This is a genomic window from Thermopolyspora sp. NPDC052614, assembly GCF_040678635.1.
Taxonomy (GTDB): Bacteria; Actinomycetota; Actinomycetes; order Streptosporangiales; family Streptosporangiaceae; genus Thermopolyspora.
Window position 1 is genome coordinate 240337 of sequence record NZ_JBFATZ010000009.1, and the last position, 110788, is coordinate 351124.

General features: G+C 70.7%; 97 protein-coding genes, 3 tRNA genes and 1 pseudogene (1 of these 101 cut by a window edge). 48 read left to right on the forward strand and 53 right to left on the reverse strand.

Annotated features, from left to right (window positions below):
* From AB0K60_RS21120 to AB0K60_RS21145, 6 genes are all read right to left on the reverse strand, one after another.
* On the reverse strand, positions 1–611 hold the 5' portion of the coding sequence (locus tag AB0K60_RS21120; RefSeq protein WP_364057351.1) for a mycofactocin-coupled SDR family oxidoreductase. Its footprint begins 250 nt before the window's first position; 611 of the gene's 861 nt are visible here — the first part of the coding sequence; its start codon is at positions 609–611; the stop codon falls past the left edge of the window.
* Positions 604–3300 (reverse strand): ATP-binding cassette domain-containing protein, encoded by a 2697-nt coding sequence (locus AB0K60_RS21125; protein WP_364057354.1) that lies wholly within the window; start codon positions 3298–3300, stop codon positions 604–606. The genes AB0K60_RS21120 and AB0K60_RS21125 overlap by 8 nt, the downstream gene beginning before the upstream one ends.
* Positions 3301–3346: 46 nt before the next feature.
* A complete protein-coding gene (locus AB0K60_RS21130; protein ID WP_364057357.1) occupies positions 3347–4672 on the reverse strand; it encodes a substrate-binding domain-containing protein in 1326 nt (441 codons plus the stop codon).
* A 95-nt stretch (positions 4673–4767) separates the two neighbouring features.
* Complete coding sequence (locus tag AB0K60_RS21135) at positions 4768–5808, reverse strand: ABC transporter permease (RefSeq protein ID WP_364057360.1); 1041 nt, start codon at positions 5806–5808, stop codon at positions 4768–4770.
* An 81-nt stretch (positions 5809–5889) separates the two neighbouring features.
* Entirely contained in the window at positions 5890–6843 is a 954-nt protein-coding gene (locus tag AB0K60_RS21140) for an alpha/beta hydrolase (protein ID WP_364057363.1), read from the reverse strand.
* A 187-nt stretch (positions 6844–7030) separates the two neighbouring features.
* The gene (locus tag AB0K60_RS21145; RefSeq protein ID WP_364057366.1) at positions 7031–7615 is read right to left on the reverse strand and encodes a TetR/AcrR family transcriptional regulator; all 585 of its coding nucleotides are present in this window, start codon (positions 7613–7615) and stop codon (positions 7031–7033) included.
* 113 nt (positions 7616–7728) lie between these two features.
* On the opposite strand from AB0K60_RS21145, the gene AB0K60_RS21150 reads away from it, so the two are divergent.
* The 3 genes from AB0K60_RS21150 to AB0K60_RS21160 are packed head-to-tail and all read left to right on the forward strand — an operon-like array spanning position 7729 to position 10813.
* Positions 7729–8913, forward strand: coding sequence for an acyl-CoA dehydrogenase family protein (locus tag AB0K60_RS21150; RefSeq protein ID WP_364057368.1), 1185 nt, complete (start codon positions 7729–7731; stop codon positions 8911–8913).
* A complete protein-coding gene (locus tag AB0K60_RS21155; protein ID WP_364057371.1) occupies positions 8910–9974 on the forward strand; it encodes a phosphotransferase family protein in 1065 nt (354 codons plus the stop codon). The genes AB0K60_RS21150 and AB0K60_RS21155 overlap by 4 nt, the downstream gene beginning before the upstream one ends.
* A 38-nt stretch (positions 9975–10012) precedes the next feature.
* Complete coding sequence (locus AB0K60_RS21160) at positions 10013–10813, forward strand: SDR family oxidoreductase (protein ID WP_364057374.1); 801 nt, start codon at positions 10013–10015, stop codon at positions 10811–10813.
* Positions 10814–10842: 29 nt separating this feature from the next.
* Here AB0K60_RS21160 and AB0K60_RS21165 read toward each other — a convergent pair whose 3' ends face one another.
* On the reverse strand, positions 10843–11667 hold the full coding sequence (locus AB0K60_RS21165) for an SDR family oxidoreductase (protein ID WP_364057377.1): 825 nt from the start codon (positions 11665–11667) through the stop codon (positions 10843–10845).
* 183 nt (positions 11668–11850) lie between these two features.
* On the opposite strand from AB0K60_RS21165, the gene AB0K60_RS21170 reads away from it, so the two are divergent.
* The 10 genes from AB0K60_RS21170 to AB0K60_RS21215 all read left to right on the forward strand — a co-directional run bounded on the left by AB0K60_RS21170 (position 11851) and on the right by AB0K60_RS21215 (position 22954).
* Positions 11851–12384: a hypothetical protein gene (locus tag AB0K60_RS21170; protein ID WP_364057380.1), complete on the forward strand. Its 534-nt coding sequence runs from the start codon at positions 11851–11853 to the stop codon at positions 12382–12384.
* A gap of 354 nt (positions 12385–12738) precedes the next feature.
* Positions 12739–13593, forward strand: coding sequence for a CmcJ/NvfI family oxidoreductase (locus AB0K60_RS21175; RefSeq protein WP_364057383.1), 855 nt, complete (start codon positions 12739–12741; stop codon positions 13591–13593).
* Positions 13594–13777: 184 nt separating this feature from the next.
* The gene (locus tag AB0K60_RS21180; protein WP_364057386.1) at positions 13778–14188 is read left to right on the forward strand and encodes a PPOX class F420-dependent oxidoreductase; all 411 of its coding nucleotides are present in this window, start codon (positions 13778–13780) and stop codon (positions 14186–14188) included.
* 665 nt (positions 14189–14853) lie between these two features.
* Positions 14854–16053 carry a helix-turn-helix transcriptional regulator gene (locus tag AB0K60_RS21185; protein WP_364057633.1) on the forward strand — a complete coding sequence of 400 codons (1200 nt, stop codon included), beginning with the start codon at positions 14854–14856 and terminating at the stop codon, positions 16051–16053.
* 169 nt (positions 16054–16222) lie between these two features.
* On the forward strand, positions 16223–17884 hold the full coding sequence (fxlM, locus tag AB0K60_RS21190; RefSeq protein ID WP_364057389.1) for a methyltransferase, FxLD system: 1662 nt from the start codon (positions 16223–16225) through the stop codon (positions 17882–17884).
* A 342-nt stretch (positions 17885–18226) separates the two neighbouring features.
* Positions 18227–20014 carry an ATP-binding protein gene (locus tag AB0K60_RS21195; protein WP_364057392.1) on the forward strand — a complete coding sequence of 596 codons (1788 nt, stop codon included), beginning with the start codon at positions 18227–18229 and terminating at the stop codon, positions 20012–20014.
* A gap of 238 nt (positions 20015–20252) precedes the next feature.
* Entirely contained in the window at positions 20253–20702 is a 450-nt protein-coding gene (locus AB0K60_RS21200) for a roadblock/LC7 domain-containing protein (RefSeq protein WP_364057395.1), read from the forward strand.
* Positions 20699–21055: a DUF742 domain-containing protein gene (locus tag AB0K60_RS21205; protein ID WP_364057398.1), complete on the forward strand. Its 357-nt coding sequence runs from the start codon at positions 20699–20701 to the stop codon at positions 21053–21055. The genes AB0K60_RS21200 and AB0K60_RS21205 overlap by 4 nt, the downstream gene beginning before the upstream one ends.
* Positions 21036–21650: an ATP/GTP-binding protein gene (locus tag AB0K60_RS21210; RefSeq protein WP_364057401.1), complete on the forward strand. Its 615-nt coding sequence runs from the start codon at positions 21036–21038 to the stop codon at positions 21648–21650. Before AB0K60_RS21205 ends, AB0K60_RS21210 begins: the two co-directional genes overlap by 20 nt.
* Positions 21647–22954, forward strand: a complete 1308-nt coding sequence (locus AB0K60_RS21215; protein WP_364057404.1) for a cytochrome P450 — start codon at positions 21647–21649, stop codon at positions 22952–22954. Before AB0K60_RS21210 ends, AB0K60_RS21215 begins: the two co-directional genes overlap by 4 nt.
* A gap of 124 nt (positions 22955–23078) precedes the next feature.
* Here the strand turns inward: AB0K60_RS21215 and AB0K60_RS21220 are convergent, their stop codons facing one another.
* Positions 23079–24176 (reverse strand): hypothetical protein, encoded by a 1098-nt coding sequence (locus tag AB0K60_RS21220; protein WP_364057407.1) that lies wholly within the window; start codon positions 24174–24176, stop codon positions 23079–23081.
* Between the two features lie 38 nt (positions 24177–24214).
* Positions 24215–24754 carry a UGSC family (seleno)protein gene (locus tag AB0K60_RS21225; protein ID WP_364050472.1) on the reverse strand — a complete coding sequence of 180 codons (540 nt, stop codon included), beginning with the start codon at positions 24752–24754 and terminating at the stop codon, positions 24215–24217.
* A gap of 574 nt (positions 24755–25328) precedes the next feature.
* Between AB0K60_RS21225 and AB0K60_RS21230 the strand changes: the two genes are divergently transcribed.
* The 4 genes from AB0K60_RS21230 to AB0K60_RS21245 all read left to right on the forward strand — a co-directional run bounded on the left by AB0K60_RS21230 (position 25329) and on the right by AB0K60_RS21245 (position 28538).
* Positions 25329–26114 carry an IclR family transcriptional regulator gene (locus tag AB0K60_RS21230; RefSeq protein ID WP_364057410.1) on the forward strand — a complete coding sequence of 262 codons (786 nt, stop codon included), beginning with the start codon at positions 25329–25331 and terminating at the stop codon, positions 26112–26114.
* A 126-nt stretch (positions 26115–26240) separates the two neighbouring features.
* Entirely contained in the window at positions 26241–27104 is an 864-nt protein-coding gene (locus tag AB0K60_RS21235; protein WP_364057413.1) for an ABC transporter ATP-binding protein, read from the forward strand.
* Between the two features lie 5 nt (positions 27105–27109).
* The gene (locus AB0K60_RS21240) at positions 27110–27907 is read left to right on the forward strand and encodes an ABC transporter permease (RefSeq protein ID WP_364057416.1); all 798 of its coding nucleotides are present in this window, start codon (positions 27110–27112) and stop codon (positions 27905–27907) included.
* A gap of 214 nt (positions 27908–28121) precedes the next feature.
* A complete protein-coding gene (locus tag AB0K60_RS21245; protein ID WP_364057420.1) occupies positions 28122–28538 on the forward strand; it encodes a PspC domain-containing protein in 417 nt (138 codons plus the stop codon).
* A gap of 93 nt (positions 28539–28631) precedes the next feature.
* Here the strand turns inward: AB0K60_RS21245 and AB0K60_RS21250 are convergent, their stop codons facing one another.
* Together AB0K60_RS21250 and AB0K60_RS21255 are read right to left on the reverse strand one after the other, a co-directional pair.
* Complete coding sequence (locus tag AB0K60_RS21250; RefSeq protein ID WP_364057423.1) at positions 28632–29936, reverse strand: MFS transporter; 1305 nt, start codon at positions 29934–29936, stop codon at positions 28632–28634.
* Positions 29937–30377: 441 nt separating this feature from the next.
* Entirely contained in the window at positions 30378–30719 is a 342-nt protein-coding gene (locus AB0K60_RS21255) for a metallopeptidase family protein (protein WP_364057426.1), read from the reverse strand.
* A 112-nt stretch (positions 30720–30831) separates the two neighbouring features.
* Between AB0K60_RS21255 and AB0K60_RS21260 the strand changes: the two genes are divergently transcribed.
* Together AB0K60_RS21260 and AB0K60_RS21265 are read left to right on the forward strand one after the other, a co-directional pair.
* Complete coding sequence (locus AB0K60_RS21260; RefSeq protein WP_364057429.1) at positions 30832–32391, forward strand: metallophosphoesterase; 1560 nt, start codon at positions 30832–30834, stop codon at positions 32389–32391.
* An 85-nt stretch (positions 32392–32476) separates the two neighbouring features.
* Positions 32477–32549 (forward strand) — tRNA-Glu (locus AB0K60_RS21265).
* A gap of 141 nt (positions 32550–32690) precedes the next feature.
* Here the strand turns inward: AB0K60_RS21265 and AB0K60_RS21270 are convergent.
* The gene (locus AB0K60_RS21270) at positions 32691–33107 is read right to left on the reverse strand and encodes a MarR family transcriptional regulator (protein ID WP_364057432.1); all 417 of its coding nucleotides are present in this window, start codon (positions 33105–33107) and stop codon (positions 32691–32693) included.
* 63 nt (positions 33108–33170) lie between these two features.
* On the opposite strand from AB0K60_RS21270, the gene AB0K60_RS21275 reads away from it, so the two are divergent.
* From AB0K60_RS21275 to AB0K60_RS21285, 3 genes are all read left to right on the forward strand, one after another.
* The gene (locus tag AB0K60_RS21275) at positions 33171–33944 is read left to right on the forward strand and encodes an alpha/beta hydrolase (RefSeq protein ID WP_364057435.1); all 774 of its coding nucleotides are present in this window, start codon (positions 33171–33173) and stop codon (positions 33942–33944) included.
* A 213-nt stretch (positions 33945–34157) separates the two neighbouring features.
* Positions 34158–34232, forward strand: a tRNA-Asp gene (locus AB0K60_RS21280).
* Between the two features lie 21 nt (positions 34233–34253).
* Positions 34254–34327: transfer RNA gene (locus AB0K60_RS21285), tRNA-Phe, on the forward strand.
* A gap of 6 nt (positions 34328–34333) precedes the next feature.
* Here AB0K60_RS21285 and AB0K60_RS21290 read toward each other — a convergent pair.
* The 4 genes from AB0K60_RS21290 to AB0K60_RS21305 all read right to left on the reverse strand — a co-directional run bounded on the left by AB0K60_RS21290 (position 34334) and on the right by AB0K60_RS21305 (position 38278).
* Complete coding sequence (locus AB0K60_RS21290) at positions 34334–34804, reverse strand: hypothetical protein (RefSeq protein WP_364057438.1); 471 nt, start codon at positions 34802–34804, stop codon at positions 34334–34336.
* A gap of 30 nt (positions 34805–34834) precedes the next feature.
* On the reverse strand, positions 34835–34954 hold the full coding sequence (locus AB0K60_RS21295; protein WP_364057441.1) for a helix-turn-helix domain-containing protein: 120 nt from the start codon (positions 34952–34954) through the stop codon (positions 34835–34837).
* Positions 34951–35259, reverse strand: a complete 309-nt coding sequence (locus AB0K60_RS21300; RefSeq protein WP_364057444.1) for an antibiotic biosynthesis monooxygenase — start codon at positions 35257–35259, stop codon at positions 34951–34953. The genes AB0K60_RS21295 and AB0K60_RS21300 overlap by 4 nt, the downstream gene beginning before the upstream one ends.
* 286 nt (positions 35260–35545) lie before the next feature.
* On the reverse strand, positions 35546–38278 hold the full coding sequence (locus AB0K60_RS21305) for an AAA family ATPase (RefSeq protein ID WP_364057447.1): 2733 nt from the start codon (positions 38276–38278) through the stop codon (positions 35546–35548).
* Positions 38279–38409: 131 nt separating this feature from the next.
* Here AB0K60_RS21305 and AB0K60_RS21310 point away from each other — a divergent pair, with 131 nt between their 5' ends.
* The 3 genes from AB0K60_RS21310 (at position 38410) to AB0K60_RS21320 (ending at position 39244) form a co-directional block, all read left to right on the forward strand.
* Positions 38410–38808 (forward strand): hypothetical protein, encoded by a 399-nt coding sequence (locus tag AB0K60_RS21310; protein WP_364057450.1) that lies wholly within the window; start codon positions 38410–38412, stop codon positions 38806–38808.
* Between the two features lie 66 nt (positions 38809–38874).
* Positions 38875–39027 carry a hypothetical protein gene (locus AB0K60_RS21315; protein WP_364057453.1) on the forward strand — a complete coding sequence of 51 codons (153 nt, stop codon included), beginning with the start codon at positions 38875–38877 and terminating at the stop codon, positions 39025–39027.
* Positions 39028–39079: 52 nt separating this feature from the next.
* A complete protein-coding gene (locus AB0K60_RS21320; protein WP_364057635.1) occupies positions 39080–39244 on the forward strand; it encodes a hypothetical protein in 165 nt (54 codons plus the stop codon).
* A gap of 52 nt (positions 39245–39296) precedes the next feature.
* Here AB0K60_RS21320 and AB0K60_RS21325 read toward each other — a convergent pair whose 3' ends face one another.
* On the reverse strand, positions 39297–39902 hold the full coding sequence (locus AB0K60_RS21325) for a TetR family transcriptional regulator (protein WP_364057456.1): 606 nt from the start codon (positions 39900–39902) through the stop codon (positions 39297–39299).
* An 80-nt stretch (positions 39903–39982) separates the two neighbouring features.
* Here AB0K60_RS21325 and AB0K60_RS21330 point away from each other — a divergent pair, with 80 nt between their 5' ends.
* Entirely contained in the window at positions 39983–41131 is a 1149-nt protein-coding gene (locus tag AB0K60_RS21330) for an FAD-dependent monooxygenase (protein ID WP_364057459.1), read from the forward strand.
* Positions 41132–41309: 178 nt separating this feature from the next.
* Here the strand turns inward: AB0K60_RS21330 and AB0K60_RS21335 are convergent, their stop codons facing one another.
* Both AB0K60_RS21335 and AB0K60_RS21340 read right to left on the reverse strand, forming a co-directional pair.
* The gene (locus AB0K60_RS21335) at positions 41310–42059 is read right to left on the reverse strand and encodes a hypothetical protein (protein WP_364057462.1); all 750 of its coding nucleotides are present in this window, start codon (positions 42057–42059) and stop codon (positions 41310–41312) included.
* 189 nt (positions 42060–42248) lie between these two features.
* Complete coding sequence (locus AB0K60_RS21340) at positions 42249–42986, reverse strand: NAD(P)-binding domain-containing protein (RefSeq protein WP_364057465.1); 738 nt, start codon at positions 42984–42986, stop codon at positions 42249–42251.
* Positions 42987–43138: 152 nt separating this feature from the next.
* Between AB0K60_RS21340 and AB0K60_RS21345 the strand changes: the two genes are divergently transcribed.
* Positions 43139–43987, forward strand: a complete 849-nt coding sequence (locus tag AB0K60_RS21345; RefSeq protein ID WP_364057468.1) for a LysR family transcriptional regulator — start codon at positions 43139–43141, stop codon at positions 43985–43987.
* A 215-nt stretch (positions 43988–44202) separates the two neighbouring features.
* Here the strand turns inward: AB0K60_RS21345 and AB0K60_RS21350 are convergent, their stop codons facing one another.
* Positions 44203–44637, reverse strand: coding sequence for a hypothetical protein (locus tag AB0K60_RS21350; RefSeq protein ID WP_364057471.1), 435 nt, complete (start codon positions 44635–44637; stop codon positions 44203–44205).
* Positions 44638–45236: 599 nt separating this feature from the next.
* Here AB0K60_RS21350 and AB0K60_RS21355 point away from each other — a divergent pair.
* Together AB0K60_RS21355 and AB0K60_RS21360 are read left to right on the forward strand one after the other, a co-directional pair.
* The gene (locus tag AB0K60_RS21355) at positions 45237–45587 is read left to right on the forward strand and encodes a winged helix-turn-helix domain-containing protein (RefSeq protein ID WP_364057474.1); all 351 of its coding nucleotides are present in this window, start codon (positions 45237–45239) and stop codon (positions 45585–45587) included.
* Positions 45584–45871 (forward strand): hypothetical protein, encoded by a 288-nt coding sequence (locus AB0K60_RS21360; RefSeq protein ID WP_364057477.1) that lies wholly within the window; start codon positions 45584–45586, stop codon positions 45869–45871. Before AB0K60_RS21355 ends, AB0K60_RS21360 begins: the two co-directional genes overlap by 4 nt.
* 23 nt (positions 45872–45894) lie before the next feature.
* Here the strand turns inward: AB0K60_RS21360 and AB0K60_RS21365 are convergent, their stop codons facing one another.
* From AB0K60_RS21365 to AB0K60_RS21385, 5 genes are all read right to left on the reverse strand, one after another.
* A complete protein-coding gene (locus AB0K60_RS21365; RefSeq protein WP_364057481.1) occupies positions 45895–46614 on the reverse strand; it encodes a phosphotransferase in 720 nt (239 codons plus the stop codon).
* Between the two features lie 294 nt (positions 46615–46908).
* Positions 46909–47439 (reverse strand): nucleoside-triphosphatase, encoded by a 531-nt coding sequence (locus AB0K60_RS21370; protein ID WP_364057484.1) that lies wholly within the window; start codon positions 47437–47439, stop codon positions 46909–46911.
* A gap of 340 nt (positions 47440–47779) precedes the next feature.
* Complete coding sequence (locus tag AB0K60_RS21375; RefSeq protein WP_364057487.1) at positions 47780–48847, reverse strand: 2Fe-2S iron-sulfur cluster binding domain-containing protein; 1068 nt, start codon at positions 48845–48847, stop codon at positions 47780–47782.
* On the reverse strand, positions 48844–50505 hold the full coding sequence (gene hcp / locus AB0K60_RS21380; RefSeq protein ID WP_364057490.1) for a hydroxylamine reductase: 1662 nt from the start codon (positions 50503–50505) through the stop codon (positions 48844–48846). The genes AB0K60_RS21375 and hcp overlap by 4 nt, the downstream gene beginning before the upstream one ends.
* A gap of 76 nt (positions 50506–50581) precedes the next feature.
* Positions 50582–51244, reverse strand: a complete 663-nt coding sequence (locus AB0K60_RS21385; RefSeq protein WP_364057493.1) for a Crp/Fnr family transcriptional regulator — start codon at positions 51242–51244, stop codon at positions 50582–50584.
* Positions 51245–52035: 791 nt separating this feature from the next.
* Here AB0K60_RS21385 and AB0K60_RS21390 point away from each other — a divergent pair.
* Positions 52036–52293 (forward strand): hypothetical protein, encoded by a 258-nt coding sequence (locus AB0K60_RS21390; protein WP_364057496.1) that lies wholly within the window; start codon positions 52036–52038, stop codon positions 52291–52293.
* Between the two features lie 271 nt (positions 52294–52564).
* Here the strand turns inward: AB0K60_RS21390 and secD are convergent, their stop codons facing one another.
* Positions 52565–54808: a protein translocase subunit SecD gene (secD, locus tag AB0K60_RS21395; RefSeq protein ID WP_364057499.1), complete on the reverse strand. Its 2244-nt coding sequence runs from the start codon at positions 54806–54808 to the stop codon at positions 52565–52567.
* Positions 54809–54847: 39 nt separating this feature from the next.
* Positions 54848–55186 carry a hypothetical protein gene (locus tag AB0K60_RS21400; protein WP_364057502.1) on the reverse strand — a complete coding sequence of 113 codons (339 nt, stop codon included), beginning with the start codon at positions 55184–55186 and terminating at the stop codon, positions 54848–54850.
* Between the two features lie 218 nt (positions 55187–55404).
* Here AB0K60_RS21400 and AB0K60_RS21405 point away from each other — a divergent pair, with 218 nt between their 5' ends.
* Complete coding sequence (locus AB0K60_RS21405; RefSeq protein ID WP_364057505.1) at positions 55405–55695, forward strand: hypothetical protein; 291 nt, start codon at positions 55405–55407, stop codon at positions 55693–55695.
* Positions 55696–55725: 30 nt separating this feature from the next.
* Here AB0K60_RS21405 and AB0K60_RS21410 read toward each other — a convergent pair whose 3' ends face one another.
* From AB0K60_RS21410 to AB0K60_RS21425, 4 genes are all read right to left on the reverse strand, one after another.
* The gene (locus tag AB0K60_RS21410; RefSeq protein ID WP_364057508.1) at positions 55726–56907 is read right to left on the reverse strand and encodes an epoxide hydrolase family protein; all 1182 of its coding nucleotides are present in this window, start codon (positions 56905–56907) and stop codon (positions 55726–55728) included.
* Between the two features lie 108 nt (positions 56908–57015).
* Positions 57016–58395 (reverse strand): FAD-binding oxidoreductase, encoded by a 1380-nt coding sequence (locus AB0K60_RS21415; RefSeq protein WP_364057511.1) that lies wholly within the window; start codon positions 58393–58395, stop codon positions 57016–57018.
* Between the two features lie 359 nt (positions 58396–58754).
* Positions 58755–59747, reverse strand: coding sequence for a TAXI family TRAP transporter solute-binding subunit (locus AB0K60_RS21420; RefSeq protein WP_364057514.1), 993 nt, complete (start codon positions 59745–59747; stop codon positions 58755–58757).
* Entirely contained in the window at positions 59744–61744 is a 2001-nt protein-coding gene (locus tag AB0K60_RS21425; protein ID WP_364057517.1) for a TRAP transporter fused permease subunit, read from the reverse strand. The genes AB0K60_RS21420 and AB0K60_RS21425 overlap by 4 nt, the downstream gene beginning before the upstream one ends.
* Positions 61745–61974: 230 nt before the next feature.
* Between AB0K60_RS21425 and AB0K60_RS21430 the strand changes: the two genes are divergently transcribed.
* The 3 genes from AB0K60_RS21430 (at position 61975) to AB0K60_RS21440 (ending at position 64397) form a co-directional block, all read left to right on the forward strand.
* Positions 61975–62799, forward strand: a complete 825-nt coding sequence (locus AB0K60_RS21430; protein WP_364057520.1) for a GAF and ANTAR domain-containing protein — start codon at positions 61975–61977, stop codon at positions 62797–62799.
* Positions 62796–63224, forward strand: coding sequence for an STAS domain-containing protein (locus AB0K60_RS21435; protein ID WP_364057523.1), 429 nt, complete (start codon positions 62796–62798; stop codon positions 63222–63224). The genes AB0K60_RS21430 and AB0K60_RS21435 overlap by 4 nt, the downstream gene beginning before the upstream one ends.
* A gap of 84 nt (positions 63225–63308) precedes the next feature.
* The gene (locus AB0K60_RS21440) at positions 63309–64397 is read left to right on the forward strand and encodes a quinone-dependent dihydroorotate dehydrogenase (protein WP_364057526.1); all 1089 of its coding nucleotides are present in this window, start codon (positions 63309–63311) and stop codon (positions 64395–64397) included.
* An 8-nt stretch (positions 64398–64405) separates the two neighbouring features.
* On the opposite strand, the gene AB0K60_RS21445 is transcribed toward AB0K60_RS21440, so the two are convergent.
* From AB0K60_RS21445 to AB0K60_RS21460, 4 genes are all read right to left on the reverse strand, one after another.
* Entirely contained in the window at positions 64406–66091 is a 1686-nt protein-coding gene (locus tag AB0K60_RS21445; protein ID WP_364057529.1) for a beta-N-acetylhexosaminidase, read from the reverse strand.
* A 95-nt stretch (positions 66092–66186) separates the two neighbouring features.
* Complete coding sequence (locus AB0K60_RS21450) at positions 66187–67068, reverse strand: N-acetylmuramoyl-L-alanine amidase (RefSeq protein WP_364057532.1); 882 nt, start codon at positions 67066–67068, stop codon at positions 66187–66189.
* A gap of 230 nt (positions 67069–67298) precedes the next feature.
* Positions 67299–67562: a hypothetical protein gene (locus AB0K60_RS21455; protein WP_364057535.1), complete on the reverse strand. Its 264-nt coding sequence runs from the start codon at positions 67560–67562 to the stop codon at positions 67299–67301.
* A 366-nt stretch (positions 67563–67928) separates the two neighbouring features.
* On the reverse strand, positions 67929–69029 hold the full coding sequence (locus AB0K60_RS21460) for a LacI family DNA-binding transcriptional regulator (protein ID WP_364057538.1): 1101 nt from the start codon (positions 69027–69029) through the stop codon (positions 67929–67931).
* A gap of 569 nt (positions 69030–69598) precedes the next feature.
* On the opposite strand from AB0K60_RS21460, the gene AB0K60_RS21465 reads away from it, so the two are divergent.
* Positions 69599–70333: a TetR/AcrR family transcriptional regulator gene (locus AB0K60_RS21465; protein ID WP_364057541.1), complete on the forward strand. Its 735-nt coding sequence runs from the start codon at positions 69599–69601 to the stop codon at positions 70331–70333.
* Positions 70334–70457: 124 nt separating this feature from the next.
* Here AB0K60_RS21465 and bldC read toward each other — a convergent pair whose 3' ends face one another.
* Both bldC and AB0K60_RS21475 read right to left on the reverse strand, forming a co-directional pair.
* Entirely contained in the window at positions 70458–70661 is a 204-nt protein-coding gene (gene bldC, locus AB0K60_RS21470; protein ID WP_013133571.1) for a developmental transcriptional regulator BldC, read from the reverse strand.
* A gap of 322 nt (positions 70662–70983) precedes the next feature.
* Positions 70984–71865, reverse strand: a complete 882-nt coding sequence (locus AB0K60_RS21475) for a hypothetical protein (RefSeq protein WP_364057544.1) — start codon at positions 71863–71865, stop codon at positions 70984–70986.
* A gap of 240 nt (positions 71866–72105) precedes the next feature.
* Between AB0K60_RS21475 and AB0K60_RS21480 the strand changes: the two genes are divergently transcribed.
* Positions 72106–73212, forward strand: coding sequence for a Glu/Leu/Phe/Val dehydrogenase (locus tag AB0K60_RS21480; RefSeq protein WP_364057547.1), 1107 nt, complete (start codon positions 72106–72108; stop codon positions 73210–73212).
* 152 nt (positions 73213–73364) lie between these two features.
* Entirely contained in the window at positions 73365–73601 is a 237-nt protein-coding gene (locus AB0K60_RS21485; protein WP_364057550.1) for a DUF3073 domain-containing protein, read from the forward strand.
* A 648-nt stretch (positions 73602–74249) separates the two neighbouring features.
* Here AB0K60_RS21485 and purM read toward each other — a convergent pair.
* Positions 74250–75290 (reverse strand): phosphoribosylformylglycinamidine cyclo-ligase, encoded by a 1041-nt coding sequence (gene purM / locus AB0K60_RS21490; RefSeq protein WP_364057553.1) that lies wholly within the window; start codon positions 75288–75290, stop codon positions 74250–74252.
* 41 nt (positions 75291–75331) lie between these two features.
* Entirely contained in the window at positions 75332–76771 is a 1440-nt protein-coding gene (gene purF, locus AB0K60_RS21495; RefSeq protein WP_364057556.1) for an amidophosphoribosyltransferase, read from the reverse strand.
* Positions 76772–77001: 230 nt separating this feature from the next.
* Here purF and AB0K60_RS21500 point away from each other — a divergent pair, with 230 nt between their 5' ends.
* Positions 77002–77976 (forward strand): hypothetical protein, encoded by a 975-nt coding sequence (locus AB0K60_RS21500; protein ID WP_364057559.1) that lies wholly within the window; start codon positions 77002–77004, stop codon positions 77974–77976.
* On the opposite strand, the gene AB0K60_RS21505 is transcribed toward AB0K60_RS21500, so the two are convergent.
* Complete coding sequence (locus AB0K60_RS21505; RefSeq protein ID WP_364057562.1) at positions 77969–78430, reverse strand: sterol carrier family protein; 462 nt, start codon at positions 78428–78430, stop codon at positions 77969–77971. The two genes, AB0K60_RS21500 and AB0K60_RS21505, sit on opposite strands and share 8 nt — an antisense overlap.
* A 219-nt stretch (positions 78431–78649) precedes the next feature.
* Here AB0K60_RS21505 and AB0K60_RS21510 point away from each other — a divergent pair, with 219 nt between their 5' ends.
* Together AB0K60_RS21510 and AB0K60_RS21515 are read left to right on the forward strand one after the other, a co-directional pair.
* The gene (locus AB0K60_RS21510) at positions 78650–80734 is read left to right on the forward strand and encodes a PhoX family phosphatase (RefSeq protein ID WP_364057565.1); all 2085 of its coding nucleotides are present in this window, start codon (positions 78650–78652) and stop codon (positions 80732–80734) included.
* A 501-nt stretch (positions 80735–81235) separates the two neighbouring features.
* Positions 81236–81667, forward strand: a pseudogene (locus AB0K60_RS21515) (ATP-binding protein); the annotation flags it as partial.
* 39 nt (positions 81668–81706) lie between these two features.
* Here AB0K60_RS21515 and AB0K60_RS21520 read toward each other — a convergent pair.
* The 3 genes from AB0K60_RS21520 to AB0K60_RS21530 form a co-directional block, all read right to left on the reverse strand.
* Positions 81707–83170 (reverse strand): MFS transporter, encoded by a 1464-nt coding sequence (locus tag AB0K60_RS21520; protein WP_364057568.1) that lies wholly within the window; start codon positions 83168–83170, stop codon positions 81707–81709.
* Positions 83171–83237: 67 nt separating this feature from the next.
* Positions 83238–83912 (reverse strand): Crp/Fnr family transcriptional regulator, encoded by a 675-nt coding sequence (locus tag AB0K60_RS21525; protein WP_364057571.1) that lies wholly within the window; start codon positions 83910–83912, stop codon positions 83238–83240.
* A gap of 153 nt (positions 83913–84065) precedes the next feature.
* Positions 84066–86327: an adenylate/guanylate cyclase domain-containing protein gene (locus tag AB0K60_RS21530; RefSeq protein ID WP_364057574.1), complete on the reverse strand. Its 2262-nt coding sequence runs from the start codon at positions 86325–86327 to the stop codon at positions 84066–84068.
* 322 nt (positions 86328–86649) lie between these two features.
* Between AB0K60_RS21530 and AB0K60_RS21535 the strand changes: the two genes are divergently transcribed.
* On the forward strand, positions 86650–87519 hold the full coding sequence (locus tag AB0K60_RS21535) for a hypothetical protein (RefSeq protein ID WP_364057577.1): 870 nt from the start codon (positions 86650–86652) through the stop codon (positions 87517–87519).
* A gap of 57 nt (positions 87520–87576) precedes the next feature.
* Here AB0K60_RS21535 and purL read toward each other — a convergent pair whose 3' ends face one another.
* The 4 genes from purL to purS form a co-directional block, all read right to left on the reverse strand.
* A complete protein-coding gene (purL, locus tag AB0K60_RS21540) occupies positions 87577–89865 on the reverse strand; it encodes a phosphoribosylformylglycinamidine synthase subunit PurL (RefSeq protein WP_364057637.1) in 2289 nt (762 codons plus the stop codon).
* 74 nt (positions 89866–89939) lie between these two features.
* Positions 89940–90620 carry a phosphoribosylformylglycinamidine synthase subunit PurQ gene (gene purQ / locus AB0K60_RS21545; RefSeq protein ID WP_364057580.1) on the reverse strand — a complete coding sequence of 227 codons (681 nt, stop codon included), beginning with the start codon at positions 90618–90620 and terminating at the stop codon, positions 89940–89942.
* Positions 90621–90731: 111 nt separating this feature from the next.
* Positions 90732–91172: an ATP-binding protein gene (locus AB0K60_RS21550; RefSeq protein WP_364057582.1), complete on the reverse strand. Its 441-nt coding sequence runs from the start codon at positions 91170–91172 to the stop codon at positions 90732–90734.
* 222 nt (positions 91173–91394) lie between these two features.
* Entirely contained in the window at positions 91395–91640 is a 246-nt protein-coding gene (gene purS, locus AB0K60_RS21555; protein WP_364057585.1) for a phosphoribosylformylglycinamidine synthase subunit PurS, read from the reverse strand.
* A 443-nt stretch (positions 91641–92083) separates the two neighbouring features.
* Here purS and pdhA point away from each other — a divergent pair, with 443 nt between their 5' ends.
* The 3 genes from pdhA to AB0K60_RS21570 all read left to right on the forward strand — a co-directional run bounded on the left by pdhA (position 92084) and on the right by AB0K60_RS21570 (position 95822).
* Positions 92084–93181, forward strand: coding sequence for a pyruvate dehydrogenase (acetyl-transferring) E1 component subunit alpha (gene pdhA, locus AB0K60_RS21560; RefSeq protein WP_364057588.1), 1098 nt, complete (start codon positions 92084–92086; stop codon positions 93179–93181).
* A 77-nt stretch (positions 93182–93258) separates the two neighbouring features.
* Complete coding sequence (locus AB0K60_RS21565) at positions 93259–94281, forward strand: alpha-ketoacid dehydrogenase subunit beta (RefSeq protein ID WP_364057591.1); 1023 nt, start codon at positions 93259–93261, stop codon at positions 94279–94281.
* Positions 94282–94295: 14 nt separating this feature from the next.
* A complete protein-coding gene (locus AB0K60_RS21570; protein ID WP_364057594.1) occupies positions 94296–95822 on the forward strand; it encodes a 2-oxo acid dehydrogenase subunit E2 in 1527 nt (508 codons plus the stop codon).
* Between the two features lie 475 nt (positions 95823–96297).
* On the opposite strand, the gene AB0K60_RS21575 is transcribed toward AB0K60_RS21570, so the two are convergent.
* Positions 96298–98121, reverse strand: a complete 1824-nt coding sequence (locus AB0K60_RS21575) for an acyl-CoA dehydrogenase (RefSeq protein WP_364057597.1) — start codon at positions 98119–98121, stop codon at positions 96298–96300.
* A gap of 172 nt (positions 98122–98293) precedes the next feature.
* Here AB0K60_RS21575 and AB0K60_RS21580 point away from each other — a divergent pair, with 172 nt between their 5' ends.
* Entirely contained in the window at positions 98294–99097 is an 804-nt protein-coding gene (locus AB0K60_RS21580; RefSeq protein WP_364057600.1) for a class I SAM-dependent methyltransferase, read from the forward strand.
* A gap of 174 nt (positions 99098–99271) precedes the next feature.
* Here AB0K60_RS21580 and AB0K60_RS21585 read toward each other — a convergent pair whose 3' ends face one another.
* Together AB0K60_RS21585 and AB0K60_RS21590 are read right to left on the reverse strand one after the other, a co-directional pair.
* Positions 99272–99721: a hypothetical protein gene (locus AB0K60_RS21585; RefSeq protein WP_364057603.1), complete on the reverse strand. Its 450-nt coding sequence runs from the start codon at positions 99719–99721 to the stop codon at positions 99272–99274.
* Between the two features lie 65 nt (positions 99722–99786).
* Positions 99787–100746 (reverse strand): AraC family transcriptional regulator, encoded by a 960-nt coding sequence (locus AB0K60_RS21590; protein WP_364057605.1) that lies wholly within the window; start codon positions 100744–100746, stop codon positions 99787–99789.
* Positions 100747–100912: 166 nt separating this feature from the next.
* On the opposite strand from AB0K60_RS21590, the gene AB0K60_RS21595 reads away from it, so the two are divergent.
* Together AB0K60_RS21595 and AB0K60_RS21600 are read left to right on the forward strand one after the other, a co-directional pair.
* Entirely contained in the window at positions 100913–101053 is a 141-nt protein-coding gene (locus AB0K60_RS21595; protein ID WP_364057607.1) for a hypothetical protein, read from the forward strand.
* Entirely contained in the window at positions 101053–101541 is a 489-nt protein-coding gene (locus tag AB0K60_RS21600) for an anthrone oxygenase family protein (protein ID WP_364057609.1), read from the forward strand. The genes AB0K60_RS21595 and AB0K60_RS21600 overlap by 1 nt, the downstream gene beginning before the upstream one ends.
* 62 nt (positions 101542–101603) lie before the next feature.
* Here AB0K60_RS21600 and AB0K60_RS21605 read toward each other — a convergent pair whose 3' ends face one another.
* Both AB0K60_RS21605 and AB0K60_RS21610 read right to left on the reverse strand, forming a co-directional pair.
* On the reverse strand, positions 101604–103664 hold the full coding sequence (locus tag AB0K60_RS21605; RefSeq protein WP_364057611.1) for a molybdopterin oxidoreductase family protein: 2061 nt from the start codon (positions 103662–103664) through the stop codon (positions 101604–101606).
* A 250-nt stretch (positions 103665–103914) separates the two neighbouring features.
* The gene (locus AB0K60_RS21610) at positions 103915–104355 is read right to left on the reverse strand and encodes an RpiB/LacA/LacB family sugar-phosphate isomerase (protein ID WP_364057613.1); all 441 of its coding nucleotides are present in this window, start codon (positions 104353–104355) and stop codon (positions 103915–103917) included.
* Between the two features lie 571 nt (positions 104356–104926).
* Between AB0K60_RS21610 and AB0K60_RS21615 the strand changes: the two genes are divergently transcribed.
* Positions 104927–107347 carry a lysylphosphatidylglycerol synthase transmembrane domain-containing protein gene (locus tag AB0K60_RS21615; RefSeq protein WP_364057615.1) on the forward strand — a complete coding sequence of 807 codons (2421 nt, stop codon included), beginning with the start codon at positions 104927–104929 and terminating at the stop codon, positions 107345–107347.
* Between the two features lie 561 nt (positions 107348–107908).
* Here the strand turns inward: AB0K60_RS21615 and AB0K60_RS21620 are convergent.
* Positions 107909–110104 (reverse strand): S9 family peptidase, encoded by a 2196-nt coding sequence (locus AB0K60_RS21620; protein ID WP_364057617.1) that lies wholly within the window; start codon positions 110102–110104, stop codon positions 107909–107911.
* Positions 110105–110788: the final 684 nt, after the last annotated feature.

Here is a 110788-nt window from a genome sequence, read left to right on the forward strand (position 1 = left end):
ATCTTCGTGTCGACGATGCCGGGGCAGACGGCGTTGCAGCGGATGTTGTACGGCCCGAGCTCGATGGCCGCGTTGCGCATCAGCCCGAGCACGCCGTGCTTGGCCGCGACGTAGTGGGTCATGCCCGCGCCGGCCTCGAAGCCGTTCACCGACGAGGTCAGCACGATCGAGCCGCGCTTCTGCTCGATCATGGTCGGGACGACGGCCTTCACCGTGCGCCACACGCCGGTCAGGTTGATGTCGAGCATCTCCTGCCACTGCTCTTCGGTGATCTCCCAGAGCCGGCCGAGCGCCCAGATCCCGGCGTTCGCCACCAGGATGTCGATGTGGCCGAACTCGGCCACGCCCCGGCTCACCACCTCGGCCAGGCCCGCACTGTCGCGTACGTCGCACTCGGCCGCGATCACCCGGCGGCCGAGGCTCTCCACCTCCTTGACGACGGCGTCGAGCTCGGCCCGGGTCGCCAGCGGGTACGGGGCGGTGGCGACGTCCCGGCACAGATCGACCGCGATGATGTCCGCCCCGGCCTCGGCCAGCGCGAGGGCGTGCGAACGGCCCTGGCCGCGCGCCGCGCCGGTGATGAGGGCAACATGTCCGGTGAGATCAGGCATTGTTCCTACTCTCCTTCGTGATCAGCCGGCTGAGGCTTCCGATGGCCGCCGACGGCCGGACGGTGCTGATGATCAAAGCGACGATGGTGAGCACTCCGACGGCGATCAGGTAGCCGCCCGTCGGCACGTCGACGAACGGGATGAAGTCCTGGACCTCGGCGACGAAGAGCGCGGCGAGCACGCAGCCGATCGCCGAGCCGCGTCCGCCGGCGAGCAGCGCGCCGCCGATCACCGGCACGGCGATCGACAGCAGCGTGTACCCGCTCCCCGAGCCCGGGTCGCCGACCCCGGTCTGCGCCGCGAGCGCCACCGCGCCGAGACCGGCGAGCGCCCCCGCGACGACGAACATCGCGGCGCGGAAGCGCGCGGTGCGCACGCCGAGCTGCGCCGCCCGGACCGCCGAGTACCCGACCGCGCGGGAGCGCAGCCCGGCCCGTGTGCGGTTTACCCAGAAATCGAGGAGAATCGCCAGGACGAGGACGACGAGGAAGAGCCCGGGGATGTGCGCCACCCCTTGGCCGAGCAGCACGGCGAGCTCGTTGTTGATGAGACCGGACGGCTCCGGGCGCAGGATGCGCCCCACGCCGAGGAAGATCCCGAGCGTGGCGATCGTGGCGATCACGGCGGTGACCCGGAGGCGTACGACCAGCAGCGCGTTCACCGCCCCGAGCAGCACCCCGGCGGCGATCGCCAGCCCGATCAGCAGCGGCGGCGACGTCGCCGGGAAGAACGACAGCAGGACGACGATCAGGCCCATCATCGAGCCGATCGACGCGTCGATCTCGGCGACGAGCAGCACCGGGAGCTGGGCCAGCGCGGCGAGCGCCAGCGGGAGGCTGAGCTGCAGGATCGCGCCGAGGTTGCCGACCGTGCCGAAGTTCGGATCCCGGTACGTGCCGTAGATCCACAGCACCGCGAGCAGGACGGCGAGCAGGCCGAACGTGGCCGGGGTCAGCGTCGAGCGCCGACCGGGCCGCCGAATGGGCTGCTGACCGGGCTGCGGTCTGGGCTGCTGACCGGGCCGCCGCGTGGGACGTTCGGCGTGGCGCGGGGCCCGATCGCGCCGGTCGCCCGGCTCGGGCTCCGCCCGGTGCTCCCGCTCCTCCTGCCGCTCCTTCGCGGTGGTGAACGCGTGGACGATCGCCTCCTCCGTCACCTCTTCGCCGTGCAGCTCGGCCACGCTGCGGCCCCTGGCGAGCACGACGACCCGGTCCGCGAGCAGCCGCAGCTCCCCGGCGTCGCTGGAGGTGAAGACCACGGCCGTGCCCTGCTCGGCGACCGCGACGAGCGAGCGGTAGATGTCGAACCGCGACCGCACGTCGACGCCCTCGGTCGGCTCCTCGATCAGCAGCACCTTCGGCTCCCGGGCCACCGCCCGCCCGACGGCCACCTTCTGCTGGTTGCCGCCGGACAGCGTGGCCACCGGCTGCTCGATCGAGCCGCGCGCCAGGTCGTAGGCGTCGGCCAGCTCCGTCGCCCGGGCGACCTCGCGGCGGCGGCGCAGCCAGCGCCACCACCGCCCGGCCGACGCCTCCAGCGCGAGCGTGTAGTTCTCGCGGATCGACAGCAGGGAGGACAGCGACTCCGCGCGGCGGTCGGAGCTGACGAAGACCGCCCCGGCGTCGGCGGCGTCCTCGGCCCGGCGCAGCGGGACGCCGCCGACGGTGACCTCGCCCCCGTCGAGGCCGTCGCCGGCGAGCGCCCGGATCAGCTCGGCCTGGCCGTTGCCCGCCGCGCCGCCGATGCCGACGATCTCGCCGCGCCGTACGGCGAGATCGATCGGGCCGCAGGACGCCGCCCGCAGCCCGGCGCTGCGCAGGGCCACCGGCGTGCCCGCGTCGCGGACGGCGGCCCGCCGGGTGAACGCCGTCACCTCCCGGCCCGCCATGTGGCGGACCAGCTCCTCGGTGCTCGCCCCGGCGGTCGGCAGCTCGGCCACGAGCACGCCGTCGCGCAGGATCGCGATGTGCGAGGTGACCGCGAGGACCTCGTGCAGCCGGTGGGTCACGAAGATGACGCACGCGCCGCGCGCCGCCGCGGCGCGCATGCTCTCCAGGACCCAGGCGACGCCGGTCTCGTCCAGCGTGGACGTCGACTCGTCGAAGAGGATCACGTCGGGCCGCCGGGCCAGCACCGCCGCGATCTCCACCAGGCGCTGCTCGTTGCCGGGCAGGTCGCCGGTCCGGCTGTCGAGGCCGACGTCGCCGAGCCCGGCCGCGTCGAGGACCGCCCGCTGCCAGGGCTCGCCTCCGGTCTCCGGGCGGAACTCGGGCTCGACGATGAGGTCGAGGTTCTGCGCGACGGTGAGCTCGTCGATGAGCGAGCCGTCCTGATAGACGCAGGCGATCCGTGCGGCGTTTTCGGGACCCCCGGCGTTATCGGGACTCCCGGCGGCCCCGGCGGAATCGGCGCCCGCCGAGCCGGTCAGCGGCACCCCGTCGAACCCGACCAGCCCGGCGTCGGCGCGGTGGATCCCGGCGACGATCTTCACGAACGTCGACTTGCCGGAGCCGTTCTCGCCGATCAGGCCGTGCACGACGCCGCGGCCGAACGTCGCCGACATCCCGTTCAGAGCGACGGTGGATCCGAAGGTCTTGGTGACCGCCTCGGCGACCAGGCCGCCGCCGGACGGGCCGGTCGCGTCGAGCGCGGCCGCGCCCGGATCGGTTTCGCGTCCGATCGACCTCATCCTTGCTCCTTCAGTGGTGTGCCGCAGGGGTGCCGGGGACGTCCGCTCAGCCGGCGGCGAGCAGCGTCGTGAGCAGGGAGTCCGGCATCAACGTCGGGCCGGGGGCGTTCGCCGGCTGGTCGGGCAGGTAGTCGCCCTTCTTCGCCGGCACGAACGGCAGCGGGAACGTCAGCGTCGGCGAGACCTTCTTGCCCGCCAGGTGGCTCATCAGCGCCGCGAGCGCGATGCCCCCCTCGAAGTTGATGCTGCTGGAGTACGCGAGCTGCCACTCGTTCGGCGTGCCGAGGTCCTTCTCCCAGATCTCCAGCAGCGAGTTGTCCGAGGTCCAGGTGACCTGCGCCGGAACCTTGAGCTTCGCCTTCTTGTAGGTCTGGACGATGTTCACCGTCTGCTTGGCGTAGTCGTACAGCACCGCGTCGATCTTCTGGCCGGTCGAGATCAGGGCGCTGGTGGCGGACACCGCGCCGCCCTCGGTCCAGTTGGTGTTGGACCGGTTGGCGACCTTGATGCCGGGGGCGTTCTTCTTGAACCACTCCTCCGCGCACTTCTGCCATCCGGCGCCCTGCGGGTTGCCCGGCGTACCGGTGAAGAACGCGACGTTTCCGGTGTTGTTCAGCATCTTCGCGGTCGTCTGCGCCATCTGGTTGCCGTCGTCGCAGAAGTCGGAGGCGACCTGCGACACAACCGCCCCGGCCGCGTCCGGGCCCGGGACGCCGCCGTACGCGACGACCGGGATGCCCGCGTTGGTGGCCTGCTGGAACGCGGCGGTCATGGCCGGGCCGAAGTCGTCGTACGTGACGATCCCGGTGACCTTGCGGGCGATCAGCGTCTTCAGGTTGGCCTGCATCGTCTGCTGGTTGCCGTCGGCCTGCAGGTAGATCACCGTGCCGATGTTGGGGTACGAGGTGGCCTGCAGGGTGATCTGCGCCCGGGTGATGCGCCGCCACAGGTCCGACCCGGCGCCGTCGAGGATCGCCAGGGTCAGCGGCCCCTCACCGATCTTGCAGGTCGGCTGGCTCATGCAGCCCGCCGCGGTCGTGACCTGCTGGTCGGTGTAGTCCCGCCCGGCCTCGTACAGGCCCTGCACGATGGTCGGGTCGAGCCGGTCGGCCGTGATGGCGTCGGTGAGGAACGCCTTCTTCAGGATGTCCGCCTTCTGCTCGTCCGTCAGGTTGAACGGCGTGGGCTCGTACAGCGAGGCGTCCCCGCCGGGCGAGGCCCCGGCCCCGGTGGCCCCGGTCGTGCCCGTGGTGCCGGTGGAGCCGGTGGATGAGGTGCAGCCGGACAGCGCGGTCGCGGCGACGAGCGCCCCGGCGGCGAGGAGGGCGGGGAAGCGTGGCGTGCGCGTGCGTGGGGGTCGTTCCGTGAACACGGCATCCTCTTCTCTGGGTCGTGACGGGTGACGGGATGCGAGACGGTGACGGGAGGGTGATGTAGGGGGGTGATCAGGCCGTTCTGCTGCCGTGGTCAGGCGACTGCCGCGTCGGCCGTGCCGCCGGTACGCCGGCGGCGGAGCAGGCGTGCCGTGCTGAGCCCGGTGGTGAGCCCGGTGGCCAGCATGGCGAGGACGAGGACGGCGCCCTGGATCACGCCCTGCGTGCCGGGCGCGACGCCGGTCGCGGCGACGTCCTGGTTGATGAAGGTGAGGAAGACCGCCCCGGCCAGGGTCGCGGCCGGGTGCAGTCGGCCGCCGCTGAGGGCCGCGCCGCCGAGCACGACGACCACGATCGTGGAGAGCTGGTAGGCGTCGCCGAGCGACAGCGTCGGCGTGCCGATGCTGCCGACCAGCAGCACGCCCCCGACGCTGTACAGCAGCGCCGCCACGACATAGGTCGCGACCCGGTACCGCCGTACGGCGATGCCCTGATACCGGGCGGCCCGCGGGCCGGTGCTCGCGGCGGTGAGCCGGCGGCCCACGGCCGTGTACCCGAGCACGACGCTGGTCAGCGCCACCAGCACGACGGACGCGACGAGGATGGGGCTGATCCCGCCGCCGAGCGTGGCCCCGGTGAACGCGCTCCACTCGGCCGGCACGTTCAGCCGGTTGACCCCCGAGCTGTACCAGATGTGCGCCAGACCGGCCATGACCTGGCCCGTCGCCAGGGTGGCGACCAGCGGGCTGAGGCCGACGCGCTCGACGAGCACCCCGTTGGCGACGCCGCAGAGCAGGCCCGCCCCGACGGCGTACCCGATGGCCACCGGAAGGGACGCGCCGTCGCCCGCGCTCTTCATCACGAAGACGACGCCGGCGACGGTGACGACCGACGACACGCTGAGGTCGATGCCGCCGGTGCCGATCACCAGCGACTGCCCGAGCGAGGCGACGATCAGCACGCCGAGCAGCGGGGTCATCGTCGCCAGGCCGCCGAAGCTGATGCTGCTCGGGAAGATCGCCACACTGACGACGAGCATCAGCAGGGCGACCGCCCAGGGCAGCGCGACCGGAGCGCCCCGCCACCGCAGGTCCACCCACCGGCGGGCCGGGCGACCGGCCGTCTGCTGGGCCATGGCGCTCCCTCCTTTCCTCGTTGGTGCTGGGTTGGTGCTGGGTTGGTGCTGGGTGGTGGTGCTGGTGCCGCCGGCGGCGGCTCAGGCGTACCGGACGATCTGGTTGGCCACCGTCGGCAGTTCCCTCAGGTGCCGGTCGAACCAGGACCCGGCCGCGCGGGCGGCGTAGTCGAGGGCGGTGACGTTGCTGTAGAGCGTCATGTGGTCGGTGGCGGGCAGGACCACGAGCTCCTTGCGGGAGCTCGGGATCGCGTCGTACGCCGCGATCTCCTGGTCCCACATGGTGATGTCGTCCCGATCGGCGACGATCATCATGACCGGCTTGTCGAGCAGCCTCGGCGCGTACGGCGCGGCGTTGTACTCCATCAGCCGCTCCAGCGAGGCGATCGTGTTGCGATGCTCGTGCCGCGGCGCCTGCGTCGCCTTGAGCTCGTTGAAGACCTCGAGCACGTCGTCGTCGGGCCACACGGAGAAGTCGTCGTCGGGCCCCTTGGGCACCCCCGACATCGCCATGTAGCCGTACTCGCCGGTCTGGGTGCGCTTGACGCGGTCCGCGGCGACGAACTCCTTCAGCTTGCGGAACCGGTCGGTGCCGTGCATCCGCCACATGGTCTCGTAGCCGTCGATCACTGGGACGTTGGAGACCACGGCCTTCACCCGCGGGTCCACGGCCCCGACGATCAGCACGTGCCCGCCGCTGTAGGAGATGCCCCAGACGCCGATGCGGTCGGCGTCGAGCTCCGGCTGCGCGGCGGCGAACGTGATCGCGTTCTTGTAGTCCTCGATCTGGTCCCACGGGTCGATGTGCTGGCGCGGCAGGCCGTCGCTCGCGCCGAGCCGCCGGTAGTCGAAGATCAGGGCGGCGAAGCCGCGCCGGACGAACTCGGCGGCGTACTGCGGCTGCCGCAGCTCCTTGACGTAACACCAGCCCCCCGCCATCACGACGACGGGGAACGGGCCCTCCCCGTCGGGCAGGAGCAGGTCGCCGCGGACCGTCTCCCCGCCGCTGACGAACTCGACCTCGCGTTGGGTCATCGCGCCCTCCCGAATGTGTCGGCTGCGTTGCGTTGGTGCCGAGGAACGTAACCCAGGTCACATTGGGTGTCAACTATTAATTCACACCCGGAAGCGTCGATGTACGCGGATGTCGGCAAGATCAAGAATCAGCACGTGATCGCATGTGTAGTGCTGGTACACATGTTGAGCTGGTGTTTCGTGCAGGTTACGACGCGCCGAGCATGCGGATGGCGAGATCGGCGTGGGCGTACGCCACCTGGTTCACGCTGTACGGCCCGTCGGCGCGGAACCAGACGGCGACGCCGATGCCCATGTCGAGGATCGCGTAGGAGGCCAGCCGCGGCTCGGCGACCGTGAAGCGCCCGAGCGCGCGGCCGCGCTCGATGGCCTCGCGCAGGGTGTGCTCGTAGCGCGAGCGCAGCGCCAGGACCTCGGCCCGCGCGCCGGGTTCGAGATTGCCGATCTCGCGGTTGCCGACGAAGGCCTCCTCGCGGTGCCCGGCGTGGAACCGCACGTGCGCCTCCACCATCCGGCGCACCTGGACGACCACGTCGCCGGAGGACTCCAGCGCGGCCCGCTGCTCGGCGATGAGCACGCGCATCGTGCCGAGCATGATGTCGCGGAGCAGCGCGTGCTTCGACTCCACGTGCCGATACAGGCTGGGCCCGCGAATGCCGAGCGCGGCGCCGATGTCGGCCATGCCGGTGGCGCGGTAGCCCCGCTCGGCGAAGAGCGAGAGCGCCGCGGCACGGATCGCCGAAACGTCGATGCTTCCCCGTGGTGCCGCCACTCCGCGAGTCTAGCGATTGCTATCGATTGTTGGCCATCATCGCTCCTCGCCTTGACGAACCCCTGTTCACGTGCACATCATTTGGCTAACGGTCATTAGCGAACGGAGTGGCGATGGCCTTCGACCTGTCCCTGAGCCCACGGGTGGCGGAGTGGCGCGAGCGCATCGCCCGGTTCGTCGCCGAGGTGGTGATCCCCCGCGAGCAGGCGGCGTTCGCGCACGGCGTCGACGACGAGCTGCGGCGGGAGCTGCAGTCCGCCGCCCGCGCGGCGGGCGTCTGGGCCCCGCAGGCCCCCGCCGAGCTCGGCGGCGGCGGATTCCGCTTCGACGAGGCCGCCGTGCTGCTGGAGGAGGCCGGCACCAGCCTGCTCGGCCCGCTCGCGCTGAACTGCGCCGCGCCGGACGAGGGCAACATCCACCTGCTCAACGAGATCGCGACCCCGGCGCAGCGCGCCCGCTACCTGGCACCCCTGGTCGCCGGCGCGGCGCGGTCCTGCTTCGCGATGACCGAGCCCCCGCCGGGCGCGGGCTCCGATCCGCAGGCGCTGCGCACCACGGTGCGGCGGCACGCCGGCGGCTGGCTCATCTCCGGCGAGAAACACCTGATCACCGGCGCGCAGGGGGCCGACTTCGCGATCGTGATGGCGCGCGGCGGCCTGCCCGACGGCGGCGGCGCGACGATGTTCCTGGTCGACGCCGGCAATCCCGGCTGGCAGGTCACCGGCCACGCCCGCACGCTCGACACGACCATGGTCGGCGGCCACTGCCACGTGCTGCTCAAGGACGTCGAGGTCGGCGACGAGGCCGTGCTCGGCGAGCCCGGCCTCGGCTTCCGGTACGCGCAGGTCCGCCTCGCCCCGGCCCGGCTCACCCACTGCATGCGCTGGCTCGGCGCGGCCCGGCGGGCGCACGAGATCGCGCTCGGCCGGGCCGTACGCCGGGAGCTGTTCGGGTCCCCCCTCGCCGAGCTCGGCATGGCCCAGCAGCTCATCGCGGACAACGAGATCGACCTGGCCGCCGCGCGGGCCCTGCTCTGGCACACCTGCTGGCAGCTCGCGACCGGGAGCAAGGGCACCGAGGAGTCCTCGCGCGCCAAGGTGTTCGTGAGCGAGGCGGCAGGGCGGGTGGTGGACCGCGCCGTGCAGCTCGCGGGCGGCATGGGCACCACCGAGGATCTGGTCATCGGCCGCATCTACGCCGACATCCGGGCCTTCCGGATCTATGACGGCGCGTCCGAGACCCACCGGATGTCGATCGCCAAGCGCGCCGCCCGCCGGGCCCGCGCGGAGTCGCCGTGACGTCCCCGCCCGATCTTCCCGATCTCCCCGGGCTCCCTGCGGCGGCGGTGGACGCGTGGCTGCGCGAGACGCTGCCGGACATCGTCGGCGACCGCCCGTGGACCGCGGAGCTCATCTCCGGCGGCCTGTCCAACATCACCTACCGCCTGCGTACGGCAGGCGGCGGCCTGGTGCTGCGCCGCCCCCCGCTGACCGGGGCCCTGCCGAGCGCGCACGACATGGGCCGCGAGTTCCGCGTCCTGACGGCGTTGCGCGGCGGCCCGGTCCCGGTGCCGGAGACGCTGGCGCAGTGCACCGGCACCGACGTCATCGGGGCGCCGTTCTACGTGATGCGCGAGGCGCCGGGCGTCGTGCTGCGCACCCCCGAGGGCACCGCCGCGCTGACCCCCACGCAACGCGAGGCGATCGGCGAATTGCTGATCGACACCCTCGCCGCGCTGCACGGCATCGACCCCGGCGAGGTCGGCCTGTCCGATTTCGGCCGTCCCGAGGGATATCTCGCCCGCCAGCTCAGGCGGTGGGGCGAGCAGTGGCGGCGGTCGCGCACCCGGTCCCTGCCCGACGTGGACACCCTGCTGGGCCGGCTCGCCGACCGGCTGCCGCCCGAGGGCCGGTCCGCGATCGTGCACGGGGACTTCCGGCTGGACAACACCCTCGTCGACGTCACCGGGCCGGTCCCGGCGATCACGGCGGTGCTCGACTGGGAGCTGTCCACGCTGGGCGACCCGCTCGCCGATCTCGGCCTGGCGCTCGTCTACTGGCACGACCCCGGCGACGACGAGCGATCGACGATCCCGGTCGCCGCCGGGCTCACCGCCCACCCCGGCTTCCCCACCGCCGCGCGGCTCGCCGAGAGGTACGCCAAGCGGACCGGCGCCGAGCTGGGCGCGCTGCCGTACTACACGGCGTTCGGCTGCCTCAAGCTGGCCATCATCCTGGAGGGCGTACACGCGCGGTATCTGAGCGGCCGGACCGTGGGGGAGGGGTACGCCGGGGTGGACGCCGCCGTACCGCTGCTGGCCGCCCGTGGCCTGCGCGAACTGAGCCGACGGGCGAACTGAGCCGATGGGCGAACTGAGCGGATGGGCGAACTGAGCTGATGGAGGAGCACAAGGTGCCGGAGAAGCGCGCGCTGGAGGATCCCACCCGGTGGTTCCGGCTGGACGGCAAGGTGGTGCTGATCACCGGGGCGAGCTCGGGCCTGGGCCTCGGCTTCGCCTGGGCGCTCGCCGGCGCGGGCGCGTCGGTGATGCTGGGCGCACGCCGCGTCGATCGGCTGAAGACGGCCGCGGACGAACTCGCCGCGGCGGGGGCGCGGGTGGACTTCGAGCCCGTCGACGTCGCCCTCCCGGACGACTGCGACCGGCTGGTGGCGGCGACGGTCGAGCGGCTCGGCCGCGTCGACGTGCTGATCAACAACGCGGGCGTGGGCACGGCCGTCCCCGCGGTGCGCGAGAAGCCGGAGGAGTTCCGCCGGGTGCTCGAGGTGAACCTGGAAGGCGCGTACTGGATGGCGCAGGCCTGCGGCCGGGTCATGGAGCCCGGCTCCAGCATCGTGAACGTCGCCAGCATGTTCGGCCTGATCCCGTCCTGGGCGCCGCAGGCGGCCTACAGCGCGAGCAAGGCCGGCCTGATCGGCCTCACCCGCGACCTGGCCCAGCAGTGGTCCGGCCGCAGAGGCATCCGGGTCAACGCGATCGCCCCCGGCTACTTCGCCTCGGAGATGTCGGCGACGATCCCGGAGGACCGCCTGCTGGAGTACGTGCGCTCGGCGGGGCCGCTCGGCCGCCTCGGCGAGCAGCGGGAACTGGACGCCGCCGTGCTGTTCCTGGCGAGCGACGCCTCCTCCTACATCACCGGCACCACGCTGAGCGTGGACGGCGGCACGACCATGCGCTGAGCCGTCGCCCGGGTTCGTAGCGGGCGCGGTCAGGACATGACGATGAGCTGGCCGGTGATGTAACGGGCCTGGTGCGAGGCGAGGAAGACGATCACTTCGGCGACCTCCTCGGGGCGGCCGACGTGGCGCAGCGGGCTGGTGGCGACGACCGCCTCCTCAACCGCCGGGGTGACCCAGCCGGTGTCGGTGGCGGGCGGGCGGACCATGTTCGCGGTGATGCCGTAGCGGCCGAGCTCGGCGGCGGCCGACATCGTGTAGTTCTCCTGGGCGGCCTTGGCGGCGCCGTACGAGACCTCCTCGGGAAAGCCGTGCGGCCCGCCGGAGGTGAGGCCGACGATCCGGCCCCAGGTGGCCCCGCGCCGTACGTGACGGCGGGCGAACTCGGCGATCAGCAGCGCGGGGGCGCGCACGTCCACGGCGAACTGCCGCTCGTACGAGCCGGCGTCGACCGGGCGCAGGGCCCGCCCGAACCGGTCCCGTGCCTCGGGCAGAAACGTGTCGGCGAGCCAGCCGCTGGCGTTGTTCACCAGGATCTCCACCGGCCCGAACGCCTCCTCCGCCCGGTCGAACAGCATCGCGGGCGCGGCCGGATCGGCGAGGTCGGCCTCCACCGCCTCGGCCCGCCCGCCGCCCCGCCGAATCGCGGCCACCACGCCCGAGGCGTCCCGCGCCCGTGACTCGCCGTAGCCGGCGGGAAAGGCGGGATCATCGGCGTGCTCGGCCGGATCGAGCCGCTTGTACGCGACCAGGACCGCGACGCCGCACGCGCCCAGCGCGACCGCGGTGGCCGCGCCGATGCCCTGATTCGCCCCGGTGACCAGCGCGACCCGGCCCGCCAGACGAGGATCGATCACCGCCGCAGTCTCGCACCGCCCGCCCGGCCCGGTCATCTCCTTTTCCGGCCGCCCCTTTGTGTCCCGGTACGTCCTGTGCAGTTGTACACATACGTACTGTGCACAACGGCGCGGAGCGATCGCGGGGTTCTCGGATCTACTTCTCTTAACGAAGTCACCCAGATTTTTCAATAAGGAGAAGTCATGCGCGCCATAGTCAAGAGCCTGGCCGTCGGCAGCCTCGTCGCCGCTCCGTTGCTGTTCCTCGCGAGCCCCGCGCACGCGTTCACGAACGTGTCGGTGAGCGGTGGGACGTTGACGATCACCTCGGGCAACGCGGCCGACAACATCACGGTCAGCCGTAGCGGGAGCTTTATCACGATCTCCAACCCGGCTGACGCGCCGCTGCCCAGCGGGTCCTGCACGCGCTCCGGCAGCCTTGTACGCTGCCCGGCCGGCAGCGTCGTCCGGCTGGTGATCAACACCGGTAACGGCAGCGACCGGGTGAGCAACACCACCAACCTGCCCACGACCGCGTCCCTCGGCGTCGGCTTCGACACCTACAACGGTGGTTCGGGCCGGGACAACGTGTTCGGCGGCGCTGGTCAGGACACGCTGAACGGCAACGGCGGCGACGACACCCTGGACGGCGGCGCCGACGGCGGCGACCGGGCGAACGGCGGCGCCGGCAGCGACCTCTGCCGGGCCGAGAGCGAGACGGCCTGCGAGCGCAACTGATCGCGGGTCGTCGTACGGAGCCGGCCACTCCGCACGCCCGTACGGGCGGACGCGAGCAGGGCGTGCGCGTGGAGCGGACACCGTTGCGATGCACCGTTGAGATGCCGGAAGGGCGGTCCTTGCGAGGGCCGCCCTTCTTCGTCGGTGGACGGGAGCGGCCGAGGTCGTGGCCTCGCTGCCGCTGATTCGCCGGGATTCGCCGGAAGATTCCCTTTCGCCTGGGCGAAAAGAAGGGGCCTGACGACACCGCGAAGACGGAGGCTAGCCATGCAGGGAACTCACCGCGGTGCGTCCTGAACGGAGAATCACGCACGGATCAGGCCGGGTCGCGGGTCCTGAACAGGAGAGGCAGTGATGACGGTCGCCGACGACACGCAGATCCGTACGGTCCAGGGCGAGCTCAGCTATCTCGCCCCCGAGTCCACCGTGCTTCGCCGCTTCACCGCGCCGGGGGCGAGCGTCAACACCGGCATCTACCGGCCGTACCTGATGCCGATCCACGACGGCCGCCCGATCAGCGACCGGTTCACCCTCGACCGCAACGGCTTCGCGCTCTTCGAACACCGCTCGACGGTGCGGGACTTCACCGACCGGGACGAGGTCGACCGCGTCTACCCCGGCGAGGTGGCCGAGTTCATCAAGGCGCACACCGGCGCCGACCGGGTGGCGACGCTCGGCTGGACGCTGCGCCGCGCCGCCAGCCCCGCCGCGAACGCCTCCCAGCCGCAGGCCGCGCTGGTGCACAACGACTTCTCGATCGAGGGCGCGCACGAGCGGGCCTCGTCGGCGTACTCCTCCTTCTTCCCCGACGGGCCCGGCTACCGGAGGGCGATCATCACCAGCCTGTGGCGCGTGTTCAGCCCGCCGCCGCAGGACTGGCCGCTCGCCATCTGCGACTACACGAGCGTGCGGCCCGGCGAGGGGCTGCCCAACCGCATGTACTTCGTCGACCGCATCCCCGACGACCTGTACGCCGAGATGCCCGCGGACCACCCCGGCGCGAAGGGTTTCGAGTTCCACCACAAGCCGTACCACCAGTGGTGGTACTTCCCGGACATGACCCGCGACGAGATCCTGCTGATCAAGCTCAACGACAGCGACCGCTCGGTGGCCTGGATGGTTCCGCACTCCGCGTTCCACGACCGGACCGCCGCGGCGACCCACCCCCGGCACAGCATCGAGTTCCGCAGCATCGCCTACTTCGAATGATCGCCTCCACACGGCCGGATCGCCGTACCGGGCGTGGATTCCGAGGTCGGACAAGGGGGCGCAGGTTCTTCGCCGAAATGGTGGGCGCCCCCTCTCACCTGCGAGGACGTGCCCCCGGGCAGACCGATTTCCGGAGGGCGGAAGCGCCGGAGGGCGACGCGGGTCCGCGCGGTAAGGTCGGCGCATGGTAGACACCCCTGAGATCCCCGAAGGTTTCAAGGACCTGCTTGAGGCGGGTACGGCGATCCTCGCCACCAACGGCGCCAGCGGCCGGCCCCAGGTGACGGCCGTCGCATTCCTCTATGACGCCGAGGACGGGTTGCTGAAAATCTCCCTCAACGACACCCGGCAGAAGACGAAGAACCTGCGGCGTGACCCCAAGGCCACGCTGTTCATCGTGGACCCGCAGACCCCCTACCGGACCCTGGAGATCCGCGGCGACGCCGAGATCTTGCCCGACCCCGACTTCTCCGCGTGCGCGCGCGTCAGCGCCAAGTACAACGCGGACTTCCACGTGCACGACAAGCCGGGCGAGACGCGCTCGCTGGTCATCCTGCACCCCGCGCGCGTCGTGGGCACCGACATGAGGCGCTGAGTTTTTCTTCGCACCGGCGAGGACGGGCTCCCGCGGCCGATGGTCGCCCGCAGCCGGAACCCTCGACGTCACGTCCGAGCGGCCTCGCTCTCGCCGGTGCCGTCCGTATGGTCAGCCGCCGTGGCAGGGGCGGGGACCTCCGTGATCCTTATCCTGCCGTCGTTCTTGGGCGTTGTTCTCCGGCCGTTCTCGCGCCGTACTTGGGCCGCTCTTGGGCATCATTCTTGGGCGCGGCCGCCCGAGGCGTTCGTGCGCGTCATCCCACGACCGCCGTTCTCCGAACGCCATTCGCATCGTCATCGCGCGGGCCGGGCCTCGCATCGCCCTTCCACAAGCCGAACCGGCGGGCCGTACGCGGATGAAAGCGTTTCCTCGTTAGCCTGCGGCGCGAATAGGGTCGAACAATCTGCCGGGATTCGGACATGACAATACTCGCCGGTATTTCGGTGTGGGAACAGTGCGGCCGACATCGGCAGGCGGCCCGCCGCGGACAGGTATAAGGGCATTTGACGTGGACAAGAGGCCGAGGCCGCTCGGCTGATGCCGATGCCGCCGGTGTGGAAATCCGCCGAGTCTTCACGTTTGCCGTCCAAACGGCAGACAAGCGCCTAACTAGGCGTATCCTTTTACTCACAAAAAATATCGTTATCGAAGGATGGCCGTTGGTGAAGAGCGGCGGGGATGAGTACGGCGAGGACGCCGGTCGGCGTATCGCACATTGGCGGAAGGTCCGCGGGCTCACCCAGTCGGGGCTCGCGCGGCAGGCCCATGTCTCCCGAAGCCTGATCGCGCAGGTGGAGGCCGGGCACAAGCCGGCGACGCCCTCACTGGTGGCGGCGGTGGCCACCGCGCTGGAGGTGGATCCGGCGCAGATCTTCGGCAGGCCGTATCGCAGGGAGGGCGTCCGGAGCGATGGCGTGCACGGCGCTATCTCCGGGATCCGCAAGGCGCTGACGTACGGGCATCTGGCCCCCGACACGGTGCCGCCGCGATCCCTGGACGCCCTCGACGACGAGCTGGCGGTGTCGCAGCAGTTGCAGGGGGCGGCCCAGCACGTGCGGCTGGGAGCCCGGCTCCCCGCCATCATCGAGGAACTGACCGTGCACGCGATGGAGACGGACCTGCCCCGGGCGTGGCGGCTGCTCAACCACGCCGACGCCATCGCGGCCTCGCTCGCGCGCCGGATGGGCTACCTCGATCTGGCCCAGGTGGCGGTCGAGCGGGCGGCCATCGCCGCGCAGCGGGCCGAGGATCCGCTGTTGCCGCAGCTCGTGGTCCTGACGCGGGCGCTGCTGCTGCTCAGTTTCGGACTGCAGGAGACGGCGCTGGCGATGGTCGAGAAGGCGGTGGACGAGGTCGACCCGGACGACGGGGACGGGCTGGCCGTGTTCGGCGCCCTGCACCTGCGGGCGTCCGTCGCCGCCGCGCGGGCCGGGCGCGCGCAGTCCGCCTGGGAGCACCACGGCGTGGCCGAGGATGTGGCCAGGGAGGTGACCAGGCGCGACGGCGACCAGCACGACCCGTACGGCCTGCAGGTGACGGCCGGCAACGTCGCGATGCACGGCTGCGCGATCGCCATCGAGCTGGGCGACTACGATCGCGCGTTCCGCATGGACGAGCGCATCAACCTGTCCCCGAGGCTGTGGGCCGAGCGCCGCGCGCATCACGAGATCGACATGGCCCGCGCCCTGTTGTGGGTGGGCCGCTACAAGAGCGCGCTCGACCGCATCCTGAAAGCCGAAAAGATTGCCCCGCAAATGGCTCGTCACCACCCAACGTCCCGGGAAACGGTCATGCAGCTTGACCGGGTGTACCGCACTCTTCCCGAATCGTTGCGCGCCCTGGAGCACCGCATGGGGTTCTGAGAATCGGCGTTGTCAAGACGGCCGGTGTTCACATCTTGTGAACACCGGCCGTCGTGCTTATTCCTAGGGTCGTGGGGTGACTCCCGCGATTCCTGGGAGCAGGCGGAGAAAATTGTCGGCGAGATGACGAATGTGGTTCGCTCCCCGGCGTCAACATAGGGAGAAGTGAATGCCCGGGCCGAGGCCTGCCGATGTCAACGACGGCTCCACCGCCGTGCGGTTGCGCGCGGCCATGGTCGAAGGGCTGCGCGAGCTGGGCGACATCCGCGATCCGCGGGTCGCCGCCGCCCTCTCCCGCGTGCCCCGGCACCTGTTCGCGCCGGACGAGCCGCTGGAGGCCGCGTACGCGCTGGACCGGCTGGTCACCCGGCGCGACGCGCACGGCATGGCGGTCGGGTCCATCTCCGCGCCCCAGGTGCAGGCGATGATGCTGGAGCAGGCCGGGATCGAGCGCGGCATGCGCTGCCTGGAGATCGGGTCGGGCGGATACAACGCCGCGCTCATGGCCGAGCTGGTCGGCGACGGCGGCGAGGTCACCACCCTCGACATCGACCCCGGCGTGATCGACCGGGCCGGCCGGTCCCTCGCCGCGGCCGGGTATCCCCGCGTCAACCTCGTGCTCGGGGACGGCGAGGAGGGCGCGCCCGAGCACGCCCCGTTCGATCGGGTGATCGTCACGGCGGGCGCCTGGGACATCCCGCCGGCCTGGATCGACCAGCTCGCCGAGGACGGCGCGATCGTCGTTCCGCTGCGCGTCCGCGGCCTGACCCGCTCGGTCGTGCTGGAGCGGGAGGACGACCACCTGGTGGTGCGGTCCGCGAAGGTGTGCGGTTTCGTGCCCATGCGCGGGGCGGGGGCGCACGCCGAGCACGTGCTGCTGCTGCGCGGCCGGGAGATCGGTCTGCGCTTCGACGAGGAGTGGCCGGGCGACGCGAACCTGCTCGACGGCGCGCTCGACACGCCGCGCGCCGAGGCGTGGTCCGGGGTGCGGATCGGCCTGACCAAGCCCTTCGACCTGCTCGAACTGTGGCTGGCGACCGTGCTGGACGGCTTCTGCCTGCTGTCGGTCGACCCCGACCTCGACACCGGCCTGGTCGCCCCGGCCAACCGCGTGGCCTGCCCGGCGATGGCCTCCTCGGGAAGCTTCGCCTACCTGGCCATGCGCCGAGGACATCACACGGCCGAGTTCGGCGCGCACGCCTACGGCCCCGACGCGGCCCGGCTCGCCGAGGAACTCGCCGAGCAGGTACGTGTCTGGGACCGCGACCACCGCGGCGGCCCCGGGCCCCGCATCACCATCCACCCGATCACCGCCCGCCTCACCCGGCCGACCGGCCCGCGCGCCGGTTTCTACGCCGCCCCGCACGGCGACCCCGCGACCGGCCCTATGACCGGCCCCATGACCGGCCCAGGGATCGGCCCGGCGACCGGCTCAGGGACCGGCCCAGGGACCGGCTCCGCCGGTGGCGCCCACGCGGCCTCCGCGACCGGCCCCGGCGTCGCGGGCCGCCTGCACACCGCCCCTCATGACGCCCCCCTGGGCGGCCCGGCCGTGGGCTTCGCCGACGGCCCGCACGCCACCTCACACGCCGCCCCCCACGCCGCCGCGCACGGCGACTCCGTGCCCGGCCCCGTCGCCGGCTTCACGGGCGGCCCGCACGCAGGATCCGGTCCCGGCCACCGCACGGGCCATTTCCCCGTCGGGTCGGCCGTCCGGCTCGCCACCGGCCGCCTCATCACCAAGCGGCACGTGCACGTCGCCGTCTCCTGGCCCACGCCGACGCTTCCCGCGATAGGCCCGCGCATTCTGCGTGACCCGGTCGGCAATTGACGCCTGATGTGCTGGTCGGCCCCCCTTTCGCGGGCCGTACCCGGAACGTCCGCACCGCGCCGGAGGCGGTTTAGCGGGGCCGCTCGCAATGGCTACTCCAATACGAATGTCCCATGTGGGGGATCTTGGAGTCATTCGAGCTTAACGAGGTTGTTACTCCAGGCTACGCCTGGTTCGTGGGTGGCTGTCTGTTCTTTTCGGTCCGCCTGATGCTACGGTTTGGGCCTGCTCTCTTCGCGCTCAGTTGTGGAACGGACACTCCACAGCGTCGGGCACGCGCGAGAGAACTCATATGAAAACGCGGCCGGTTCCACCGAGCCGCCTCCGCTGCGAGGACCGCCGATGTCAGCAGACGCATCTCACCGGACACAGCGAAGGCTCGCGGCCAGGGAGCGGGCGGTCCTGGCCACGCTCGGCATGCTGCTGGTGGTGTCCTGCGCCTGGCTGTGGGCCACATTGGCCAGCCCGGCCGAAGTACGGGGGATGATGGCGCTCGTGGGGGGCGTCAGCGCCCTGCTGCTCACCGCCGCCGTCGTCATCGTCCAGCACTACGCCGCCACCACGCGCGTGGCGCTCGAACGGGCGCGCCGCGCGGTCGCCCGCACCGACCTGATGGAGCGGGAGGCGATGCGCATCGCCGACGAGACGGTGCCCACGCTCGGCCGCCAGGTGCGCGCCGGAATCCCGGTCGCCGACGCGCTCCCGCATCTTCCCTACCCTTCGGAAGGACCGTTCCAACACCTGCTCAAGGTGCTGGGACACGAGCTCGACGTGCTCGAACGCGAGCGCGCCGCCGCCCGCGCGGCCCGCGTCGCGATGGAGGACGAGGTCGCAAGGATCGCCGAGGAGACCCTGCCGGACCTGGTCAGGCGCGTGCACACGCAGCGGATGCCGGTGGACGCCGCGCTGGCCGAGGTGCGCCGCCCGGTGTTCGCCCCGCTGCGCACCCTGCTCGGCGAGGTGGGCCGGCAGCTCGGCGAGGGCGAGCGCAGGGGAGCGGCGGCGATGGCGGCCTGCGCGGGCGCGGCGGCCCGGGTGCAGGCCCAGGCGACCAGCCTGCTCGCCCGGCTGCGGGAGCTGGAGGACGTGTACGGCGACCGCGAGGACGTGTTCGCCGACCTGCTCGACCTGGACCACCGGGTGTCCCAGATGAGCCGCCTGGCGGACAACATCGCCCTGCTCAGCGGCGGCCGGTCCGGGCGGCGGTGGACCAGGCCGATCGTCATGGAGAGCATCCTGCGCGGCGCGATGGGCCGGATCGCCGCCTATCGGCGCATCCGGCTGCACAACGCCAGCACGGTCGCCGTCGCCGGGTACGCGGCCGAGGGCGTGATGCACGCGCTCGCCGAGCTGATGGACAACGCCACCACGTTCTCCGCGCACGGCAACGAGGTCCACGTGTACGTGGACGAGGAGGACGCGGGCGTCGTGGTCACCATCGAGGACAGCGGCCTCGGCATGCGCCCCCGGGAGCGCGACCACGCCGCCCGGCTGGTCTCCGAGCCGCTGGACCTGCGGACGTTGTCCGGCACCCGCCTCGGCCTCGCCGTGGTGGGACGGCTGGCCGACAAGTACGGCCTGACGGTCAGCTTCCGCCCGTCGGCTCGCGGCGGGACCGGCGTGGTGCTGCTCATCCCACGGCTGCTGATCACGCAGCCCCGGCCCGCCGAGCCGTCCCCCCTCGAATCGGCGCAGCGGTCGGCGCTGCCCGCCGTACCGAATCCGGCCGTCTCGCCCGAGGACGCGCCCGCCGCGCAGACGGCGGCGGCCCGGGATCGCGGGGCGGAGGCCGCCGAGGACGAAGGGTCGCTGCCCCGGCGGCGGCGTGGACAGACGCTGGCCGAGGCGAACAGGACGCGCAAGCCGCAGCCCGCCAAACCCGCCCGATCGGCGGCCGAGGCGGCGGCGCGGCTCGCCGCGTTCCGCGACGCCGGCGGACGCGGGCGCACCCCGGGCCCCTCGCGGGCCGCGCAGCCGTCTTCGGACTCACCCGCGTCGGCCCTGGCCTCCGTGCCCGCGTCGGCTCCGGCACCCGCGTCGGCTCCGGTCTCCGTACCAACATCGGAGCCGGAACCGGCGCCGACGTCAGCACCGGCACCGGCCCCCGCGTCGGTCTCGGACGGCTCCTGACCGGGCCGCCGCCACCGGTCCTCAGCACAGATAGGAGGCAGGGGCGACGGCCCCGGCCCGCGCGCCGGACGGACGCCCCGTCGTTGCAGTGACTCCTCCACCACCTGCAGGAAGCGGCTCGCCGCTTTCCTCCGTCGAGGTAGGCGACGGCCAAGCCCTGCCCGTACCAGACACAAAAACCACATCAGGGAAGCGATTCCCCCGCCGGGTGAGCCCGGCGGTCCCCTCGCCAGAACCGATGGACACCGCAATGGACGCCGCCATGGACGTTGCCCGCACCGCAGACCGCGACCTCGACTGGTTGCTGGAGAACCTCAGGGAGAAGACCCCGGGCATCCGGCATGTGCTCGTGCTCACCCGGGACGGGCTGAAGATGTGCTACACCGCCGACCTGGACCAGGATGGGGCCGACCAGCTCTCGGCGCTCGCCGCCGGCATCCAGAGCCTGTCGCTGGCCGCGTCCGGCGAGTTCGGCGACGGCCTCGGCGCGGGTCAGGCGATGGTGGAGTTCGCCGGCGGGATGCTGCTCATCGTCCCGGCCGGGGACGGCGCGCACCTGGCCGTGGTGGCCGAGGAGGACGCCGAGGTGGGGCTTGTGGCGCACAACATGAACGAGCTCGTGGAGCAGATCGGGGTGTACCTCACCGCCGCGCCCAGATACGAGCGGGACGGCGGCGACCGCCCGTGATCCGGCGTTCCGTCGACCGGGAGGACCCGGACCGGCTCTACACGGTCACCGGGGGACGTACGCGCGCCGACGAGACGGCCTTCGACTCGGTCTCGCTGATCGTGAGCGAGTGCGAGCCCACCCCCGGCATGCAGTCCGAGCACGCCCGGATCCTGCGGATGACCCGCCGCCCGATGGCGGTGGTGGAGATCTCCGCGGAGCTGCGGCTGCCGGTGAGCGTGGTGAAGATCCTGCTGCGCGACCTGTTGGACACCGGCCGCATCACCGTACGGCATCCGTCGACCATGACCCAGCCCGGACGGGTCGGCCCCGACACACTGAAGCAGGTGCTCGTTGCACTCCACAACCTCTGAGCGGCCGGTGGACGGCGGCGCACCGCTGCGCCCCACGGCCGTGGACGCCCTCAAAATCGTGATCGTCGGCGGCTTCGGCGTGGGCAAGACGACGATGGTGGGCGCGGTGAGCGAGATCCGTCCGCTCAGCACCGAGGAGATCATGACCGAGGCGAGCGTCGGCGTCGACGACCTCGACCGGGTGCGGAGCAAGACCACCACCACGGTCGCCTTCGACTTCGGGCGGATCACGCTGGGCCCCGACAAGGTGCTGTACCTGTTCGGCGCGCCCGGCCAGCAGCGTTTCTGGTTCATCTGGGACCAGCTCTTCGGCGGCAGCCTGGGCGCGGTCGTGCTGGTGGACACCCGCCGTCTGGAGGACTCCTTCTACTCCATCGACCGGCTGGAGCACCACCGGATGCCGTTCGTCGTCGCCGTGAACCGCTTCGTCGCCGGACCCGGGCTCCCGGCGGTGCGCGACGCGCTCGCGCTCGCGCCCGAGGTGCCGATCGTCGACTGCGACGCGCGGCGGCGCGAGTCCTGCAAGCAGGTGCTGATCACGCTCGTGGAGCACCTCGCCCACCTGAACACGCCCACCCGAGAGAGCCTCTCATGACAAATCCGGATTCGTCATCGTCGCCGCGTCCGTTCGGCCTGCTGGAGGGCTACCCCGACCACGCCGCGGCCGTCCGCCTGTACGGCCCGCTGCGCTACGACGACCCCGCCGCCATGTACGAGGAGATGCGCGCCAAACACGGCCCCGTCGTCCCGGTCCTGCTGGAGGACGACGTGCCCGCCTGGCTCGTGATCGGCTACCGCGAGATGCGCCTGGTCACCGGGCAGACGCGCGTGTTCGGCCGCGACCCCCGCCGCTGGAACCTGCTGGACCGCATCCACCCGACCTGGCCGGCGATCGCGTACGTGACCTGGCAGCCCTCCTCGGCGTACTCCGAGGGGGCGGAACGGCAGCGGCGCGGCGCCGCCGTCAGCGACGCGCTGGACGCGGTGGACCGCATCGAGCTGGCCGCGCTCTGCGAGCGGGTCGCCGACCGCCTGATCGACGGGTTCTCGGGCACCGGCGAGGCCGACCTGATCAAGCAGTACGCGGACCAGATCCCGGGCGAGGTCATCGTCCGCCTGTTCGGCCTGCCGGAATTCGAGGTGGCGAGCACGATCGAGGACACCGGCAACGTGGTGGACGGCAACGAGGAGGCCATGGCCTCCTACGGCCGGCTGCTGCTGCGCATCCGCCGCCTCGTGTCCGCCAAGCGGATCCAGCCGGGGGACGACATCACCTCGCGGCTGATCAGGCACGAGGCCGGGCTCACCGACCAGGAGATCGACGTCGACCTGCTCGGCCTGGTGATCTCCTCGCACGGCGTCAACGCCCACTGGATCGGCAACACGCTGCGGCTGATGCTCGTGGACGACCACTTCTCCATGACCTTGCAGGGCGGCCGCAGCAGCGTCGCCGCCGCGCTGAACGAGGTGCTGTGGAAGGACCCGCCGCTGCAGAACCTGCCGTCGCGCTTCGCCGTACAGGACTGCGAGCTGGGCGGGCGGCGCATCCGCAAGGGCGACATGATCGTGCTCGGCTTCGCCGCGGCCAACGCCGACCCCCGCGTCCGGCCCCCGGACCACGAGACCGGCCCGCACGCCACCACCGCCAACCGGGCGCACATGTCGTTCAGCCACGGCGAGTACGGCTGCCCGTTCCCCGGGCCCGAGCTCGCCGAGGTCATCGCCAAGACGGCCGTGGAGGTGCTGCTGGACCGGCTGCCCGACGTCGAGCTCGCCGTGGCCCCGCAGGAGCTGCGCTGGCGGCCCTCGATCTGGACCCGCAGCCTTCAGTCGCTGCCGGTCCACTTCAGCCCCGTGACGCCGATCGGCGCCACGTCCGGCGCCTGGTTCTCCCGGTAGCCGCCCCGAGACGGCGAACCCCACCCGATCCGTACCGGTGGCTGCCGTGGGGGCATGGGTCCGATCGGGTGGGGGGCGCGTCGCGGCCTTCAGCGGGCCTGGTCGGCGGTGGAGGGCGTCCCGCTCAGGGCAGATCCCGCACCGGGACGATGGAGGGCGCGCCGCCGCGCGGGCCGAAGGTCTCGACGATGGTGGACACCCCGGCGTTGTTCGCCCCGGCGACCGCGATCAGGATCGCCTCGGGGGAGTTCAGCGCCGGGACCAGGTCCGGGGTGTCGGTGCCCGCGGCGGTGTCGGGGATGGCGTCGGGGTGGTCGGAGGGCAGGCGCCAGCGGCTGCGCCGGGAGATCGCGTCCTTGCCGTGGGCCTTCAGCAGGGCGCGCGAGTTCACGGCCTTCTCGTAGACGTACCGGCGCACGTCCTGCTTGCCCCAGCCGGCCGAGGCGAACATCTGCGCGTGCTCGGGGCCGAGCACCAGCAGCACGCTGGTGGTCTCGTGCAGCAGCGCGCCGGTACGGCGGACGCTGTCGGCCAGGTCGAGGCCGAGTTGCTCGGGCACGCTGGTGTGCCGGGCCTCGATGTGCATGCACGACCGGATGGTCAGGCCGGTGACGGCGCTGTCGGCGGCGTCCAGGCCGTGCTCGACGTGGAAGGGCTCCCAGGGGCTCTCCTCCTCGTTCTCGGCGATGCACGCCGAGTACTTGCCGAGCGTGGCCTGGGTGGCCTGGTCGAGCTGGTGCGGCCGCAGCCCGAACACGTTGATCGCGGTGAGCCGGATCGCCCGGCCGATCGTGGCGTTGGCGCGGAACCCCGAGCCGAACACGTTGCCCTTGCCGTTGAGCCCGATCCGCTCCCGGACCGGGCCGTTGACCAGCAGCATCGGGGCGGTGCCTGTGGTGGACTGCCAGATGCCCTTGCGCGGGTACGGCTCCTCGCTCAACGCGTCCCAGGCGGCCAGCACGACCGGGAGGTACGTCGGCAGGCAGCCGGCCATGGCGGCGTTGATGGCGGCCAGGCGTACCGTCACGGACCGGTTGAGATGCGGCATCGTGAACAGGACCTCGTCGGGGTCCCGGGAGGTGGTGGCGAGGAACTCGGCCAGGTAGGACTCGGTGACCGGGACGACCGGCAGGCCGTCGGTCCAGCCCTGCCCGGCGTAGAACTCCATGGCCGCGCGGATCTCGCCGGCGTCGGCCTGCGGAGTGTCGACCGTGATGCTCATGATTGCGTGTCAGCCCCTTGCTGTGTGCGATGCGCCGGTCAGGATTCGATGCCCAGGATGCGCTGGATGTCGGGGAGCACGTCGTCGACGCGCTCGCGGAGGCGGGCCTCGTCGAGGCTGGCGACCGGGTGGTGCACGGCCACGAACTCGTACCCGGCGAAGCCCTGGACCTGGGCCATGGCGCGGCCGGAGACCAGGAAGGAGTCCGAGACGATGGCGACGGCCGGGATGCCGGCGCGCTCGAACATGATGCCGTCGGCGACGGTGGCGGCGCTGCACGAGCCGCAGTCGCCGACGGCGGTGACGGCCACGTCGCATTCGTCGGCGATCCGCTTGAGGATGTCCTCGGTCATGGGGGTGCCGAAGTAGCTTTTGGCGTAGAGCCGGGCCTCGCCGGCGCCGTGGCGTTCGCGCAGCCGGTCGGCGACCTGGCGCAGCAGCACGGCCGCGTTGGGCTTGGTGTTGTCCAGCAGGCCGATGGTCAGCCCGCGCAGGCTGCCGGGTCGCGGAGCCAGGGTCGTGTCGGCGGCCTTCGCGTCAAAGCCGGTGGGATCGAGAAGTCTCTCGCGTACTGCCATGTCCCCGACGCCTCCAGATCGCTGCGGTCAAGGGGTCTTTCGTGCTCAGCTAAGCACGACGTGCGATGTGATGACAAGATTGTGAACAATATTGCTCAACAACATTGTCTGGAGAAGGTGATCGCAGCCGAGGGGGTGTTGGCCTCATTGTGTCATTAAGGATGACTTAGGGTGATCTTCAAGGTTCGCGTGGCTACGGTTCGCGCAGAGCGAATCGCCATCGCGAAGGGCTGTGACGCCGTGAGGCCGGGGTGCCCGTATCCCCGAGGGGGGCCGGTCGTTCGGCGTACGGGCCGCGCGCCGGTGCGGCGGCGTGCGCAGGTGACGGTGGGTGAGGCGGCGCTCGGCCCCGTTCCTGATCGGCGAGCGAGAGCGTAGTTATCGTTTACAAGATTGTCCATAATCGGATGCACCCGACTGTGCCCTCGGTGGGGTTGGCCGTAGAGCAGGACAAATGTCTCCTCACCAAGGCGGGTAGCCTGTGGCAGGCTCCAACCTGCCCGGACCTCTAGCAACGCTCCGGTTCTTCGCGTGCTGCGGGCGGACGTGGCGGACGGAAGGAGCGAGTGGGAACATGACGAACGAGCGGCGCTCCGTCCTTCGCCGCGCGCTGCGCATCCTGGAGACGATCAAGGACGGCGGAGAGGGCCTCAGCCTCTCCGAGATCAGCCGCCGCTCCGGGGTGCCGCTCAGCACCACCCATCGGATCGTGGGCGAGCTGCACGACTGGGGCGCGCTCGAACGCACCGACGCGGGCGAGTACCGGATCGGCCTGCGGCTGTGGGAGGTGGCGTCGGTCACGCCGCGTTCGGTCGGGCTGCAACGCGTGGCCCTGCCGTACATGCAGGACCTGTTCGAGACCACCCACCGCGGCGTGCACCTGGCCATCCGGGAGAAGGAGCAGGTGGTGTTCGTCGAGCGCTTCCTCAGCCCCGAGACGGCCACCGACCGGGCGCGGGTGGGGGGCAGGTACGAGCTGCACGCCACCGCGATCGGGCTGGTCCTGCTCGCGCACGCCCCCGCCGAGCTGCAGGAGGAGGTGGTCACCGGGCCGCTGACCGTGCCGAACTGGCATCCGCCGATCACCGAGCGGGAGCTGCGGCAGAAGCTCGCGGACATCCGGCGTGCCGGTTACGCCACCACGCCGGTCCGCAAAGAGTACATATCCGTCGCGGCACCTATTTACGGACACAATGGCACGGTGATCGCAGCGCTCTCGCTGATCCTGCCGAATACCGAGTCGTATGGGCCGAGCCTGGCTCATCTTCTCGCCACGGCGCGGGGCATCTCACGCGCCCTCGGCGCGCCCGCGGGGCGAACACGATCTGCCATGCCTTCCGATATCTGGAAAGGTGGGTAGTCAATAACTGCTTTGTGGCGCAAGTCTCATCTCGGTCGGCTGTGGCTGTGAAGCCGGCTGCTGCCCGTTACCGAGGTCCTGAGCTCTTCCGGACTTACGACGGCAAGGATCGACGAAAGGAGCCGGATGTCCGCGGACAGTGCCGAGGCGGTCTACCAGACCACCGGCGCCCGGCATACGACGCCCCCGGGGAAGCGTTCCGGGGCGACCAAGCTTGAGCTGATCGGTGTCGGAAAGGAGTTCCGCACCAAGCGCGCCCACACTCAGGCCCTCGAGGGCATCGACCTCACCATCCAGGATGGCGAGTTCGTCTCGGTGATCGGAAGGTCGGGCTGCGGCAAGACCACCCTGCTGCGCATGCTCGCCGGGCTGCTCAGCCCCACCACCGGCCAGATCCTGGTGGAGGGCAAGTCGCTGTGGAACGGCAGCAAGGCCGACACCTCCGTCGTCTCGCAGCTCGGCGTCGTGTTCCAGGAGGCGAACCTCTTCCCCTGGTACTCGGTCGCCGAGAACATCGCGCTGCCGCTGCAACTGCGCGGCGACGACAAGGCGTCGCGCCTCGCCCGCGCCCAGGAGCTCGCCGACCTCGTCGGGCTCGGCGGGTTCGAGCGCTCCTACCCCCGTGAGCTGTCCGGCGGCATGCGCCAGCGGGTCGCGATCGCCAGGGCGCTGAGCATCCGTCCCAAGCTGCTGCTGATGGACGAGCCGTTCGGCGCCCTCGACGCGCTCACCCGGGAACGCATGAACCTGGAACTGCAGCGCATCGCCCTGGCCACCAACGCCACCGTGGTCTTCATCACCCACGACATCACCGAGGCGGTCTTCCTCGGCGACCGGGTCGTCCACCTGACGCCCCGGCCCGGCCGCATCGCCCAGATCAAGACCATCGGGTTCCAGAAGCCGCGCAGCATCGACGTGGAGACCGAGCCGGAGTTCGGCGCCATCGCGCGGGACCTGCGCCACGCGCTCGACGAGGACGAGAAGAGGTAGGGCGGGTGTCCAGAAACCGAACGCGCAAGCTGCTGCCCTGGATCAGCACGCCGCTCATCCTCGTGGCGGCCTTCGTCATCTGGGACGTCTTCGTCCGCCTCAGCGGAGTGCCCAACGTGGTGCTGCCGCCCCCGGGCGACGTCATGGCGAGCCTGACCTCGGTGCTCGCGGCGGAGGACACCTGGTACCACGCCTACGTCACGACCACCGAGACCGTCGGCGGATTCCTGATCGCCCTGGTGGTCGGGGTCACCGCCGGCGTCGTCCTCGGCAAGGTGGCGTGGCTGGAGCTCAGCCTCCGCCCGCTGGTCGTGGCCTCCCAGGTGCTGCCGAAGGTGGCGCTGATCCCGCTGTTCGTCGTGTGGTTCGGCTTCGGCATGACCTCGAAGGTCGTCATCTCGGCGATGCTGGCCTTCTTCCCCATCATGCTGAACGTGCAGCTCGGCGTACGCTCGGTGGAGAGCGGGCAGCGCGAGGTGATGCGCAGCCTCAACGCCACCCGCTGGCAGACCTTCCGGCACCTGGAGCTGAAGAGCACCATGCCGTACGTCTTCGCCGGCATGGAGGTCGGCATCGTCCTGGCGATCATCGGGGCGATCGTCGGCGAGTACCTCGGCGGCAGCGAGGGTCTTGGCTACATGCTGGTGTCCACGCTCAACAACCTCGACGCGCCCGCGATGTTCGCCACCACCGTGCTGCTGTCGGCCCTCGGCCTGCTGCTGTACTTCCTGGTCAACGGGCTCAAGCGGTTCGTCATCCCGTGGCATGAGTCCGTGTACATCCAGCAGGACGTGAACGCCTAGGTCACCCCGCGACCTCGCCGAATCGGCCTGGCCGGGTGGGCGTCGCCTTCCCGGCGGCGACCATGAGGGGGATGGGCCAGGCCGGTTCGCCTCGCCGTACGGGCAGGGCAGGGGCCGAAGGTCGCGGCGGGCCCGTCCGCGTCAGGGCCGAACCAGGGTGATGCCGGGGGTAATCCCGATGTGCGGGAGCGTCCGCCAGGGGCAGTGTGGAGGCATGAACGAAATGCAGACACACCCCGTCAAACAGCTCCGACGCACCCGGAACGGCCGCATCATCGCGGGCGTCTGCTCGGGCCTCAGCGAGTACACCGGCATCGACGCGAACATCCTGCGCATCGTGCTCGTCGTCGCCTCCTTCTTCGGCGGCCTCGGCCTCGGCGTCTACGGCGTGGCCTGGCTGCTCATGCCCGAGGAGGGCAAGGCGACCTCGATCGTGCAGGACATCGTCGACAAGCAGAAGGCCAAGCGCGGCCTGAACGACTGGCAGCGGCTCGACGAGGGCTGGCAGCGGCCGTCGGCGACGCCGTACGCCTCCACCGGCGCTGCCGACGAGAGGCCGTTCGACGAACCCGCGCCGGCCTCCGCCGCCCCCCGCACCGCCGGCGATGAGCAGCCCAGGACGGATGCGTAGGCCGTTCGGCTCTCCCACCGGGATACCGCCCGTGGCGGGCGTAACCGGGGCAAACCCGCCGGTGGGAGAGCCGGAGTCCGCCCGGGGGTGGGCTCACGCCGCCCGGGCGCGCACCTCGGCGATGACGTCCTCCCGCGACCGCGTCCAGGCCGGGGAGAGCAGGACGGCACAGACCGTCCCCGCCGCCCCGGCCAGCGCGATCACCGCCTCGGGGCCGAGGCGCTCGGCCGCGGCCCCGCCGACCAGGATCCCCACCCCCTGGACGGTCAGCAGCCCCGACTGCACCAGCCCGAACGCCCGCCCCCGCAGCTCCGGCGGCACACACTGGACGAACGCGGCGTTGGCCGCGAGCTGGTAGGCCCCGCCGATCCCGGCGGCCACCCACAGCACGAGCACGGCGAACAACGGCGGCCGCAGCGCGCACAGCGCCAGCGGCGCGCAGCTCAGCATCGCCATCCACCCCATCACGCGCAGCCGCCGGTCCGGCCCGACGTACCGGGTGAACAGCACCGCCCCGATCACGGTCCCCATCGGCAGCGCCGCCATGAGCAGCCCGCTCACCACCGGCAGCAGCCCCGGATCGCCGGTGAGCGTCGCCGCGTACGGCACGGCGATCCCCTCGGTCATGATGTAGAAGCCGCACAGCCAGGCGAACAGCACCAGCGTGCGCAGCCGCGGGTCGCCGAAGACCAGCCTGGCGCCGCCGAGCGCCATCCGCCACGCCGACGGCGGCGACCCGTTGTCCCGGGGCGGGGCGGGGCGGGGCCGTACCGCCACCACGAGGATGAGCGCGGAGGCGAGGAAGGTCGCCGCGTCCAGCGCCAGCCCGCGGTGCGGCCCGAGGTTGAGGATCGCGACACCGCCCAGCGCGAAACCGAGCATCTGCACGGCCTGGTTGGTCATGTTCTGCAGGGCCGAGCCGACGACGTACCGGTCGCCGGTGAGGATGTCGGCCAGCAGCGCGGCCCGCGCGGCGGAGAACGGGGCGCTGATCGTCACCACCCCGAACAGCAGCGCGCACAGCACGGCGAGCGGCATGCCGGGGATCGCCATCAACGCGACCAGCACCGCCCGTGCCATGTCGCACACGATCATGATCGTGCGCCGCGCGTAGCGGTCGGCGAGCCCGGCCAGCAGCGGGCCGCCGAGGATGGGCGGCAGGTAGGTCAGGGCGTAGACGGCGGCGGTGGCCAGCGGCGACTCGGTCCGCTGATAGACCAGCACGCCGAGGGCCACCTGGGCGAACTGGTCGCCGAGCAGGGACAGGCCCTGGGCGAACCACAACGCGCGGAATTCGCGCAGGGCGATGACCTCGCGGTAGGACGCCGGGCCGTCGTGCGGACGGCGATGCCGTCCGGACCGTCGCCCCGGCAGTCGGCCGGAATCCGTGGCCGTCATCGTGAGCCTCCGTGGGTACTCCGGCCTTCGGGCCGCCAGAGGGATCGGACCCCTGCGCAGCCGGGCAGAGACCGGCGTGGCGGCGTCCGGCAGAGGGGCGCCGGGGCGTGTCGTCGCCACCGGGTCACCTCCTCCTCCGGTGCTGCGGCGGGTCCGGTCGATCGGGCCTGTTCCTGACCGGGGCGGGGCCGACCCCGGCCGTCAGGCCGCGACGAGCGACACGTCTCCGCCCGTGCGCAGCCGTCGCCACTGACGTTTTGTGTTCGTGACGTAACCTACGGTGCCTGCCGGGATGAGACTTTGCAACCGGTTGGAGTCAGGCCGGTCCAAACTGTGACCGGTTTTCGCCGTGACCCCCGATCGAGAGTGACGGGAGGGAGAGGGCGAGGTTGGAGTGACCGGTGAGGCGTATGGGTGATAAATCAGGAAAGGGCAGGGGTTTTACCAGCCCAGCTCGTGGAGTCGTTCGTCGCTGATGCCGAAATGGTGGGCGATCTCGTGGACGACGGTGATCTGCACCTCGTCCACTACGTCCTCTTCGGTGTCGCAGATCTCTAATGTCGGGTTTCGATAAATTTCTATGCGATCGGGCAGCATGCCGGAGTACCACCCGCCGCGCTCGGTGAGCGGCACCCCGGTGTAGAGGCCCAGCAGCCCCGGCTCCGGCGGGTCGTCGACCACCACGACGACCACGTTGTCCATCATCCGCGCCAGCTCCGGCGGGATGGTGTCCAGGGCCTCCGCGACGAGCTCCTCGAACTTCTCCCGCGAAACATCAATCACGCCGTCAATCGTTTCATCTCACACCGCCGACGCGCGATGCCGTACGGGGGAGAGGGAGCCGCCGCCCGCCGCGGTGCGCGTGGATCCCCGATATGGGGTAAGCAGGAAATGGATGAATGTCACACGTCTGGTTAACCACGTCCATAAAGGGACCGAGCTGCGGATCGTACGGCGTGGCGCCTCGATCCTGGCGGTCGTGGCCGTGGCCCTCGGGGGGGCCTGGCTGGGCATCGTGCTGGGCGCGCACATCCAGACCCCCGTCGGCCCCGCCGACATCGGCATGAGCCTGCGCCCGTCCATGAGCGGCGAGACCGTCGTCGACGTGCGCCCGCTCGGCACGCTCGGCTTCGACACGCACAACAGCCCGCTCCGGCTCGATCTGACCTTCGACGGCGTGCACCCCGAGGTGGCCCAGCAGATCCTGGACAACCCCCGCTGGGCCGACCGGCTGCCGCAGGCCATCGAGACCGACCTCCAGGACGGCCTGCGCCGCCTCGTCATCCAGTCCGTGGCGTTCGCCGTGCTCGGCGCCGCCCTGGCCGGCCTGGTCGTCTTCCGCGGGCTGCGCAAGGCGGCCTGGGCGGGTCTGACCGGTCTGCTGGCGGTCGCCCTGATCGCCGGGCTGTCGGCGGCGACGTTCAACGCCAAGTCCATCTCCGAGCCCCGCTACACCGGCCTGCTGACCGGCGTACCGTCCCTGATCGGCGACGCCGAGTCGATCGTCACCCGCTTCTCGGAGTACCGCGGCCAGCTCGCCAAGCTGGTCACCAACGTGTCCCAGCTCTACCAGGCGGGCAGTACGCTGCCGCTGTTCAAGCCCGACCCGGACACGATCAGGGTCCTGCACGTCTCGGACATCCACCTCAACCCGGTCGCCTGGAACATCATCCGCTCCCTGCGCGGCCAGTTCAAGATCAACCTGATCATCGACACCGGCGACATCAGCGACCACGGCACCAAGGCCGAGAACAAGTTCATGGAGGAGATCGGCGATCTCCGCGTGCCGTACGTGTTCGTCCGCGGCAACCACGACTCCAAGACCACCGAACGCGCCGTGGCCCGCCAGAAGAACGCCATCGTCCTCAACGGCACCTCCGCCACCGTCGCCGGCCTGCGCATCTACGGCATCGGCGACCCCCGCTTCACCCCCGACAAGGCCACCGAGCCCATCTCGAACGAGAAGCTCGCCGAGATCGGCGCCACGCACGCCTCCCGCGTCGTCCCGCCCGAGTGGCCCCGCCCGCCGTCCACCTCGGCCCCCGACCGGATCCCGGCCGACATCGTCGCCGTCCACGACCCCACCATGGGCCGCCCGTTCTCCGGCAAGGTCGCGCTCATCCTCAGCGGCCACGTCCACGACCGCTCCACCGAACTGCTGCCCACCGGCACCCGCCTGATGATCCAGGGCTCCACCGGCGGCGCCGGCCTGCGCGGCCTCGAACACGAGGAACCCACCCCGTTCATGGCCTCGGTCCTCTATTTCCGCAAGTCCGACGGCAGACTCCAGGCGTGGGACGACATCACCCTCGGCGGCCTTGGCCAGCAGTCCGTACAGATCGAACGTCACCTGGAGACCGACCCGGCGCGTACAATCAATCCAGAGTCACCGGCCAGCTCGCCGCCAACGGGCGCCGGGGGCCGCACACCGACGCCATCCACGCTCGCGGGCTGAAATCGCTTTGGCATGGAGGACCATCGTCCCCTATGCTGCTGAACGTCCCCGACGGAAGACGTCCTGGATAAGGGCGCGAGCCCTAGCCCCCATCGTCTAGCGGCCTAGGACACCGCCCTTTCAAGGCGGCGGCACGGGTTCGAATCCCGTTGGGGGCACCGCGGTCGCCGATCCCTCCGGATCGGCGATTTTTGTTGTGCCTGCGCCGTGGCCGCGTACACCCGCCCTCCCCGCGTCGCCGAAGGCCCACCTCCGCCCGACGGCCGAAACCGAGATCGCCCGCCTGGCGAATGCGCGTGTCACGCCTCGGCCCCGATGAGACGCCGCAACAGGCCGAGCAGGACCGCCCGCTCCTCCTGCGAAAGAGGCGCGTAGCAGTCGGCCAGCACCTCGTCGGCGATCCGGTTCGCGGCCGCGAGGACCTGCTCCCCGTCCGGGGTCAGGTGATGCTCGATGCGCCGCCCGCGGCCCGCCCTGCGCTCGATCAGATTCCGGGCCACCAGACGATTGGCGAGCGTCCCGAACGCCTGCTCACTCTGAAACGTCGCCTCGGCCAGCGCGCGGGCCGACGCCCCCGGGGTACGGCCGATCGCGCGCAACGCGTCCCACTGCGCCAGGGTCGTCCCGACGGCGGCGAGCCGCCCGTCCAGCGCCCGGTGCTGCCGATACTGGGCCTGCTTCAGCGCCCTTCCGAGAACCTGCAGCTCACCAAGCATGCACAAAGTGTATCGCTCTTACTCAACTAGCTTATATCAACATATTTAGTTAGAGTTACCGTCATGACCACACACCACACCATCGCGCTCTACCCGGACCTGCCCATCACGCTCGCCGAGTCCGGCACGGGCCGCCCCATCCTCCTCCTCCACGGCGGAGGCGGCCCCGCCACCGTCGCCAACCTCGCCGCCCACCTCGCACACACCGGCCACGTCATCGCCCCCACCCACCCCGGCTGGGACGGCACCCCCCGCCCCGACTGGTTCACCGGCATCGACGACCTCGCCCTCGCCTACCTGCACCTCCTCCACGACCGCCGCCTCCGCGACGTACTGGTCATCGGCTCCTCCCTCGGCGGCTGGACCGCCGCCGAACTGGCCGTACGCGACACCGCCGGCCTCATCACCGGCCTCGTCCTCATCGACGCCGTCGGCATCCACGTCCCCGACGAACCGATCAAAAACATCTTCGCCCTCGACCCCCGCACCCTCGCCGACCACTCCTGGCACGCCCCGGACCGCTTCCACATCGACCCCGCCACCATCCCCGCCGAGCAACTGGCCGCCCGCCAGGCCAACCTGGCCACCATCCGCGTCCTCGCCGGCGACCCCTACATGCACGACCCCAAGCTGCTGCGCCGCCTCACCCGAGTCCACGTGCCCACACTGCTCCTGTGGGGCGAAAGCGACCGCATCGTCACCCCCGCGTACGGCGCGGCCTACGCCTCAGCCCTCCCCGAGGGCCGCCTCGAACTCATCCCCGAGGCCGGCCACCTCCCGCACATCGAACAGCCCCAGGCCACGTTCGCCCTGATAGACGCCCACCTGAAGGCGTGAGACGACGCAGGAACGAGGCCCCCGAACCCGGCGGCGAGCCCACCGCGCCCAAGGATTATTGGCGCGAGCACGCCGCCGGCCGGTGCTATAGTTACGGTGTTCTCAAGTCCGGCTCCCCCCGACGGGAGCCGCGACAGGCAGGCCAAAGCCCACCAGATAGCTGGTAGGCTAGGCAAGCCGAACAAAACGGAAGCGCAATCTTCCGTACCACAAGGTCCTGTAGAGCAGTTTGGAGTGCTCGCCACCCTGTCAAGGTGGAGGTCGCGGGTTCAAGTCCCGTCAGGACCGCTCCCGGTGGGCAACCACCGAGGTCAGGTAGCTCAGTTGGTACGAGCGTCCGCCTGAAAAGCGGAAGGTCGGCAGTTCGACCCTGCCCCTGACCACCGCCTCTAACCACTAGAAATGCCCCGAGCGGATCGTCGTTCGGGGCTTTTTGTGCACCTACAACAGCGACCCGCCCTGGCAAGCGTGCCATGCCCGTCATAACCACTTCCCGACGACATCGCGGACGACCTGGGCTGGACGCCGAGGCCGTCAGACATGCACAGTGACATCGAGGCGCCAACTAGGGCGCTGACCGCATCCGGTCCTGGGCGGCTCTCCCGCGCCACGGCGCGTTGCAGGGTCAGGCCACCCCACAACGACATCCACGCCCGCTCCACCCCCGACCGCAGTTGGTCGGTGGGCGGCACCGGAGCCGAGTGCAGCATCGCCTGAAGGGAATGCGCACCCGACAGCACCAGCCGCAGCCCCGCCGTCTGCGGCATCTCCTCTGCGGAGGCGGCGACCACCGGCGCCTCGGCGGCCAGCTCCGACAACGGCACATCGAGGGTCTCGGCGAGCTTCTCCAGCACCGACATCCGGTCGATCTTTCGGACGCCGCGTTCGACCTAGAAGATCCAGGCCACCGAACGGTCCACCAGGCGGGCCAGCTCCACTTGGGACAGCCCGCGTCTTTTGCGTTCCTGGGCGATGCGCCGGCCCAGGGCGCGCTGGTATTCGGTGCTCACTGTGTGGTGCCTTTCCCGGTCTGCAGGTGCAGCCAGTCGACCTCGACCGAGGCCAGCAGGTCGTCGCGGGCGGCCAGGAAGCGGCGGGTGTGCTCGGTCTGCTCGTGGGCGTCGAAGGCGGCCCGGTCGGCGTACAGCTCGTAGAAGATCCGCTGGAGCGGCCGGCCATCCACTCGGTGGGAGGCGTAGACGATCGTCCCGGGCTCATGCCTGCGGATCTGTTCGATGGTCTGGTCGACGAGGCGATCGAACGCCTCGGCGCTGGCTTCGTCTTTGCAGGTGAATCGGACCATGAGTCCGAACATGTACGCCCTCCTCGGTCGCCCAGCCACGCGCTAGGTCACTCTCGGATACTGATCAGCACTTACTGTGCGACACAAGTACCCCAAGCCGCTCCACCTTGCCCGTGGTGGTGGGGGGATCGCGCCGCGCGTCGGGCGGTCGCCGACCGCGGTTAGCACGGCCCACTCCAATTGCCATTGAAGTGAACGCTCCACTCGTGTCCCTCCTGCAGGAGATGCTTGTGTGTGTCGCTGGACGATGACTATGCGGTTGCATAATCGGCGACGTACACGGGTCCGCCTTCATGTGTCAGTCGAAGTTATTTCGCTGGCGCACGAGATTCGCGATCGCGAGAATTTTTGGGCGACCAGCGGCCTTGAAGGACAAACCATGGCGGAATATCTCTGGGATCCAATACTGATCTTCCTCGCGAAAGACAACGCCATTGGCGGCCAGGATCTCCAGATCTTCGTTTGACAGTCCCACCGATTCAGAGCTGAATGGGATTCGCTTCTGATCTGTGCCCAGGCTGTCTAGACGCTTGAGGAGCTCTCCAACCCGTGGGCTTTCAGCGCTGATGGCTTCAACCTTCTCTCGGCTGCATTGGACGAGCGCGTTTCTCATCGCTGCGGGCGTGAGTAGGCGGTCAGTCCAACGAGTGTCCGTCAACGATTGAGCCGCCGATTCTTTGAGGAAGGTGACAATATCCCGAGCTTGGATTTGTCCATTGAAGTCTGAAAGTGCAGCAAGGAACCACCCATCCGACCGGGCTTCACGGGAACGAAGTGATCCCATCTTCTCTCCCCATACCGGAAGCAGTCGCTTGCTGAGGTCTTGATCTCTTGCCGATACGACTTCTTTCGAGGACAGCCCAGGTAGTGCACCAGATCGTTGAGCGACCCAAAGGGCGAGTCGCATGGCTTCAGATGGATTCCACCTCAGCTCATACTCGCTATACTTGGCGAAGAACTGCCCATAGTTCTGCCGGATGGCCGCCTGTACGAGGTCTCGCCGCACGAAGATAACGAGGCCAAGTGGTCGACCTCGGAGGCTGCGCAACCACTCGAGGCAGTCGACCAAAAGGACACGTAGTGCCTGCCGTTGGGCCAGGTCCTGGGAGAAATCCTGGAGTAGATCCTCCAACCCATCGATGAGGAAAATTCTGCTGCCGGCCTGGCCGAAGTCGGCCAACTTCTGCTCGACATCTTCCGTGGTAGCGTCGATTCCAACAGCCTGAGCCATGCATCTCAGCCAGATCCGCCGCCACTGTAGGTCGGTCAGCTTCGAACGCAGCGCCTCGTCGATCAGATCCCGCATTTTAAGTTGGCTTGCGGGCTCCGCCTCTGCAGTGGCGGAGGCGCCACGTTGTATCTCGCTAACGCGGTCGAGGGTGGCGTTGTTGAGATTCTTTGATACGAATACAGGCACGAGTGGTGCGTCTAGAGAAACGCCTTCAACCCCAACGTCCCGCGCATAAGTCGCCCAGGTTCTGCGGAAACACATCTGGATCTGTGTGAAGGTTTTCCCTGAACCTTTGGCACCCACCACCACGCAAAGTGGTGGTTCTGTCCTATGCGAGATCAGCAGATTTCGGAGCGATTCTGTCGGAAGGAAAGCCGTGTCGTCCGCTGTCTCGGCGTAAACCAGTCGCCGAGCGAAGTCGCTAAGAGTCTCCCGGAGAGAAGTGATGTCACTTTTCGCTGTAATCCGAAGTGATTCGTCAGCGTATGCTTCGTCGGTGAGCGTCAGTTCGGTCGGAGGGATGAGCCCTTCTGCAAGCGGTGAAAGTACTTCGGTGAGTTGGTGGCGTCGAGTTAGCTCAACTACTTCTTCCCATGAGCTAGGAAGTGCTAGGAGTCGTTCCTGGAAGACACTGAAGACCGGCTCCAAGATGAGGTCACTATCGACCGTCCGGTCCTCCCCTGTCTGTGGGCGAGGTTCGAGAGTTTTGGAGATCTTGTCGCGGAGCAAGGCCGCAGCCCTAGTTGCCAGATCTCCATGCCCATGCTCTCGAAACTGCGTTATGACCGCTACGCTTGCCGGGTCATCGTCCCGGCTGGGTGCGCGCCGGCCGAGCTCCTCGATGGTACGAAGGGTGCCGAGAAGCGACTGACTGCTGATAGTAGTGACAAAAATGCGTTGCACTCGTGGGTCTAACAGGACAGGAGCCGCGAGTTCGCTGCTGCCTGCGCGTAGATCAATTAGGACCGTCTGCGCCTCCAACCGGCAAGCAAGCTCGGCGAAAGACTCGGTCAAGTAATACATCGACCGGTCAGGAGTCAGGAGATCGGTAGGTTCGAGTCGTGGCGGTGCGATATCCAAGCGGGAACGCCGCGTAGGCATGACGATGACATTGTCTAGAGCCTGGTTCGGGAGGTAGGCCGCGCCTAGAGTAATCGCGTCGTTGGGACGGCCGTCCTCGGAGGAGTGCAGAAGTGCCAGGAAGTCCTCGAAGCTGAAGTCAACCCGCCTGCCTTGCGAGGTGAACATCCAGGTGATGCCGGGAGCTTCCAGGTCGGCGTCTACGAGGAGTACTCGATGTCCTCGCTGAGCGATCGCATCGGCAAGAGCCACACCGTGCAGGGTGCGTCCTACTCCACCTTTGAAGGAGTGGAGAGCAGCGATTCGTACACTGCCCGGGAACGGGCTTTGTGGGGAAGGCAAAGGCTGGCCAAGGGCGCGCACGATTCGTCGCTCCCGCCATCTGGGCTCCCTCCTCGGGGTATCGCTCTCTCGCTGGGAGATGGTGATCGGAAGCAATCTCGTGGAGGGATGTCCAGGTACGTCGTCCAGTCGGAGGGCGTTACCCCCCTGATACTGGGTGATCGAGCCCACGCCGAACTTCTCGCTCAGCCAGGACAAGGCCTCCTCCGGAGGCGTCTGCGGATCGATCGTTACCTCGAGTCCGTCCCAGAAGGCATCGCACTCATGGAGCCACAGCGGCCACTGGTTTCGCTCCGCGAGAGTCGCCAAGTGGGCGTCCACGTCCACCCAGGTGTAGAGGCGCTCCGGGACCGCAGTCTCCTGATCCGGCATGATCATGCCCTCAATTCTCGTCGACACCACTCCAGCAGGTCACGCAGCGCAATGAGAGCTTGTTCCTCGTGTTCCTTTCGGAGGGCGTGGCCATAGCGCCAAGCCTGATGTAGATCGCGGAACTCTACCTGCGCCGCTTGCTGATGATGGCTCGCACAGCGTTGCATCCGAGCACACAGATTTGGGGGCAAACGCAGTTCCTTAGCGAGCCGCTGCAGGTCGTGGCTCCTCAGGTGCTCGGCAAGCTGCCCTGTAGATCTCAGCCTGAGGCGGTCGAGCAGCGCCGCCTTCAGGCCACACTCAACACCGTAGAAGAGCAGCAGAGCTGCTGGAGGACTCTCAATGATGGAGTCAGCGGCCTGCTTGTGAGCGAGAAGACTTGCGCGGAGCTGATTTTTGCCGACGTCTACGGGCACAGCGAGGGATTTTACGAGACTGCTCGCCGTGGCGGACCGCTAACGGAACATAACCATGGCGATGGCCTCGTCGGCTGTGGCCACGGCGGTCAGAGCATTGATCGAAATTTGTGCATCTGACGAGAAAATGCGTACATTCCCGAATCATTTGATCATAGTGTCCGAGATAAGTCCAACTCGGCAGGCATGTCCGCGCCGGTAATCACCCGGCTCACCGAGCAGTGGAAGACCGAGCAGCGTGCTTTAGCCGCCCGCGACCTGTCGGAGGTGGACTACGTATACCTGTGGGCCGAAGGCGTGCCCATTCGGGGTACGACGAACTCGACGATCTCGTTGTAGACCAACTCGACGATCTGCTCCATCAGCTCGGCCTTGTCGGCGAAGCGGTAAGATCAACGGTCGTGGGCATAAGGTGCTGCGGCACCCTGACGTCGGCCTGATCACCGTGCAGTTCGAGATGCTCATGCCCCTGCAGGATCCCGACCAGCGGTTGATGATCTGCCGCGCCGCGGACGAGGAGAGCCAGTCGGCGCTGGACCGGTTGTGCGCACGGTGATCTCTCACCGCACCCCGCCGGTACGGCCGGGCCGCCGGTCGCGGGAAAAGTCCTAGCCCTCGGCGGGCGTCAACGTCCCCCGCACGATGGCCTGGGCGATGCCATGCACGGTCTGCTCGGTGATGTGACCGGGCGGGGCGGTCACCAGCGTGAACAGTGCGCCGCCGTAGAGGGTGATCAGGGTGGGGATCTTCTCCGGTGGGATCGGCAGGTTGAGGTCGGCGTGGTGACCGGCGGTCAGGCTGATCGAGGTGTCCTGCAGGGCCGCGAGGGCTGAGGCGAGCGCCGGTCGTCGTACGGCCTCCAGTCGTAGTTCGAAGATGGCGAGGTAGCGGGTGCGAAGGGTGGTCGCCGCTTCGAGCAAGGAGGTGGCGAGCAGGCCCGCGATGTGCTCGGTGATGTCCGGCGGAGGGCCCGCCGTGTCCGTGTGCCGTCGGCCGATCCTGTCCATGTCGGCGTGGTGCAGCTCGACGATGCGCTCCGCGGCGGCCACCAGGAGTGCCTCCCGGCTGCGGAAGTAATTCGACGCCGTTCCCTGGGGGAGGCCGGCGGCCTTCTCGACCGCGCGATGGGTCAGCCCGTGTACGCCGGAGGCCGCCAGCAGTTCGATCGCGGCGTCCATCAGCGCTCGGCGGCGGCCTGGGTTCGTGGGTGGCACCCGACCATGGTATGACGGTAGTCGTACTAGGACGATCGTAGTGGATCGTCGAGGGCGGTCGGACAAGGTGGTTGACGCGCATGCGGGTCGCGGTGGTGGGTGCGGGGCTGGGCGGGGTGGCGGCAGCGGTGGGGCTGCATCGGCAGGGGCACGAGGTGTCGCTGTACGAGCGCGGGGCGGAGCTTCGGGAGGCGGGGACCGCCGTCGTCGTCATGCCGAACGGCATCCGGGCGCTGGATGAGCTCGGGCTGGGCGACTACGTCCGCGGTCAGGCCGTGAGCGCCGGCAGCGGCGGATTGCGGGACCGGCGCGGGCGGCCGTTGCTGGTCACCGACGCGGTCCAGGCGCAGCGGACGATCGGGCCGACCGCCTGCGTGAGCCGGGCCGAGCTGCACCGGGCGCTGCGTGCGGCGCTGCCCGCCGACCTGGTGCGTACGGCGACGCCGATCCAGCGGCTGGAGCCTCACGACGCCGGAGTGACCGTGATCAGCGACGACCGGCCCGTGGCCACCGCCGACGCGGTGATCGCGGCCGACGGCATCGGCAGCACCCTGCGCGGCCTGCTGTTCCCCGAACACCCCGGACTGCGGCGGGTGGGCCGGGTGGACCTGCGCGGCATGCTGCCCAGGCCGGCGCACCTGGACGTGACCGACCTGCTGACCGCCATCGTGGTCGACCGGCGCACCGGCGCCATGTTCGGCCTGTTCCCGGTCGGCGAGAACGACCTGTACTGGTTCACCGATTCCGCACTCCACGGCCCACCACCCGAGCCCGCCGTGGCCCGCCACCAGATGCTGGACCTGATGGCCGACTGGCACCCGGCCATCCCGGCCCTTATCGAGGCCACCCCGCCCGCCGACATCTACGTCGACGCGATCGCCCGCCTGGCCGAGCCACTGCCCGCCTTCGCGATCGGCGCGACCGCCCTGCTCGGCGACGCCGCCCACGCCATGACCCCCGACCTCGGCCAGGGCGCCAGCCAGGCCTTCGAGGACGCGGCGGCGCTGACCCGGCATCTGACCGGCGCCACCCCGGCCGACGTCGCCGAGCGGCTGCTCCGCTACGACGCCGAACGCCGCCCCCGCACCAGCCGCCTGATGACGGCGTCGTCCCGCCAGTCGTGGCTGATGTCGCGAACCGGCGCCATCGCCTGGCTACGCGACACCGCGCTCCGCGCGACACCGCGCCGCCTCGCCACCCGGCGGCTCGCCGCCATGTGGCGGGCCTAGCGCACCGTAATCCGACCGGCCTCAACCGATTCGGCTATGGGGTGCGCCGCAGAGCATGCCAGCGCATCCCGTCCGCTTTGGCGTAGCGCTCTGCCAAGGAGAGCCACTGGGCGTACATTTCGCGCGCTCCAGGCTGCAGGCGCGGAGAGCCGGTTCCCGGCCCGCCGCGCGCAGGACGCTAGGCGACCTTACCCGAGGGGGCCTTCCAGGTGTTGCACGCGCCAGGGCGGCCCTTGGCGTACCCCTGGGTGAACCAGTAGAGGCGGTTGGCGGGCTTGCCGTGCCAGCGGAACCGCTTGAGTTCCTTGGGGGATTCGGCGGTGAGCAGGGGCTTCCAGTTCTTGGCGGAGCGGCCCAGGCTCTTCATGGAGACCGCGCCGAGGCAGTCGGCCTGGAGGTAGAAGCGGTGGGTCTGCTCCTGTAGTTCGTCGCCCTTCTGGTTGTGCGGCAGTTCGTCGAAGGCTTTGCTGATGCCCTTCTGAGCCTGCATGAACCCGGCGTACGCCCTGGTGATCTCGACGAGGATGGCGGTGTCGCTCTTCGCCTTGATCCAGTCGGACTTGAGCTGCACCTGGAGGCCGCGCAGGCACACGGTGGCGAAGGACTCGGCGATTTTCATGCCGGTCAGGCAATATCCGCCCTCGCCGGCGGAGTCCGTAATCTCCACGTCGGCGGGCGTGAAATCCTTCGTCGTCTTGCCCCAGGCGGTGTTCAGGCAGTCGACCACTTTGGTGATGTATTTCTTCGTCGAGGCCTTGGTCCTGCCCTTGGCCGCCTTGCAGGCGATTTTCGGCAGCTTGGCCTGCTTGTAGAGCTCGTTGTGCGTCAGTTCGGGAGCGCCCTTGACCGGGTAGGCGCCAGCTGCGGGCGCGAACGCCAACAACGAGGCGCCGACTCCGGCAGCGGTAACGAATGCGCGGATTTTCATGGTTCGTGATCATATGGGAGACCCGGCTAATACTTGGCCAACATTCCCGTAACATCGATCCGGGCCGAAGCGTACCCTGATGAGTATGTCTGTGGGTTCGGGTCCTATTCGTCGGGTTTTGGGGCTCGGGCAGGCCACCCGATCCTACAGACGAAACAATAGGCGAATGCGCGATCCTCGATATGTCCGCTACATCCGGAAACCGGCGGGCCCGCGCACCGCGGCGGCGGCCAGCTCCTTGACCCGGGCGGCGGATACCGGCACGCCGGGCGCCGCCTGGACCCAGGCCACCAGTTCGTGCACGGTGAGGCCGGACGGCGGCTGTCCCACGTACGGGAAGGCGTACAGCGGGGTGTTGGGCTCGCTGCGCCAGCTCTCCGCCAGCGTGCCGAGGTCCACCGCGTCGAAGCCCAGGGCGTCCAGCAGGTCGGCCACCTCTTCCTTGGCGGCCGGGTCGTCGCCGGACAGCGGCAGAGCGGTGCGGTCGGGTGCGCCGGCCGGGCGGTGCAGGTCCAGCAACTGCTTCGGGCCGATGGAATGCAGCGTCTTCACCACACGGGCGCCGGCGAGGTGGCGCTGCACCAGTTCGCTGGAGGTCAGCTCGTTGCCGTCGAGCTCCGGGACGCTCCACGTGGACGTCGGGGCGTAGTTCATCGGGTCGATCACGGTCTTGCCGGCGAGTTCCGAACGGGGCAGCCGCTCGTGCGCGGCCAACGGCACGGCCGCGAGGACCAGGTCGGCGGCTCGCGCCGCCTCGGCCGGGGTGGCCGCGCGGGCCCGCGGGCCGAGTTCGGCGACGAGGTCGGCCAGGGACTGCGGGCCGCGCGAGTTGCTCAGGATGACGTCGAGACCGGCGTCGACGGCGCGGCGGGCGACCCCGGCGCCGACCATTCCGGAGCCGATGACGCCGAGGGTTGAGGTGCTCACTTCTGCTCTCCATTCGGGTGTTCCACGCGTGGCGGCAACCGGCACGCGGGCCCGCGGCGGCGGGTCCGTGACCCATCACAGCCGCAGCGACCTGCGGAAACAACGATCAGAATCGACTGGCAGCGATCACATCATGTGATAGATCAGAAGGCATGGAACTGAGGGCGCTGCATTACTTCGTGACCGTCGCCGAGGAACTGCACTTCGGCCGCGCGGCGCAACGGCTGCGCATCGTGCAGCCGGCGGTGAGCCAGCAGATCGCCCGGCTCGAACGCGAGCTCGGCGTGCGCCTGCTCCACCGCACGTCACGGACGGTACGGCTGACGCCCGCCGGTGAACGGGTACTCGCCGCGGCCCGAGAGACCCTGGCCGCGGCGGCCCGCGTCCGGGTGGTGGCCGGAGAGCCGGCGACCACCCTGCGGATCGGGGTGGCCTCCTGCGTCACCCCGCGCCTCGACCGAGCGCTGGCCCGCCTGCGCGACGGCGAACGCCCCGCCGAGCCCGAACTGGTCAACCTGCCGGTGACCGCGCGCCTCGACGCCGTCCGCGACGGCGAACTGGACCTGGCGCTGGTCCGCGGCGTGATCACGTCCACGGAGACGACCGTGGTGCGCGCCTGGTCCGAGCCGCTGCACGCGGTGGTGTCCGGCGAACACGCCGCCGCCGGCAAACCCGCGATCAGCCTGCGCGACCTCGACCCGCACGGCCTGCGGCTGCCCGCCCGCCACACCGACCCCCCGCTGCACGACGCGATTCTCGCCGCCCTCCCCGTGGCACCGCCGCGACCGCCCGCCGGGGACCTGCTCAACGTGCTGTACGAGGTGGGCCGGGACCCCGAGGGCTGGACGCTGCTACCGGCCGAACAACTCGCCGGAACCCGCTCCGAACGGGTGCTTCAGGTCCCGCTCGACCCGCCGGTGACCATCGACGGCCACGTCGTGACGTCACTCGCCACGCCGACATCGTGCGTGGCGTCGTACGTGGCCGCCTTCGCGGAATGACCGTCCTGGACGGCCGAGCCGGACCACTGCCGGCACGCCGCAGGGACGGACGGCCTCAGGCGGCCGCCGGACCACGTGCATACGCGCCATCGCCCTCGGACAGCTCGGGTCGCCGACGGTGAGCACGGGTCGCGCTTGGCGTCGTCGCGGGGGGAGGCCATCGCGTGCCGGTACGCCATGACGGCGTCGTCGTTCCGCCCCTGCGGTGACGGAGATCAGTTGACGGGGGCGAAGCGTACGGTCGCCTTCGAGCGACTGATCGAGACGATGCGGATGGAGATGCCGTTCAGGACGCTGACGCCGCCCTTGGTTATCGAAGCGCCACCGGAGACGCCGGGGCCTTTGGCCTTCACCCGCACCGATAGGCCGTGACGCGAGACGGTCAGCCTGGTGAAGCCGAAGCGCTCGGAGATTCTGAAGCTCACCGGCTTCCTCACGGTGATCGTGCAGCGCCCGTCGAAACACTCGCGGAACTTCGGTGCCTGTGCGCCTTCAACGGCCGCCGCGATGGTGCGAGGTTGTGCCTGCTGAGCGGCATGGGCGGGAGCCCCGACAGCCAGGAACGCCAGGAGCGCCAGAAGAGTGGTGGCCTTTCGGCGCATGAAGCCCCCTAGTGCCGTGTGTCTCGCGGTTGAGTCCACCATCAGCATGTGCGCATGGCGGCGGTGGAGCAAGCGCGTTCCCGGTTGTTCGTTTGGGCTTCGGAAATAGCGGCAGCAGAAAACTGCGCGGTCATGCGGCCGCCGGTCGCGTAACGCCTGTGCGTTCGGGTCGGTGGTGGGGCGTCCGCGACATCTGTTCGACCCGGATGGTGAAGTGTCGCGGCTGGGCCGCGGCGATGGACGGTTTGCCCGAACGGCTGCGAGGTCGTGCTCAGAGCGGTCCTGGTCAACCAGGCCGACCACGAAACCGACAGCCTCGCGGCTCACGCCGAGATAATGCTCTCCCTCCTGGCGCGGACGCCGAACGCCCCCTCACTCCCGGCGAACGCGGTATCTTCCTCGAACTGCTGACCCGGCTCACCAAGAGCTGACCACCGCCGCTCACCTGACGACCGGCCAGAAGGCCCCGCCAGGAACCGAACCGGCCCCACGCGCTCGGCCGGGGGCCGGGCCGTCACCGCCCGCGACGACGAACAACCTCTCCGGCGACGACCGGCGCGAGCGGGTTTTCGGTTGCCGAGCCCCATGAGTGACTGATAACTTACACATGAAATATTTTGGTTACACGCAATCCCGAGGGGCGCGTCATGACCGGATCGCACCCGACCGGCGACGACCTCGTGGAGATGCTCGCGGCCCTGGCCAACCCCCTCCGCGTGCTCATCATCGCGAAACTGGCCAACGGCCGCGACTACGTGAGCCACCTAGCACGCGAAATCGGCGTGAGCCGCCCGCTGCTCCACATGCACCTGCGACGGCTGGAGGCCGCCGGCCTGATCGTCGGCACCCTGGAGCTGTCCGAGGACGGCAAGGCGATGAAGTACTACGAGGTCGCCGACTTCAACCTCCACCTCACCGCCTCGACCCTGGCCGAGGCCGCCACAACCCTCACCCGGCCGGACCCGGAGAAGGGTCCCGGACCCAAGGAGCCCTCATGACCCCCTACCTCGCGGTGTGGCCCTCCACCTGGCCCGAAACCGTCTTCCTCCTCGGCGTTCTCCTCTTAGCCACCTTCCTGATCAGCCTCGTCATCGTGGCCGTCTTCGAACACCGCAAGACCCGCCTCGCCGCCTCCCAGGCCGAAGACCTCCGCCAACTCGTCCGCCGCTTCGAGCAACTCGCCGAAAACACCCTCGACGCCCAGCAACGCGCCGCCGCCGACCTCGCCGAACTCCGCTCCCGCACCACCGCCATCGAACAGATCCTCCGCACCGTCGAGTGACACCCGCCCGATGGGCACCGGAGTCAGGACAGCAGGGCCGCCTCCCACAGATGTTCGCGCTCCCGCGTGTATTCGGCGTCGTCGTACCAGATCTTGCCGTGGCCTTCGTGCCACAGGGTGGTCCAGGGCCGGGTGCCCTGCGCCGCCTGGTCACGGAGGAAGTCGTGCATGGAGCGGGTACGGCGGGCCAGCAGCGGAACGAGTTCGCGCCGCTGGGCCTCGCTGAGGCCGTACGCGTCGGCGAAGACGCGGACGCGGTCGGCCGCGTCGGGGCGTTGCCAGGTGGGATGGGCGGAGAGCGGGACGAAGCCGTGGATGGCGTAGGCGAGGTCCCACAGGCGGGTGCCGGGGGCGGCGCAGTCCCAGTCGATGAACATCCAACTCGTCTCGCCGTCGACGACCAGGTTCCAGGGGGCCAGATCGTGGTGGGCGATGATCTCGGCGCCGTCCGCCGGAATGAGCACCTGCCACTGAGCGTCAGGCGGCGGTACGAAGCCCTCCACGGCGTCATGAAAGTCCCTGATCAGCCCCGCGACCCGAGCCAACCGGGGGAGAGGGTCAAGCAGGGCGAAACGATCGGGCCACACGACCTCGCCGGGCGCGAAGCTGAGCACCTCGCGGCCCCGCTCGTCGATGCCGAGCGGACGAGGAGCGCCAGGGAAACCCACCTGCCATAGATGCGTGAGCAGCGCGTGCACGGCCGGAGTCCACGGCCCGCTGGGTCGGCGCACCGTGTCGCCCACACGCACCACACCGTCGCTGACGTTTCCGCCATGAAGAGGCTGCTCGTGCTGCACATATCCAGTGTGCTGCCCGCCCGACGCCTTCATCGCCCGATCTTTGCGATCAACTGAAGGGCGAGTGGCAAGCCGACCTATCCGGGGCGACGAGCGGGCTAACCAGACATCGCCACGCCACGCAGATCGAAGGCCGCCCAGACGACTTTGCCATAAGCCAGACCCAGCTCAGCCGGATCGAGTCGGGGCGACCGGTGCAGGATCTCATCCCTTTGATTCGAAGCACGATGCCGCCGGATTTCAAGCGAGGAGTCGCCTGCTGAGTTCTTCGGGGAGCCTGTCGCGGTTCGCCTTGGTCACCGTCACTGTTTCGACGTACGGCAGGGCCTTGAGCGCGTCGGTTACCGGGTGTGGCCGCTCATGGACGGTGGCGACGAGTGGGATGTCGGCGGTGAAGAGTACGTTGAGCCGGGCGACGAAAGGCTGTGAAAGCAACTCCATCATGCCGATCTCGTCGAGGATGACGATGGCGTCGGGGGTGGAAAGCGCGTGCTCGATCGCAGGCAGGGCGATGCGCTCGAAGGCCGCGATGTCCACCCGGTAACGACCGACGCGAGGGCCCGAGTTTCGGTCGATGTGGGCCAGGACGGCCCCGGGACCGCCGATTTCAGTGACCATGAAGCCGAGGCGAGCGCCCTCTTCGCGTATCTCATCGGTGAGAAAGCCGCGTACCGGCGCCTCGGCCTCGCGGAGCGTCTCGGCCAGTCGGCGGACCAATGTGGTCTTGCCGGTTCGGGGAGGCGCGGTGAGCAGGATGTGGATACGGCGCATATCGGTACGACCTTCATGAGGTGGCGGCATGCCTCGGCGCTTGTGCGCCTCGCTCCAGATTGAGCATTGCCGTCGGGCACCGAATCGAACGGGTTGGGGCGGCGATTGCCGAGATGCGGGTTCGATCCCCGCTGGGCGTAGCCCCTGGGGGGCGCTCCTTTTCGGGCGCTGATCACCCGATCCGATGCGTCCGGCCCGCGAGTCCGGCCCGGTTCGCCCGGTACGCGCGTCGGCCGGGCTCATCTCTGCCGCGTTCGCGTCCGTGGTCGGCACGGTTCTGGGAGGTCCAGGAGGGGGCGGCCGTACGCGCGATGCCAGGCGTACGGCCGCTGCGCCCCAGTCAGGTGGCGAGGAACCGTTCGTGGAAGACGTGCTCCTCGGGCACGATCCCGGCGACGGCGCGCGTCACCGCGTCCACCATTGGCGGCGGGCCGCAGATGTATATATCTGGAATATCTCCCAGCTCGCTGAGGGCCGCCGCCACCGCGTCCGCCGGTGTGCCCGAGCGCCCCGACCACGACTCGCCCGGCCGCCAGACGCACACCTCGTACTCGAATCCCGGCAACTCGTCCGCCACCGCGTCGAGCTCAGCCAGCCCGAATACGTCCGGCTCCTCGTTCACGCCGAGGAACAGCCGTGCCGGATGCGGCTCCTGCCATTCGGCCATGTGGCGCACCATGGACAGCAGCGGTGCCAGCCCGGTGCCCCCGGCCACGAACCAGCGGGGCCGCAGGCCGGTCTCCCGCAGCCCGAACGCTCCCTGCGGGCCGTGCACGATCAGCCGTGCCCCGGCCTGGGCACGCTCCCGCAGATACCCGGAGAACGCACCGTCGGGCCGCAACCGGATGTAGAACTCCAGCAGGCCTTCCCAGTTGCCGGTGTTGGCGAGCGAGTAGGCCCGCTTCACCTCTTCCCCGGGCACCTCCAGCTCGACGAACTGACCGGGCTCGAACTGGCAGTCAAGACCGGCCTCGCCGTCCTCCTCCAGCCGCAGTTCCAGCCGCACCGTCTCCCGCGCCACCTCCTCCAGCGCGGTGATCACGCCCTCGCGCACCGGGATGCCGCCGTACAGGATCCTCGACGACTCGTACGGCAGCGCCACCGACAGCGGCCCGCACGGCACCGTACGGCACAGCAGCACCTCGCCGCGCACCCGACGCTCCTCGGGCAGCGCCGCCGCCGCGTACGACTCCAGCTCGTACCCGCCGTCGAGGACGGACGCGTGGCAGGACCCGCAGGTGCCGCTTCGGCATGAGGACGGCAACGCCGCCCCGGCCTCCCGCGCCGCCTCAAGCACGTTCTGCCCGGGCGCGCACGCGATCTCCAGGCGCTCCCCGTCGCTGGTGGTGAGCGTCACCGCATGCCCTTGTGCGGCGGCGGCCACCCCCGCCTCGGCGATCGACGTCATGCCCGCTCCAAGGCGTTCGCGAGATCCTTCTCCACGTCTCCGACCTTTCGCAGCCCGAACCGCTCGACGAGCTCGTCCACGAGTGCCGGGGTGAGGAACGCGGGCAGTTCCGGCCCGATGTGGATCCCTCGCAACCCGAGCGCCAGCAGCGTGAGCAGCACGGCGATCGCCTTCTGCTCGGTCCACGCGAGCGCGAGCGTCAGCGGCAGCTCGTTGATGTCGCACTCGAACGCGTCCGCCAGGGCTGTGGCGATCTTGATGGCCGAGTAGGAGTCGTTGCACTGTCCGACGTCGAGCAGTCGCGGAATGCCGCCGATCTCTCCGAAGTCGTGCCAGTTGAATCGGTACTTGGCGCATCCCAGGGTCAGGATGACGGTGTCCTGCGGCGCCGCGAGCGCCAGGTCGCCGTAGTAGTCCCGTCCCGGCGTGGGACCGTCGCAGCCGCCGATGAGGAAGAAGTGGCGGATCGCGCCCTTTCGCACCGCCTCCACCACCTGGTCGGATACGGCGAGCACGCTGTCGCGCCCGAACCCGACGGTGATGTACTGCTCCTCGCCGTCCTCCGCGAACCCCGGCAGCGCCTGTGCGGCCCGGATCAGCGGCGCGAAGTCGTGGTCGGCGATGTGCCGCACCCCCGGCCATCCCACCGGTCCGGCGGTGAAGATTCGCCGCCGGTAGCTCGCGTGCGGCTCGATGATGCAGTTCGACGTCATCAGAATCGGCCCGGGGAACGCCGCGAACTCCCGCTGCTGGTCGTGCCAGGCCCCGCCGTAGTTGCCCACCAGGTGCGGGTACGCCTTCAGCAGCGGATAGGCGTGCGCGGGCAGCATCTCGCCGTGCGTGTAGACGTTGATCCCGGTGTCCTTGGTCTGCTCAAGCAGGGCGGCCAGGTCGCGCAGGTCGTGTCCGCTGACCAGGATCGCCTTGCCCGCCACCGGCGTGATCCGTACGGCGGTGGGCTGCTGTGCCCCGAACGTCCCGGTGTTCGCCGCGTCGAGCGTCTCGATGACCTTGAGGTTGAGCCGCCCGAGCCCGAGCGCCCCTTCCAGCAGCGCGCCCGCGTCCGTCGGCTCCTCCGCCAGGTACGCCAGCGCGTCCTCGATGCCGGCGAACACGTCGGCCCGCCGATGGCCGAGCACGTTCGCGTGGTAGGCGTACGCGCAAATGCCCTTCAACGCGTACAGGTGCAGCGCCCGCAGCCCGACGATGTCCGGCCCGACGATCTCGATGCCCTTGCGCACGCCCTCGGCCGCCGCCTGCCGCCCCAGCCCGTCCTGGTCGGCCGCGGGCTCCCAGGCGGCGGGCCCGGTCAGGGTCTCCGGCTCCAGGCCGTGCGCCCGCGCGGCCTCCTCGTACCGGCGGCGGACCCGGTCCCGTACGGCCGCCGCCTCCCGCAGCAGCCCGCCGAACCGGGTCGGGTTGAAGTTGACGTTGGTGAGCGTGGTGAAGACCGCGTAGAGGATGAACTCGGTCGCCTCGTCGTCGGGCGCGCCCAGGGCGCGGGCCCTGGAGGCGTACTGCGCGATGCCCTTGACCGCGTGCAGCAGCAGATCCTGCAGGTCGGACGTGATCGCGTCCTTGCCGCAGTTGCCGACCGGGCCGCCGCACCCGGCGATCGTGCCGGTGCGATCGGTCTGCTCGCATTGGTAACAGAACACGCCGTTCTCCCGTGAGTAGTAGTCGCCTTGCGAGCGAGATACTTCAGCGGAGACGGCCCGTTTTCCTTGACGCGGGTCAACCGGCGGCGTCGAGGGGCGGCATTGTGGCCGAACTCACGGCCAGCTCCAGCCGACCTTCCAGCTTCGGCACGTCGTGCAGCGTGATCCGGCGCCCCTCCACGCTGATCAGCCCTTCGTCGGACAGGTCGCGCAGCACCCGGGACAGCGTCTCGGGCGCGATGTTCAGCCGCGAGGCGAGCACGTGCTTGCGGGTCGGCAGCGTGACGACCCGCTCGTCCGCGGTGCCGCCGACGAGCGCCGCCTCGGCGAGCAGGAAGCCCACGACCCGCTGGATGGCCGAGCGCAGCGAGTACGCCTCGACGTCGCGGATGAGGCGGCGCAGCCGTACCGCCATGTTGGCCAGCAGCCGCCGCGCGAACGACGGATCCCGGTCGAGCAGGTCGAGCACGGCCTTGCTGGACACCGCGAGCAGCGTCGTGCCGACGAGCGCCGTCGCCGTGACCGGGTACCGCAGCCCGTCGAAGACCACGGCCTCGCCGAAACTCTCCCGCACGGTGACGATCTCCACGACCTTCTCGGCTCCGTCCGCCGTGGAGACGGACAGCTGCATCTGGCCGCGCAGCACGAAGAAGAAGCCGCGGACCGGGTCCCCCTGGTGGAACAGGATCTCGCCCCTGTGCAGCTCGGTGATGTGGGAACCGGCAGTGACGATCTCCATTTGCTCCGGCGTGAGCCCCGAGAAAAGCGGCAACCGAGCCAAAAGATCGATCAGCCCCACTTCGCTCCTTCCCACGTCTTCGAGGCTATCGCGCCCTACCTTCGGCACCTCCATCGGTCGGTACGGCGCCGCCCGCGTACGGCGGGGCGGAGCATGGCGTCCGTCGTGCGTCCGCCGAGGTGGCGGCGGAGACGAGAGCGGCCCGACGGAAATCGCCCGATGAAATGATTTGGGCGATCCCGCGACATGTGGCGGTCGATCGGCCATGGAATGTCGTGCCCGGCCTGAACCGCGTCAAATGGATCCGGAGGACGGTCGGCCCGATACATATCGGGGATTAGTGCTTGGGAGAGGGGGGAGGTCTGCCCCGACGTGTGCGCCCGGGATTGATCTCGGGCGCTTTTACGGAAACGTTTGCGATGCCCTTGATTCGCGCGTTTACGGCTCGACCGGATAGGTTCAACCGGTTCAATTCTGGGTTACATACCAGCAGGTCACGCCCATGTGGGCCATCCATGGTACCCGATTCGAACGGCATGCGACTAGCTGGCTCTACGCTCTCGCGCTGCTTTCCGTGACCGTTGGGCGACTGAGGTGGCTTGTGGAGCGGGCTAAATTAATTTAATTCTGCATCGAATGGGACCGAACGAAGGTTGGCACCGCAAACCATCTGGGGCGGATCGAGAATCTGACCAATTGCATGACATCCGTTGTCATGAATCGCCAATTGTGGTTTGTCAGGACGGTCGGATATCACTTGGGTGTCAGTCACAACCGGAGGAGGTAACACCATGTCCCGTAAGTACTGGGCGGGGGCGGCGATCGTCGCGGCGACCCTGACCGTGTTCGCGCAGCCGGCTCTCGCGTCGGCGGAGTCCTGTTGCCGGGCTCCGAAGGGAGCGGTCTCCGAGGTCGAGGCCTCCACCAACCTGCACCCCAAGGCCGTCGTCACCGGCTTGCAGCCCAAGGGGGTGATCTCCGCGATGGCGGCCTCCGCGGCCGTCGCTCCGGCGGGCGACGGATGCTTCTGGGGATGCAAGATCAACTGATCGAGTGAAAGCCGGAGCCATGACAATGGCCTGGACCGAATGCGCGGCCGGAACCGGGCGGGGGCGGAGCCTGCCGAGTGATCACGTGTGCGGTCCGGTCGTCCGGCGATGAATGACCCGATGGCGTGGGCAAACGGAGGAGGCCCACGCCATCGGGGTCGGTCGCGTACGCCCGTCCGCCGCACCGGCTCCCGGAACCCGATGCGGCGGACTCGGCGCGGCACCGCCGAACCCGGCCGTGACTCCCCGGAGTCCGCGGCTGGAGGCGGGGTCAGAGCACCGCCCCCGAGCCGTCCCGCGGTCGCGGCGCCCGGCGCTTGGGCGGCCCCGGCGGCGGCTGCTTGCTGACCCGCTCCAGCTCGATCGCCGCCGGCCCGGCCACGAACGACGACGACGCCGTGCCGACCACGATGCCGATGATCAGCGCGATCGCGAAGTCCCGCAGCGACGACCCGCCGAAGATCGCCAGAGCGATCAGGATGAACAGCGCGCCGAGACCGGTGTTGACGGTGCGCGGCACGGTCTGCAGGATCGCCCGGTTGACCAGCGTGCCGAACGCCGTGCGCCGTTCAAGACCCCACATCTCCCGGACCCGGTCGAACACCACCACCTTGTCGTTCACCGAGTACCCGATGATGGTGAGCATCGCGGCGAGGAAGATGCCGTCGATCGGCTTGCCCAGCCAGGCGAACGTGCCCACGACCGCCGCCACGTCCACCACCAGGGCGAGCACCGCCGCCGTGCCGAACGTCCAGCGGAACCGGGCCGCGAGGTACAGCAGTTGCGCCGCGAGCGCCACCAGCAGCGCGATGAGCGCGTTGCGCCGCAGCTCCTCGCCGAGGCTCGGCCCGATCAGCTCGTCGCGCACCTTGCTCACGTCGCCCACCCGCGCGTCGAGCGCCCGCTCGATCGCGACCACCTCGTCGGAGCCGATCTGCCCGGTCCGTACGGAGATGGCGTCGCCGGACGCCTGCACGACCGCGTTCGGATACCCGGCGTCGCTGAGCACCCGCCGCGCCTGCGCGGTGTCGACGGCGTGGCTCGTGGTGAACTCGACGATCCGCCCGCCGGTGAACTCGATGCCGAAGTTCAGCCCCCGCAGGACGATCCCGGCGACGGCGGCCACGATGATCAGCCCGCCGATCGCGAGCCACAGCCGTCCCCGGCGCATGAGGTTGGGGTTGCGACCGGTCACCCAGGTCCGCACCCGCCCCACGCTGCCGAGCCCGGACGTCCCGGGCCGCAGCCGCCCGATCATCGGCTGGGCGAGCGCCCGGGTGATGAGCATCGCCGAGACCAGCGAGGCGAGCACGCCGATGGCGAGCGTGACGCCGAAGCCGCGCACCGGCCCGGAGGCGAGCCAGAACAGCAGCGCCGCGGCGAGCAGGGTGGTGATGTTGGAGTCGGCGATGGCGCTCCAGGCGTTTTTGAACCCCCGGTCCAGGGCCCACCCCAGGCCGCGTTTGGGGTTCTCGCCGTACTCCTCCCTGGCCCGCTCGAACACCAGCACGTTGGCGTCGACGGCCATGCCGATGGCGAGCACGAAACCGGCGAGTCCCGGCAGGGTGAGCGTCGCCCCGAAGGCCACCAGCGCCGCGTACGAGATCAGCCCGTAGCAGGCGAGCGCGACCGCCGCCGCGAGCCCGACCAGGCGGTAGACCAGGATGATGAACAGCGCCGTCACGATCACGCCGGCGACGCCGGCCTCGGCGCTGGCCTCGATCGCCTCCGCGCCGAGCGTCGGCCCGAGGGTGCGCTGCTCGATCAGCTTCAGCGGCACCGGCAGCGCGCCGCCCTTGATCAGCACGGCGAGGTCCTGCGCCTCCTGTTGAGTGAAATTGCCGGTGATCTGCGTGCCTCCGCCGGTGATGCCGACCTTGCAGGGCACCGACTCGTTCACCTGCGGCGAGGAGATGATCTCCTTGTCGAGCACGATGGCGACCCGGCGCCTGGGGTCGCCCGGGCCGACGCAGGCGGCCGTGCCGGTGAGCTGCTGCCAGGCCCGCGCGTCGCGGAACTCGACGGAGACGAAGTTGCCGATGCCCTGCCGTACGTCGGTCCCGGCGGCGGCGTCGGTGACTCCGTCGCCGGTGATCACGGCGGGGCCGAGCTTGAGCCGCTGCCCCTTCTCGTCGGGGAGCGCGTCCTTGTCGCCGGGCTCGGCGAGGCCCTCGACGGCGTGGAAGGTGAGCTGCGCGGTCCGGCCGATGACCTGGGCGGCCTGGCGCGGGTCGAGCACCCCCGGCAGCTCGACGATGATCCGCCGCTCGCCGGAGCGGACCAGCGTCGGATCGACCACGCCGAGCGCGTCCGCGCGCCTGCGCAGTACGTCCAGGGCGCGGTCGGTGGCCGCGGCGTCGGCCTTGACGGTGGGGGCGTCGCGGGTTTCGAAGACCAGCTGGGTGCCGCCGCGCAGGTCGAGCCCCAACCGCGGCGACATGGTGAACGCGAGTACCGCGGCGGTCGCGACGACGACGAACGCGGCCACCGCGCGCCACAACGGCGCACGTGACATGGGAAGCCTCCACAGGCTTTGTCGATGGTGAAAGGGACGTCAGCGTGTGGAGGGGCCCGGCGGGGCGCGGGCGGGGGCGACCGAGCGCCCCGGGTCGGCGGGGACGACCTGCCGCCCGGTCTCGACGCGTGCCGCGTGTGTCCGCCGTACGGGCCAGGATCCGGTGGAGAGCACGGCGGCGGAGCCGCCCGTGACATGCGCGCCGCCGCCCGCCTGCACGGTGGGCAGCGCGCCGTTGTACGGGGGCGGGGCCAGCGCGAGTTCGTGCGACGCCGACGGCGCCTTGGCGACGGCCGGCGCGGCGTCGTCCGCGTGCCATCCGGCGCCCGTGAGCACGCATGCCAGCAGCAGCAGTACGGCGGGCACCCTGCTGCGCACGCGTCCTCCCGGGTCCTTACGGCTGACGGTACCCCCATCGGCGGTCGCCCACCGGTCGTCGTCGTGCGTTTGCCGCGCCCTTACGTGCTTACGTGCGGTATGGGGCGATTCGCGGCGGTCGCCAGGGCGGCCGACCGCCCGGTCGTCCCGGGTACGCCAGGGAAGCACGCCGAAATCGGGCATTGCCGACAGAGAGCGCGTCAGCGTAGTTTCCAAGCATGGCCGTCGTTCACCCGCCGCGCGTGGCGTGGCTCGGTGCCCGTGTCTTCGTCGCGGCGGCGAACGCCGAAACCTACTGGTGGCTCAGCGAGATGCTCGGACGCTACCTCGGCCTCATGTTCGAGCTGTACCTGACCGACACCCGGCGGCGGCTGCAGCGCACGGGCGAGACGTACGCCGAGATCGGCATCTGGCGCACCTACCTCGGCGACCTTCTGGAAGACCGCCCCGAGTTGCAGCCGGTCATCCTGCAGCTGATCGACGAGACGGAGGCGCGGCTGCCCAGGTGAGCCGCCGCGCCGCGTACGGCCCCCGCGGGGTCAGCCGCGCAGCCCGCGGAAGAACTCGCGGACGTCGGAGATGAGCAGCTCCGGCACCTCCAGGGCGGCGAAGTGGCCGCCGCGGTCGAACTCGGTCCAGTGGGTGATCGTGTTCGTGCGCTCCGCCCACCGGCGGATCGGGTGGACGATGTCGTGCGGGAATATCGCGACGCCGGTGGGGACCGGGGAACGGCCGGGCGACGGGCGGTTGTGCGCGGCCTCGTAGTAGATGCGGGCCGAGGACCCGGCGGTGTTGGTGAGCCAGTAGAGCATCACGTTCGTGAGGATGGTGTCGCGGTCGACCGCCTCCTCCGGGAGGTCCTTGCAGTCGGTCCACTCCTTGAACTTCTCCACGATCCAGGCGAGTTGCCCGACGGGGGAGTCCGCCAGGCCGTACGCGAGGGTCTGCGGCCGAGTGGACTGGATCTTGTTGTAGCCGGACAGCTCCTGGTCGTAGTGCCTGCGGCGGTCCAGCCGGGTCTTCTCGTCCTCGGTGAGCTCCTCGATCTCGCCGGGCGCGCCGCTGGGGAAGGGGGGCAGGAAGTTCAGGTGTACGCCGATGACGTGCTCCGGGGCGGCCAGGCCCAGCTCGCGGGAGATGAACGAGCCCCAGTCGCCGCCCTGCGCGCCGTACCGGTCGTAGCCGAGCCGGCGCATCAGCTCGGCCCAGGCGCGGGCGACCCGGGCCGCTCCCCAGCCGGGGCCCTGACGCGGCCCGGAGAACCCGTAGCCGGGGATCGACGGCAGGACCAGGTGGAAGGCGTCGGCCGGGTCGCCGCCGTGCGCGGCGGGATCGGTGAGCGGGCCGATGATGTCGAGGAACTCGACGATCGAGCCCGGCCAGCCGTGGGTGACGATCAGCGGCATGGCGCCGGGTTCGGGGGAGCGGACGTGCAGGAAGTGCACGTCCGCGCCGTCGATCGTGGTCAGGTACTGGGGGAACGCGTTGATCCGCGCCTCCTGCGCCCGCCAGTCGTAGGACGTGCGCCAGTACTCGGCCAGTTCCTTGAGGTAGTCGAGCGGCACGCCGTACGACCACCCCGCGTCCAGTGGCTCCGGCCACCGGGTACGGCCGAGCCGCTCCCGTAGATCGTCGAGATCGGCCTGCGGAATCTCGATGCGGAACGGCCGGATCTCCGAACCGGCCCCCGCGTTCACGTCACCTGCTCCGCCGTTGCTCATGTCTCCGCCGTCCGTGCTGTCCGTTATGTCCCGTCCAGCCTGCCAGACCGTCGTCCTCGGCGCAGCAGGCCATTGCCCACGCACGGGGACTTCATACCTACAGGACGCCTACGGGACGACGGGGCCGAGGTTGACGTTGAACATGCCGTTCGGGTCGATCTCCTTCTTGACGCGCAGCAGCCGCTCGCGGTCCTCCGCGGGCCACGCCGCGAACGCCCCGGGCCGCGCCGCCGCCCCCTGGAAGTTCACCAGGGTGGCCGGGGAGCGGAACGGCTCCACGGCGTCGATCACGCTCGCCACGACGGCGGGCACGATCTCGGCCAGTTCCGGCAGCATCGGCGCGATGCACAGCAGCGAGAAGGCGCCCTCCCTGCCGGTCACGGCGTTGGGCACGGCGGCCGGTCGGCTCAGCGCGCCGCCGAGCAGCCGCAGCTCCGCCATGATCAGCGGCAGGTCGATCTCGGGCCCGGCGGTGGCGAGGATCGCGTCCACCGCCTCCGGCGGCAGGTCCTTGAGCACGACGCCCGCCTCGTGGGACGGCATCGGCTCGACCGGGTCCATGTGGATGGAGTCGACGGCGGCGTACGGCATGCGGCCCACGCCGTCGATCAGCGCGGGAGCGAGCGCGCGCATCGGCGCGAGGAGCCGCGCGCCCTCCTCGTCCGAGCCGAGGTGGGCGAAGCGCAGGTGCACCACGGTCCGGCCGCGCAGGACCTCCGGCAGCGTCGGCATCGGGGGAAGGCGCAGCAGCGCGACCGACGCGGTGGCCTCCTCGGGCAGCGTCGGCGCCCACGTCCGGAAGGCGTGCAGCACGTCGGCCGCGGCCTCGGCCGGGAAGAAGATTCCGCCGCCGTACAGGTGGGAGACCGGCACGAGGTCCACCTCCATCGCCGTGACGACGCCGAAGTGGCTCTTGCCGGCGCCGCGCAGCGCCCAGAACAGCTCGGGGTCGCGCAGGGAGTCAACCCGGCGGACGCGACCGTCCGCGGTCACGATCTCCAGGGCGCGTACGTGGTCGGCGCAGAAGCCGTAGCGGCGGGCGAGGGAGCCCATGCCGCCGCCGAGCGCGTAGCCCACCGCGCCGACGTCGGACGCCGAGCCGTTGAGCGGGGCCAGGCCGTACGGGGCCGTCGCCTCGATCACCCGGGCCCACTTCACGCCCGCGCCGATCCGCGCCGTGCGGGCCACCGGATCGACGGACAGCTCGGCCAGGCGGCGCGTGGTGATCAGGACGCAGTCGGTGGCGGGGGAGAGGGCGCCGTGACCGGTCGCCTGCACGGTCACCTTCTTGTGGTGGCGCGCGGCCCAGCGGACCGCCTCCGCCACGTCGTCGGCGCAGGTCGCCCCGACGACGAGGTCGGGCCGGTGGACGGTCGCGACGTTCCAGGCGGCGATCTCCTCGGCGAAGCCGGGGTCGGCGGGCATGAGCACCGGGCCGGCCACGCGGGCGGCCAGTTCGGCGACGGCGTCGTACGTCAGGGCGGGCATGACAGTCTCCTTTGCAATGTCGCCGACCAAGAGTCAAGATTCATGTCAGATTCCTGACCCTGGCGGAGCGACTCGTGCGATCCGTGGGGTTCCGGGCGCTCCCGCCGCTCGCGGACCCGGCCTGCCGTGGTCCGGGCGGCACACGCGCGCCGTCAGCCGACGGCGGCCGTGCGCGCCGGACGCCGGTGGACGGCGCGATGCGGGAGCGACCCGGGGCGCCGATCTCGCGGCGCCTCACGCAAAGACGATGTCAGCACCCACTTGTACGCGACTTGGATCGGGCACAAACGCCGCTTGTTGTCCGCTAGTTGCGGATAAATCCCTTTGAGACTGGTGTGTCGCAGGACGGCCTTGGAAGGTCAGCCGAAGTACTTCTTCGCGCCGTCGTGCAGGGGGACCGGGTCGGTCTTGGGGGCCTCCTCGGCGGAGATGTCCTTGGCGGAGACGTGCACCTTCTCCAAGTCCGCCTTGTGCTCGATGAGCAGCTTGGCCAGGCTCTCGGCGAGGGCGGGGTCCATGTTCTCGTTGACGATCAGCAGGTTCGGGATGAGGATCGTGGGCACGTCGGCGGGCTGGTCGTACGCGTCCTTCGGCAGCGTGCCGCCGGCGTAGACCGGACCGTGCTCCCGCTGCATGCCCGGCAGCACGTCGTCCAGCGGCACGAATCCGACCTCGCCCTTCATGCTCGTGACCAGGTCGGTGATGCCGGAGGCGGGCAGCCCCCCGACCCACACCATCGCGTCGAGCGTGCCGTCCTTCAGGCCCTGCACGGTCTCGGGCAGCGACAGCGCCTGCCGGGAGATGTCGGTGTCGGGGTCGAGACCGGCGACCCGCAGCATGCGCAGCGCGACCACCTCCGCGCCGGAGTTGGGGGAGCCGGTCGAGACGCGCTTGCCCTTCATGTCGGCGATCGACTTCACCCCGGAGTCGGTGCGGGCGAGGACCTGGACGTGGCTCGTGTACAGCCGGGCGATGGCGCGGATCGGCTGGGGCGCGGTGAACGCGCCCTCGCCCCGGATCGCGTCCGAGGCCGAGTCGGCGAGCGTGAACGCGATGTCGGAGTCGCCGCGCACGACCCGCTGGATGTTCTCCACCGAGGCGCCGGTCGCCTCGGCCGTGGCCTGGTAGCCGGGGATGTTCTTGCTGATCTGCTCGGCGAGCCCGCCGCCGAGCACGTAGTACACGCCGGTGGTGTTGCCCGTCGCGATCGACAACCGCTTGCCGCCGCCACCGCCCTGCTCCGCCGCCCGTTCGGCGGACCGGTCGCCGCCGCAGCCCGCGAGCGCGAGCGCCACCGCGAGGGCGACGAGCAGGGGGCCGATCCGGCGGAGCCGTACACGTGCAAAGGTCATGATGTTCCCTTCGGATCGGGATCGGGGGAGCGCGGGCGCGACCGCCGCACGACCAGGTGCACGACCAGCGCCAGCAGCGCCACGCCCGCCCCGGCGGCCACCGGACCGGGCGACAGCACCAGCAGCAGGACGGACGCCACCGCGCACAGCAGCCGCTCGACCGGCCCGGCCGGACCGGCGATCCACCCGCCGGTCGCCGCCGCCAGCGTCGTCACCGCCAGCGCCGACACCAGCAGGCCGAGCAGGATCTCCCCGGCGGGCGCCTGCCCGAGCAGGGCCGACCCGCCGGGGGCGAGCACGAACGCGAACGGCACCAGGAACGCGGGCAGCGTGTACTTCCAGGTCGCCAGCATCGTCCGGAACGCGTTCCCGCCGGTGAGCGCCGAGGCGGCGTAGGCCGACAGCGCCGTCGGCGGGCTCACCTCCGACAGCACCGCGTAGTAGAAGATGAACATGTACGCCTCGGGCCGGCTGACCCCGAGGTCGATCAGGGCGGGCCCGATGATCACGGCCGCGATCACGAACGACGCGGTGACCGGCACGGCGAGCCCGAGCAGCAGCACCGCGAGCGCGCACATGACCGCCGTCACCGCGAGCACGCCCCCGGACACGCCGACGATCAGCGAGCTCGCCTTCAGCCCGAGCCCGGTGAGCGTCACCACCGCCACGATCGTCCCCGCCGCCGCGCAGGTGGCGGCCACCGGCAGCACGCCGGTGATCCCCGCCGCCAGCGCGCGGGCCAGGCGGCGCGGGCCGAGCCGGTTCTCCCGGTCCAGGAACGACAGCGCGAACGCCAGCAGCGTCGCGTACACCACGGCGCGGAACGGCGACTGGCCCAGCGCCATCAGGATCACGATGACCAGCAGCGAGCTGAAGTGGTAGCCGAACCGCCTGATCAGCGGCCAGAACCGGGGCGGGTCGCGCAGCTCCACCGCGTGCGTGCCGTACCGGCGGGCGTCGATCTCGATCGCGAGGAAGATGCCCAGGTAGTACAGGATCGTCGGGATCGTCGCGTAGATCAGCACGGTGAGGTAGCTCACCCGCAGGTACTCGGCGATGATGAACGCCGCCGCGCCGAGCGTCGGCGGCGACAGGATCGCCCCGATGCCCGCCGCGGCCAGCACGCCGCCCGCCTGCTCGCGCGGGTACCCGGCCCGCCGCAGGATCGGCCACGCCACGCTGCCCACGCTCACCGTCGTCGCGACGCCCGAGCCGCTCACCGTGCCGAGCAGGAAGCCCGCGAGCGTGACGGTACGGCCCGGCGCCGACCGCGACCGCCGGAACGCGGCGAAGGAGACGTCGACGAAGAACCGCCCCGCCCCCGAGTGGTCGAGCACCGCGCCGTAGATCGTGAACAGGACGATGTACGTCGCGGCCACGTCGAGCGGCACGCCGTACACGCCCTCGGTGCCCATCGTGAACGCGACGACGATGCGGTCGATGTCGTAGCCGCGGTGCCCGAGCGACCAGCCGAGCGGCAGGTAGCCGCCGTAGTAGGCGTAGGCGATGAAGGCCAGGCACACCGCCGGGAGCACCCAGCCGATGGTCCGCCGCGCGGCCTCCAGCACCAGCAGCGTGATCAGCAGGCCGGCGGCCACGTCGAGCGGCGTCGGCGCGAAGGCGCGCCGGATGAAGTCGTCGAAGACGATCAGGGGGTAGAGGCAGACGGCGAGCGTGAGGACGGCCAGCGCCCAGTCCACAGGCCCGGGATTGTCGGCCGTCCCGGCGCCCGTCCCGGGCCGCCGCCCGCGCGGGCGGTAGCACAGGAACGTCAGCGGCAGCACCACGGCGAGGAAGGTCATCCGGTACGGCAGCACCGACCCCGGCCGGAACGTCCAGTACAGGACGTACACCGCCAGACCGACGGCGACGATCGTCACCAGGAGGGCGGTGCGCCCGGACAGCCGTCGTGCCGGCCGCTCGGCGTCGTACTCCGCGATCAGCCCCTCGGTCGTCGAGGCGGTGGTCGCCGGATCGCTGGAGGCCTGCACGGTCACGGTACGCCGTCCCCCTGTGTGAGCGTGTATCGGCCGCCTGGACCGAGATCAACGACGGCCTGTTACTGACGAATGTCATATCCTGATCACCGTCTTGTCAACGGCGGTGCGCCCGACCGGCTCCCGGATCACGACTGATCCGGAAATATCCGGGCAGGAACATCGTTCGGCCACAAGACTCTCTGAATGGCCGTACGGACGTGGGGGTGAGGCGCACTGGAGGTAGCGGAATGTCAACATCCGACGTCGATGCATTAGCCGATGCATTGATCGGCAGCCTGCGACGGTTGCGGCGTCCGGCGTCCCAGCGCGGCGGCGTCCTGCACCACCTGGAGCGGGCGCTGCGCGTCGTGGACCGCCCGCTCGGCTACCGCGGGGCGAGCCTGATGTTCGCCGAGGAGAACCGCACCCTGCGCCACCTGATCGCCACCGACGAGGCCGCCCGCAGCCTGGAACGCGCGCACAAGGCCCTCGGGCAAGGCCCCTGCGTCGCCGTGTACACCGAGAACTCCCCGGTCACCTGCAGCGACGTGACCAACGACCCCCGCTGGCCCGGCCTCGCGCGCCACCTGCACCCCGACGTCAGAGCCGTCGCCGGAGTCCCGGTGCGGCTCGGCCGCCCCGTCGGCACCCTCAACGTCTACGACACCCGGCCACGCCGCTGGAGCCCGTCCGAAACCGCCTCCCTGCAGGCGTACGCGCACGTCATCGCCCAGCTTCTGGACGCCGCGGCGCGGGCGGCGGAGAAGGCTGAACTCGCCGGTCAACTCCAGCACGCGCTGGACCACCGGGTCGCCGTCGAACGCGCCATCGGCTACCTCATGGGCAGGCACCGGCTCACGGCCGAGCAGGCGTTCGCCGCCCTGCGCAAAGAGGCCCGCGACAGCCGCCGCCGCGTCGAGGACCTCGCCGTCGAACTCATCGAGCGCGAGACCCGCCACCCCCGCCCCGACGGCCGTACCACGCACGGGGACGGGGACGGGGACGGGGATGGCCTGCGACCGGCCGGAGCCCACCGGGACTCCCAGCGGGACTCCCAGCGAGACGCGAAATGAAGGGCGAGCCCATGGCGGTGTTCATCACGTCCTTCGACGACCCGGAGGGCACGGTCGTGTCCGTGGCCCCCAGGGGCGACCTCGACGTGGTCGGCGGGATGCGGCTGCGCCGTTCGATCCTCGACGCGATCGACCGCTACCACCCCGTCCACCTGGACCTGGACCTCGCCTACGTGACCTTCCTGGACTGCGCCGGGATCCGCGCCCTGCTGTGGGCGGACGACCGCGTCCGCGACCAGGGCGGCACGATGGCCGTCCTGCACGCCTCCGGGACGGCCCTGTGGCTGCTGACCTCCCTCGGCCTCGACCGCCGCCTGTCCATCCGCCTCGACCGCCCGCCGCTGTTCACCCTGCTCCGCGTCGCCGCGGCGGCCGAGCGCCCCGGCCACCGCGGCCACCCCGGCAACGGCGCCGCAGCCAACTGATCCGCGGCCAACTGATCCGCGGCCGACTGACCCGCCCGCCATGCCGAAGCGGGCACCCCGTTCGGGCGACTAATGTGACCACTGATGTATCGACTGATGTTCAGCCAGGTCCTGCGGCGGTTCGACGCGGAAGCGGTGCACCATCTCACCATCAGGACGCTCGGGGTGATCTCCCGTGTGCGCCCGGTGAAGCGGGCCGTCTACCGGCGCCTCGCGCCGAGCGACCCGGCCCTGCGGGTGAGCGCGTTCGGGGTCCATTTCCCGACGCCCTTCGGCCTCGCCGCCGGCTTCGACAAGAACGCCGTCTGCTTCGAGGCGCTGTCGGCGTTCGGCTTCGGCCACGTCGAGGTGGGCACGGTCACCGCGCACGCCCAGCCGGGCAACGCCCGGCCGCGCCTGTTCCGCCTGCCCGCGCACCGCGCGGTCATCAACCGGATGGGCTTCAACAACGAGGGCGCCGCCCGGGTCGCCCGCAGGCTCGCCCGGGTACGCGGCGTCCCGTCGATCGTCGGCGTCAACATCGGCAAGACCAAGGTCGTGCCCGAGTCCGAGGCCGTCGCCGACTACGTCGCCAGCGCCAAGCGGCTCGCCGGGCTCGCCGACTACCTCGTGGTCAACGTCAGCTCGCCGAACACGCCCGGCCTGCGCGATCTCCAGGCGGTGGAGCTGCTGCGCCCGCTGCTCACCGCCGTGCGGGAGGTCACCGAGGGCCAGCCGCGCCGTACGCCGCTGCTGGTGAAGATCGCCCCCGACCTGGCGGACGAGGACGTCGACGCCGTCGCCGACCTCGCCCTGGAGCTGGGCCTGGACGGCATCATCGCCACCAACACCACCATCGCCCGCGAGGGCGTGCCCACGTCCCAGCCCGGCGGCCTGTCCGGCCGCCCCCTGAAGGCCCGTTCGCTTGAGGTGCTCCGCAGGCTTCGGGCCCGCGTCGGCGACCGCGTCACCCTGATCTCGGTCGGCGGCGTCGAGAACGTCGACGACGTCTGGGAACGCCTCCTCGCCGGAGCCACCCTCGTCCAGGCTTACACCGCCATGGTCTACGAGGGCCCGCTGTGGGCCTCGCGGATCAACCGCGCCCTCGCCCGCCGCGTCCGCCGCCACGGCCACGCCTCCATCCAGGAGGTCATCGGCAAGACCGCCCCCGCACGGGCCGAATTCACCGGCTGAGCCGGGCGTCAGACGCTCGGCCGGGTGGAGTCCGCGTCATGGGTGAGGCGCTCCAGATGCCGGGCGACCATCGCGACATCGACGACGCCCGGCCGGTGGCGGCGCATGCCGGCGCCGCCGCGCTGCCACGGGCGGGGACCGGCGAGCGGCCGGTACTCGACGCCGTAGGCGTCCAGGCGGGCCAGGTGGCCGCCCGGCTCGGCGGTGAGGCGGGCGATGAGATCCGCGACGTCCCGAGGACCGCCCGACCAGGCGACCTCGGCGAGGGCGCAGCCGCGCGGCCAGGCCCGGTAGTCGAGGACGCGGCCGTCGGGGATGCGCTCGCTCCAGAGCTGGAACTGGGCCCCGATCACGTTCGCCGCCTCGCCGGGCCTCCATGACGACGGCGCCGGCTCGAAGGAGGCCACGTCGGCGACGGTGATCGCGTCGCCGATCGCCAGCGGCTCCTGCGCCGACGCGGCCTCGGCATAGTCGAAGTACAGCGGGAACACGGGCGTGGCGACCACGCTGTGCCCCGCCGCCGCGGCCCGGCGTGCCACCCCGGGGCCCCGCCACGGCATCACGACGGTGTCCTCGCGCAGCCCGCCGCTGACGAACGCCTCGTCCCACACCACGGCGCGGATGCCGTACGAGGCGAGCATGTCCGCCAGCGTCCGCAGAAACCAGGCGTGCAGCCCCGCGGGCGTCTCCACCCCCAGCGAGCGCCGGAAGGCGGTGATCTCCGCCGAGGCCGCCCAGTCGTCGAGCACGCACTCGTCGCCGCCGATGTGAAAGTACGGCGTCGCCGTCGCGCCGCCCAGCGCCGTGATGATCTCGTCGAAGACCGTGCCGAGGAACTCGACGGTCGGCGGCAGCGGCGACAGGATCGCCGAGGAGATGCCCCACCGATCCAGCACCTGGTGCGCCCCCGACGGCCGCGCGCCGAACGCCGGATAGGCCGCCACCACGGCCGACGCGTGCCCGGGAACGTCGATCTCCGGCACCACGGTGACGCCGCGCGCCGCCGCGTACGCGCCGATCTCGGCCAGGTCGGCGAGCGTGTAGCAGCCGCCGTGCGGGGTCTCGTCGAAGACGTCCTCCTCGCCGTAGTGGCTCACGATCGTGCGCGGCCGGTACGCGGCCAACTCCTGCAGCAGCGGGAAGGCGCGGCTCTCCACCCGCCAGCCCTGGTCGTCCACCAGGTGCAGGTGCAGGCGGTTGAGCTTGTGCGCGGCGAGCAGGTCGATCATCCGCAGCACCTCCCGCTTGGGGAAGAAGTGCCGCGCCACGTCCAGGTGCGCGCCCCGCCAGGCGAAGCGCGGCCCGTCCGCCACCCGCACGCATGGCACGCTCCACCGCGTCCCGCGCGGGACCGTGGAGCGGAACGCGTCCGGCCCCAGCAACTGCCGCAGGGTCTGGCCCGCGTAGAACGCGCCGCTCGCGTCCCCGGCCGCGATCCGCACCCCGTCCGGGGTGACCGCGAGCGTGTACGCCTCCGCGCCGAGCCCCGGGTCCGCCACGACGTCGATGGCGACCGGCCCCGCTCCGTCGGGGTGGCCGCCGGGCGCGGGACACGGATCGAGCACGGCCAGCGCGAGCCGTACGGACTCGACGAGGTCCGGCGGCCCCGACACCCACCCGCCGGGGGCCAGGTCGAGCGATCCGGGGGTGGTCTCGGCCAGTCGGGGAAGCGGGAGCAGGGCGGTCACGGTCACGGGGAATCCTGTGATCTCCAGCGAGTCTGCGGTTGTCGTGCGGGTTTTCGTGTGGGTTTCGTGCGGGCTCTTGTGCGGCTGGCGTGACGGTGCCCTCAGCCGAGGTACTTCTCCATGCCGTTGGCCAGGGCCACGCCGAGGCGCTGCCGGAACTTCGGGTCCTTGAACTTGGCCGCGTCCGAGGGGTTGCGCATGTTCCCGCACTCGACGAAAACCTTGGGCACGGAGGACAGGTTGAGGCCGCCGAGATCATTGCGATAGTCGAGGCCCTGCCGCCCGATGTAGGTGGAGTATGGCAGGCCGGTCCCGGCCCTGATCGCGTCGCGGATGTCGATGCCGAGGCGCTTGGAGTCGGCGACCACCGGATCGACCGGCCCGTTGATCTTCTTCGGAATGATCACGTGGAACCCGTGGGCCGTAGGGGTCGCGCCGTCGGCGTGGATCGAGATCGCCGCGTCCGCCTTGGCCTTGTTGCCGATGGCGGCCCGTTGGGTGATGCAGGGGCCCACCCCGTTGTTGCTGTCGCGGGTGAGCTTGACCGTCGCGCCCGCCGCCCGCAGCGCCTTGGCCATACGGTTGGCGACGTCCCAGTTGAAGGCGGCCTCGGAGTAGCCGTCGTCGGTGGACGTGCCCGTCGTGTCGCAGGCCTTCTTCTTGGTGAGGACGTCCACCGGCTTGTTGATGTAGTCGGGGTCCTTGTAGTTGGCGCCGTTGTGGCCGGGGTCGATGACCACGACCTTGCCCTTCAACGGCCGCTCCACGTCCTGGGCGCCCTTCGCCTCCGCGGCGCCGCCCGCGGCCTTCGTCGTCCGCGTGACGGCGGCGGATCCCGCGGTCGGAGCCGTCGCGTCGGCCGCCGCCCCCGTGCCCACCGGTCCCCGCGCGTCGGCCGCCCCCTGCGCGCCGCCACAGCCGGTGACGGCGCCGAGGCCGCACAGCGTGATCATCGTCGCGACCAGTGTCCCCCGAGCTCTCACAGGCCCCTCCCGCGCCGGGCGTGCCCGCGAACGTCCCCGCACGCCGGCCCGCCTCCCTCGCTCACGACGCCCCGCGCCGGATCGCGGGACTCTTCGGATGCCGTTCACGTTCCACGGTACGCGTAGCGTGACGCGGGCCCGGCCGCATCACCCATGTCGGGCATGGATGGCCGGTGGCGGCGGCGCGGCGGGCCGAAGGCGAGCCGGCGCGGGGCGAGGGCCCGCCGGGGCTATCCCCGGTGCAGCGCGGCCGGGTGGTGGTGCTCGTCCTGCCGCTGGAGCAGGGCGGCCAGCTCGCGCGCGTCCTCGGCGTCGAGCCCGAGCACCACCCGCGGACGTCCCCACGGGTGGTCGATGGAGTGGGCCACGTAGCTGGCCACCGACTCGGCGGGGGCGTCCTCGTCCCGCCCCCGTGCGTTCCGCCAGCCCGTCCAGGCCCGTTCGAGTTCCGTGGCCGCGCGCTGCGCGCAGGACACCAGCTCTGGATCACGCATGTAAACCCCCGTATCGTGCTCGTCGTCGCGCTCGCTCCAACGCCGACCGCCGGTCGTTCGACCCGCGTGGGGGTCGGCGTCACCGCCCGAGTTAACACCGGACACCCCGACTCCCGGCATGCCTTGACCGAGGTTTGGCCGTACCTGGGAGCCTCGCTGGCCCGTGCCATGCCACCACCGGGCCACCACCGGGCCACCACTGGACAACCACTGGGCCACGGCCGTCATCACCCGGCACCACAGCGCCACCACCGTGCCACGGCCGCGCCTTCGCAGTGTCTCCCGGCGTCCCCAGGCGTTCCCAGGCGTCCTCAAATGTCCCCGAGCATCCCCGAGTGTCCCTGTGTGCCCTCCGGCGGCGCGCCCTTACTGCTGCGGCGCCGGGCCGGAGCTCTGCCGCACCACGATGCCGGGGGTGACCTCGCGAAGCCGGGAGACCTTGCCGGGCTCCGCGATGCGGTCGCTGAGCAGCGCGGCGGCCGAGCGGCCCATCGCGCGGCGGGGCTGGTCGATGCTGGTCAGCGAGATGTGGTTGATGGCGGCCAGGTGGGTGTTGTCGTAGCCGACGACCGACAGGTCCTCGGGGACGCGCAGGCCCAACTCGTTCGCGGCGGTCAGCGCGCCCAGCGCCACGATGTCGTTGGTGGCGAAGATGGCGGTGGGCCGCGGGTCGCGGCGCAGCAGCGCCAGCGCCGCCGTACGGCCGCCCTCCTCGGTGAAGTCGCCCTGCTCGACCATGATGTACGGCGCGAGCCCATGCCGCCGCATGGCCACCAGGTAGCCCTCGCAGCGGAACCGCGCGGCCGAGGACGGTGTGCCCTCGATGTGCGCGATGCGGCGGTGGCCCTGCGCCACCAGGTGGTCCACGGCGATGCGGGCCCCGAGCTGGTCGTCATCGACGACGATGTCCACCCCGTCGATCTCGACGTCGCGCTCGCCCACCACGACCGTGGGCGTGTACGCGGCGGCCTCGGCCAGGGCGTCGCTGGACGGCGCGACGCCGATCAGGACCAGGCCGTCCACGCGCAGCTCAAGGAACGCCTCCACCGCCTCGTCCTCGAAGGCCGGGTTGAAGCGTCCGCTGCCGATGAGCAGGCGCAGCCCCTCGCCGTGCAGGCTCTCCTGCAGGCCGTCGAGGAACTCGGCGTAGAAGGGGTTGTGCAAATCCGCCACGAGCGCGCCCACCAGGTGGGTGCGTCCCTCGACCAGGCTCCGGGCCACGGCGTTGGGCCGATAGCCGAGCTCCCGCGCCGCCTGCAGGACCGCCTCACGCCGATGCTCGCTCACATGAGGCGAGCCGCGCAGCACCAGCGACACCAGCGACTTGGAGACGCCGGCCCGTTCTGCCACGTTCCGGATCGTCGGCCGCGGCTTCGGCGGTGGCCCGAAACCGTCAGGAAGCCCGGGGTCGGGCGTGGACGTCGCGACGTCCTTCCGGGCAGTGGTCTGCGTAAACGGTCCTGACATGGTTCTCCCCACGTCTCCCCCACGATTAGTGGATGTGCACCTGACAGACCAAACGATCCAATGGCGTTGAGGGTACGGGTGTGATCGATGCATATACCCGAAGACGTGTAACGCGCCACTATTGCGCCGACTTCGCTAGTGTGCGCAGTGTGGGTGTTGGCTGCCGGGCAGCACGGTGAACCGGCGTCGGGGACGGTCGGTCCTTGGCCGGTGAATGCTCAGCGCCGGATAACGGCAAACGGGGACGATTCGGGCATCTTGGACCGCGCCAAAGGATCCGGGCTCGCGGAACGTGCCGCTGTGGCGGGAGCGGGACGGGCGGGAACGAGACAGGCGGGAACGGGACAGGCGGGAACGGGACAGGATCGCGCGCGGGCCGCGACCCGTCACGCGGCGGGCGTGGACGCGACGAAACCGCGAACGCCGGGGCTGAAAACACCGTGAGCAGCGGGAACCGGGCCGGTCACGATAACCCCGGAGCCAACCCCCGAAACGAACCCGGAAGCAACCCCCGAAACGAAATCGTCGCCCGCGGCGATGACGCGAGCGATGACACAGGGGCCGCGACCATGCATGGCCGCCACGGCGACGCCGGTCACGCAGACCCCGGCGAGGACCAGGGCTCGGGCCGGGGCGCCGGAAAGGGCGTGCGCACGGGCGGCGAAGGGCGGCCCGGGCGGCGGCGACTCGGCGTGGACCGGCGGCGTGAGGAACTGATGGCCGTCGCGCTGGAGCTGTTCAGCAGGTACGACGCCGATGAGGTGTCGATCGAGGACGTGGCGATGGCGGCGGGGGCGTCGCGGGCGCTGGTCTACCACTATTTCGGCGGCAAGCAGGAGTTGTACGTCGCCGCGCTGCGCAGCGCCGCGGCCCGGTTGGAGGAGCGGTTGCGCGGGGCCGGAGACGGCTCTCCGCTTCAGGAGTTGACGCGCGGGCTCACCCGCTACTTCGACTTCGTCGAGGAGCACGCCGCGGGGTTCGCCGCGCTGCTGCGCGGCGGGCCGGCCAACCGCACCGGCGAGGTCGGCGAGATCGTGGACGGCGTACGCCGACGCCTGTTCACGATGATCCTCAAGCAGATGGGGGTCGCCGACCCGAGCCCGGTCCTGCGGGTCACGGTGCGCTCGTGGATCGCCTCGGTGGAGACCGCCGGACTGGACTGGCTGGAGAATCGGGACGTCGAACGCTCCGCCCTGGAGGCCCTGCTGATCGACCAGATGGTGGCGCTGCTCGGCGCGGCCGCCGCACACGACCCCACCGTCAGGCTCCTGATGGCCCGGCTGGCCGGGCAGGTCCGCGAGTAGCGGCGCCGGGCGGGCGGCGCCGCTCTCACACGACCCGTGACCGAAGCCTCGGTCACGGGTATGCGACCGGTGCGCTCACATCAGCGACGCGAGCGCGCCGATAACCCCCCTGAAGCAGCCGGTATCACTCCGAGCGTTGCTGCGGAATGCCCGCCAGCAGCGCCCGGACCTCGGTCTCGCGGTAGCGCCGATGTCCGCCGAGGGTGCGGATGGACGTCAACTTGCCCGCCTTCGCCCACCGGGTGACGGTCTTGGGGTCGACGCGGAACATGGTGGCGACCTCCGCCGGGGTGAGCAGTGGCTCGGCCTCGGGTGTACGAGCTGACATTTGTGCGGCCTCTCCTCCGTGTGGACCGGCGACGCGATCCTTGCGACTTTCCTTGGCGCTTGTCACGGATGTCCCTCAATGGCCCCTGCACGTGCGGTTTCCGGAACCATTTGCGGCATCACCCGGTGTGACCATACAGCCACGAAGAGCGATTGGCGAGCCCTCTGGGCACAACATCTCGTCCACGTGTTGAAGTCACGCTCGGTGATTCTAGCGACACGGTTCGTGGTATCGCAGTGAAAACGGCAAACTACTCAGTTCGCAGAATGGGGGCTGGTCAAGCCCTGACCCAACTTTGCAGGTCAGTGCCCGGATTTGACGGTCAGTTGGCGGATTCGAGGGCTTGTACTGACCGCCAGCGGAGGATGACCCGTTGGTACATCGCGTAGGCAAGTTCTTCCTGACCGGTGTCCAAACCGGTCAGAGCGGCCGCGAGCTCGGCCACGGACTGGTCGGCCTGCAGGGTCTCGTCGTCCATGAGGTGAACCAGCCCGCCGTAGTCGAGCTCGACCAGCGAATGCGGGTGGAACTCCTCCAGCCACCGCCCGATCTCCTCCACCTGACCCAGCGTGGGCACGTCGCCGATGTGCCGCCGGATCACCGCGAGCGCCCGCGCCACCCGGCGGCGCGCCTGCGCCATCGAGGTGACGTACAGCATGTTGCGGGCGGGCGCGGTGGTGGTCGGCGCGGACGGCTCGGCGGACGCCTCCTCCTCGCGCCGGCCGAGCACGAGCCACCGCTCGGCCGAGTCGAACGGCACGAACCACGCGGTGGGCACGTGCCAGGTGCTCGTGCGGATGTGGGTGCGCAGGGCGCCGGCCCCGGCCTTCCGCTTGTACCGGTCGAAGTCGTCGGCCGTCTGCTCGGCGATCGCCGACGGCACGAACCGGTTGGCCAGCTTCACAGGCGTACCGCCCCGGAACCGGCCGAAGGCGAGCCACGACCGCAGCCTGCTCTCCCAGGGACAGACGTAGAGCACCTCGTCGACGCGGCGCAGGTAGGCGTCGCCGCTCTCCTGCTCGGGGACGGGGATGGGCGGGACGCCGAGCAGCCGGCGGATCGCCTCGCTATGCTCGGCCTCCAGCGCGGTGGCCCTGCGGGGGCGGTGCGGGGAGTCCACGTAGCGCGCCCACCTCGTGCGGGCCGGCTCGGGAAACGCGACAAGCGGCTCGTAGACGCGGAGATACGCGGCGTAGGGCAGCACAAGACGAATCGTGCCACGACGAGCGCCGGTTTGCCTCATGTCCGATTACCCGGTTCTTCCGACGCCCGTCCGCGGCCGCCCTCGGGACATGATCCAGGAGGGCCTCCAGGGCTAGGCTGGAGTGTGATGTCCGCCGCAATGGAGCGGTGGAAGAAGGAAGATCGGAGTCACTACCGTGACCGAGCGTGACAGGGGCATCGATCGCCACGGCGCCTCGGTCATGCGGGACAAGGAGACCGCATGACCGACGTTTTCGGGCTCTCCCACAAGGACAGCGAGCCCTCCCCCTACCGGACCGGCGGCCACGAGCAGGTCGTCTTCTGCTCCGACGAGCGCAGCGGGCTGTACGCGATCATCGCCATCCACGACACCGCCCTCGGCCCGAGCCTCGGCGGCACCCGGTTCTACCCGTACGCCGGCGAGCAGGAGGCGCTCGCCGACGTCCTCAACCTCTCCCGCGCGATGGCCTACAAGAACGCCATGGCCGGGCTCGACCACGGCGGGGGCAAGGCGGTGATCATCGGCAACCCCGCCACGGACAAGAGCGAGGCCCTGCTGCGGGCCTACGGCCGGTTCGTGCAGTCCCTCGGCGGCCGGTACATCACCGCGTGCGACGTGGGCACCTACAGCGAGGACATGGACGTCGTCGCCCGCGAGTGCTCCTACGTGACCGGCCGCACCCTCGCCCACGGCGGCGCGGGCGACTCCTCCATCCTCACCGCCTACGGCGTGTTCCAGGGCATGCGCGCCGCGGCGCAGCGGGCGTACGGCTCGCCGAGCCTGCGCGGCAGGCGGGTGGGCATCGAGGGGGTCGGCAAGGTCGGTGCGAAGCTCGCCGGGCACCTGCTCGACGACGGGGCACAGGTGGTGGTCTGCGACGTGGACGAGCGGGCGATCGCCACGCTGCGTGACCGGCACCCGGAGATCGACGTCGTGTCCGGCACCCGGGAGCTGATCACCTCCGACATCGACGTGTACGCCCCGTGCGCCCTGGGCGGCGCGCTCGACGACGAGAGCGTCACTCAGCTGAGAGCGAAAATCGTCTGCGGCGGCGCGAACAACCAGCTCGCCCACCCCGGCGTGGACAAGCGGCTGGAGGAGCGGGGCATCCTCTACGCTCCGGACTACGTCGTCAACTCCGGCGGCGTCATCCAGGTGGCCGATGAGATCGAGGGGTTCAACATGGAACGTGCCCGTGCGCGTGCCGCGCGGATCTTCGACACCACCCTCAAAATCTTCGCCATCGCCGATGAAGAAGGCGTCCCGCCGGCCGCCGCAGCGGATAGGCTGGCAGAGCGCAGAATGTCGGAAGTCGGGAGACTTAGGGGCATTTGGCTACAGCGGTGACCGTCGGCACCCATCCGGCGTACCGAGTAGCGCGCAAAACAGGTACGGTAATAGCTGAACGAGAGGCTGACGCCTAGATGTCAGGTGGCGTCAGTGCGTGGTGCGTTAGCGACGAGGGGTCGGCCACGACCCCGCATGAGGGGGTCGAGCCAATGGGGCGCGGCCGAGCCAAGGCCAAGCAGGTGAAGGTTGCCCGCCAGTTGAAGTACAACAGCGGCGGCACTGATCTTGATCGTCTTCGCGAGGAACTGGGGGTTGGCCACGGCGATTCCACCCACGGTGACAACGCAGATCCCTACGACGAGCTTGCGGATCGGTATGCCGACTACGTCAAGGACTACGACGATGACGAGGACGACCCCGACCCCGGGGCTCCCGCTCGTCAGTAGGGGACCAGGCGTTTGACGGCCAGGCATCCGGCGGGCATCGCACGCCGGATGCCGTATCGGATGGCAAGCGTCCGACAGAGCGCTCCGGTTCGCCGGGGCGCTCCTCGTTGTCCGCATCCTCGCGGTGCCCGTCCTCGCTGAGTTCGTCTTCGCTGGGCTCGTCTTCGCTGGGCTCGTCTTCGCTGGGCTCGTCACCCGCCGTCACCGGTGGGAGCGCGCCCGGCGATGAGTGACCGGACGCTTCGGTCGTGGGGCGGGACCCCGCCGCAGGGTCGCCACTGACGCGAGGGTCTCCCCGCTTAGGCACGGATGGACGGGGCCGAGGCGGCGGACGGTTGACGGCGCCGGGGATCATCCCGCCGGAGCCGCTTTTGGCATGCCCGGAAACCGTTGCCTCTCCGGAGAGGTATCGGACGTCCGTTACCGTGATATTCGTCACACTCCGGCCGCCGGTCGCCGCTCCAGGCCGACGTCCGACGCCGCGGAGATCGTCCATCCGCGTCCGCCGAGTAGGGCGCCGAGAGCGACGCCCCGTGATCGTGACCGTGTCCATCCTGGCGGATCGGACGTAAACCCGAGGTAAGCGATCAGCGGAGTGCGCACGACCTCCGGCCGATGCGCACGCCGCGTCGGGGCCGCTCATCCCGCTCAGATGCGCGCCTGCCCGGTCCCGGCGACGATCTCGCCGAGCACCCAGGCGGGCACGCCCCGCTCCCCGAGTACGGCGAGCGCCCGGTCGGCCGCGTCACCGGCGACGATCGCGCACATCCCCACGCCCAGGTTGAAGGTCCGGTCGAGCTCGGCCTGCGGCACCCTGCCGTGCCCGGCCAGCACCTGAAACACCGGCGGCGGCGTCCACGAGCCCCGGTCCAGCACCGCGTCCACCGTGGGCGGCAGCGACCGGGCCAGGTTGGCGGCGAGCCCGCCCCCGGTGATGTGGGCGAACGCGTGCACGTCGGCGGCATCGATCAGCGCCAGGCAGTCCAGGGCGTACACGCGGGTGGGTTCGAGCAGCTCCTCGCCGAGCGGGCGGCCCAGTTCGGGGAGCTCGTCCTCCAGCGACAGCCCGGCGGCCTTCACGATGTGCCGCACCAGCGAGTAGCCGTTGGAGTGCAGCCCCGAGGAGGCCAGGCCCAGCACCACGTCGCCGGGCCGTACGCGGTGCGGCCCGAGCAGCTTCGCCGCCTCGACGACGCCGGTGCCCGCCCCGGCCAGGTCGTACTCGTCCGGGCCCATCGCCCCCGGATGCTCGGCGGTCTCCCCGCCGACCAGGGCGCACCCGGCCAGTCGGCAGCCCTCGGCCACCCCGCCCACGATGTCGGCCACGCGCTCGGGCACGACCTTGCCGCAGGCGATGTAGTCGGTCATGAACAGCGGCTCGGCGCCGCAGACCACCAGGTCGTCGACGACCATGGCGACCAGATCGATGCCGATCGTGTCGTGCTTCCCCATCGCCTGAGCGATCATGACCTTGGTGCCGACGCCGTCGGTCGAGGTGGCGAGCAGCGGCCGCTCGTACCCGCGCAGCGCCGAGACGTCGAACAGCCCGGCGAAGCCGCTTGCGTCATCGACCACCTCGGGCCGCCGGGACCGGGCCACCTTCGCCTTCATCAGCTCGACGGCGCGCTCGCCGGCCTCGATGTCCACCCCGGCGGCGGCGTACGAGACGCCGCTTACGTGATCATTCATGAATCGCTCATAGGTCGCATAGGTCGGGCCCTCTCGGGCGGTCACGGCCCGGTGGCCTCGAGGACGTACTTGCCCACGCTGCCCTCGTCCACCGGGATCGGATAGGAGCCGTCGAAACAGGCCATGCACAGCCGCTCGCGTGGGATCGTGGTGGCCTTGGTCAGCCCGTCCAGGGAGATGTACCCGAGCGTGTCCGCGCCGAGCGACTGCCGGATCTCCTCGACGCTCAGATTCCCGGCGATCAGCTCGGCCCGGGTGGCGAAGTCGATGCCGTAGAAGCACGGCCAGGCCACCGGCGGGGAGGAGATGCGCACGTGCACCTCGGTCGCCCCGGCCTCGCGCAGCATGCGTACGATCGCCCGCTGCGTGTTGCCGCGGACGATGGAGTCGTCCACGACGATCAGGCGCTTGCCCGCCACGATCTCCTTGAGCGGGTTGAGCTTGAGCCGGATGCCGAGCTGGCGGATCGTCTGCGACGGCTGGATGAACGTGCGGCCCACGTAGGAGTTCTTCACCAGACCCTGGCCGTACGGGATCCCGCTCTCGGCGGCGTACCCGATCGCGGCCGGAGTGCCCGACTCGGGCGTGGGGATCACCAGGTCGGCCTCGACCGGGTGCTCGCGGGCGAGGGTACGGCCCACCTCCACGCGGGTGACCTGCACGCCGCGCCCCGCGATCGTGGTGTCCGGGCGGGCGAGGTAGACGTACTCGAACAGGCAGCCCTTGGGCTCGGCGAGGGCGAACCGGCGCGACCGCACGCCCCGCTCGTCGATGGTGATCAGCTCGCCGGGCTCGATCTCGCGGACGAACGTCGCGCCGACGATGTCGAGCGCGGCGGTCTCGGAGGCGACCACCCAGCCGCGGTCGAGACGGCCGAGCACCAGCGGGCGGATGCCCTGCGGGTCACGGGCCGCGTAAATCGCCTTCTCGTCCATGAAGACGAGGCAGTACGCGCCCTTGACCTGCGGCAGCAGCTCGGCCGCCGCCTCCTCGACGCTGGTGCTGCCGTCCTGGGCGAGCAGGGCGGTGAGCACCTCGGTGTCGGTGGTCGCCCGGGTGGCCCCGGCGGGCAGCCGGGCCGCCAGCTCCGGGGTATTGATCAGGTTGCCGTTGTGCGCCAGCGCCAGGCCGCCGACCTCGGTCGAGCTCAGCGTGGGCTGGGCGTTCTCCCAGACGCTGGATCCGGTGGTGGAGTAGCGGCAGTGGCCGATCGCCAGGTGGCCGCGCAGGGTGCCGAGCACCGACTCGTCGAACACCTGCGGGACCAGGCCCATGTCCTTGTAGACGAGGATCCTGCTGCCTTCGCTGACCGCGATGCCCGCGGACTCCTGGCCGCGGTGCTGCAACGCGTACAGACCGTAGTAGGTGAGTTTGGAGACGTCTTCCCCTGGAGCCCAGACGCCGAAAACGCCGCATGCGTCTTGCGGAGCGCGGTCGAGGGGGTCAAGGTCATGGCCGAGCCGGCCGTCGCCCTTAAGCACGTGCTTGAGTCTAATTTGGGCTTCTGGCTGCTCCAAACCCACCCTGGCCGACTCGGCCCCCGCGCCCGAGCCTTCCGCCCCCGCCACAGGCCGGTTCGAAACCCCCCTTTGGCCATCCTTGGCACAAGAATCGCGCCTGCTTGACCATGTCGCGCCGCCGCCGCGCCGGGCGCCGGTGGAGGCTGAGGTCGTCCATTTCACGTCGGCCATTCAGGTCGGGGAGAGTAACCGTGACGACACCTGGCGATCCGCACCGGCCCCGGCGGTGGGAGGGCGGCGAGGACCGCCCGCGCGGCCCGGGCGAGCGCCTGCCCGCCGCCTCTCCGGACGACCCGACGACCGTCATGCCCCAGATCACCCGAGACCCGGAGAACCCCGGCGTCTGGGTGGCCGGATCCACCGGATCCGGGTCCATCGGATCGGGGTCCATCGGATCCACCGGCCCCATCGGGCCTGCGGGCGCGACGGCCTACTCCGTCGACTCACCCGAGCTCTTCCCGCCGCTGCCGGAGCCCGAGCCTCCGGCGCGGCAGGAGGCGGCCCCGGGTACGCAGATGAGTGCACGGGAGCCGGGCGGTCGATGGGGGGATGTCCACCCCGGCGCGACGCCGGGACCTCGGCCTTCGACAGGGCCCCGGCGAATGGCGGGGACGTGGCGGGGCGGAGGCCCGCCCCCGTTCGCCTGGCCCGACGACACGCCCGGCTCCACGGGAGACATGCACGCCTCCGACGGTCCCGGCGACCGGCACCCGCCTCCCGGCGATCGGGAGCCGCAGTGGCACGAGGGGTACGGCCCGGCCGGGCCCACCGGCTTCCCTTCAGGCGGCTACCGGCCGGGCGTCGAAGGCCCGCACAAAGGCGCGTGGCCGCCGCGGCGCAGGAAAGGCGCCGCCGCCGCGACCGCCGCCCTCGTCCTCGGCATCGCCGGCCTGCTGCTGCTGTTCGTCTGCGGGATCGGCGTCGTCGTCGCGATCGCCGGCGTGGTGGTCGCCATCGTCGCCCTGGTCAGGGGCGGCGCGGCGCGCGGCAGAGCCGTGGTCGGCCTCATCCTGAGCGCCCTCACCCTGGTCATCGCCGCCGCCTTCGTCGCCTGGCTCGCGTCCACGGGCGTGACCCGCTGTCTCGACGAGGCCCTCTACCCCACCCAGCGCGACGTCGAGGTCTGCCTGGAGGAGCGTCTCGGCGTCCAGATCACCGTCAACTGAGCGCACCTCCCACGGCGGTGACCGGAAGGTAGGGGGAGAGGTCGGCGCGGGTTCCGCTGGCGCTGATGCGCCCGGAGGCCGTCGCGTCGGCCCAGGACAGGCGTCCGGTGGCGAGTTCCAGCCAGGTGCGGGGGTCGAGCTCCACCACGTTGGGCGGGGTGCCCCGGGTGTGGCGCGGGCCGGGAACGCATTGCACGGCGGCGTAGGGCGGCACCCGGACCTCCACCGTACGGCCCGGCGCCGCCGCCGCGAGACCGTCGAGAAGATGCCGTACGGCCGCGCGCGCCGCCTGCCGCTCGGGCCGCAGGCCGCGCTCATAAGCACGCAGGACCGCGCTCACACATGCGGCGAGCAGGGCGTCGCCCGGCCCTTCGTAGGCCGGTTCGCCCAGTTCCAGCAACTGGGCGTCGAGCGCTTCACGCACCTTCTCGGGGTCGAGTCTGCGAGGTGGCACGCCGTACATTCTGGCCCGTCCGTGCCCGACCCCGTGCGGCCCGGATGCCGGAGGACGACTCTGAACGCGTTGGTCCCCGATCCGTTTTCCGAGGTGAAGCCGGGTCCGCCCGCCGGGAACGGCGACGGTTCATCGGATGGGCAGATGTCGTTCATGTGTGGTTCGGCCGGCACCCGTAGCGTCCCGCCGGGACAACCGCGCCAACGCTTGGAGGAACCCGTGGCGACTCCCTCGCCTCGCCGATCACTGCCGTTGCTGTCCGTGCCGCGCACGGGCGGACGTGACCCGATGACGTGCCGGTTCCGTTGCGGGAACAATTGTGATCATGAAATCGCCAACACCAGTGACAACGAATACTTCGGTGACATCCTGACGGCCGCTGTCTCGCGCCGTGGCGCCCTCCGCGCGGGGGCCCTGGGCACGCTCGTGGCCTCGGTCGGAGCGACGGCCCTGGCGACCCCCGCCGCGGCGGAGGCCACCCTGGACCCGGGCGCCGACGCCGCGCGGGCAGGCGGCCGGTGGCACGGCCACAAGGGCCTGAACTTCACCCCGGTGTCCCCCAACCGGGAGGACGCGCTCGTCGTCGCCGACGGCTACGAGTCGGCCGTGGTGGTGCGCTGGGGCGACCCGGTGCTGCCCGACGCCCCGGAGTTCGACTTCGACAACCAGACGGCCGACGCGCAGAGCAAGCAGTTCGGCTACAACTGCGACTTCGTCACCTTCTTCCCGATGGGCCGCGAGCGCGGGCTGCTGTGGGTCAACCACGAGTACACCGACGAGAACCTGATGTTCCGCGGCTACACCACCGGCGAGGCCGCCACCGAGGAGCAGATCAAAATCGCCCTCGCCGCCCACGGCGGATCGGTGGTGGAGCTCCGGCGCGTCGGCCGCTCGGGCCGATGGGAGCTGGTCACCCACGGGCACCGCCGCTACAACCGCCGCATCACCGCCCAGACCGAGATGCGCTTCTCCGGCCCCGCCGCCGGAAGCGACCTGCTGAAGACCGCCGCCGACCCCTCGGGCCGCCGCGTGGTCGGCATGCTCAACAACTGCGCCGGCGGCGTCACCCCCTGGGGCACGGTCCTGACCTGCGAGGAGAACTTCAACCAGTACTTCGTCGGCGGCAACGGCGTGCCCGAGGAGGACAAGCCCGCCGTGACCCGGTACGGCGTGAGCACCACCGAGGCGATCCCCGCCGGCAACCGGCGCTTCGACCGCGTCGAGGAGCGCTTCGACCTGGCCAAGCACCCCCACGAGTTCAACCGCTTCGGCTGGGTCGTCGAGATCGACCCGTTCGACCCCGACTCCACCCCGATCAAGCACACCGCGCTCGGCCGGTACGCCCACGAGGGCGCGACCACGACGCTCACCAAGGACGGCCGGGTCGCGGTCTACTCCGGCGACGACGGCCGGTTCGAGTACATCTACAAGTTCGTCTCCAAGAACCGCTTTAAGCGCGGCTTCGACCGTCACAACCGCACCCTGCTCGACGAGGGCACCCTGTACGTCGCGAAGTTCACCGGCGACAGCCCGGCGACGGAGATCGACGGCTCGGGCCGGCTCCCCTCCGACCGCGAGTTCGACGGCCGAGGCGAGTGGATTCCGCTGGTCAGCGGCTCCAAGTCGTTCGTGGACGGCATGTCGGCCGCGGAGGTGCTCGTCTTCACCCGCCTCGCCGCCGACAAGGTCGGCGCGACCAAGATGGACCGCCCCGAGGACATCGAGCGCAACCCGGTCAACGGCGCGATCTACGCCGCCCTCACCAACAACAGCAACCGTACGGCGGCGCAGGCCGACGAGGCCAACCCGCGCGCGAACAACCGCCACGGCCACATCCTGGAGATCGTCGAGCGCCACGACGACGCCGGCGCGACCCGGTTCACCTGGTCGGTGCCGCTGGTCTGCGGTGACCCGGCCGACGCCTCGACCTACTACGGCGGCTACGACAAGACCAAGGTGTCGCCGATCTCGTGCCCGGACAACGTCACCTTCGACGGCCAGGGCAACCTGTGGATCTCCACCGACGGCAACGCCCTCGGCTCCAACGACGGCCTGTTCGCCATGCCCGTCAGCGGCCCCGAGCGCGGCCGGGTGCGGCAGTTCCTCACCGTGCCGCTCGGCGCGGAGACCTGCGGCCCGCTGATCACGGAGGACCAGCTCAGCGTGTTCGTCGCCGTCCAGCACCCGGGCGAGCTCAGCGGCGCCACGCCCGACAAGCCGGCCAGCCACTGGCCCGACGGCGATCAGCCCCGCCCGTCGGTCGCGGTCGCCTGGCACCGCCGGGGCCAGAAGATCGGCTCCTGACCCGCCTGCACACCTAAGTACGGCCCGGCGCCATCGTGGGCGCCGGGCCGTACCAATGCGCCGACATTCGCAGGCGCGACCGCCGTCACTTCCGCGGCGGTCGCCCCGTCGAGCGCGGCCGATGAGCCAAAGCGATATCTCAGGACTTCCGCCGCACCGAAAAGCAGTATTCCGGGCATGGCATCACGCATCGCGATGGTTCCCCGGGCTCGCGGATCGTGCGGATCCCTGCTTTCTTCCGCCCCCTTATGCTCCAATGTGCTCGTTATTGAGCGGTTGGCTCTATGATCTTCTCGCCGGCGTCGTCTCACGCGGACGCCGGAATCACGTCGCCTCGTAGGGGGGTGTCGCCAATGCGAATGTGTCATTACCGTACGTAATCGACCGCGTGCGGCAATGCTGAAGCGGAGTCGATCATTCGATCATGGCCACCCCGGCGAGGGTACGGCCGCACGACGGGCTCCGCCGCGGAAGGAACGTTGACCCCCCGGAGACACACAGATGGCCGATGCCGGCGAAAGGCAGTATCTGGAGCTTCCCGTCCACCCCAGCGCCGCCTCGCGAGCGCGCCGGCACGTCCGCGCGATGCTGCGGCGGTGGCGGCTGGACGGGCTCGCCGAGACGGCCGAGCTCGTGGTCAGCGAGCTGGTGACCAACGCGGTGAAGGCCGGCCGGGGCATCGTGGCCGAGGCCGTGGGAGACGTGCTCGACGCGTCGGAGGCCGACCTCGCCAGGCACGCGGACGCCCCCGGGCACGTCGTCGGCCTCGACGTGTACCGGTCGGGCGCGCTGGTGGTGGTGGAGGTCTGGGACCCGAGCCGGACGCCGCCCGCGCTGAAGAACGCCTCGCTGGACGAGGAGGGCGGTCGCGGGCTCATGCTCGTCGACGTGCTCGCCGAGAAGTGGGGCTACCGGTGGCCGGCGTCGGGCGGCAAGGTGGTCTGGTGCGCGCTCGCGACCGACGTGGGCCCGTCATGGTGCGGCGCGGCGGCGGGCGACGGCGGCGAAGGCGATGCTGAGCAGGGTGACCACGAACAGGAAGGCGTAGGAGCGCTGGAAGCCGGTCATGAGCTGATCGACGGCGACCGGGGAAAGCCGTGACAGCGTGCCCTGGTAGACCTGCCCGCGCAGCTCGGGCGAGACCGGCCCGGTGAGCACGCCGAGCGAGACGCCCACGCTCAGCACGACCCCGACGTTCATGACCATCAGCCGGAAGCCGTTCACCACGCCGCGGGCCTCGGAGGGCAGCAGGTTCATCACGTAGGTGGAGTTGCCGGTGAGAAAGGTCCCGTTTCCGCCCCCGGCCAGCAACAGCCCCGCCGCGATCACCCAGTAGGGCGTGTCCGGCGCGGTCGACATCATCAGCACGAGCAGCCCCGCGCAACTGATCACCGCCCCGGCCACCGAGGTCGCCTGTGGCGAGACGTGCCGTTCCAGGAACCCGGCGACCGGCGAGGCCAGCGCCATGCCGATCGGCGCGGGCAGCACGGCCAGCCCCGCCGCGAGCGTGTCCATCCCCTGCGCCGCCTGGAAGTACAGCGCGGTCAGCAGGATCAGCGCGGCCCGCGCGAGCGCGTTGCAGAACGAGGCGAGGTTCGCCGTCGCGATCACCCGCTCGCCGAACAGCCGCAGGTTCAGCGCCGGGTTGACGGCCCGCCGCTCGACGACGATCAGCATCGGCAGCAGCACTAGGGCGACCGCCAGCCCGGTCGACACCACGGGCTGGGCGAAGCCGCCGGACCCGGCTTCGGAGAAGGCGACGAGCGCCGCCGCGATGATGAGGAAGATCAGCAGGTTCCCGGCCGCGTCGAGCGGCACGCGCGGCCCCCGGGGCGCCCGGCGCAGCGTCATCGTGCCCCAGACGATCGCGACGACCCCGGTCGGCACGTTCACCCAGAAGATCCACTGCCAGCCCGCCACGTCCGCGATCACGCCGCCGACGGTCGGCCCGGCGAGCTGCGCGACCGACAACGTGGCGAGGTAGACGCCCATGCCCCGGCCGAGCCGTCCGGGCGGGAAGGCGTCGGCGATGAGCGCGCTGCCGTTCGCCAGCAGCATGCCCGCGCCGAGCCCCTGCACCGCCCGCATCGCGATCACCAGCCCCACGTGCGGCGCGAACCCGGCGAGCAGCGAGCCGACGGTGAACAGGGAGAACCCCAGCAGGAAGACCTCCCGCCGCCCCAGCACGTCCGCCAGCCGCCCGGCGAAGACCAGCGTCGAGGTGCTGACCAGCAGGTACGACAGCAGCACCCAGGTGGAGGCGAGCGGCCCCGCGTCGAAGTGCCGCACCAGGACCGGCAGCGCGACGTTGAGCGTGCTGACGCTGAGCCCGATCAGGACCAGGCCGAAGCCGGTGACCGAGACCACCCGCCAGGCGTAGCGCATCCGGGCGGCGTACTCCGGCGTTCCGGGCACCTCATGGGGGACGGCGACCACACCTTTTAGTGTGACGTACGCCGTACGCCGCTTTTGTCCGGGTTACCCCTTATGGGGGATAGATGTACTAGCGGGCGCGTTTGCGCAGGCCGTCCATGTCGTGGATGACCACCCGGCGGCGGCCGGTCTCGATCAGCCCCCGGTCGCGCAGCGAGCGCAGCGCCTTGCTCACCGCCTCCCGGGACGCCCCGGTCCAGCCGGCCAGCTCGTCCTGCGAGAGCGGCAGCGCCACGCGCACGCCCGCGGCGGTGCGCTCGCCGTACCGGTCGGCCAGTTCGAGCAGCCGGGTGGCGACGCGGCCGGTGGTGTCGAACGCGCCGTACTCGATGCGCTTGCGATCCGAGTCGCGCAGCCGCCCGATCAGCATCTCCAGCAGCAGCACGGCGATGCGCCCCCGCTTGTGCAGGAACCCGGCGAAGTCGTGAATGACGACGCCCTCCAGCGGCTCCAGCGCGGTGACCGTCGCCGACCGCGGCTCCCCGGAGATCGCCCCCATGTCGCCGATCAGCGCCCCCGGCCCCCGTACGGCGAGCACCACCTCGGTGCCCCCGGCGGTGTGCGAGGACACCTTGGCCCGGCCGGAGGTGATCACGAGCACCCAGTCGGAGGTGTCGCCCTCGGAACAGACGGTGGCTCCGCGCTCCCAGCGCCGGGGCCGCCCGCTCGACTTGACATCCGCCACCTCGTCGGGGGTGAGCAGGGAGAGAAACTCGTCGGGTTCGAAATTTGCGAGCTTCAACATCAAGGCGCTCCTCAAGAAGGGGACGAGTTCCCGCCGCAATTATCCTGGCGCGTTCTCGCCTGCGACAACGCCTTTCTTCGCGGCATCCTCCGGAGAGAGGCGGTTTCCGGAGCCATCCGATGTCCCGTCCGAATTATCCGCTAGAGCGAGGGCTCACTCCTTCGGGCCTCCGTTCGAGAGCCCGTGCAGCACGTAGGCGCGGACCGGCTGCTCCTTGCCCTTGAGGCTGAGATCCCCGAGCGAGGTCACCTCGGCCCCCGGCAGCGCCTCGTACGTCGAGGCGCCGATCACCACCGTGCCGGGCTCGGCGATCGACTCCAGCCGGGCGGCCACGTTCACCGCGTCGCCCATCGCGTTGAAGCCGCGCAGCTCCGGGCTGCCGATGTTGCCGACCAGGGCGAGCCCGGTGTTGATCCCCACCCGGAAGCGCGGCCACTTCACATCCGGCAGCCGGCCCTCGGCCTGCTCCCGCGCGACCTGCTCGGACACCAGCGCCGCCGCCTGCTGCATCTCCAGCGCCGCCCGCGCCGCGGCGAGCTCGTGGTCGTGCTGCCGCGCCGGGGCGTTGAACAGCGCGAGCAGCGCGTCGCCGACGAACTGCACGATCGTGCCGCCGTTGCGCAGGATGCACGGCACTGCGGCGGTGTGGTAGCGGTTCAGCATCTCCACGATGTCGCCGGGCGCGACCCGCTCGGAGAACGTGGTGAACCCCTGCAGGTCGGCGAAGAGCGCGGTCAGCCGGATCAGCGAGCCGCCGAGCGCCGCCTGGTCGGGGTCGGCGAGCAGCGACTGGGCCACGTCCGGGGACATGTACTGGCGGAACAGCTTCTCCAGCTCGTTGTACAGGCGGGCGTTCTCCAGGGCGATGGACAGCTGGCTCGCCAGGGTGGCCGCGAGCGCCTCGTCCTGCTCGGTGGTCCCGATCGGCACCTCGAGCACGCCGGCGAGGTTGCCCTTCACCGTGAGCGGGTGCGCGATCAGCCCGTTCTCGCGCAGCGGCTCGCCGAGCTTGAGCGCCTCCAGCTCGTACGGCCGGCGCAACGTCGGCCGCCCCGAGTGCAGCAGCCCGTTGTGCACGACGCCGACGCGCACGTCCCCGTACGCCTGCCGTACCCGCTCCAGGGCGTCGCCGAGCAGTTCCTCCTCCGGCAGCCCGACACGGGCGCGCGCGCCGATGTCGACCAGCGCGCCGAGCCGCTCGCTCAGCTCGCGCTCGTTGGCGAGCGCGGTCGCGGCGCGGTCCAGCACCTCGACCTGGCCCGCGGTGAGGCGGAACTTGCCCGCCAGCCGGGCCGCGACCGGCACGTCCGACCGGGTGCCCCGGCGCAGGTGGCCGACGACCTCCTCCAGGGCCTGATCGTACTGGGCCTGCAGCCGCCGTACGGTCGCCGACAGGGCGATCGAATCGAACAGCCCGACGGTGGAGCCCTCCCGGCGGAACTGGATGTAGGCGCTGTAGGCGACGAACAGGAAGGCGAGCGTCAGCAGCAGGTGCCACTCCCACCAGGACAGCAGCCACGCGACCTGGTCGGCCCCGGCGTACATCGCCTCGGCGAGCAGCGCGTACGCGGTGATCAGACTGATCAGCATCGGCGACGGCCGCTGCCGGTGGTGGCGGAACAGCAGCGCCGCGGCGCCCACGTACAGCACCAGCCCGAGCAGCGACCACCAGCCGAGGCTGGCGCCGCCGGGCCGCACGGGGTCGCTGAGCATGGTGAGCCCCGGCACCAGCGACGCCAGGCCCCAGATCGTCAGCAGCGTGAACAGCCCGCCGCGCAGCCACCGCTGGTTGCGCAGCACCGCCTGCGCGATCCGATCCGACATCGGCAGCGCCGAGACGAAGGCGAACACGGCCGCGACGGTGAGCCCGATCGGCTGGGCGAGGTCGAACCCGACGGTGCGCACCGGCAGGAAGAACGTGGGCGTGGTCAGGCCGTGCAGCAGGAAGAACCCGGCGCTTGAGATGAACACCAGCGACACCAGCAGCAGGCGCGCGTCGCTGCGCCGCGCCGACGCCTCGCTGATCAGCGCGCCGAGCGCGAAGTTGACGGCCGCCACGCCGACGATCAGGTAGAAGTGGCTGGGGTTGTGGTGCCACTCGATGTTGATGTGCGGGTTGGCGAGCAGCAGCCACAGGCCGAGCAGCGGCGCGATGAGGTGGATCAGCCAGACGACCGCCCGGATCGGCTGGGTGGCCGGCGGCAGGTACGGCTCCGCCGCATCGGCCGTGTCGGTCTCGTCGAGGGCGCCGGTCCCGTCGGGGGTGTCGGTCCCGTCGGGGGCGGCGGCCGCGTGCGCGTCGCCGTTGTGGCCGTTCACGACGCCGGGCGGCGCCGGGGCCTGGGGGACGCCGGTCGCCTGGTCCGGCCCGGCGGGCCCCGCGACGTGCGGAGCCCCGGAATCGTTCGACGGCACCTGTATGCCCCTTCGCGCTCTGTCGTTGCCACGCCGGGTCGGCGCGGCACTTCAGCGATAGTGATTATCTCTTCGGCCGGGTGGCCGTTCTAGGTAATAAGAACCCCTTGACAGGGCACGATGTCGGCGTTGTGACGCAACTGCGATGACGGGGGACCGGCGGGAGCCCCGGGGGCCGGCGTGGCGCAGGGTGCATAAAGGGGCTAAAGCGACGATTGTGATCCAATCGTCGCTTGACATAGATCTTGACAGCTAGATCGTTCCAATAGAGTTCCGCCGCTAGACGCCGGAGCTGTCCGGCTTCTGTTCCGGAGGAATCGCAGTGGCTCTCAAACTTCCCGGCGGGCGCCTGCTCGCCGCCGCGAGCGCCGGTGTGCTGGTTGGCTCCGTGATCGCGGGCGGTTTCGCCTACGCGGCGGGCGAGTCGAGCGCGGCGGCCAAGCCCATTTACGCCTGCGTTGACAAGAGCACCCGGCTGGTGCGCATCGTGAACGTCACCACCAAGTGCAAGACCACCGAGGTGAAGACGTACTGGAACCGCCAGGGTCCCGCCGGCCCGGCAGGGCCTCCCGGCACCACCGGGGCGACCGGCCCGTCCGGTCCGCGCGGCCCGAAGGGCGACACCGGTGCGCAGGGCCCGCAGGGCCAGCGCGGCCTGCGCGGTCCGCAGGGCCCGAAGGGGGAGAAGGGCGACACCGGCCCCCAGGGCCCGAAGGGCGACACCGGCCCCCAGGGTCCCAAGGGGGACAAGGGCGACACCGGTCCGCAGGGCCCCAAGGGGGAGAAAGGCGACACCGGCCCCCAGGGTCCCAAGGGCCAGGACGGCAAGGACGGCACGGACGGCACGGACGGTAAGGACGGGAAGAGCGCCTACGAGATCTGGCGCAGCCAGCCCGGCAACGCCGGGAAGTCCGAGGCCCAGTTCCTGGAGTCCCTGAAGGGCCCGAAGGGCGACCCCGGCTCGGGCGGTGGCAGCCCGCAGGTGACCTACGAGTGGAAGATGTTCAACGGGCCCAAGTCCGGCTTCGTCAACTGCCCGCAGGGCAAGTACGCGACCGGTGGCGGCTTCTCCAAGGCCCCGGGCAAGGTCCTCGCGAGCGCTCCGTCCGGTTCCGGCGGCAAGCCGGAGTCCTGGTACGCGGAGTTCGACACAGCCATGAAGAACACTGTCATCTACGTGCTCTGCATCTGACCGTACGAGAAGGGCCGGCACGCGATGGGCGTGCCGGCCCCCCGTCGTGACGCCCGATCAGTCCCCGAAGATCGCGGGCAGCGTGCCCTCGTGGGCGGCCCGCAGCTCGTCCACCGGGATCTCCAGCACGCCGTCGACGATCAGTGACGCGCCGCCGGTCTCGCCGAGGCTCTGCAACGGCACGTCGTTGGTGAGGCACAGCGTGGCGAACGCGTCGAAGTGCTCCGCCCGCAGCGCCACCAGCGCCCGCGCCGAGGACTCGCTGAACAGGTCGATGAACGCGTCGTCCCCGGGCGTGGCGACCCGGCAGCCGACGCCGTGCGCCAGGCACGCCTCGGCGAGCGCCACGGCCAGCCCGCCGCCGGACAGGTCGTGCGACCCCGCGATCCAGCCCCGCTCCGCGCCCGTCGCCAGGACCTCGGCGAGGGCGCGCTCGGCCTCCAGCCGCGCCCGCGGCGGCAGCCCGCCCAGGTGCCCGTGGGCGACCCAGGCCCACTCCGAGCCGCCGAACTCCTCGAACGTCTCGCCCAGCAGCACCACACGCAGCCCGGCCGCGGTGAAGCCGGGCCGTACCCGCCGGGAGACGTCGTCGAGCACGCCGAGCACGCCGACGACCGGCGTGGGATGGATCGCGACCGTGCCCGTCTGGTTGTAGAAGGAGACGTTTCCGCCGGTCACCGGCACCCCGAGGGCGCGGCACGCGTCCGCAAGGCCGCGCGTCGCCTCGGCGAACTGCCACATCACCTCCGGGTCCTCCGGGGAGCCGAAGTTGAGGCAGTTGGTCACCGCGAGCGGGCGCGCCCCGGTCACGGCCACGTTCCGGTACGCCTCGGCGAGCGCGAGCTGCGCCCCCGCGTACGGGTCGAGCCGGGCGTAGCGGCCGTTGCCGTCGGTGGCGAGCGCGATGCCCCGCGACGTCGCACCGGCCTGCGGATCCGCCCCTGACAGGGCCTCGCCGATGCGCAGCACCCCGGCGTCGGCGGGCATGGCGAGCACGGTGTTGCCCCGCACGTACCGGTCGTACTGCGAGGTCACCCACTCCTTGGACGCGATGTTCGGCGAGGCGAGCACATCGAGCAGCGTCGTGCGCAGGTCGGACGGGCGCGGCAGGTTGCGCGGAATGTCGGCGTTGAGCGCCGCCTGCCCGGCGGGCTCGTGGTACGGGCGCTGGTAGACCGGGCCCTCGTCGGCGGCGGTCCCCGGCGGGATGTCCACGATCGTCGCGCCGTGCCAGGTCATCACGAGCCGCCCGGTGTCGGTGACCTCGCCGATCACGGTCGCGGGCACGTCCCACTTCGCGCAGACGGCGAGGAACGCGGGCACGTCCTGCGGGGTGACGACCGCCATCATGCGTTCCTGCGACTCGCTCATCAGGATCTCCTCCGGCCGCAGCGACGGATCGCGCAGCGGGACGAGATCGAGGTTCACGTGCATGCCGCCGGTGCCCTTGGCGGCCAGCTCGGTCGTCGCGCAGGAGATGCCGGCCGCGCCGAGGTCCTGGATGCCGACGACCAGGTCGGCGTCGAACAGCTCCAGGCAGCACTCGATCAGCAGCTTCTCCATGAACGGGTCGCCCACCTGTACGGCGGGCCGCTTGGCGTGCGACTCCTCCTCGAACGTGGCCGAGGCGAGCACCGAGGCGCCGCCGATGCCGTCCGGGCCGGTGCCCGCGCCGAACAGGATCACCTTGTTGCCGGGGCCTGGGGCGGTGGCGAGCTTGATGCGGTCCTTGCGAAGCAGGCCCACGCACAGCGCGTTGACCAGCGGGTTGCCGATGTAGCAGGGGTCGAAGGCGACCTCGCCGCCGATGTTCGGCAGGCCCAGGCAGTTGCCGTACGAGCCGATGCCCTCCACCACGCCGGGCAGTACGCGCCGGGTGTCGGGGGCGTCGGCGGGGCCGAAGCGCAGCGAGTCCATGACCGCGATCGGGCGGGCGCCCATCGACATGATGTCGCGCACGATGCCGCCGACGCCGGTGGCCGCGCCCTGGTGGGGCTCGACGTACGACGGGTGGTTGTGCGACTCGATCTTGAAGGTGACGGCCCAGCCGTCGCCGATGTCGACCACGCCGGCGTTCTCGCCCATGCCCACGAGCAGGGCGTCCGACTTGGGGGCCTTGGTGGCGAACTGGCGCAGGTGGACCTTGGAGGACTTGTAGGAGCAGTGCTCGCTCCACATCACGCTGTAGATCGCCAGCTCCGACGAGGTCGGGCGGCGGCCGAGGATGGCGCGGACGCGCTCGTACTCGTCGTCCTTCATGCCGAGCTCGGCGTACGGCTGCGGATCGTCGGGCCGCTCCGCCGCGCGCTCGACGGTATCAACATGCCGGTCAACTTGCCGGTCCACATGCGGGTTTACTTGCGGGTCCGCGTGAGGGTCCACGTTCACCTGGCCGTTCGCCTTCCGGTCGGTGCCCGCGCTCACGCGTTCACCAGTTGCTTGAGGATGGAGGTGAAGACGCCGCGTCCGTCGAGGCTCGGCGCGCCGGTGAGCTCCTCGACGGCGTGCTCGGGGTGCGGCATGAGGCCGACGATCGTGCCGGACTCGTTGGTGATGCCCGCGATGTCGTTCAGCGAGCCGTTGGGGTTGCCCAGGTAGCGGAAGACCACCCGGCCGCTCGCCTCCAGTTCGGCGATCGTGTCCGGGTCCGCGACGTACCGGCCCTCGCCGTGCTTGATCGGCAGCACGATCTCCTGGCCGGGGGCGAACGCGCCGGTCCAGGCGGTGGCGGTGTTCTCCACGCGCAGGCGCTGGTCGCGGCAGATGTAGCGCAGGCCCGCGTTGCGGGTGAGCGCGCCGGGCAGCAGGTGCGCCTCGCACAGGATCTGGAAGCCGTTGCAGGTGCCGAGCACCGGCAGCCCGGCCTTCGCGGCCGGGATCAGCTCGGCCATCAGCGGCGCGAATCGGGAGATCGCGCCGCACCGGAGATAGTCGCCGTAGGAGAAGCCTCCCGGAAGGAAGACCGCGTCCACCCCCTTGAGGTCGCGATCCGCGTGCCACAGCGGGACCGCCGTCGCCCCGGCGTGCCGCACCGCCCGTGCGGCGTCCTGGTCGTCAAGAGTTCCCGGAAACGTGACCACGCCCACGCGGGCATCACTCATCGCGTTGTTTTCCCCTCACGCACGTCACAGGAGGTACGTCTCAGGCTATCCGGTCGCCTTCGATGGTCCGGCAGCGGTCGGCGGTCGGGCAAGGGCCGCCGCCTGCGGCGTTCAGACGGCGGCGAGCAGCCCGGGGCGGGCGGCGGCGACGTCCTCGTTCCAGTCGAGCCGCTTGCTCAGCCAGACGGTCGTGCCCCGGCCCGGGGTGATGTCGAAGGAGATCTCGTCCACCACCGACTGCATGATGAGGATGCCGCGCCCGTTCTCCGTCTCGCCCGGCGGGAACCGCTCGGGGAGGGTGAGCAGGCCCCGGCCGCGATCGACGATCCGCAGGTCGCAGCGGCCGTGGCCGATGGCGGCCGTCACCTCGTAGCGGTTGGCGGGGCCGCCGTGCCGTACGGCGTTGGCGCAGGCTTCGGTGGCCGCGAGGAGGATGTCGGACACGCAGTCCTCGGTCACGCCAATGGATCGCAGGGCGTCCCCCAGCACCCGGCGAACCATCGGGATGCCGATCGCATCCCGTGGCAGTGCCAACGAGAACTCAATTTCCACCGGACTCCTCCCGGCAGGACAACATCACCTTGGCTAGGTTCCCCGATGAAAGCCGCCTAATCGTGGAATCCGACAGTTGTTATTGCGCCATGTCGGCGCACCCGGCCTTTCGCTCGGGCCGGTCTCGCCTGCCATCAGGACGCCGGGTGAAATGCAATGCCGGAAAGGCGTTCGGTTAACCGGCCCGACCAGGGAGGATAGGCCGCCGCCGAGGCCCGGCGGCTATCCCTCCACGCGGACGGCGTAGTCTTCGATGACGGTATTGGCGAGAAGCGTCTCGGCCATTTTGCGGACCTCGGCGAGGGCGGCCTCGTCGGCCGGGCCGTCGAGCTCGACCTCGAAGCGCTTGCCCTGCCGTACGCCGGCCACGCCGGAAAAGCCCAGGCGGGGCAGGGCGCGGGCGATCGCCTGCCCCTGAGGGTCGAGAATCTCCGGTTTGAGCATGACGTCGACAATGACGCGCGCCACGTTTCTCCTCCTGATTCGGCCGATGATCGGCCTGATTGCGGCCTTTGCGGGACCCGAGGGGCGCCCTTGGGCCCGGCTGCTCAGCCTATGCCCTGGTCGGAGCTCGGGCCGCGCCGGGAGGCGTTCGTCGGGTTCGACCGGATAGTTACCCACAAAAGGGGGTGCGGTGGCTGGTGTGGCGATTGGCGCACTGGGAACGGGGAGGGTGTGAACGACACAGCTTGCCGGAGGGCGGATCGCGAACGATGCGGGCCATACGGCGAGCGGCGCGTCAGGCCGCGTTCGCCCGGGGCCCGCGCCGGGTCTTGCGCGGACCGTAGTGATGTCTGTCACGATGGGCGTACACGGGAACGATCCCCCACCAATCGGACACGTCCCGTCATTTGGTCGGCTCAGTCGGATGGCGACCCCATCGGAAGGGCCCCGAACGTACAGGAGTGGCAGTGAAAGCAGAGGCTCCTCGCGGTGCCGACGCACCCCCCGAGCTCGTCCAGTTGCTGACCCCGGAGGGGGAGCGCGTCGAGCACCCCGACTACGACATCGAGTTGAGCGGCGACGAGGTGCGCTCGCTCTACCGCGACCTGGCGCTGGTCCGCCGCATCGACCTGGAGGCGGTGGCCCTGCAGCGGCAGGGCGAACTCGGCATCTGGGCCTCGCTGCTCGGCCAGGAGGCGGCCCAAATCGGGTCCGGCCGGGCACTGACCGACGCCGACATGGTCTTCCCCACCTACCGGGAGCACGGGGTGGCCTGGTGCCGGAACGTCGATCCGGTGAAACTGCTCGGCCTGTTCCGCGGCGTGAACCACGGCGGCTGGGACCCGGCGGAGCACAATTTCCACCTCTACACCATCGTCATCGGCAGCCAGACCCTGCACGCGGTCGGCTACGCGATGGGCATCCAGCGCGACGGCGCCGAGGCCGCCACCATCGTCTACTTCGGCGACGGCGCCACCTCGCAGGGCGACGTGAACGAGTCGTTCATCTGGGCGTCGGTGTTCAACGCCCCCGTCGTCTTCTTCTGCCAGAACAACCAGTGGGCCATTTCCGAGCCGCTGGAGAAGCAGTCGCGCATTCCGCTGTACCGCCGCGCGTCCGGATTCGGCTTCCCCGGCATCCGGGTGGACGGCAACGACGTGTTCGCCTGCCTCGCCGTCACCCGCGAGGCGCTGCGCAACGCCCGCGAGGGACAGGGGCCCACGCTGATCGAGGCGTACACCTACCGGATGGGCGCGCACACCACCTCCGACGACCCCACCCGCTACCGGGTGGCCAGCGAGCTGGAGGCGTGGAAGCTGAAGGACCCGATCGAGCGGGTCAAGGCGTACCTGTTCAAGAACCAGCTCGCCGACCAGGACTTCTTCGAGTCGATCGAGCTGGAGGCCGACGAGCTCGGCAAGGACCTGCGCCGCCGCTGCCTGGAGATGCCCGACCCCGGACCCCTGGCGATCTTCGATCACGTGTACGCCGAGCCGCACGCGCTGCTGCGCGAGGAGCGCGAGCAGTACGCCGCCTACCTCGCCGGCTTCGAGGGGGCCTCATGACCACGACAACCACGGGGACAACCACGGGGACAACCACGGGGACAACCACGGGGACAACCACGGGCAGCACTAGGACCATGGGCGACACGGGAAGCACGGACAGCACCGGCACGGGCGGCAGGACGGTCACCCTCGCGCTCGCCCGCGCCATCAACGAGGGCCTGCGCCGCGCGATGGAGGACGACCCCAAGGTCCTCGTCATGGGCGAGGACGTCGGCAAGCTCGGCGGCGTCTTCCGCGTCACCGACGGCCTGCAGAAGGACTTCGGCGAGGACCGCGTCATCGACACCCCGCTCGCCGAGTCCGGCATCATCGGCACCGCGATCGGGCTCGCGCTGCGCGGCTACCGGCCGGTCTGCGAGATCCAGTTCGACGGTTTCGTGTTCCCGGCCGCCGACCAGATCATCACCCAGCTCGCCAAGATGCCGCTGCGCTCGCTCGGCACGCTGAAGCTGCCGGTCGTCGTGCGCATCCCGTTCGGCGGCGGCATCGGCGCGGTCGAGCACCACAGCGAGTCCCCCGAGGCGCACTTCACGCACACCGGCGGGCTGCGGGTGGTCGCCTGCTCCAACCCGGCCGACGCGTACATGATGATCCAGCAGGCCGTCCGCTGCGACGACCCGGTCATCTTCTTCGAGCCCAAGCGCCGCTACTGGGAGAAGGGCCCGGTCGAGCTGAACGCCGCGCCCGACCTGCCCTTCGACCGGGGCCGGGTGGTACGGCACGGGCGTGACGTCACGCTGCTCGCGTACGGGCCGATGATCCGCACCTGCCTGGAGGCCGGCCTCGCCGCCGAGGAGGACGGCCGCTCCGTGGAGGTCATCGACCTGCGCACGCTCTCCCCGCTCGACACCGAGCTGATCTTCGAGTCGGTGCGGCGCACCGGGCGGTGCGTGGTCGTGCACGAGGCCCCGGTGTTCGGTGGCCTCGGCGCGGAACTGGCCGCCCGCATCACCGAGAACTGCTTCTACCACCTGGAGGCGCCGGTGCTGCGGGTCGGCGGCTTCTCCACGCCCTATCCGCCGTCCCGGCTGGAGGAGCACTACCTGCCCGATCTCGATCGCGTGCTCGACGCCGTCGATCGCGTGTTCGCGTTCTAGGGGAGGGGGAGCAGGTGCTTCGCGAGTTCAAGCTGCCCGACGTGGGCGAGGGCCTCACCGAGGCCGAGATCGTACGGTGGCACGTCGCGCCGGGCGACCCGGTCCGGGTCAACCAGACGATCGTGGAGATCGAGACGGCGAAGGCCGTGGTGGAGCTGCCCTGCCCGTTCGAGGGCGTGGTGGGCTCCCTGCTCGCCGCCGAGGGCGAGACCGTGGACGTCGGCAAGCCGATCATCACCGTGGAGACCGAGCCGGGGGCCCCGTCCTCGTCGAACGGCACCGGCGGAGCGGCGTCCGAGCGTGGGCCGGAGCTCGGGGCCGGACCGGCTGTGGAGCAGGCCGCCGGACGGGCGCCCGACCGCGCCGCCGCCGTGCGGGCGGTGCCCGAACCGCCCGCCGAAGGGGCGGTGGAGCCCGGCGTCGAGGGCGGTCCGGCGCCGAAGCAGGAACGCCAGCCGGTGCTGGTCGGCTACGGCGTCAAGCTCGGCTCGGCCAAGCGCCGCCCGCGCAAGGCGGGACCGGGCCGCGGACCGGCGGGGACGTCCCCGGGCGCGCCGTCCTTCCCCGGCGCCCCCGCCCCCGGTGCCCCCGTACCGGCAGGAGCACCCGGATCCGCCGCGCCTCCCGAGGCCCTCGCATCCCCGGGAACGCCTCCGGCCCCGCCCGCACCGGGCGGCCACCGGGTGGCGGTGCTGGCCAAGCCGCCGGTGCGGAAGCTCGCCAAGGACCTCGGGGTCGATCTGACGAAGATCACCGGTACGGGCCCGCAGGGCAGCATCACCCGCCAGGACGTGCATCAGGCGGCCGAAGCCCGTACCGAGGCGGTCGCGGCTCCCGCCGAGCCCGGCCGCGAGGAGCGCATTCCGGTCAGGGGCGTGCAAAAGGCGATGGCCTCCGCCATGGTCGCCTCGGCGTTCTCGGTGCCGCACGTCACCGAGTTCCTCCAGGTGGACGCGACCGCCACGGTGGACGCGGTGGCCCGGCTGCGGGCGATGCCGGACTTCGCCGAGGTGAAGGTCTCGCCGCTGCTGCTGGTGGCACGGGCGCTGCTCGTCGCCGTCAAGCGGCACCCGCTGATCAACTCCTCCTGGGACGGCGACGCCGTCGTGGTCAAGCACTACGTCAACCTCGGCATCGCCGCCGCGACCGAACGCGGGCTGATCGTCCCCAACATCAAGGACGCCCACGCCCTGTCCCTGCCGGGCCTCGCCGCCGCCCTGTCCGAGCTGACCGCCAAGGCGCGGGCGGGCCGTACCCAACCGGCGGACACGACCGGCGGCACGATCACGATCACCAACGTGGGCGTGTTCGGCGTGGACGCGGGCACTCCGATCATCAACCCGGGGGAGGCGGCGATCCTCGCCTTCGGCCAGATCCGCGACCTGCCCTGGGTCGTGGACGGCGCGATCGTGCCCCGCAAGGTGTGCACGCTCGCCCTCTCCTTCGACCACCGGATCGTGGACGGCGAACTCGGCTCGCACGTGCTGCGCGACGTCGGCGCCATGCTGGAGGACCCGCTCCGCCTGCTGGCCTGGTCCTGACCTGGGAATACACCAGATGGCAAGTGATCGCCAAGCGGGCGCGGCGATGCTGTGACCAGACGCCGGGCGGTACCCCGTCGCCGTCCGGCGGCTGACTCGGCCCGGTGACAGGGACCTCGGGCCGCGTCGGTAAAGGGATAAGCATCGGCAGAGGGATAACGGCGGCCAATGGGGAAGGGGCCGCGAGCGGAACCGCGGTCGGTAAAGGGACCTGCCTGCGGTGAAGGGCATAGAACGGCTCGCGGCCGGGTGGGGGAGGGATCCACCCGGCCGCGAGCGTTTCCCACTACTCCTCAAACGACCTTGCGCGGGAGGCGGTTCACCGCCGTGGGCGCGCAGCAGGCCGCGAAGGGACGCGCCGGGGCCGCCGGAGGGCCGCCGCGAAGGCCATGAAGGCCCCGCAGTGACCCACAGGGGGCCCACCGGGGTCGTACGGGCGCGGGAGCTCGGGCCCGCCGAGCGCCCGCGCCGGTGTTCAGAACGCCTCCTCCGGCAGTTCCATCAGCTCGTCGCCGGTCGCCGCCAGCACGCGCCGCTCGGCGGCGAGGCGGGGCAGCACGGTCTTGGCGAAGAACGACGCCGCCGCGACCTTCCCGGTGTAGAAGTCCTTGTCGCGGTCGCCGGTGGCCAGCGCGCCGAGCGCCACCTCGGCCTGGCGCAGCAGCAGCCAGCCGATCACCAGGTCGCCGAGCGCGAGCAGGAAGCGGGTCGTGTTGAGCCCGACCTTGTAGATCTCCTTGGGCTCCTGCATCGAGGAGATCGCCCACCCGGCCATGGTGTCGGCCATCGCCCTCACCTCGCGGGCGGCCTCCTCAAGCAGGTCCCGCTCCTCCTTCAGCCGCCCGTTGCCCGCCTCGGACCGCGCGAAGTCCGTGATCTCGCCGAGCAGCGTCCCGAGCGCCGAGCCCTGGTTCCGCAGGATCTTGCGGAAGAACAGGTCCAGGCCCTGGATCGCGGTGGTGCCCTCGTACAGCGAGTCGATCTTCGCGTCGCGGATGTACTGCTCGATCGGGTAGTCCTGCAGGAACCCCGACCCGCCGAGTGTCTGCAGCGACCGGGCGAGCATCTCGTACGACCGCTCCGAGCCGACGCCCTTCACCAGCGGCAGCAGCAGATCGTTCATCGCCTCGGCGGCCTCGTCCACGGTCCCGGCGTGCCGGGCGATGTAGGCGTCGTCCTGCACGGTGCCGGCGTAGATGAGCAGGGCCCGCATGCCCTCGGCGTACGACTTCTGCAGCATCAGCTCGCGCCGTACGTCCGGGTGGTGGGTGATGGTGACGCGGGGCGCGGTCTTGTCGGCCATCCGCGTCATGTCCGCGCCCTGGACGCGCTCGCGGGCGAACTCCAGCGCGTTGAGGTAGCCGGTGGACAGGGTCGCGATCGCCTTCGCGCCCACCATCATCCGGGCCATCTCGATGACCATGAACATCTGCCGGATGCCGTCGTGCACGTCGCCGACGAGGTAGCCGATCGCCGGGTGCTCGGCGCCGAAGGTGAGCTCGCAGGTCGTGGAGACCTTCAGGCCCATCTTCTTCTCCACGTTCGTCACGTAGACGCCGTTGCGCGGGCCCAGCTCGCCGGTGTCGAGATCGACCAGGAACTTCGGCACCAGGAACATCGACAGGCCCTTGGTGCCCGGCCGCGCGCCCTCGGGGCGGGCCAGCACCAGGTGGCAGATGTTCTCGGCCATGTCGTGCTCGGCGCTGGTGATGAAGCGCTTGACGCCCTCGATGTGCCAGGTCCCGTCGGGCTGCTGGATCGCCCGGGTACGGCCGGCCCCCACGTCGGACCCGGCGTCCGGCTCGGTCAGCACCATGGTCGCGCCCCAGCGCCGCTCCACGGCCAACTGGGCGAACCGCTGTTGCTCCGGCGTGCCCACGGCGTACAGGACGCGGGCGAAGCCGGGGCCCGCGCCGTACATCCAGATCGCCGGGTTGGCGCCGAGCACCAGCTCCGCCATCGCCCACACCAGGCTGCGGGGCGCGGGGGTGCCGCCCAGCTCCGGCTCCAGTTCGAGCCGCCACCACTCGGCGTCCACCCACGCCTGGAACGAGCGTTTGAAGCTCTCCGGCATGGTCACGGTGTGTGTCTCGGGGTCGAACACCGGCGGGTTGCGGTCGCCTTCGGTGAACGATTCGGCTAGCGGGCCGGTGGCCAGGCGGTTCACCTCGTCGAGGATGTTGCGCGCGGTCTCCTCGTCCACGTCGGCGAAGGGGCCGGTGCCGAGAATGTCGCCGCGCTTGAACACTTCGAAGAGGTTGAACTCGAGGTCACGGAGGTTGCTCTTGTAGTGGCCCATGACGGCACTCCTCGAGGCTACAGGGGAAGCAAGTTACGTACTGGTCAGTAACTCTACTGAGAATGCTACCCGCTGGTAACCTCCAGAAAACTGATTCTTTTGCCTGCTCACTGGACGCCCACTGAACAGCCGCCGAGGGGGGCGGCGCCATGGGGTCCTAGTATCCGGAGGCATGGACCGAGCTGAGCGCTGGCGCAGGGACCTCGATGCCTGGGCGATCCCCGACGAGATCATCGCGGCGGCGCCGGAGAACCCGTGGGGTCACCTGGTCTCCCGCTTCGGCCGCCGTACCGACACCGCGCTGGCCCAACCCGCCGGTCCGACGCTCGACCGCGCACGCGAGTCGATGCCCGCCGCGAACGCGCGGTTCCCCGGGTCGGTCCTGGACGTGGGCGCGGGCACGGGGGCGGCGAGCCTGCCGCTGCGGCCGACAGAGCTGATCGCGGTCGATGAGTCCGCCGCGATGCTGGCGGAGCTGTCCCAGCGTGCGGCGGCGCTGGAGGTGCCGGTGCGGGCGATCGAGGGGCGCTGGCCCGACGTGGCCGGGGATGTCCCGGTCGCCGATGTGGCGGTGTGCGCGCACGTGGTGTTCAACGTGCCGGACCTGGTGGAGTTCTTCACGGCGCTCACCGCGCACGCCCGCCGCCGGGTGGTCGTGGAACTGCCGGAGCGGCACCCCACGAGCTGGCTCAACCCGCTGTGGGAGCACTTCCACGGCCTGCGGCGTCCCACCACGCCGACCGCCGACGACGCCGCGGCCATCGCCCGCGAGCTGGGGTACGGCGTGAACGTGGAACGCCACCTCGCACCCGAGCCCCGCTACTCGTCGATCGAGGAGATGGCCGCCTCGGCCTGCCGCCGCTTGTGCCTGGATCCCGCCCGCGCCGGGGAGGTCGCCCAGGCCGCCCGGGATCTGGGGGTGTGGCCGCCGGATCGCACCCGGTGGGTGACGATGTGGTGGGACGTGCCCGCGTAGGACCTGGAGGATCGACGACCGCTCGGGCGGTCGCCGTCCGGGCCCCTCGACGTGAAGGTAAGTGGGGTGAAGGTCAGTGGGGTGAAGGTAAGTGAGGTGAAGGTCAGCGGGGTCGTCGGGGCGTCCGTGCCGCCGATGTCCCCGCGGACCTCGCGGATGTCACGTGTGGCCGGGTCACCGGGCCGAGTCGGCGCGTCCCCGCAGCGACATGGTGACCAGCCCGGAGATCAGGTAGATCAGCGCGCCGCCCCACGCCGCGCTCCACGCGGCCCCGAAGACGCCGTCGCCGTCGAGGATGAGCTGCACGGGGTAGAGCAGGATCGCCGCCCCCGCCGCCGGGTACAGCGAGAACCGCCACGGGTGCCGCAACGACCACACCCGGGCCTGCCGGGTCACCCGGTCCCCCCGATCCGGCCGTGAGACCGAGCCGATGGCCGCGATCAGCGTGAACAACGCGATGCCCAGCCCCGTCGACCAGCTCAAATCCGCGCTTCCGTCGAGGAGGTCGAGGAGAAACGTCCCCGCCCCCGCCGCCACGCCGCCGATCGTCGCGGCCTTCCAGGGCGCTCCCCGCAGTGCCGCGCCGGAGAGCGACATTTCTTCACGTCGACTGAGTTCGTTCATGCCTTCACAGTGCATCCCCGCATGGCTGAGACACATCCGGGACGAACCCTGAGAGTTCCCCCACCTCAGGCCCCAGGGCCGGACGGCGTCCCTCGGCCGACGCTCAGCCGGTGCTCCTGCGGGCTGACGCCGTGCACCCGCTTGAAGGCGGTGCTGAGCGCGAACGAACTGCCGTACCCGACCTGCCGGGCCACCGCCCCGATCGTGGCGTCGGGCTCGCGCAGCAGATCGGCCGCGAGGGCGAGGCGACGGTTGGTGAGGTAGGTCATCGGCGGCTCGCCCACCAGATCGGTGAACCGGCGCGCCAGGGCCGCGCGTGAGACGCCGACCCGGGCGGCGAGGTCGGCGACCGTCCACGGGTGGGCCGGGTTCTCGTGCAGCAGCCGCAGCGCCGCGCCCACCGCCGGATCGCTGTGCGCGCGGTACCAGGCGGGGCGCTCCGCGGCGCGGGAGAACCAGGCGCGCAGCGTCGTGACCAGCAGCAGATCGAGCAGGCGGTCCAGCAGGACCTCCTGACCGGGCGCGTCGCGGGCGATCTCGTCCCACAGCAGCGACATCAGGCGCGGGTCCCAGGCACGCTCGTCCAGGACCGCCACCGGTGGCAGCGCGGACAGCAGCCGGCGAGTCACCTCGCCGCGCATCTGGTAGGTGCCGGTGATCAGCGTCGTCGAGCCGCCGGGGGACCGGCCCCAGGTGCGCACGCCCAGCTCGTACTCCGCGCACAGGTCCACGCCGGATGGCGAGCGGCAGCAGCCGCCAGGGTGGATCACCGCCTCGGGCGGGGTGCCGGGGTCGTCGGCCACCGTGTACGGGTCGGGGCCGCGCAGGAGCACGATGTCCCGGAGGCCGAGCCGTACCGGGTGGGCGTGATCGGGGACCACCCATGCCGAGCCGCGTACGACGGCGACGATCGTGAGCGGCGCCCGGTCCTCGACACGCAGCGACCACGGCGGATCCAGGATCGACCGGACCAGGAACGCCCCATGGGCCCTCGCTCCGTCCAGCAGGCTCGCGAGTGCGTCCATGCGCCCGAGTGTAGATCGGTGCCGTCCGTGATCAGCCGATATGTGGGGGATGGGCGCGGGCGCTCCCGGACGGCACGCGATCGTGCAGGCGGCCGTGGACGCATGAACATGCGGGCGCGCTTCTCAACGATGTCGCCGCCGCCGTACCGCCGATTCACTGGATGCCATGACGGAGAACACACGCACCTTGGCGGCCGGCGTGACCGGCCGGGTGGTCGATCGGCTCGCGGCGCGCGGGCACACACCGCGGGCGGCCTCGCAGCCGCGGTTCGACGGCGTCCGGACGAGCGGATGGTGGAGCGCCTGATGGCCGAGACCCTCGCGGTCGCCTCGCTGCTGGCGGCCACGATCACCGTCGGCCTCATGGCCGGCCTGTACTACGCCTTCACCATCTCGGTCATGCCCGGGCTCGCCCGAGCCGGTGACCAGGTCTTCGTGGCGGCGATGTGGCAGATCAACCGGGCCATTCTCAACGGCTGGTTCGCGATCGGATTCGGCGGCTCGGCGGTGCTGGCCGCGATCGCGGCCGTGCTGCACCTGGGCGACCCGTCGCTGCCGTGGATCATCGCGGCCCTCGTGCTGTACGTCTCGACGCTGGTCATCACCTTCGGCGTCAATGTGCCGCTGAACAACGCGCTCGACGCGTCCGGCGACCCGGCGAGATCCCCGGACGCGGCGGCGGTGCGCGCCGCGTTCGAGACCCGGTGGGTCCGCTGGAACAACGCCCGCACGCTCGTCTGCGTACTCGCCCTGGGCTGCCTCGCCTGGGCCCTGCTGGTCCGCGGCGCGCCCTGACATGTGGCCGGTCCAGGTCTTCCCGGTTCCATCCGCCGACCGCGTCCTGGTAAGCGGCGTGATCAGCGGCCCACGGCCTCCAGTTCGACGCGGTTGTCGTGGTAGATCGGGCCCCGGCCCATGTCCGCGTCCTGCTCGCCGACCAGGGCGTTGACGTTCGCGCCGCCGGGGGAGTGCTTGGGCCAGTGGCCCTTGAAGGTGGCGACGACGCCCGGCCGTACCCGATCGCTGATCTCCACGTCGGCGAGGAACTCGCCGTTGTGGTTGAACACCCGCACCCGGTCGCCGTCGGACAGCCCCCTGGCCGCCGCGTCGGCCGCGTTCACCAGCACGCGCGGTTCTCCGGCGCGCCGCCGCAGCTCGGGCTCGTTGCCGAAGGTGGTGTTGAGGAACTCGTGGCGCGCCGGGGTGACCATCGCCAGCGGGTACGGCCCGTCCGCCGTGGCCGAACGCGGCGGCACGTAGACCGGCATCCGGCTCAGCCCCCGCTGCACGGCGAGCTCGGAGGTGAACTCCAGCTTCCCGGAGGGGGTGGGGAAGCCGTCGGCGAACGGCAGGAACGGGTCGGGATGGTTGAGCCGCACCCAGCCCTCCTTGCGCAGCCGGTCCACCGTGATGCCCTCAAGCGCGGGGTGGCCGCAGGAGAGAAGCTGTTCGGCGAGCTCCAGGTCGGAGTCGTACAGGGAGGGGTCGGTGAGGCCCATAACCTTCGCCACCCGGCGGAACGTCTCGGTCGTGGACAGGCACTCGCCCGGCGGGGGGACGGCGGGCTCGTTCCACATCAGGTACATGTGGCCGTAGCCGCAGTGCACGTCGATGTGCTCGGTCTGCATCGTCGCGGGCAGCACGAGGTCGGCGTAGTCCACGGTGTCGGTGGGGAACTGCTCCATGACGACGGTGAACAGGTCCTCGCGCAGCAGGCCGCGCCGGATCCGGTTCTGGTCCGGGCTGCTGCCCAGCGGGTTGGACGCGTAGATCCACAGGCATTTGACCGGGGTGTCGCCGCTGCCGTCCGGGGGGATCTCCAGGCCCTCGGCGAGGCGGGTCATCGTGAGCGTGCGCACCGGGTGCGGGAGCAGGTCCGGGCGGGTGTCCAGGCGCAGCGGGAAGTGGGCCGAGGTGGAGTAGGCGACGCCGCCGCCCGGGTGGCGCCAGTCGCCGGTAACGGCCGGGATGCAGGCGATCGCCCGCATCGCGGCGCCGCCTCCGGCGTGGCGCTGGATGCCCATCGTGGCGCGGATGCCGGTGGGGCGGGTGTGGGCGAGCCGTACGCCGAGGGATCGGATGGACTCCTCGGGCAGACCGGTGATCTCCGCCACCACCGAGGGCGGATATTTCAGGATTTCGGCGCGGAACTCCTCCCAGCCGAGCGTGTGCCGTTCCAGAAAGTCGCGATCTTCCGCGCCCTCCTGCAGGACCACGTGCATGAGCCCGAAGGCGAGGGCGGCGTCCGTGCCGGGCCGGATCGGCAGGTGCTCATCGGCCTGGTCGGCGGTCCTGGTCCGGATCGGGTCGATGGCGACGACGTGCGCGCCCTCCGCGCGGGCCCGCTGGATGAACCTCCACACGTGGTGGCCGCTGGTCAGCGGGTTCGTCCCCCACAGCAGGATCAGCTTCGACATCGCGAACGTCTCGGGGTCCATGCCCGCCGGGGTGCCGTTGACGAGCCTGAGGCCCGCGCCGCCCGCCTTCGAGCAGATGTTGAGGTCATGCCGCGACGCCCCCAGCGCGTTCCACAGCCGCCGCCCGGCGTCGGCCTCCTCGCCCTGGATGTAGCCGAGCGACCCGGTCCCCTGGTACGGCCAGATCGCCTCGCCGCCGTACTCGTCGATGATGGCCCGCAGCCGGGTGGCGATCTCGTCGAGGGCCTCGTCCCAGGTGACGCGCTCGAACCGGCCCGCGCCCTTCGGGCCGACCCTGCGCATCGGGTAGAGGATGCGATCGGCCGCCCTGGTGTGCTCAAGGTAGCGGTTGACCTTCACGCACAGCGCGCCGCGCGTGAACGGGTGATCGGGATTCCCGCGCAACCCCACCGCCTCGCCGTCCCGCACCGTGACCACCCACGAACAGGTGTCCGGGCAGTCGAGCGGGCACGCGCCGAAGACCTTGAATTCGGACGTCATGCCCCAACATTAACCACGTCCGAAACACGCGCTCACGTGGATTACCTCGGCGATCACCTCCACCCTGACCCCCGACTCCCGTCCTCGGCCCCCCATCGCGGGCCTCCGGTACGCATGCCGAGCCGGGCACGCGGAGGGTCCTCAGCCGAGCGGGTCGGGCTCCATCCACCCGCCCCACCTCACTCAGGCGGCATGACTCAGGCGGCATGGCCGGTTCCGGCGTCGGCTCGCCGGTCTCCTCGCCGGTGTCTCAGCCTTCCAGCTCGGCGATATGGGCGATGTTGGCCTGGTCGGTCGCGTCGCTGCTCGGCGTCCCCGCGAACCACGCGTCGAGGATCTCGACGAGGACCTGGGGCGAGGTCAGTCTCAGGCTCAGGGCGAGCACGTTGGCGTCGTTCCATTTTCGCGCGCCCTCCGCCGTGGCCGCGTCCACGCACAGGGCCGCCCGCACCCCCGGCACCTTGTTCGCCGCGATCGACGCCCCCGTACCGGTCCAGCAGCACACGATCGCCTGGTCCGCCTTCCCCTCCGCGACGTCCCGGGCGGCGGCCGAGCAGCACCAGGCCCAATCGGGTGGGTCGTTGTCCGTGAGGGCTCCGTAGAGTGTGACCGAGTGGCCGCGCCGTTCGACCTCGGTGACGACCTGCGAGGCCACGCCGTCGAGACTGTCGGAGGCCAGAGAGATACGCATGTCTCCGATTGTGGGTGGTGCCAGGGCGAAACGGGAGGACCAACGGCGGGGCGCGAGGCCCCCGGCGACGGGGTTGACGAGCGAGGTCCGTGATCAGAGATTGTGATCACAGGGCGGTTTCGGGTCGGCCAAGACCGACCAGGGGGCGATGACCGGGGTAGGCGACGAGGGCGGCAGGAAGCTAGAGCGCGCCGCGGCGCGGAGCGCGTACAGGAACGAGTCGGCATGCAACGGGCTATTCGCACCGGGCGCGGCGCGCGGCGGAGGGGCCCGGCGAAGAAACTGGGGGAGAGGACGTGGCACGGAGAGCCGCGCAAGAGAAGGGACGGGGTGAATCTTGTGGGAGTCGTGAAACGTTTGGTCCACTACTGGACGCGACGAAAGTCATAGAAAGGCGCGATTACTGGCGGTGACGGAGATCAAGGGGAGCGACTCGGGGCAGCGCACGGAGGACGGCTGGTCCTCCGTGGGTGAGTCTCGGCCTGCGTCGGCCTCTTCTTCCGCCCCGACCCCGGGCGCCTCCTCCGCCGCGGGCGTTCCTGCGGCTTCGGACGCTCCCTCCTCCGGCGCCTTGTCCCCGGACCCGTCGGCCTCGAACGCGCCGGCCTCGAACGCCACCTCGACCCCCGACGTGGTGCTCGTCGTGGAGCCGCTGCTCCCGCAGCGCCTGCGCCGCCCGTCCGACGCGCTGCGCTTCCTCGCCACGTTGCTCGGCCTCGTCGCGGTCGTGCTGCTGGCGCTGGTCGCGCAGGAAACCCTCAAAGGGCTGGAGTCGGACGTCACCGAGGGCACGGCGAGAGCACCCGGGTTCCTCTCCGGGCTCGCCGGGTTCATCGGCGGAGCCGCCGTGCTGGCCGTACCGGCGGCGTTCGCCGTCGAGCGGGTCTTCCACCGCGACGGCCTGCAGGTGGCCGAGGGCCTCATCGCGGCCATCGCCGGCATGCTGCTCTCCTTCGGGCTCGGGACATGGCTGGTCGTCTACGGTCCGGAGGACCTCTACCAGCTGTTCACCGGGGGCCGCGGCAACGTCGAGCCGCTCAACACGCTGCTCACCTCCGTGATCGCCTACGCCACCGCGGTCCGCATCAGCCGCCGCCCCAACTGGCGCATGGCCATGTGGACGGCGGTCGTCATCGACGTGTTCGCGCTGTTCACCGGCGTCGCGGCCACCGTGCTCGGGGTGCTCGTGACGATCCTCGTCGGCATGGCGGTCGGCTACGCCACCCTGTACGGCATCGGCAGCCCGAACACCCGCCCTCCGGGCAGCGCCATCGTGGCCGTGCTGCGACGCCTCGGCTTCCCTCCCGCCGGAGCCCGCCGCATCGAGGACGACACGCTCGGCAGCCGCCGGTACGTCGTCGGCCTGCGCGACGGCCGACGCCTCGACATCACCGTCCTCGACCGCGACCGGCAGGTGGCCGGTGTCCTCTATCGAATCTGGCGGCGCATCCGCCTCAACACCGAGACCCGCCGCCGCGCCATCCGCTCCCTGCGCGCCGAACTGGAACGCGAGGCCCTGATGGCGTACGCGGCCCAGGCCGCCGGAGCGAACATCCCCCGGCTGCTGGGCACCGCGGAGGTCGGCACCGACGCGGCGCTGCTCGCGTACGAGCACATCGACAGCCGCCCGCTGGAGGAGGTCCCCGACGACGAGCTCGACGACGACGTGCTCGGCCGCATCTGGGAGCAGGTGCGGCTCTTCCACGACCACCGCCTGGCGCACCGGCACCTGACCGGCGAGAGCATCCACCTCGCCGACGACGGCCGCATCCTGCTGCTGGACACGCGCAGCGGCGAGATCGCGTCCGGAGACCTGCTGCTCCGGCTCGACATCGCCCAGCTCCTGGCCTATCTGGGCCTGCGGGTCGGCCCCGAGCGGGCGGTGGCCTCCGGCGTGGCCGTGCTCGGAGCCGACGCGATCGCCGGCGCGCTGCCGCTGCTGCAGCGCATCGCGCTCAACCGCGGCACGCGCGCCGCCGTGGGACGCACCAAGGAACTGCTCCCCAGCCTCCGCGAGCAGATCGCGGCGCTGAGGCCGCAGCACACCGTGCAGGAGGAGGTACGGCTGGAGCGGTTCCGGCCGCGCACCCTCGTCACCACCATCGCCGGCGCCTTCGCCGCGTACATCCTGCTGTCCCAGCTCAGCAAGGTGGACCTGGGCGTCCTGCTGTCCCAGGCGCAGTGGGGCTGGGCGGCGGTCGCGGTCGTCGCGGCCTTCCTCAGCTACGTGTCGGCGGCGGTGATGCTGATGGGCTTCGTGCCGGAGAAGCTGCCGCTGGCCCAGACCGTGATGGCGCAATTCGCCGGGTCGTTCGTCAAGCTGGTCGCCCCCGCCGCCGTCGGCGCCGTCGCCATCAACACGCGCTACCTGCAGAAACGAGGCATCCCTCCCGGCCCGGCGGTGGCCAGCGTGGGAGCCTCGCAAGTCGTCGGCCTCGGCTCGCACATCTCGCTGCTGCTGCTGTTCGGCTACATCACCGGCAGCCAGGCGGCCCCGTCGCTCACCCCCTCACGCGGCCTGGTGATCGCCCTGCTCGCCGCCGCCGTGCTCATCCTCGCGATCCTCGCCATCCCGCCGCTGCGCCGCGTGGTGACCACCCGGCTCCGCCGCCTCTTCTCCGGCGTGATCCCCCGTCTCCTCGACGTCCTGCAGACCCCCCAGAAGATCACCCAGGCCACGGGCGGCACCGTCATGCTCACCCTCGCCTTCGTGTTCTGCCTCGACGCCTGCGTCCGCGCCTTCGGCGGCGGCACCAGCTTCACCGCCGTCGCCGTCGTCTTCCTCGCCGGCAACGCCATCGGCTCCGCGGCCCCCACCCCCGGCGGCCTCGGCGCCGTCGAAGCCTCCCTCGTCTTCGGCCTCACCGTCGCCGGCGTCCCCTACGCCATCGCCACCTCGGCCGTCCTCCTCTACCGCCTCCTCACCTTCTGGCTCCCGGTCCTCCCCGGCTGGGCCTCCTTCACCTACCTCCAACGCCACAACGCCCTCTAACCGACCCTCCGCCCGGCCGCCCGGCCCCTCTGCCCGGCACCGCCCTCCCACCGCTCAACCGCACGGCGAAGCGGCGTGCCGGTCGGCCGGGACCCCAGGCGTTCCCTCGGCATTCCGGAAGACGTGAGCCGGTGGACGTCGGCCGTGGTTGTTCCGGGCGGGTCTGGCGATCGGCGTCGCCCTGTCGGCGGCGGCTGTGTGGCTGTGGTGGCGTCATCCCGACGACGTGGACCCGGTGCGCGACGCTCCCGCTGACCGGTATTCCGTCGCGGCGTTCTCGTGGCGGAGGCGCAGCGACTCGCCGACAGCGACGTGCAGATGGCGTCTGTCTGACCTGGACAGGGATGAGACCCGTCTCGCCGGTCCCACAGAGAACACAACCGCGGATCTCCGGCGCGGGACACCAGTGCGGTGACCACCCTGCTGCGCCGTGTCGGCCCTTCCTCGGTCGGTCCTACCTCGCGCCGGGACGGCACGCAGGTGTAGGCGCTGACCGGTGCCAATGCCGTCGCATACCCCCGCGTGCGGTGGGCACGGCGGGGGTGCCGGACGCCTGGTGCGCTACTCGTCGAGGTCGGCTGAGACTGCGGAATCGAGTGGAGCGCCCGTGGCGCTCGCGGCGTCGACGGGATCAGGCGCGATGGAGACCTCGGAGTCCGCCTTGCCTTCTGCGGAAGCCTGGGCGGTGAGGCCGCCGTTGGCGACGTCGACGATCCAGGAAAGGGTGAAAGCCTCCTCGCGCCAGGCGTCGTAGCGACCGCTGCGTCCGCCGTGACCGGCGCCCATCTCCGTCTTCAGCAGGAACGGGCCGCCCTTGGCCGTGGAGCGGAGCTTCGCGATCCACTTGGTGGGCTCGTGGTAGAGAACGCGGGTGTCGTTGAGGCTGGTAATGGCCAAAATCGGCGGATATGTCCGGCCATCCACGTTCTCGTAGGGCGAGTAGGACTTCATGTACGCGTACACGTCCGCGTTGTGCAGCGGGTCGCCCCACTCGTCCCACTCGATCACGGTGAGCGGCAGCGACGGGTCGAGGATCGTGTTCAGCGCGTCCACGAACGGTACCTCGGCCACCACGCCGGCGAACTCCTCCGGCGCAAGGTTGAGCGACGCGCCCATCAGCAGCCCTCCGGCGGACCCGCCCCGCGCGATCACCTTGCTCGCCCAGCCGGTGCTGCGCAGGTGCCGGGCGCAGGCGACGAAGTCGGTGAAGGTGTTCTTCTTGCGCAGCAGCTTGCCGTCCTCGTACCACCGCCGGCCCATCTCGCCGCCGCCCCTGACATGGGCGATCGCGAAGACGAACCCCCGGTCGAGGAGGCTCAGCCTCGCGACGGAGAACGACGGGTCGATCGACGACTCGTAGCTTCCGTACCCGTAGAGCAGGGTGGGCGCGGGACGCGTCGTGCCCTTCTTCACCACGATCGAGATCGGCACCTTGGTGCCGTCCTCGGCGACCGCCCACTCACGGAACTGCTCGTAATCCGCAGGGTCGTACCCGCCGAGCACCGGCCGCTGCTTCAGCAGGATCAGCTCGCCGGTGGCGAGCACGTAGTCGTACGCGGACGGCGGCGTCACCATCGAGCCGTACCCCAGTCGCAGCCGCCCGGTCTCGAACTCGGGATTGCCTCCCGGCTCCACCGTGTAGATCGGCTCGGGGAAGGAGATCTCGTACGGTTCGCCGTACCCGTCGGTCTCGTTGTAGGGGAAGATCCTGATGCCCGTCAGACCGTCCCGCCGGAAGTGCACCACCAAGTGGTCGGAGAAGGCGTCCATGTCGAGCAGTCGGGTGTCGTCGCGGTGCTCGATGAGCGGCGTCCAGGTGCCGGGATCGTCGAGGGGCGCGCGGGCCAACTCGAAGTTCTGCGCCTGGTCGTTGTGGAGCACGAGGAAGTGGTCGCCCGCGTGGTCGATGCCGTATTCCACGCCGGTGCGTCGCGGCGCGACGACGCGGAACTCGCCCTCCGGATTGTCCGCCTCCAGAATGCGGACCTCGCTGGTGATTTTGCTGCCCGCGCTGAGGACGAGATACCGCTGGCTCCGGGTCATCCCCACCCCGACCCAGAACCGCTCGTCGGACTCCTCGTAGACCAGGACGTCGTCCTCGGCGGAAGTGCCGATCACATGCCGGTAGACCCGGTAGGGCCGCCATGCGTCATCGACGACCGTGTAGAAGAACGTGGAGCCGTCGCCGGACCAGGTGCCGCCGTAGAAGATGCCCGGAATCTCGTCCGGCAACGTCTCGCCGGTCGTCAGGTCCTTGAACCGCAGCGTGAAGCGCTCGTCGCCGCTGTAGTCGGTCGTGTACGCCAGACGATTGCCATCCGGGCTGACGGCCGAGGTGCCGATCGACAGGTACGGGCTGTCGCCGGCGAGCTCGTTCCCGTCGAGCAGGATCTGCTCGCCTGGAAGCGGCTCACCCGGCTTGGGCTCGGGAGGAGTCTCACCGGTGGCGGCAAGCCGACACTGGATGCCGTACTGCTTGCCCTCCTCCGTGCGGCTGTAGTACCACCAGCCTCCCTTGCGGGTGGGCACGGAGAGGTCCGTCTCCAGGGTCCGACCCTTGATCTCCTGGAAGATCGTCTCGCGGAGATCCTCCAGGTGCGCCGTCGCCTGCTTGGTATAGGCGTTCTCCGCCTCCAGATAGGCGACGGTATCCGGATCGTCCTTGTTGATCAGCCATGCGTAGTCGTCGACCACGACGTCGCCGTGGTGGACACGCTCGGTCGGGTTCTTCTTCGCTACAGGCGGCAAGCTGCTCACCCGGTCGAGTCTATGGCCGCGGGAGCGGCGGACGGCCGCCGTTTCCGAACCTGTGGATAACGCCCTGCCTGTGGATGACCGCGCCCGTCACCGCCCACGCGTCCATGGGCGTGGCTACGTGACCAGGAGAGCCGCACGAGGCATGATGGGCCCGAGTGGCGCGAATGTACGAAGCGCTCTGCGAAGCTGCTAATCTCGATGGCGTCGGCGGTTCGCCGCGCATCCCACTCCATCCCGCAACGGATAGAGACACGTGCGCGTCGTCTATCCGTCCGGCTCTCCTCGAACTGATCTGATCCGAGTGATCGCTTTGCGCGACCCTCGCGGATCGGGTAAGTTAGAGGGGTTGCCCTGGAGACAGGGCCTTCGATTCTACTTGGGTTGCCCGGGTTCGGTGCAAGTGGTCCCGATGGGGCCGATTTGACACCGGATGGGAATCCCGGGAAGAATTGAGGAAACAAATGGAAGCGCCCCGGATCACGGGATCGGAAGGTTCCGCCGGTTCGGTGTACGCGTCCGTTTCTTGAGAACTCAACAGTGTGCTAAAAGCCAGTGCATGATGAATTAACCCCGTCATGCCGGGACGACTCTTGTTCACAGGGGTTGGCCTGGGTTGATGGTTGTGGCACTCCTGTGTCTTGCGGGGGTGTCTGCTGGGATGTTCCTTCGTGGGATGTCTGACGG

Excerpts from the sequence above, each read along its gene's own strand:
- AB0K60_RS21125 (WP_364057354.1), bottom strand. The coding sequence starts at position 3,300 with ATGAGGTCGATCGGACGCGAAACCGATCCGGGCGCGGCCGCGCTCGAC.
- AB0K60_RS21135 (WP_364057360.1), bottom strand. The coding sequence starts at position 5,808 with ATGGCCCAGCAGACGGCCGGTCGCCCGGCCCGCCGGTGGGTGGACCTG.
- AB0K60_RS21140 (WP_364057363.1), bottom strand. The coding sequence starts at position 6,843 with ATGACCCAACGCGAGGTCGAGTTCGTCAGCGGCGGGGAGACGGTCCGC.
- AB0K60_RS21150 (WP_364057368.1), top strand. The coding sequence starts at position 7,729 with ATGGCCTTCGACCTGTCCCTGAGCCCACGGGTGGCGGAGTGGCGCGAG.
- AB0K60_RS21160 (WP_364057374.1), top strand. The coding sequence starts at position 10,013 with ATGGAGGAGCACAAGGTGCCGGAGAAGCGCGCGCTGGAGGATCCCACC.
- AB0K60_RS21170 (WP_364057380.1), top strand. The coding sequence starts at position 11,851 with ATGCGCGCCATAGTCAAGAGCCTGGCCGTCGGCAGCCTCGTCGCCGCT.
- AB0K60_RS21175 (WP_364057383.1), top strand. The coding sequence starts at position 12,739 with ATGACGGTCGCCGACGACACGCAGATCCGTACGGTCCAGGGCGAGCTC.
- AB0K60_RS21180 (WP_364057386.1), top strand. The coding sequence starts at position 13,778 with ATGGTAGACACCCCTGAGATCCCCGAAGGTTTCAAGGACCTGCTTGAG.
- fxlM (WP_364057389.1), top strand. The coding sequence starts at position 16,223 with ATGCCCGGGCCGAGGCCTGCCGATGTCAACGACGGCTCCACCGCCGTG.
- AB0K60_RS21195 (WP_364057392.1), top strand. The coding sequence starts at position 18,227 with ATGTCAGCAGACGCATCTCACCGGACACAGCGAAGGCTCGCGGCCAGG.
- AB0K60_RS21200 (WP_364057395.1), top strand. The coding sequence starts at position 20,253 with ATGGACACCGCAATGGACGCCGCCATGGACGTTGCCCGCACCGCAGAC.
- AB0K60_RS21215 (WP_364057404.1), top strand. The coding sequence starts at position 21,647 with ATGACAAATCCGGATTCGTCATCGTCGCCGCGTCCGTTCGGCCTGCTG.
- AB0K60_RS21220 (WP_364057407.1), bottom strand. The coding sequence starts at position 24,176 with ATGAGCATCACGGTCGACACTCCGCAGGCCGACGCCGGCGAGATCCGC.
- AB0K60_RS21225 (WP_364050472.1), bottom strand. The coding sequence starts at position 24,754 with ATGGCAGTACGCGAGAGACTTCTCGATCCCACCGGCTTTGACGCGAAG.
- AB0K60_RS21230 (WP_364057410.1), top strand. The coding sequence starts at position 25,329 with ATGACGAACGAGCGGCGCTCCGTCCTTCGCCGCGCGCTGCGCATCCTG.
- AB0K60_RS21235 (WP_364057413.1), top strand. The coding sequence starts at position 26,241 with ATGTCCGCGGACAGTGCCGAGGCGGTCTACCAGACCACCGGCGCCCGG.
- AB0K60_RS21245 (WP_364057420.1), top strand. The coding sequence starts at position 28,122 with ATGAACGAAATGCAGACACACCCCGTCAAACAGCTCCGACGCACCCGG.
- AB0K60_RS21250 (WP_364057423.1), bottom strand. The coding sequence starts at position 29,936 with ATGACGGCCACGGATTCCGGCCGACTGCCGGGGCGACGGTCCGGACGG.
- AB0K60_RS21260 (WP_364057429.1), top strand. The coding sequence starts at position 30,832 with ATGAATGTCACACGTCTGGTTAACCACGTCCATAAAGGGACCGAGCTG.
- AB0K60_RS21270 (WP_364057432.1), bottom strand. The coding sequence starts at position 33,107 with ATGCTTGGTGAGCTGCAGGTTCTCGGAAGGGCGCTGAAGCAGGCCCAG.
- AB0K60_RS21275 (WP_364057435.1), top strand. The coding sequence starts at position 33,171 with ATGACCACACACCACACCATCGCGCTCTACCCGGACCTGCCCATCACG.
- AB0K60_RS21290 (WP_364057438.1), bottom strand. The coding sequence starts at position 34,804 with ATGTCGGTGCTGGAGAAGCTCGCCGAGACCCTCGATGTGCCGTTGTCG.
- AB0K60_RS21300 (WP_364057444.1), bottom strand. The coding sequence starts at position 35,259 with ATGTTCGGACTCATGGTCCGATTCACCTGCAAAGACGAAGCCAGCGCC.
- AB0K60_RS21305 (WP_364057447.1), bottom strand. The coding sequence starts at position 38,278 with ATGATCATGCCGGATCAGGAGACTGCGGTCCCGGAGCGCCTCTACACC.
- AB0K60_RS21315 (WP_364057453.1), top strand. The coding sequence starts at position 38,875 with ATGTCCGCGCCGGTAATCACCCGGCTCACCGAGCAGTGGAAGACCGAG.
- AB0K60_RS21330 (WP_364057459.1), top strand. The coding sequence starts at position 39,983 with ATGCGGGTCGCGGTGGTGGGTGCGGGGCTGGGCGGGGTGGCGGCAGCG.
- AB0K60_RS21335 (WP_364057462.1), bottom strand. The coding sequence starts at position 42,059 with ATGAAAATCCGCGCATTCGTTACCGCTGCCGGAGTCGGCGCCTCGTTG.
- AB0K60_RS21345 (WP_364057468.1), top strand. The coding sequence starts at position 43,139 with ATGGAACTGAGGGCGCTGCATTACTTCGTGACCGTCGCCGAGGAACTG.
- AB0K60_RS21350 (WP_364057471.1), bottom strand. The coding sequence starts at position 44,637 with ATGCTGATGGTGGACTCAACCGCGAGACACACGGCACTAGGGGGCTTC.
- AB0K60_RS21355 (WP_364057474.1), top strand. The coding sequence starts at position 45,237 with ATGACCGGATCGCACCCGACCGGCGACGACCTCGTGGAGATGCTCGCG.
- AB0K60_RS21360 (WP_364057477.1), top strand. The coding sequence starts at position 45,584 with ATGACCCCCTACCTCGCGGTGTGGCCCTCCACCTGGCCCGAAACCGTC.
- AB0K60_RS21370 (WP_364057484.1), bottom strand. The coding sequence starts at position 47,439 with ATGCGCCGTATCCACATCCTGCTCACCGCGCCTCCCCGAACCGGCAAG.
- AB0K60_RS21375 (WP_364057487.1), bottom strand. The coding sequence starts at position 48,847 with ATGACGTCGATCGCCGAGGCGGGGGTGGCCGCCGCCGCACAAGGGCAT.
- AB0K60_RS21385 (WP_364057493.1), bottom strand. The coding sequence starts at position 51,244 with ATGGAGATCGTCACTGCCGGTTCCCACATCACCGAGCTGCACAGGGGC.
- AB0K60_RS21390 (WP_364057496.1), top strand. The coding sequence starts at position 52,036 with ATGTCCCGTAAGTACTGGGCGGGGGCGGCGATCGTCGCGGCGACCCTG.
- secD (WP_364057499.1), bottom strand. The coding sequence starts at position 54,808 with ATGTCACGTGCGCCGTTGTGGCGCGCGGTGGCCGCGTTCGTCGTCGTC.
- AB0K60_RS21405 (WP_364057505.1), top strand. The coding sequence starts at position 55,405 with ATGGCCGTCGTTCACCCGCCGCGCGTGGCGTGGCTCGGTGCCCGTGTC.
- AB0K60_RS21410 (WP_364057508.1), bottom strand. The coding sequence starts at position 56,907 with ATGAGCAACGGCGGAGCAGGTGACGTGAACGCGGGGGCCGGTTCGGAG.
- AB0K60_RS21415 (WP_364057511.1), bottom strand. The coding sequence starts at position 58,395 with ATGCCCGCCCTGACGTACGACGCCGTCGCCGAACTGGCCGCCCGCGTG.
- AB0K60_RS21420 (WP_364057514.1), bottom strand. The coding sequence starts at position 59,747 with ATGACCTTTGCACGTGTACGGCTCCGCCGGATCGGCCCCCTGCTCGTC.
- AB0K60_RS21430 (WP_364057520.1), top strand. The coding sequence starts at position 61,975 with ATGTCAACATCCGACGTCGATGCATTAGCCGATGCATTGATCGGCAGC.
- AB0K60_RS21435 (WP_364057523.1), top strand. The coding sequence starts at position 62,796 with ATGAAGGGCGAGCCCATGGCGGTGTTCATCACGTCCTTCGACGACCCG.
- AB0K60_RS21440 (WP_364057526.1), top strand. The coding sequence starts at position 63,309 with ATGTATCGACTGATGTTCAGCCAGGTCCTGCGGCGGTTCGACGCGGAA.
- AB0K60_RS21455 (WP_364057535.1), bottom strand. The coding sequence starts at position 67,562 with ATGCGTGATCCAGAGCTGGTGTCCTGCGCGCAGCGCGCGGCCACGGAA.
- AB0K60_RS21460 (WP_364057538.1), bottom strand. The coding sequence starts at position 69,029 with ATGTCAGGACCGTTTACGCAGACCACTGCCCGGAAGGACGTCGCGACG.
- AB0K60_RS21465 (WP_364057541.1), top strand. The coding sequence starts at position 69,599 with ATGCATGGCCGCCACGGCGACGCCGGTCACGCAGACCCCGGCGAGGAC.
- bldC (WP_013133571.1), bottom strand. The coding sequence starts at position 70,661 with ATGTCAGCTCGTACACCCGAGGCCGAGCCACTGCTCACCCCGGCGGAG.
- AB0K60_RS21480 (WP_364057547.1), top strand. The coding sequence starts at position 72,106 with ATGACCGACGTTTTCGGGCTCTCCCACAAGGACAGCGAGCCCTCCCCC.
- AB0K60_RS21485 (WP_364057550.1), top strand. The coding sequence starts at position 73,365 with ATGGGGCGCGGCCGAGCCAAGGCCAAGCAGGTGAAGGTTGCCCGCCAG.
- purM (WP_364057553.1), bottom strand. The coding sequence starts at position 75,290 with ATGAATGATCACGTAAGCGGCGTCTCGTACGCCGCCGCCGGGGTGGAC.
- AB0K60_RS21525 (WP_364057571.1), bottom strand. The coding sequence starts at position 83,912 with ATGTTGAAGCTCGCAAATTTCGAACCCGACGAGTTTCTCTCCCTGCTC.
- purQ (WP_364057580.1), bottom strand. The coding sequence starts at position 90,620 with ATGAGTGATGCCCGCGTGGGCGTGGTCACGTTTCCGGGAACTCTTGAC.
- AB0K60_RS21565 (WP_364057591.1), top strand. The coding sequence starts at position 93,259 with ATGGGCGACACGGGAAGCACGGACAGCACCGGCACGGGCGGCAGGACG.
- AB0K60_RS21575 (WP_364057597.1), bottom strand. The coding sequence starts at position 98,121 with ATGGGCCACTACAAGAGCAACCTCCGTGACCTCGAGTTCAACCTCTTC.
- AB0K60_RS21580 (WP_364057600.1), top strand. The coding sequence starts at position 98,294 with ATGGACCGAGCTGAGCGCTGGCGCAGGGACCTCGATGCCTGGGCGATC.
- AB0K60_RS21585 (WP_364057603.1), bottom strand. The coding sequence starts at position 99,721 with ATGAACGAACTCAGTCGACGTGAAGAAATGTCGCTCTCCGGCGCGGCA.
- AB0K60_RS21590 (WP_364057605.1), bottom strand. The coding sequence starts at position 100,746 with ATGGACGCACTCGCGAGCCTGCTGGACGGAGCGAGGGCCCATGGGGCG.
- AB0K60_RS21595 (WP_364057607.1), top strand. The coding sequence starts at position 100,913 with ATGACGGAGAACACACGCACCTTGGCGGCCGGCGTGACCGGCCGGGTG.
- AB0K60_RS21600 (WP_364057609.1), top strand. The coding sequence starts at position 101,053 with ATGGCCGAGACCCTCGCGGTCGCCTCGCTGCTGGCGGCCACGATCACC.
- AB0K60_RS21605 (WP_364057611.1), bottom strand. The coding sequence starts at position 103,664 with ATGACGTCCGAATTCAAGGTCTTCGGCGCGTGCCCGCTCGACTGCCCG.
- AB0K60_RS21610 (WP_364057613.1), bottom strand. The coding sequence starts at position 104,355 with ATGCGTATCTCTCTGGCCTCCGACAGTCTCGACGGCGTGGCCTCGCAG.